Source organism: Mycobacterium sp. (assembly GCF_004298145.1).
Taxonomy (GTDB): domain Bacteria; phylum Actinomycetota; class Actinomycetes; order Mycobacteriales; family Mycobacteriaceae; genus Mycobacterium.
Map to the genome: position 1 here is coordinate 112,978 of NZ_SCRH01000046.1, position 96,153 is coordinate 209,130.

Genomic DNA, 96,153 nt, shown 5'->3' on the forward strand with positions numbered 1-96,153 from the left:
CCCAGTCTTTGGCGTCGACGGCACGGGCGTATCTATTGAGTAGCGCGGTGATTTCGAGTTCGTCAGCGACCCGCTGCAGATCCATCGTTGCACCTTATATCGTTGCTGGCGAACGTCGAATTGTTGGGCGAAATCGGGGCTTTCGGCGCAACTAGTCGACGTTCGGCGCACGGACTAGCCTTGCGGCAGTTCCACTCCCTCAAAGCTTTTCAACATCCCGGGCTGCGGCGGTACCATCTGGAGATAAACGTCGATATGCCGGATCCTGTCGTCGTCGGTGAACTCATACACCGACACGGAGTTGACCACACTGCTGAAATCGCCTACCTCGCTTCGTTCCTCCAGTTCGAGGAACACCCGGCCGCCGGACTCCGTGATGTGCTTGAAAGAGCACTCCCACTTCGACGACGTGGCCCAGTTGGTGAGAAATTCGACATAGTCCGGCCACTTCATCACCTCTTTGAAGGCACCGACTCGCTCGAACTCGTCGACGGCGACCAGCTGGGCCAGAGGTCCCCAGCTGTCCACCGAGAAGCCCGGTTTCTTCGCCTCGTCGACCAGACCCTTCGTGACGATGCTGTACTGCAGCACCGCGCGCGCTCGGCCGGTGTGGGAGCCGATGACATCCTCGACATTGCGCAACACGTTCACACCGCCATCCCGGCCTGCGCCAGGCAACGCTCGAGCGCCTCGACGTACTCGCCGGTGCCGCGGAACGGGCCATGCACGCCGATGGCGGCGTCGAGGAACGCGTTGTACTCGTCGTTGACGTGGGTCTCCCAGCGGGTCAGCTCCCCCGCCTCGTTGGTCTCGATGAAACTGTATGAATAGAAGCCCATTTTGACGTCGTCCTTGTCGTGGCCTTCCCACCGTGTCTTCATGACGACGCCGTTCTCGGCCGGCCAGCATTTGAAGTCGGCGGGTTTCCAGTCCGGAAAGGTCAGCGAGTAGGCCTTGGCCTCCATCGTCGAGGCCCGTGCGGTGTCCTCGGGAAACTCGCTGAACTTGAACACCTGGTCACCGGTGAAATAGGGGGACACGTACACGCCATCCTCGGCGAATTTCCATGCGTCGGCGAACGCCTCCCCGTCCTGAATCCCTTGGCGTAGGTAGGCGTCACGGTAAGCCTCGGCCATCCGGCGATGGTGGGCGATGCGGTCTTCAATGTTCATTGGACTTCCTCCCGGTTCAAACACCATTGGCCATGTAGCGGTCCACCACGGAGTGGTAGTGGCCGATGACAACTTCTTCCTTCACCAGCGACATATGGTCGAGTCTGCTGTTGCGAAGCCCCAGTTGCTGTCGCGGCATCTGCTCGTAATCCTGTTGTAGCGCTTCAAAATACTTGTAGGCCCCCGGCTCGTCCACTTCGGTCAGCGGGACCCTGAAGGCGTCACGGTTTTCCGGCGGCAGGTACATGTAGCTGCTGACGTGCCAGATGCATCGGTTCGGGTCCCCGTCCGGATGCGGCACCGCCATGATGACGTGGCATTCGCCGGCACGAATCGTCATGAAATAGTTCGGGAACAGCACCCAGCCCTGGTTGTCGCTCATCTGATCGTCGGTGAGCCCGGTGACATCCAGGCCCATGCCGGTCAAGGTGTCGCGGGTCGCCTGCTGGAGCAGTTTGCGTGCGGTCACGCCCTCGGGGAACTCGACCGTGTCGTCGGGCTTCCGGTGTTGCGCGACCAGCTCCTGGAAGCGGGGCATGACCGCGACAGTCGAGGGGAACGTGTCCGGCAGGTTCAGAATGCCTTCGATCTGCTTTTCCGCACTGGCTCCTTTGACTTCGAATGGAGCCACCGCGACGCTGTGATTTTCGAAGAACCGGTATCGGGCGGTCGTCGGATCGATCACGAGCACGCTGAGGAGTTGCGGGTGGATGCCATTGATGTGGTACCCCTCCTCGAACGCGTCCATCACAACTTTCCAGTTGCATTCCAAGGATTCTCGAACGTTCATCACGGTGACCATCTCGTCGAGGTGGTACGGGGCGAGCAGTTCGGCGACTTCGGGACCGAGAAAGTCGCTGAGCGGCTGTGCGTTTGGATCCGGGTTGACAAAGATGAATCCACCGAAGGTGTCGACAGGCACTTCCAGCAGCGAGTTCTCGCTCTTGTCGATGGGACCGGCGAGATTCTCCCGTAGCATTCCGCGCAGCTTGCCGTCCAGGTCGTATGACCAGAGGTGGTACGGACACAGGAAGCCGCGCTTGGCATTCCCGGCGGCCGCGTTGCACAGGATGTTTCCCCGATGGCGGCAGGCGTTGACGAACCCGCGCAGTTTCTCATCCTTACCGCGGACGATCACGAACGATTGGTTCAGAATCCGGTACTGCTTCCAGTCACCCACGTTCGGCAACTCATCGACCCGGCCGGCGATCTGCCATACCCGCATCCAGATGCGCTCGTGTTCTCGTAGCGCGTAGTCGCCCGACCTGTAGCGGTCGGTTGAGATGCACATGTTGAAGGCACCGGCGGCGACGTCGGCGACCCCGATTGCCGTCTCCTGCTCCACCCACTGTCCGGGTCGTGTCACTTGGCTCATGACGATCTCCTTTTCGCGGTGGCGGTCGGACCCGGCGAGGCCCGCCGGTGCCCGCGGCGTTCTGGGTTGTGATGGCTGTCACCATATACACGACTGTATTAGATATACAACAATGTATTAAAGTGGTTCACATCACATGGCCTACCCTCGGGTACTCGGGGTTGCGTTAGTGGGACGACAGAGGAGTTCGTGGTCAATAGGTCTGCGCGACAGGTGATTTCGGTGACCCCCGGAACAGGAAAGAACCCTGGGCGCGCCGCGGTGTGGGAGGATGGGCCGGTGGCGGAACGGTGGACGAGGGAGCGGCGCCTCGAGCACACACGCGGCCTCTTGTTGGACGCCGCCGAGGAAATCTTCGCGCGCAAGGGCCTGAGCGGGGCCGCGCTCGAGGACATCGCCGACGCGGCCGGGTATACCCGCGGCGCGATCTACTCCCATTTCGGGGCCAAGGAAGAGTTGTTTCTTGCGGTGACCGACCGCCAACGGCAACGGTTTCTCGACGGCTTCGCTGGAGTCATCCAGTCGTTCCGCCGGCTCGGCGATATCGATATCGACGAACTCGCCGATAGGTGGAGTCAAGCCAGCGGCGATCCGAACCGTGCCGCGCTCAACTACGAGCTCTCGTTGTTTCTATTGCGGAGCCCGGAGGCGCGCGAGCGGCTCGCAACACAGCGAATGGAGACGGTCCACTCCCTGGCCGAATTCATCGCCAAGAACGTGGCGCGACTCGGTGCGTCGCTCACGATGCCCGCCGAGACGCTGGCCCGCGTCATCCTTGCCGTCAACGACGGTGTCACCCTTGGCAGCGAACTCGACGGAGTCAATCTTTACCGCCCGTATCTGCAGCTGGTGGTATCGGCCATCGCACCCGCCGGCGACGCAACCTAACGGGGCCCACACCTTGACGTCGAACGTCGAGTTGTCGGGCGAAATCGCGCGGCGGATTCAGGCGCAACTACTCGACGCTCGGCGGCGGTGGGAGTTAGGTCTCGACGGCGTGGGAGGTGGCCTCGGCGGAGATCAGCCCTCCGGCAGCTCTGGCGGTGGACGGTACTCGGGCTCATAGCCGGAGACATGGATCGGGCTGCCCACCAGACGGAAATCACCCGCTGTCACAACCACTTCGGGAGTCGCCTCGAGCGCCTCGGGCAGGGTCCTGACGGCCGCGGCCGGAACCCCGAGTGGGCGCAGTCGCCGCTCCCACCCTGCGGCGCTGTCGGTCGCCAGCATCGCCGTGACGACGGCGAGCACTTCGTCGCGGCGGGCGACCCGCTCGGCCATCGTCTCGAAACCCCCGATGCCCGCTTCTGCGGCGAACGACTTCCAGAACCCGTCGTGCGTGATGAACAGCGCCAGATACCCGTCGGCCGTCGGAAAGAGCTGAGCCGGAACGTAATAGGAGTGGGCCCCGTGCGGGTGTCGCTGCGGCTCGATACCGCTGTTGAGGTACGCGGAGGCGTGGTAGTTCAGCTGCGACAACATGACGTCGCGCAGCGACACATCCACCTGTCCGCCGGTGCCGGAGATGATCTTGGCCAAAAGTCCTAGCGCCGCAGACATTCCGGTGGAGTTGTCGGCCGACGAGTATCCGGGCAGAGTCGGCGGGCCGTCCGGGTCACCGGTCAGCGCGGCGGTGCCGACACCCGCCTGCACGACGTAATCGAACGCGGGATCGTCGCCGCCGTACAGACCGAAGCCGGTGATCGCCACGCAGACGATCCGCTCGTTGTGGCGTCGCAGCTCCTCGTAGGTGAGCCCCAGCCGGCGGATGGCGGATGGTTTCAGGTTCACCAGCAGCGCGTGGGAATCGGTGACCAGCTCACCCAAGCGCTGTTGTCCTGCATCAGAATTCAGCTCCAGGCAGATGCTGGACTTGTTGCGGTTGAGGCTGGCGAAGTACGTGGCGCCGACGCTGCGAGAGATCTCACCGCCCGCGGGTTCGATCTTGGTGACCTCGGCGCCGAGATCGGCCAGCAGCATGGTGGCGTACGGACCCGCCAGCATGGTGCCGACCTCGAGGATGCGTATCCCCGCTAGCGGACCGGTATTGCTGCTAGTCAACGCAATTCCGCCGCGAGTGAGGCGATCATTTCGCGGGTGCGGCGCTTGGAAGCGACCAGCTCGTCCCGATTGTCGCCGATCGGCAGCAGCCGCACCGACAAGTCCGTGACACCGGCGTCGGCGAACCGGCGCATCCTGGCCAGGATTTGTTCCGAGTCGCCCGCCGCACACAGGTCGCCGACATCGCGGGCATCGCCGCGGTCGAGCAGGCGCTGATAGTTCGGTGACACCTCGGCCTCCCCCAGGATGCGGCTGGCCCGCTCCTTGGCCTCCTCGACTTGTGAAGGCGTACAAAGGCATACCGGGATGCCCGCGACGATGCGCGGTGCGGGCCGACCGGCATCCGCGGCGGCTTTGGTGATCTTCGGCGCAATGTGATCGCCGATCGCGCGCTCGTCGGCCATCCACAACACGGTGCCGTCGGCGAGTTCACCGGCAATCTGCAGCATCACCGGCCCCAGCGCGGCGACGAGTACCGGCATCGGGGTGTCGGCCCCGATCGCCAACGGATTGTGCACCGCGAACGAATCGTTTTCGACGTCCACCGGTCCCGGCCCGGCGATGGCGGCGTTGAGCACCTGCAGGTAGTCGCGGGTGTAGGCGGCCGGCTTCTCGTACGGCAGGCCGAGCATGTCCCGGATGATCCAGTGGTGCGACGGCCCGACACCCAGGGCCAGCCGTCCTCCGGCCACCGCATGCGTCGAGAGCGCTTGGCGGGCAAGGGCGATCGGATGTTGCGCCTGCAGCGGCACCACCGCGGTGCCCAGCTCGATGCGCGAGCTGTGCGCGGCCATCAGCGACACCATGGTCAGGCAGTCGAAGTCGTTGGGCACCTGCGGCATCCACGCGGTGTCCAGACCCGCGGATTCGGCCCATTCGATATCGGAGGCCAGCTTGTGCACCTTGCGGGCCATGTCGCCACGCTCGGCGCCGATCATTACTCCGACGCGCACTGTTCCTCTTTTTCTGTAGCGGGTTCCGCCGTGCCGGTCAATGCGCGGATTTCGCGCACCAGGTTGTCCAGCGGTGTCCCGGTGGGGAATACCGCCGCGGCACCGGCGGAGAGCAGTTTGGGCACGTCGGCGTGCGGGATGGTTCCCCCGACGACGACGGAGATGTCGGCCGCGTCGGCGGCGCGCAGCGCTTCGACGGTGCGCGCGGTGAGCGCCAGGTGGGCGCCGGAGAGGATGCTCAGGCCGACCACCGCGACGTCTTCCTGGACGGCGATCGAAGCGATGTCCTCGATGCGCTGCCGGATGCCGGTGTAGATGACCTCGAATCCGGCGTCCCGCAGGGTGCGTGCGACGATCTTGGCGCCGCGGTCATGCCCGTCCAAGCCGGGCTTGGCAACCAGAACGCGAACGGCCACTTAGAACACCACCGGTTGCTGGAACTCGCCCCACACTGCTTTGAGCGCGGAGACCATCTCCCCGACCGTGCAGTAGGCGTTGGCGCAGTCGATCAACTTGTGCATCAGGTTGTCGTCTCCTTCGGCGGAACGCGACAGTGCGGCAAGGCTGGATTCGACTGCGGTCGAATCCCTTTCGGACTTTACCTTGAAGAGTCGCTTGAGCTGAAGATCACGTCCTTCGGCGTCGAGCTCATAGGTGACGACATCGTGTTCCGGCTCCTCGGTGACGAACCGGTTGACCCCGACGACCGGACGCGTGCCGGCTTCGACGTCCTTATGCATGGTGAAGGCTTCATCGGCGATCAGGCCCTGCAGATAACCGTCCTCGATGGCATGGACCATTCCGCCGTGCCGTTCGAGGTCGGACATGATGTCGATGATGCGGACCTCGGTCGCGTCGGTGAGCGCCTCCACGAAATACGAACCGCCCAGCGGGTCCGCGACGCTGGCCACGCCGGTTTCGTGCGCGAGGATCTGCTGGGTGCGCAGCGCCAGTGTCGTGGTTTCCTCGGTGGGCAGCGCGAACGGCTCGTCCCAGGCCGCCGTGAACATCGACTGGACGCCGCCCAGTACGGCGGCCATGGCCTCGTAGGCCACCCGGACGATGTTGTTGTGGGCCTGCGGCGCGTACAGCGATGCACCCCCACAGACGCAGCCGAAGCGGAACATCGCCGCCTTGGCCGTCGTCGCCCCGTAGCGCTCCTGCACGATGGTCGCCCAACGCCGCCGTCCCGCCCGGTATTTGGCGATCTCCTCGAAGAAGTCCCCGTGTGTGTAGAAGAAGAACGAGATCTGGGGTGCGAACTGGTCGATGGTCATGCGGCCGCGCTCGACCACGGTGTCGCAATAGGTCACCCCATCGGCCAGGGTGAACGCCATTTCCTGCACCGCGTTGGCCCCGGCGTCGCGAAAGTGCGCACCGGCCACCGAAATCGCGTTGAACCTCGGCACCTCGGCCGCGCAGAACTCGATGGTGTCGGCGATCAGGCGCAGCGACGGCTCCGGCGGCCAGATCCAGGTCCCGCGCGAGGCGTACTCCTTGAGGATGTCGTTCTGGATGGTCCCGGTGAGCTTCGAGCGCGGTATCCCTTTTTTCTCGGCGGCGGCGACGTAGAACGCCAGCAGGATCGCCGCCGTGCCGTTGATGGTCATGCTCGTGCTGAGCTTGTCCAGCGGGATGCCGTCGAACAAGATCTCGAAGTCGGCCAGGGTGTCCACCGCGACCCCGACCCGGCCGACCTCCTCGCCGAACTCGGGGTCGTCGGAGTCGTATCCGCACTGAGTCGGCAGGTCGAGCGCCACCGACAGCCCGGTCCCGCCCTGATCCAGCAGGTAGCGGTAACGACGATTGGATTCCTCGGCGGTGCCGAAACCCGAATATTGGCGGAAGGTCCAGAGCTTGCCGCGGTAGCCCGACGCGAAGTTGCCCCGAGTGAAGGGGAACTCCCCGGGCTGCGGAGGCTCCGCGCCTCTATCCGCCGGCCCGTATACGGGCTGCAGCGGGATGCCGGAGGGAGTATGGGCCGTATTATCCATCGGTGAATAACGTACTTGCAAAAAAAGAGAATGCCAATACCACCCGTTTGACCAGGTCAGACGGGTGTCTTGACCAGGTCGAAGGAGACGAATGGCTAACAACTTGCTCACCGATCGCACCGTGGTGATCTCCGGCGGCAGCCGCGGCATCGGCCTCGCGATCGGCATCGGCGCGGCCAAGCGGGGCGCCAACGTGGTGCTCATGGCCAAGACCGACACCCCACATCCGCGACTGCCCGGAACGGTGCACACCGCAGCCGCCGACGTCGAGGCCGCCGGCGGGAAGGCGCTGGCCGTCGTCGGCGATGTGCGGCGCGAAGAGGATGTGCAGCGCGTGGTCGAGGCTGCGGTGCAGCGGTTCGGCGGCATCGACGTCTGCGTCAACAATGCCAGCGCCATCGCGGTGGAACCGACCGCCGTGCTGTCGGCCAAGAAATACAACCTGATGCAGGAGATCAACCTGCGCGGCACGTTCCTGCTGACCAAGGCGTGCGTGCCCCATCTCCAGAAATCGCCCAACCCGCACGTGCTGACCATCTCGCCACCGATCAATATGAACCCGCGCTGGTTGGGTGCACACCCGGCCTACACGCTGTCCAAGTACGGCATGACACTGCTGTCGCTGGGCTGGGCGGCCGAATTCGCCTTCCAACCCGGCAAAGCCGGGATCGCAGTGAATTGTCTTTGGCCGCAGACCTATATCGCCACTGCCGCCGTCGCCAACATGGCCGACGGTGACCGGCTGGCCGCGTCGTCGCGCAGCCCCGAGATCATGGCCGACGCCGCCATCGAGATCGTCTCTCGACCCGCCCGGGACGCCACCGGCGACTGCCACATCGACGCCGAGGTCCTGAAATCCGCCGGGGTCGCGGACCTGTCCCCGTACGGCGGCGGCGAGCAGCCTATTCCGGATCTTTTCCTCGACTGAATACCTATGCGCGGCAGATGATTTCACCGTGCGGGATGGCGATAAAGCCATTATTGCCTCGATATACGAGACACTAGTCGACGGGAACGTCGAGAATCGGACGGTCGACGCCGGCTCCCGGACCGTCGAAATGCCACCATTCACCGGAGTACGGGCTCAGACCTCCGTACTTCATCGCGTCGCGCAGCGTGGCTCGGTTCGCCCGAGCGTCGGCACTGATGCCCTGGGTGTTGAAAGCGGTTGCCCGAGGGGTGAAGTCGTCGAAGTCGGTGCCCATGTCGGCCAGGCAGAGCCCGCCCGCGCGTAGCCGCGATGCGCACGGCTGTTGCGTCGTTGTGAAGGTCACATCGACCGAGCGTCCGGACTCGTGGCTGCGCGCATACTGGCCCGGGCGTGCCACCCAAGCGGGGTTGGGGACCACGGTGAACATCTTGACCTGGGCGTCGTGCGGCCGGTAGCAATCCCAGAACACCAACAGGTGGCCCTGCGCCCGCAGCGTTGACGCGGCGTTTCCGAGTCCTTGAGACATAGACTGGTGCACAAGGCATCTGGCGTCGGACGGATACAACTGCGTGTGGGTGAAATTGTTCGTCGTCGCGTAGCGCAGGTCGATCACCGCGTCGGGAACGACGGTGCGGACGTCGACGAACCCGGCCGCGCGGGCGGCATCGCTGACCGGCGGCACGTCGGGGCCGGCCGCCCCGCGGGGGGTGCCCCATGCCGCACCCCATCCCCAGACCAGGCCAACGGCGACGGCCAGCTTGAGCACCCCTGCGAGACGCATGCGGCCATTGTCCCGGTCGATCGGGCCGCGGCGGGTCATCTGGGCCGTCGGGCGTGGCCGGGTTGCGCCTTATCCGAGTTCGGCGGTCGCCACGGCGAGCCAGTCGTCGGCCGATAATCGGCTTTCGCGCGTCGGGTCGTAGCGCCGCAACAGCGCAGACACCGTCAGATGCTCGCGGAGTTCGAATCCGTGGGCCGCCAACGTTGCGTTCAGGTCGGACTCGGTGAAGTCGGTGCGATACGGTTCGCCGCGCCGGGTAACCATCCGGGCGATCCGGTCCGCGCTTTTCCATGGGGTATTTGCGGCGACGACGCCCGCAGTGATGTAGTCGAGGACGAGTCGGCTTCCCGGGGTGCAGAGTCCGGCGAGGTCGGCGAGCGTCGCATCGATGGCACCAAGTGTCAGGTACGGGGTAACTCCCAGCCACACAACAAGCGTTGGAGCGGTGGGGTCGAAGCGGGCGGCGAGCAGGCCTTCGCGGAGCGCGTTCCATTCCAAATCGCAAGCCACCCAATTTATTCGGCATCGGTGCTGCGACGGCAATAGCCGTTCGACCACGGGGCGCTTGTCGGCTTGAGTGGCCGGCGCGTCGACCTCGAAAATTGTCACCGGGCTGGTTGCGCGGCGGAGGCTGGTCGTGTCGAAGCCGGCGCCGAGCAGCACGAGTTGGCTGATTCCTGCGCTGATCGCGGCCTCACATGCGTCGTCGACGTAGCGCACCCGAAGCGCGATGTGGGCGTGCAGCCCTCCCCACAGATGGTCAAAAATCCGAAGCGCAGCGTCGGCCGAGCCTCGGTGGCCCAGGATGGCACGCAGCGCGGGGTGCCTGACGAAATACCGGGAGTAGCGGTCGTCCACGAGGCGACGACCTGGGGGCCGCAGCGTTTCCGCCGCGCGTTGGAACGCATTGACTTCGGCCGTCCAACTCGCCGCGCGATCAAGACGCCGGGCACCCAGATCAACCATTGCCTCCCCTTTGCACGAACCGCTACGCGGTCGACGCTATCGAACACACCGGCACATCGGTAAGGTCCAATTTGATGGCGAATTCTTGGACCAGCCGCGATACCGGGGTCGACCTGCATCTTGACCTTCCACCGGGCCGCGGCCGGCGCGCGGCACTCGAAGCCGCACTGCGACAAGCCATCCGGGACGGCCGCCTCGCCCCCGGTGAATGGTTGCCGTCCTCCCGTGGCCTCGCCGCACAACTCGGGCTCGCGCGCGGAACGGTCGTCGAGGTCTATTCGCAACTGGCAGCCGAGGGATACCTCCGCACCCGCCCCGGCGCAACGACCCAGGTGGCGGGCGGGCCGCATCTCCACGCACCGGTCAGTCCCGCACCCGTTGTCCAGCGCTACGCGGCCGATTTTCGCCTCGGCCGCCCGGACCTCAGCATGTTCCCTCGCACCGAATGGCTACGCGCGCTACGCCGAGTCCTGCAGGAGACTCCGCACGCCGAGCTCGGGCCGGCAGATCCGCGTGGCTCACCGCGCCTGCGCGCAGCGCTGGCCAACTATCTGGGTCGAGTACGCGGAGTGCTCACCACCGGCGAGCACATTGTCATCTGCAGCGGGTTCACGCAGGGGCTGCGCCTGGTGTGTGAGGCACTGGCCGCCGGCGGAGCCCGCTCGATCGCCCTCGAGAATCCCTGCCTGCCCGACCATCGTGCGACGGCGGCCGCCGGCGGCCTTGCCATCGATGCACTCGACGTCGACGACGGCGGCGCGCGGCCCGAGGGATTGACCAAAACCGTTGCCGCGGCGGTCCTCACCCCGGCGCACCAGGCGGTGCTCGGGGCGACGCTCGACGCCGACCGCCGCACCGAGTTCACGCGGCTCGCCGCCGCCCGCGGTGCGTATCTGATCGAGGACGACTACGACGGGGAATTTCGCTACGACCGTCACCCCGTCGGCGCGCTGCAGGGCCTGGCGCCCGAACACGTCGTCTACGCGGGCAGCGCCAGCAAGAGCCTGGCGCCCGGTGTCCGCCTTGGGTGGTTAGCGCTGCCCGCCGCCCTGGTCGACGGGGTTGTCGAGGCCAAGCGCCGCGCCGACCGCGGAACCGATGTACTCGCCCAGTTGACGTTCGCGGAGTTGCTCGAATCGGGGGCGCTTGACCGGCACGTCCGGCGGATGCGGCGGCGCTACCGGTACCGCCGCGACGCCCTTGTCGCTACCCTCGGCCGTTGCGCCCCCGGGATGCCGGTGCTGGGAATCGCCGCCGGGCTGCATGCCGTTGTCTCACTGCCCGAGGACATCTCGGAGGGCGACGTGTTGGCCGCCGCGCACCAACGCGACATCGCTCTCACCGGGCTGACGCCCTTCTGGCACGACACAGCTCAGCGCGCCGACGGCATCATCATCGGTTACGGAACACCGTCCGAGCACGAATACACCACCGCACTCGCACATCTCGGGCAGTTCCTGTCCGACGTGGCCGTTCGACCATCTATTCGCGGGTAGCCGGTCAGCTAGCCTTGATGCTGGCCACCGGCTCGTCAGGGGCTTGAGAAAGCTGTCAGGAGGGTTCCGCAATGCCGATGATCGACCTGACATTCGTGCGCGGCTCGGTGGACGAGGCAGCCCTGAGCCCGCTGGCCGACGAGTTGGTCACGGTATTGCTGCGCGCCGAACGCGCCCCGGACACACCGTTTTTGCGTGACAACACCTGGGTGTATCTACACGCGCTGGACACCGAAGCGCTCTCGGTGGGCGGCCGGGGACCGGGTGCGCCTCGGTTCAGGGTTGATCTCACAGTATTCGAAGGTGCGCTGTCGCAGGACCGCAAGGAACAGCTGGCCGCCGACGTGCACGCCGCGGTGTGTGCCGCGGCGGGAATCGACCCTCAGGGCCCGAAGGCGTTTCACGTGTGGATGTTGATCCGCGAGATTCCCGAAGGAAACTGGGCCGGCGGCGGCAATATCATTTACTACCGGCAGGTGAAAGGCCTTGCAGCGCAGGACTGATGGCGGTCAGTCGGCCGCGGTGAACTCGATGTGCAACTCCGTCAGTCCGCGCAGCAAGAACGTGGACTCGTAGCGGTACTGGCGGTTGGAACGCAGACCGTGCTTGGCCTCACTGATTCTGAATTCGCGCGTTCGGTCCAGGAGGCGGTTGACGGTGATGTGTCCTTCCACGCGTGCCAGCGGCGCACCCGCGCACGTGTGGATTCCGCGACCGAAGGCAATGTGCTCGCGAACGTTCTTCCGGTCGACGTGGAATTCGTCGGGATTCTCGAACTTTCGCGGGTCACGGTTGGCGGCTCCCAGGCACAGCATGATGACGGTGCCGGCCGGGATGTGTACCCCACCCAGGGTGGTGGTCTTACGCGCCAGGCGGAAGTCGACCTTGGTCGGGCTCTGCATGCGCAGCGCTTCTTCGATGAACGTGCCGATCAAGCCTCGATCTGAACGCAGCCGCTCTTGCAGCTCGGGGTCATCGCCGAGGATCTGCACCGCCGAGCTGAGCAGTTTGGTCACGGTCTCCTGCCCGGCCGCGAACAAGAAGGTCGCCGGCCGGACGACCTCCAACAGCGGCGGGATCGAGCCATCGGGATACGTGGCGGTCGCCAGGCCGGTCAACACGTCTTCGCGGGCTCGCTGTCGCCGGTCGGTGATGTAGGCGCTGAACAGATCGTCAAGGTACTGCAACGGGTTGCTGCCCACCGGTTCGTGATCCAGCGCGCCCACCCTGGCGCCCGGCGCATTGCCGGCCCCGAGATTGCGGCGGATCTCCGCGCGGTCCTCGTCGGGGACCCCGAGCAGATCGGCGATCGCCAGTGTCGCGAACGGCTTCGCGTATTCGCTGAGGAACTCGCACTGACCGTTGGCGATGAACTCGTCGAACTGGCGGTCGGCCAACTGCCAGATGTAGTCCTTGTTTTCCTGCAGCCGGCGCGGGGTGAGCAGCCGCCCGAGTAGGGAACGCGCCTTTTCATGCTCGGGCGGGTCCATCACAACCATGTGCTCGAAGATCGGGAATTCGTGGCGGTGCGCTTGGATCTGGTCGCTGATGTCGTCACCGTCGGGGGTGAACGGCAGCGGCGGGAACGGGCCGCCGATCGCGTTGACGGCGGAGAACGAATCGACATCCTTGAATGCGGCGTGGACTTCCTGGTAGCCGGTGACGGCGACGACGCCGTGGTGCGGTTCGCGAAACACCGGTCCCTGGTTGCGCAGATATTCCCAGTACTCATAGGGGTCCTGCGCGACGTCGGCGTCGGTGAAGTAGTCGACGTTGGCGAGATCGGTCATGAGTTCAGATCCCTTCTCCTGGCCCAGAAAGCGCTGTGCGGCACGTTCACTCTTCTTCTGAAACCAAGCTGATGGCTTGGCGCGGACAGGCAACCACTGCGGCTTCTACGCTGTGGCGCAACGCTTCAGCCGGTGTCTCATCGCAGGTCGCGACGTCATCACCCAGCTCGAAAACCTCGGGGGCGATCTCCACGCAGAGGGCGTGTGCCTCACACAGGCGCGGATCCACCCGGACACGCATGCGTGCTGTCGTCATCGGCGCCCTCCGTCCACTGTCGCGGCTCCACAAGTTGATCGATCGACCAAATTGTTAAGATGCGGTATGCCTACCACGGATCGCGCGGGCCGGTCAAGCAAAGCGGGCGCGCCCAACCGCACGGTGACTCGCCAAAACAAGAGGAACACGGATGCCGGGGCGCGCAGCAAGCTGATCGAAGCGACCGCCCGGATCATGCGCGACGAAGGCTATGCCGCCGCCACATCCCGGCGGGTCGCCGCCGAGGCCGGCGTCAAGCAGGCCCTGGTCTATTACTACTTCCCGACGATGGACGATCTGTTCGTCGAGGTGCTGCGCGCCGGCGCCGAAACGGCGCTGACGCGCATGCGCGCCCTGTTGGCCGAGGATGATCCGCTTCGAGCGCTATGGCTGATGAACAGCGATGCGGCATTGACCACTCTCAACGCCGAGTTCATGGCACTGGCCAACCACCGCAAGGCAATTGGCACCGAACTCAAAGCGTATGCCGAACGTGTACGCGACATCGAGACGGCGGCGGTAACCATGGTGCTGCGCGCCAACGGAATCGATCTCGAGAAATACCCGCCGGTGGCAATCTCGATGCTGATCGCGCAGGTGGCGCGCAGCCTGTGTAACGAGAGCGCCGTCGGCGTCACCCAGGGGCACGACGAGTTGCGCGCGTTCGCCGAACACCAGATGAGCCTGCTGAAGGCGCCTGCGGCGGCGTCCACGCCAAGCAGCTAGCACGGGCCGCTCGCTGCCGCGAGGGCAGCACGGCCGCCTTCGGGCCGCGGCACCTCATCGCGCGGCCGGCCACACGTCTGTTGACACTGCGGCCAAATGGTGCCACCCTCCTGATCGATCGACAAATAAAACCAATCCACACACAGGCGAGGTGCAGTCATGGCCGGAAGAGTTGAGGGCAAGGTCGCGTTCATCACGGGGGCGGCCCGTGGCCAGGGCCGCAGCCACGCGGTGCGCCTGGCGCAGGAAGGTGCCGACATCATTGCGGTCGACATCTGCACCCCGATCAGCAGCAGCAGCGAGATCCCGCCCTCGACGCCCGATGACCTGGCCGAAACGGCCGACCTCATCAAGGGCCTCAACCGCCGCATCGTGACCGCCGAAGTCGACGTCCGTGACTACGACGCGCTCAAAGCCGCGGTGGACAGCGGCGTCGAACAGCTCGGCCGGCTGGACATCATTTGCGCCAACGCCGGAATCGGCAACGGCGGCCAGACGCTGGATAAAACCAGTGAGGACGACTGGCGTGACATGATCGACGTCAACCTTTCCGGTGTCTGGAAGACCGTCAAAGCCGGTGTGCCGCATTTGATTTCCCAGGGTCAGGGCGGATCGATCATCCTGACCAGTTCGGTCGGCGGGCTCAAGGCCTACCCGCACACCGGTCATTACATCGCCGCCAAGCACGGCGTCGTCGGTTTGATGCGCACCTTCGCCGTCGAGCTGGGCGAGCACTTCATCCGGGTGAATTCCGTTCACCCCACCAACGTGAACACGCCCATGTTCATGAACGAGGGGACGATGAAGCTGTTCCGGCCCGACCTGAAGAATCCCGGCCCGGACGACCTCAAGGTCGCCGCGCAGTTCATGCACGTGCTGCCGATCGGATGGGTCGAGGCGGTGGATATCAGCAACGCGGTGCTGTTCCTGGCTTCCGACGAATCGCGTTACATCACAGGCCTTCCGGTCACCGTCGATGCCGGGAGCATGCTCAAGTAAGGGTTTCCGTGACCGCCGGTCGATCAGTCCTCGACGCGGATGATCAATGTCGGCTTGACCGGATCGTCCGGATCGGCAACCCGCTGCCATACCGCGTCGACCATGGGGCGTAGCAACAATTCACCCATTTGCCGCACCAGTACGGACACCACCTGTCCGGACAACCGACGTTGTGACGAGGCCATATGCGCGTCCCGCAGCGCGCTGACTTCACGCCGGGTGAGATCGACCAGCACATCCAGCAAGTGCATCTGATCGTCAGAGGGTGCCAGGATGGCGCGTCGCAGGTAATCGACAACCGTCGGATTCTCCTCGAGCATGCGGCTCACCGCCGCATCGCGGGCGGCGGCGTGCTCGCCGGGGTCGTCGATTGGACCCACTTCTCGCAGCGCGCTCTCAAAGTAGTCGACCACCAATTGGTCGACGGCGTCGCGCAATCCGGCCTTGGACTTGAAATGGTGCTGCACGAGGCCGAGGGTCACGCCGGCTTCAGCGGCAACAGCACGCAGTGAGACCCGGTCCTCGCCATACAGGGCATACAGGTCGAGAGCCGCGTTGCGGATACGCGCCTTCGCCGTGAGGTCGTCGTTCGACGCCCGCGGATTCACCATGTTCGCCTCCTGTCGGGTCGCCCCGGACGTAGCTCAGGGTACGGCGGGGCGCCGCTGACTTTACGGCTGACTTTTTTACTATACGATCGTATCGTGCCTTGGAAGACGGCGATCGGAATGTCACCACCGCTCGTCGGCGTGCGGGTCGTATCCCTGGCCATCAATCTGCCGGGACCGCTCGCGGCCGCCCGCCTCGCCGAGCTCGGTGCGACGGTCACCAAGGTGGAGCCGCCCAGCGGCGACCCGCTCGCTGGGGCGGTGCCCGGCTGGTATGCGCAGCTGATCATGCGGCAGACAGTGGTCGCCCTCGACATCAAGTCCGATCGGGCGAAGCTGGACGATCTACTCGCCGACGCCGACCTGCTCATCACCTCGATGCGACCGTCCGCCCTCGACCGGCTCGGCCTTGCGTGTCCGCACCAGACGTTCCCCCAGCTCTCGCTGATCGAGATCGTCGGCCATGACGGTGACGCGACCGAGGTGCCCGGCCACGACCTCAATTACCAAGCGGTGCACGGCACACTGACGCCCCCGTCGATGCCGAAGGTCCCGATCGCGGACATGCTCGGCGCCGAACGCACCGTGTCCACCGCCCTGGCAGCCCTGATCGCGCGCACGAAATCCGGCGGCGGACGGGCGTACCGGGTGGTACTGGAGGAAGCCGCCGCCCGTGCGGGTGATGCCGTGCGACACGGATTAATGGGCGAGGGCGCCGTCCTCGGGGGTGCGTTCCCCGGCTACGGCATCTACGAATCCGCCGACGGGTACGTCGCACTCGGCGCTATCGAGCCGCATTTCTTCGGCCGCGTTCTGGAGACGTTCGGCGCGGACGGCACGCACGAGGGCATCCGAGCGGCCTTCGCCGGCAAGACCACCGCGGAACTGGAAGCCATTGCAGCGCAAGCCGACATACCGCTCAACGCTGTGCAGCAGTAACGCTGAACGCAGGAACAACAGACCTGAACGGAGGGTGATCCATGTCCGAACTATTCCCCGACTACCGCGCCACCTGGGAGACGGACCAACACCGCGAGCTGCGCAAGCACGCGGCGGAGTTCTTCCGCAAGGAGTCGACCCCGAATCAGGAGCGCTGGGCCGCACAGCACCAGGTCGACCGTGAGTTCTGGAACAAGCTGGGCGATGCCGGCCTGCTCGGTGTTGATCTGCCCGAGCAGTACGGCGGCATCGACGGCGACTTCGGGCTGTCGGCCGTCGTCGCCGACGAACTCGCCCTGGCCGGCGACGCGGCGTCGGGCTGGATCGTGCACTCCCCGATCGTCGCGCACTACATCAACACCTATGCGAACGAGGAGCAGAAGCAGCGCTGGCTGCCCGGCATCATCAGCGGGGAGAAGGTGCTCGCGATCGCAATGACCGAACCCGGCACCGGGTCCGACCTGCAGGCTGTCACGACGACTGCGGTTCGCGAGGGTGACCACTACGTAGTCAACGGCTCGAAGACGTTCATCTCCAACGGAACCCACTGCGATCTGCTGGTGATCGTCGCCAAGACGGACAGCACGCAGGGCGCCGCCGGAATATCGCTGATCGTCGCCGAGACCAACGCGGATCTGGCCGGATTCGAACGCGGACGAGTGCTCGAGAAGGTCGGCCAGCACGGCCAAGATACCCGCGAACTGTTCTTCACCGATATGCGGGTGCCGGTGGCGAATCTGCTTGGCGCGCAGGAGGGTCTCGGTTTCTACCAACTCATGGAGCAACTGGCGCGTGAGCGGCTGATTATCGCCGCGACGTGCGCCGGAATGGCGGAGGCGGCGGTGCTCGAATCGCTGCGTTACACCAAGGAACGCGAAGCGTTCGGCAAGCCGCTGATCAAGTTCCAGCACACCAGGTTCGAGCTGGCCGAACTGAAGGCGGAGGTGCTCTCGATCAAGACCACCGTTGATTACTGCATCCAACAGTACATCGACGGCAAGAACGACCCGGCTACCGCGTCGATGGCCAAGCTGGTCGCTGCCGACAAGGCCGTCGCAGTGGTGGATCGGTGCGTTCAGTTCTTCGGCGGATACGGCTACATGATGGAGTACCCGATCGCCCGCGCCTACGCCGCGGCGCGGGTGAACAAGATCTACGGTGGCACAAGCGAAATCATGAAAGAAATCATCGGCCGCTCACTGTGAGCAGCGCGGCGAGGAACTGGCACATGGCCACGCGGGCATACATCTACGAAGCGAAGACGGGTGCCCCGCACGCCGTCAAGCCAGAGTCATATGCCGTTTCACGCTGGCACCGTGAGGGGCGAAGGATTCCTGGATTCATCGGCTACTTGGTCGCCGGATTGCCCGAAGCGATCGTCTCAAGCTTAGCAATCCTCTCCCCGATCTCACCGCCGCCATCGCGGTGGTCACCCTCGGTCTGCCATGGTGATTCAAGATAAGAGAACCGTGTGTCGTACTCGTGACGGGAGCGCTCGGATCCTCGTGTGTTAAATACCCGCTCAGGATCGGTGGCGTCCAGTGCCCGGGCGCAGCGCATGGGCAGATGCCGGGATCGAATAGCCCTCTGTCATCGAATTCCCCTACGGCCCAGAGCGGCAAGTCCAGCTCCCGCTCCTGACTGCCGGGGCTGCCATACCGGCAGCAGACGAATTTGATCGCTTTCATCCTGGCTTCATGTGCCGCCGTTAACGTCGTTTTCCAACCACAGTTACAACGAGAACGGATGGATCGATGAGAGTTAGAACGAAGGTTGGCATTGGCGTAGCCGGCGTGGCCGTCCTGGGCGCCCTCGGCGTCGGCGTCGCAGTCGCTGACGACCAGGAGGTCACCGGCCCGGCAGCGGATCAGGCACGCACCGCGGCGGTACAAGCGATACCGGGCAAGGCCGGGAAGGTCGAAAAGGAAACCAATGAGGGGGCCGCCTACTACGGGGTGCTCGTTACCAAACCCGATGGCAATCAGGTGGAAGTACACCTAGATCAGGGCTTCCATTTTGTGGGCACCGAAGCCCCGGATAACGATTGATCACGGAATCTCAACTAGGTCCTGTCGCAACGTATTTCGCTTGCCTATTCGGTTAGTTGGCGCACCCCTGGCCTGGTCGGTGTGGGCGCGGCGTGCTCAGTACAGGTAGATGTCGATGAGCAGCGCGCCGAGACCGGCCAGGGCGGCCAGCCCCGCAAGTCGCCGCGCCGCGGTTGGCGCGCGGGTCGACGGCAACCAGGTCACGCAATTGAGATTTGCGAGTGTCGCGGCCCGCATTCCGATTATGACGACCGCAGGTTGGTGGCATCCATCGCCGGGCGCAGCGCACGCGCCAGGGTGACCGCGTCGTCGACGGCCCAATAGTGCATATAGAACAGACGAGGCTCCTCGGTCAACCCGTGATTATGCAACTCCACGATCTGGATGTTGCCGGCACGCAACGCCTGGATGACCTTCCGCACCTCGGGGGCGGTCAGGATGAAATCACCGTTGATCGCTGCGCGATCGCCGCCGACGGGCTGGAAGTTGACGACGGTCGTCAGGTTCAGCGAGGCTGCGGGTAGCACGTGCCCGTCCTCGATGATGGTGTCTTTGCGGGGGATGCTGTACTTCAACAGCCCGCCATCTTGGGTTCCCCTGCGGCCCAACGCCTGTTCGACCCCGGCGACGTCGATGTCGACCGGTGGTTGCTGCGCCGGGGGTGGGGTCGGCGGGCCGATCGCTGTGGCATCCAGTGCCGCCTTGAGTCCTTGGGCCAGTTGGGTGACATCGCCCATGCCATGCACGTGGGTCCACCACACCGGCGGGCTTTGTTGCAACAGATGCTTGTGTAGCGCGGTCTGGGCGAGGCCGTGGGCCTGCAGCGCATCGGTGACCTTCGGCAACTCTTCCTCGGTGACGACCAGATCGCCCATCAGCAGTGTCTCGTTGTTGTCGTAGCGGGCGAATGCCGCATAGCCGCCCAGCGACAGCCCCGGTTTGATGTCCACACCGTAGGACGAGATGTGAAGGTCGGTGCGCGGCAAGTTAATTCGATACGCAGTGTTGTTGTCGCCGAGCTTGCCGGTGCGCCCGAGCGCGTCTGCTACCGGTTTCCAGTCGGCCTCAGTCGTCCTCACCGCTGAACGGGGATTGCCGGGTTGCTCGTTGCCACTACCCGCGCCGCCCTTGGAGCCTGAACTGCAACCTGCCAGTACCACCGCCGCCGTGGTGGCGATCGCGACCGCTGCCGCAGCGGCATTCTTGACGCCTGCCATGCGCCTTCCCTTCATCCGCGGCATCCACACACTGTGGATGGCAGTTCGGTTGGCCATGGTCTATCGCGTCTTGATGAAGTCACGATGAAGTTCGACCGCCCGGTGCCCGGCGCGGCGAGAGGTCCTCATCCCAGCTTCATGACGGCCGACTACACCTGCTTTACCTCACCTAACGGCGATGATGGGTGTAGGCCTAGAGACGCCACGGCGCCACAGCACAGAGAGGCGGTGACAACGGTGCGCGTACTGGTGGTCGAAGACGAGCCCAAGATGGCCGGCCTGCTGCGCCGTGGGCTGATCGAAGACGGCTATGCCGTCGACCTCGCCGCCGACGGCCCTAGCGGTTACGAGGCCGCAATGGTCTATGACTACGACGCGGTGGTGCTGGATGTGATGCTGCCAGGCATGTCCGGCTTCGATGTCTGCCGGAAATGGCGCAACCAGCAGAAGTGGGTACCGGTGTTGATGCTCACCGCCCGCGGCGCGGTCACCGACCGCGTCGCCGGGCTCGACGGGGGCGCCGACGACTACCTCACCAAGCCGTTTCACCTCGACGAGCTCTTCGCCCGGCTGCGATCGCTGATCCGCCGCGGGCCGATACCACGACCCACGGTGTTGACGGTCGGAACGCTGCGCGCCGATCCCGCCAGCCGCCGATGCTGGCGTGATGAGGCCGAGATCGACTTGACCACCAAGGAATTCGGGCTGCTCGAACTGCTGATGCGCCGCCCGGGCACGGTGCTGACCCGGGAAGTACTGGTGGAACACTGCTGGGACCTCGCCTACGAATCGCGCTCGAATGTCGTGGACGTCCACATCCGCGCGCTGCGCGACAAGATCGACCGGCCGTTCGGGTTGCGCTCCATCGAAACCGTCCGCGGCATCGGTTATCGGATGCGCGCCGACGGTGGTGGGCCCGAGAAAACGGGGCGATGATGCAGCGCTGGCCGATCCGGATCAGACTCACCGCCGGGTTCACCGCGGTGATGGCGCTGGTGCTGCTGATCGTTGGGATTCTCACCCTTGCCCATACGAAAGAATCGCTGGACGGCGCGATCGCCGACTCCCTGTCCAATCAGCTGGCGAACTTACGCCCGATGGCAGCGGACGACGATCTGATGCTTGCCGGAGGTGGGCCCGATAACGCCGAACAAGTCATCGCTCCCGACGGCCAGGTGCTCGCCGCGACCCCAAACCTCGCCGGGCAAACCGCGTTGACACCGTCCGAGCTCGACACCGCTCGACGGGGCCAGTTGGTCGTCGATCACTTTCGGCTGGGCAATCTGGAGGGCCCGGTACGGGTGGCAGCAGGCCCGGCCCCTGGTGGACGCATCGTCGTGGCGGCCCAGAGCCTGGCCGACCGTGACGCCGCCGTGTCGGACCTGCGCAATGAACTGGCCATTGGTTTCCCGATCGTCTTGGCGGCCGCCGCTCTAGGTGCGCATCTGCTGGGCGCCGCCGCCCTTCGACCGGTCGAGCGCATGCGCGCCCGCGCCGCCGGAATCAGTGCGACGGACTCACACGCTCGCCTGCCCATCCCACCCGCTCGCGATGAAATCCGCTACCTCGGAACAACTTTCAACGAACTCCTGCAACGGCTGCAAGATGCACTGGACCGAGAACGACAGTTCGTCAGGGATGCGGGCCACGAGCTTCGCACGCCGCTTAGCCTGCTGACCACTGAACTCGAACTCGCCCTGCGCCGTCCACGCAGCAACCCCGAATTGGTTGTCGCGATCCGCTCGGCCCTCAATGAAACAACCCGACTGTCCCGCCTGGCGCGCGACCTGCTCACCGTCGCCGACACCGACCGATCCGCCGAGCCGCCAAGCATCGACCTGCACACCCACCTACAGGGGATCGGTGAGCGCTACCGGCACAGCCTCGGCGACCAACTCGACATCGACTGCCCCACAGACCAATACGTTCGCGCCGACCCTGACGACCTGGATCGGATCATCAGCAACCTCATCGACAACGCCGCCCAGCACGGGTCACCGGTAATCACCATCCACGTCCAGAGCGTTAGCGGCGGCACTGTCGAGATCCGTGTCGCGGACCAAGGACCCGGATTCCCAGACGATTTCCTCCCCCGCGCCTTCGACCGATTCAGTCGCGCCGATACAGCGCGCACCACCGGCGGGACGGGGCTCGGCCTGGCGATCGTTGACAGTCTCGCTCAACGCAACCACGGCACCGTCACTGCCCAAAACCGTGTCGCTGGCGGCGCCGAAATCACTATTCGGCTAGCTGCCGCAGCGGCGCAACACCTAGCGACCTGACTGAATCGGACGACTCTTCTGATCACCGACATCAAGCCGAGCTGCCCGCGAGTGATGGGATACCGATGCTGATTCCGGGACTGCTGCGGCCCGGTCACCGTACCGACACCGAAGCCGCTGCAAACGCGGCTTGACGATGAGCCGGCCTCGAGACGTCAACTGCCAAAGCCCTGCCCCGCCCTCGTGCGTAGCGGGCTCGGACCACGGTTTCGAGCAGCGAGCAGCGAGCATCTCGTGATCATTGACCGTCGGCGGGGCGTGCATGAAAATGCGAGGATGGGCGAGGTTCGAGTCAAGAACCTGATGAGTCCGGACCAGACACTCGAGTTCAACGGGATCAAGGTCCAGCAGGTCGATGTGGGCGACCTGACTGTCGGGCGGATTGTGACACAGCCAGGCTGGCGGTGGTCTACAGACGTACGTCCAGAGGTCGGCGGGGACTGGTGCGAGGCGCGTCACGTGGGGGTCGTGGTGTCGGGCCGGTTCGGAGTCGTGATGCGCGACGGGACCACGCTCCAGTTCGGGCCGGACGACGTATTCGAGATTCCGCCCGGTCATGACGGATACACCCTTGGGAACGAGCCGTGCATCCAGATCGAGTGGTCGGGGTTGCGGGCCTTCGCGGGATTCCGGCTCATCGGCACCCAGAGCAGGGCCCTGGTCACGCTGCTGTTCACCGATCTCGTCGACTCTACGGTGATGGCGAAACGACTGGGCGATGTCGCATGGCGAGATGTGCTCTCCGCACACTACGAGGCGACGCGGATGGCGTTAGAGCGCCACCATGGCCACGAGGTCAACACGACCGGAGACGGGCTGCTCGCGACCTTCGATGGGCCTGCTGCCGCCCTGCGCTGTGCGGCGGCGGTAGGGCGTGCCGCGGGCCGGGGAGGCCTGCAGATCCGCGCGAGCGTACACGTCGGAGAAGTGGAACTGGTGGGAAGCGACGTGCGCGGCGTCGCGGTGCATGAAGCGGCGCGGATCCTCAGCGCGGCGACGGCCGACGAGATCCTGGTGTCGGCCACGACGCAAACACTGGCGAGCAACGCGGGCTTTGTGTTCCGGCCCCGCGGTGCCCACGTTCTCAAGGGCCTGCCGGGCGAATGGGATCTCTTCGCATGCTTCGAGGGAGGGGAGCCCGGAGCATAGTGCGGGGACGTCGTGCGAGCGTCTCCGCCGGACGACGGCAGCGGTACATTAGCGCGACAATCGCGCGCAGACCTTGGCGCCCTTGACGATTCACGATCGACGCATGTGCGCCAGCCTGGCCCGGGCTTCGGGCACTGACCTTCGCTACGTCCAGAAAACCATTTGGCACTCCACGCCGGCGGTCACTGCGTTCGTGCAGTTCAGAACCGGTGGCCAGGGGCGGGATCGAACCGCCGACCTTCCGCTTTTCAGGCGGACGCTCGTACCGACTGAGCTACCTGGCCGGAAGGCAGCGAATGCCTCGCCGCGCTGGCGACCCTGACGGGACTCGAACCCGCGACCTCCGCCGTGACAGGGCGGCGCGCTAACCAACTGCGCCACAGGGCCTTGCTGCTGCTCCGCGTCGCCGCGTCGCGTACCCCCAACGGGATTCGAACCCGTGCTACCGCCGTGAAAGGGCGGCGTCCTAGGCCACTAGACGATGGGGGCCAGAACCGAATCACTCCGGGGTACTCGCAACGTGGTTTCGTTGGGAGCCACGTCAGCTTAGGTCACTGTGTGCCCAATCCTCAAACGAGCCGTGTTTTGGTTCCAAGTATCCTGAATCTCCGCAGCCCCTATAGCTCAGTTGGTAGAGCTACGGACTTTTAATCCGCAGGTCCTAGGTTCGAGTCCTAGTGGGGGCACCACAACGCTGTATGACCTCGGTTGATCCTCGACGCTCCCTAGATGAGGGAGTTAACCGTGGCCGAACAGAGGTATCCGGCCGTGTTGGCGGTGATCAGCGATGGGCTGTCGATTTCGCAGGTTGCCAGAAGGTTAGGGTGTCGCGCCAGACGCTGCACTCCTGGTTGGCTCGCTACGAGGCCGCGGAAATTGGATGGGGTGGCGCGGATCATCAGTCGTATCGACGATCAAGCGCGGACGTGTGTTTGGGGGGTCGCGTATGGCACGCGGCTCGCGATGGGATCGGCCCAGCGCCCGCCGACTCTCCAGCCCGAAGCCGATCTTGACCGTCACGGCAAAGTTTTCACCCTCCGGTTCGACCGCCCGATAGTCGAAGTGCCCCTCCACCGCGCCTTGCGCGAAACCGCACGGAACGTCCGCACAAAGCTTGAGTGCGCCAACCGATTTGGATACCTGCATACATCGGCGGTCACGTTTGGTGGAAACGGACCGTAAGCGGCAGAGTCGGGCTACGATTCGCCACCGTGAGAAAATTAGCGCTGCTGATAATTGGCTTTGCCGTGGGGCTCGTCTTCGCTCCGATAGCAAACGCCTATCCGGGCGGCATGCTGTTTGTCCAATCCCCCACCCCATACATCGCGCCACTGCCGCAAGCGCCGGGCTCATCATGCGACCCAAATTATTCGGGCGCCTGCGTTCCGATCGCTAGTGATGTCGACTGTGCGGGCGGTAGCGGTAACGGACCGGCCTATGTTTCGGGCCCCGTGACTGTCATCGGAAAGGACATCTACGGCCTTGATCGAGACGGCAATGGAGTTGGGTGCGAATAGAACCTCGCGATATGGCAGACCGCGCGGACCCGCGCGGACCCGCCTCGTCGTCCGTGGAAGACGACAACTCGCGAAAATGAGCAAACGGCAGCGCGGCAGCCAGCGACCGTAACCCAAGTACCGTGCGCGACCGATGGCCGCTTATCGCCCCAACACGGCGCTGGTATAGGTCACATCGGCGAAGGCCGCGGCGACGTCGTCGTCGGCGTAGACGAATCCGTTCGCGGCATGCAACTCCGCCACCGTTTTCGACGAGGTCTGCCAGCCGCGCTGGTTCAGGTGGTCGACGATGTGGCTGCGCTGGCCGTGATAGACGAGGTCGTTGAAGTCGATCTCGAAGCCGAGTTCGCTCATCCGGTCGTGATGTGCGCGCCACCGCGGGTCGGCGAAAACAGCGGTGTCAGGTACGAATTCGAAAGCGAGACGGCTGCCGGGGGCGCTCAGCACCGTGATGTTGTCGAACAGCGCATCCTGAGCCTCGTCCGGCAGGTAGACCACCAAGCCTTCGGCGCTCCACGCGGAGGGGGCCTGCGAATCGAATCCCGCGGCCTGCAACGCCGAGGCCCAATCGTCGCGCAGATCGATGGCGACGGTGCGCCGCTCGGCGGTCGGCTCGGCCCCGAGGTCGCTCAGGGTCAGGGTCTTGAACTCGATGACCTCTGGCATGTCGACTTCGTAGACGACCGTCCCGGTCGGCCAGGGCAAGCGGTAGGCGCGGGAATCCAGGCCCGACGCGAGGATCACCGCCTGGCCGATGCCGTTGCGGGTCGCGTCCAGAAAGAATTGGTCATAGAACCGGGTTCGGCAGGCCATGCCCTGAGCCATCCGCTGGGGATCGAATTCGGTGTTCCCGCCGGCCGCGATTTCGCCGTTCACCAGCCGCACGTAGACGTCGATCCCGACCGCCCGCACCAGCGGTGCGGCATACGGGTCGTCGATCAACTTCGCGTCGGAGGACAGCGCGCGCTGGGCAGCCACCATGGTCGCGGTCGCCCCCACACTTGTCGCAAGATCCCAACGGTCACGATCGGTGCGCGCCACGATGCCCCCTTAAACCGGGTTCCGAAAAAACATAGACAATCTAGTTAGTATCACAGGCTCGAATTCGAGCTCACGGGGCCACTTCGCGAGCCTGAACCGCACCCTTGGCGGCGTTACCGTCTTTCCGCTACTATTTGCGTATGCATGCAGGTAGTAGCAGAGGTCGGCTGCCCGACGACCAGGCCGGCCTGGTGGTCGAGGTCTTTCGGATGCTGGCCGATGCCACCCGCGTGCAGGTGCTCTGGTCGTTGACCGACCACGAGATGTCGGTCAACGAACTTGCCGAGCACGTGGGCAAGCCGGCGCCGTCGGTTTCCCAGCACCTCGCGAAGTTGCGGATGGCCCGCCTGGTCCGCACCCGGCGGGAGGGCACCACGATCTTCTACAGCCTGGAGAACGACCACGTCCGCCAGCTCGTCATCGATGCCGTATTCAATGCCGAGCACGCCGGCCCCGGGGTACCCGGCCATCACCGCGGCGACGGCGGGTTGAAGGCAGTAGCCGAACCATCACCCCCGACCCGACAGCGCACCAGCAGCCGCTGAGCACGCCGGAAACACAAGGTATTTCACACAAGGAGGCATCACCGATGACCGAACAGCACACCCACGACGCGCCACACGCGCACGAGCATCAGCACGGCGACGTGACGCACGCCCACACGCACACATCCCACGAGCATGACCATGTGGAGCACGAGCACCCCCACGCCCATGCCGACGGGACCGAACACACCCATCAGCACGTGCACCAGGCGGGGCTGGAGGAAGTTCACGGTCACGCCCACGCCTAGCGCGGACAGCACCCGAGCGGCAAGACAGAATTGCCGTACTCCTCCTCACCCCGCTTCGCGGGCTGCATCGTCGTATGGCTACGAAACCATCGGGCAGTAGTGCTTGGGGTCGCCCCGCTCGTCGACGGGCGGCAGGTTGCGCGCCGGAGTCTGCACCAGCGGGGTATCGAGAGGGATTCGCCCGCTGGCGCGGTCCAAACCGGCGCGCGCCCGCGGGTGCTTACGGAATCTGCTCGGCACCACGGCGAAGACCGCACGGACGAGGTCCCCGAAGCGGCGGTGCAACCACTCGTCGCGGCGCGACCATCGGTAGCCCATCAGCTCCCGCACCGGGGGGTCGTACAGGCCGACCGTCAGCCAGACGAAAAACGGAGCCAGCAGTTTGCGCTGTACGGCCCACAGCGGATTCGGAATCCATTGCGCGAACGGAGGTTTGGGCAACTCGCTGAGGTCGAGCACCGCCCGGGTCGCCTCGTTGCTCTCCAGCACGTTGCGGCACATGTGGTCCCAGTACACCTGGAACTCCTCCCACGACTTCGGCACCGGCCGCATGCTCATGCCATACATGCGATACCACTCGACATGTTCGTCGAACAGCTGACGTTTCTGCGCCTCGGTGATCCCGCCGCAGAATCGTTCGGCCACATGAATGGTGCCGACGAAGAACGTGGAGTGCGCCCAGTAGAAGACGTCGGGGTTCAAGGCGTGGTAGCGGCGGCCCTGGTCGTCGACCCCCTTGATGTCGGTGTGGTAGTCGCGCACCTCGGCGCCGGTGACCGGGGCACGCTCGCCGTCGAAGACGACTCCCCCGATGGGATACAACGAACGCAGCAGTCGCGGCCACCGCTCGCGGAAGAACGTGGAGTGGTCGAGGACTGCCGCACCCAACTGTGGGTGCATGTTCTGCATCGATCCGGCCCACGGGCCCTGCAGCATGCCCCGCCAGTCCCCGAAATACCGCCAGGTCAGGGAATCGGGGCCCAGCGGCGCGGGCGGTGCGTCGTAGCCCGTCGGCGACACGGGACAGCCACCCGCCACGCCGTTGGACCCGCCGGAAATCGACTGCTCAGCCGTGCCGGTCGCATCGCTGCGCGCTGCTTCGCTGGTCAGGGGGCGCGATGCGGACGTATCTTGAGTCACTATTGGATTCCTGTAGGTATCTGAATTTTTGACTACAGCCGTTGTCAGTTTTCAGCTTAGGAGCGATGTGCAGACGGGTCAACGACGGGGCCGCTGGACCGGCGTCCCCTTGGAGAGTCGCCTCGCGCTTCGCCGTGACAACCTCATCAGCGCCGGTGTGCAGCTGCTCGGCAGTTCCGGGGGGCCGGCGCTGACCGTGCGCGCGGTGTGCCGCAAGGCCGCGCTGACCGAGCGCTACTTCTACGAAAGCTTCGCCGACCGTGACGAATTCGTGCGCGCGGTCTACGACGATGTCTGCACGCGAGCAATGAACACCCTGACGTCGGCAACGACCCCGCGAGAGGCTGTCGAGCGCTTCGTCGAGCTGATGGTGGACGACCCGGTCGGCGGGCGCGTGCTGTTGCTGGCTCCGGCGGTGGAGCCGGTACTGGTCCGGTCGGGCGCGGAGTGGATGCCCAATTTCATCGATTTGCTGCAGCGCAAGCTGTCCCAGATCGGCGATGCCGTGCTGCAGAAGATGATCGCCACCAGCCTGGTCGGCGGCCTGTCGGGCCTGTTCACCGCCTACCTGCACGGGCAGCTGGGGGCGACCCGCACACAGTTCATCGACTACTGCATCAACATGCTGTACATCACCGCGGCCCCCTACGTCCCCGTCGGCGAGCTCGGCAAGCCGCAGTAGCGGGTTTTCATTTGGGCCGCATCGGCAAGCCGTAGAACTGAGCGCCGACCGCGGGAACCCGTGATGTCAAACCGTTATCAGCCGCGCCCGACGAGGAACTTGCTGCTACTGAAGTGCACAGATATATTGACTGCTACCCATCGACACAGATAACTGGAGGCCCTATGTCAGCCGAGCTGACAAACCTACAGCTGTTGCACGAACTCCAGCCGGCCGTCGAGAAGTACCTGAACCGGCACGAGAGCATGCACAAGAACTGGAACCCGCACGACTACATCCCGTGGTCGGACGGCAAGAACTACTACGCCCTCGGTGGGCAGGACTGGGAGCCGGGGCAATCCCAGCTGTCTGACGTCGCCCAGGTGGCGATGGTGCAGAACCTGATGACCGAGGACAACCTGCCCTCGTATCACCGCGAGATCGCGATGAACTTCAGCATGGACGGCCCCTGGGGGCAGTGGGTCAACCGCTGGACCGCCGAGGAGAACCGGCACGGCATCGCGCTGCGCGACTACCTGGTCGTGACGCGCGCGGTCGACCCGGTCGAACTGGAGAAGCTGCGCATGGAGGTGGTGAACCGCGGCTTCAGCCCGGGCCAGAACCAGCAGATCCGAGAAGACCTGTTCGCCGAGAGCCTGTTCGATTCCGTCACCTACGTCACGTTCCAGGAGCTGGCGACCAGGATCTCGCACCGCAACACGGGCAGAGCCTGCAACGAGACAATCGCCGACCAGTTGTTGGCCAAGATCTCGGCCGACGAGAACCTGCACATGATCTTTTACCGCGACGTCACCGAGGCCGGGTTCGAGATCGCACCGAACCAGGTGATGAAGTCGCTGCACAAGGTGCTGCGCAACTTCCAGATGCCCGGCTACCAGGTGCCCGAGTTCCGGCGCAAGGCCGTCATGATCGCCGTCGGTGGCGTGTACGACCCGCGCATCCACCTCGACGAGGTCGTCATGCCCGTGTTGAGGAAATGGCGCATCTTCGAGCGTGAGGACTTCACCGGTGAGGCCGCCGGGTTACGCGACGACGTCGCCCTGCTGATCAAGGAACTCGAGCAGACCTGCGAGAAGTTCGAGGTGTCCAAGCAGCGCCAGCTCGACCGGGAAGCCCGCACCGGCAAGAGGACCACCGCGGCCGAGCTGCACCAGACCGCGGGCACGCTGAGCATGAGCCGGCGGTAACCAAGCGGTGCGCATCGGTTCCATCGCGCTCGCCAGCCCGGTGGTTCTGGCACCGATGGCGGGCGTCACCAACGTCGCTTTCCGGACACTGTGCCGCGAACTGGAGCAATCCAAGGTCGGCACGGTCAGCGGCCTGTATGTCTGCGAGATGGTGACGGCCCGCGCGCTCGTCGAGCGGCATCCGGCCACCATGCACATGACCACGTTCGCCCCCGACGAGTCGCCACGCTCGCTGCAGCTCTACACCGTCGACCCCGCGACCACCTACGCAGCCGCCAAGATGATCGCCGACGAAAGCCTGGCCGATCACATCGACATGAATTTCGGCTGCCCGGTGCCCAAGGTGACCAAGCGCGGCGGCGGCTCGGCCCTGCCCTACAAAAGGCGCCTGTTCGGCCAGATCGTCGCCGCGGCCGTACGCGCCACCGAGGGCACCAAGATCCCGGTGACCGTCAAGTTCCGCGTCGGCATCGACGACGAGCACCACACGCACCTTGACGCCGGACGCATCGCCGAAGCCGAGGGCGCCGCCGCGGTCGCGCTGCATGCCCGCACGGCGGCGCAACGCTACTCCGGCACCGCCGACTGGGACGAGATCGCCCGCCTCAAACAGCATGTGCGCACCATCCCCGTGCTCGGCAACGGCGACATCTACGACGCCAGCGACGCGCTGACGATGATGGCCGCCACCGGCTGCGACGGCGTGGTCATCGGCCGCGGCTGCCTGGGCCGGCCGTGGCTTTTCGCCGAGCTATCGGCCGCTTTCACCGGCAGCCCGCCGCCCATGCCGCCCACGCTGGGCGAGGTCGCCGACATCGTCCGCCGGCATGGGCAGCTGCTGACCGCCCACTTCGGCGAGGACAAGGGCATGCGCGACATCCGCAAGCACATCGCCTGGTACCTGCACGGCTTCCCCGCCGGCTCCGAGCTGCGCCGAGCGCTGGCGATGGTCAAGTCACTCGACGAGCTGGACATCCTGCTCGACCGGTTGGACGCCACGGTGGCCTTCCCGGACGAGGCGACTGGGCCCCGGGGCCGGCAGGGTTCCGCCGCCCGGGTTGTGCTGCCGGAAGGCTGGCTGGACGACCCCGACGACTGCACGGTGCCGGCAGGCGCCGACGTCATGCACTCCGGCGGCTGAGTCGACCGGCTCGAAATCGCTTCCGGACCGATAACTCAGTACGATGTGGGCTTTGTCGCATGCGCTTGGATGGCGGATGGGTTTTGTGCCGCTGCACGAGCGCGACGGAGAACCGGTGGCACCAGCCGCAGCCCCGACGATGCAGCGCTGCGCTGCCACTACGCACGGACACGCTGACGTCCGCATCAGAGCTTCGGAGGCCGGTAGGACATGAGTGACGGCGAGAACGACGCCACTCGTAACGGTCGGCACGCACCGGGCGAGGCTCACGCCCAACCGATCCCAGCGCGCCCCTCGCCCACGTTGAGCGCCGCTCCCTGGGAACGCTTCTTCGAACCACCGCCCGACGACGGCCTCCACCGATGGCAGCCGGAGGCTGCCATCAAGCCCGCCCAGCCGCAGGAAGACGACGCCGACCACGCCGGATCCCACGGCTCCGGCGGGGTCAGCGTCGCCGATCTGATCGCGAAGATCGGCGCCCCCGACCGGCCCATTCACCATCGCGCCGCCCCGGAGGTCGGGCCAGCCGAGCCCGAAGTCCCCGAGTTCGAGCTTCCCGAGTCCTCCCAGCCCGAGCCGGAACCGCCGCTTGAGCTGCAGAAAACGCAGGTGATCGACGACCTGGCCTACTCCTTCGACGCGGCCTGGAAGCTTCGGCAGCTGATGGCCGCCGATTACCCGAACGACGACGAGCCCGACGACCAGCCTTCCGATGCCTTCGACACGGCCGCCGACAAGCCCAAACATCGCCGCCGTCCGATGTTGCTGGCCGCCCGCTCGGTAGCGGCGCTGGCCGCCGTGCTGGCCCTGGTGATGACGGGCGGGGCATGGCAGTGGAGTACGTCGAAGAACGCCCGGCTCAATACGGTCAACGCGCTCGATCCGCACTCGGACGACATCCGCGACGCGAATGCGCAGTACGGCGACGAAGACTACTTGATCGTCGGCCTTGACTCGCGCGCCGGCGACAACGCCAACATGGGCGCCGGCGACACCAGCGACGCCGACGGCGCCCGCTCAGACACCGTCATGCTGGTCAACATCCCGGCCAATCGCAAACGCGTGGTGGCGGTGTCGTTCCCCCGCGACCTGGCGATCACCCCGATGCAATGCGAGGCATGGAACCCCACCACGGGCAAGTACGGCCCGCAGTACGACGCGAAGACGCAGACGTGGGGACCGAAGACGATCTACACCGAGACCAAACTGAACTCGGCGTTCGCCTTCGGCGGTCCGAAGTGTCTGGTGAAGGAAATCCAGAAGCTGTCCGGCTTGAGCATCAACCGCTTCATCGGCGTCGACTTTTCCGGCTTCGCGAAAATGGTCGATGCCCTCGGCGGGGTCGAGGTGTGCTCGAGCAGTCCGCTGCACGACTACGAACTGGGCACCGTTCTGGAACAGGGCGGGCGCCAGGTCCTCGACGGTTCCACGGCATTGAACTACGTCCGCGCCCGCCAGGTCACCACGGAGATCAACGGGGACTACGGTCGCATCAAACGCCAGCAGTTGTTCTTGTCGTCGCTGCTGAGGTCGTTGATCTCCGCGGACACGTTGCTCGACCTCAACAGGCTCAACAACGTCGTCAACATGTTCATCAGCGACACCGTCGTCGACAACGTGAAGTCCAAGGACCTGGTCCAGCTCGGTCAGTCGTTGCAGGGGATGGCGGCCGGCCACGTCACGTTCGTGACGGTGCCCACCGGCGTCACCGACCAGAACGGCGACGAGCCGCCGCGCATGTCCGATATGCGGGCACTGTTCGACGCCATCATCAACGACGATCCGCTGCCAGAGGAAAACGACCAGAACGCAAAGAATCTCAGTGCGTCGCCTGGTACGGGTGCGTCGAAGGCACCCACCACCAGAAAGTCGCCGACCCCGGCGCCCGAGGCTCAGCACCAGCAGATCACGACGACCTCGCCGAGCGGTGTGACGGTACGGGTTTCCAACGCGACCACACAGAGCGGTCTGGCGGCAACCGCAACCAGCCAGCTCAAGCACGACGGCTTCAACGTGATGTCACCCGACGATTACCCGAGTTCGGTGACCGCGACGACGGTGCTGTTCTCGCCCGGCAACGAAGAGGCCGCGGCCACCGTGGCGTCCTCGTTCGCCAACGCCAAAGTCCAGCGGGTTTCCGGTTATGGGCAGGTCGTGCAGGTGGTACTGGGCCCAGACTTCAAGTCGGTCACCGCTCCCTCACCCAGCGGCTCGTCGATGAGTTTGCAAATCGAACGCGGTTCCAGCAACGCGCCGGCCAAGCTGCCCGAGGACCTCACCGTCACCAACGCGGCCGACACCACCTGCGAATAAGCGGTTTTGACGGCGCTCCGCCGCCTCTCCCGGATGCGGGGAACGTATCCTTGACGACATGCGAACCGCCTACCACGAGCAGCTCTCGGAGTTATCCGAGCAACTCGGTGAGATGTGCGGCTTGGCAGGAATCGCCATGGAGCGGGCCACGCAAGCCCTGCTGCAGGCCGACTTGGTGCTGGCCGAACAAGTGATCTCCGACCACGAAGCGATCGCCGCGCTCAGCGCGCGCGCCGAGGAAAGCGCCTTCGTGCTGCTGGCATTACAGGCGCCGGTGGCCGGTGATCTGAGATCTATCGTGAGCGCCATTCAGATGGTGGCAGACATCGACCGGATGGGTGCGCTGGCGTTGCACGTCGCCAAGATCGCCCGCCGGCGGCATCCCCAGCACGCGTTGCCCGAGGAGGTCAACGGATACTTCGCCGAAATGGGCAGCATTGCAGTCGAATTGGGAAACAGCGCTCAAGAAGTGGTGTTGTCGCGCGACCCGGAGAAAGCAGCCCGGATCCGCGAAGAAGACGACGCGATGGACGATCTGCACCGGCACCTGTTCTCGGTGCTCATGGACCGCGAATGGAAGCACGGCGTGGCGGCAGCCGTCGACGTGACGTTGCTCGGCCGCTTCTACGAGCGTTTCGCCGACCACGCGGTCGAGGTGGCCAGGCGCGTCATTTTCCAGGCGACCGGCAAACTGCCCGAAGAAGAAGCGAAACCCACCTCGCAGTAAGCGCACGCGCGTCCGGGCTGAGTTGAATCGCCCGACTCCTCGCACCTCGCTACGCGAGCCGCTTCGTCTTCGGGCTGAGTTGAATCGCCCGACTCCTCGCACCTCGCTACGCGAGCCGCTTCGTCTTCGGGCTAGCCGAAGCGGCCCGAGATGTAGTCCTCGGTCGCCTTTTGATTCGGGTTGGAAAAGATCTTCTCGGTGTCGTCGACCTCGATCAGGCGCCCCGGTTTTCCGACGGCTTCCAGGTTGAAAAACGCGGTGTAGTCGCTGACCCGGGCGGCCTGCTGCATGTTGTGGGTGACGATGACGATGGTGTAGGCCTGCTTCAACTCACCGATCAGCTCTTCGATGGCCATCGTCGAGATCGGGTCCAACGCTGAGCAGGGCTCGTCCATGAGGAGGACATCGGGTTGCACGGCGATGGCCCTCGCGATGCACAACCGCTGCTGCTGCCCACCGGACAGTCCACCGCCGGGCCGGTCCAACCGATCCTTGACCTCGTCCCACAGGTTCGCGCCGCGGAGCGAATATTCGGCCGTCTCATCGAGCACCTTGCGATTGCGCAAGCCTTGCAGCTTCAGGCCAGCCACCACGTTGTCGCGAATCGACATGGCGGGGAACGGATTCGGCCGCTGGAACACCATCCCGATGGCCCGGCGCACCCCGACCGGGTCGACACCGGCGCCGTAGATGTCTTCGTCGTCGAGGAGCACGCTGCCCTCGACGCGTCCGCCGGGCACCACCTCATGCATGCGGTTGAGGGTGCGCAGCACCGTCGTCTTGCCGCAACCCGACGGACCGATGAACGCTGTCACGCTGCGAGGCAGAACCGTGAGCGTCACCTCCGCGACGGCGTGAAACGACCCGTAGTAGATGTTGACACCCTTGAGGTCCAACCGTTTGGCCACTAGTACTCCTGCCTAAGACTTTCTGACGCCAAGGAATTTCGCTATCACTCGGGCCACGACATTGATCGTGGCGATCACCAGGATGAGGGTTAACGCAGCACCCCACAACCGATCCGTGGGGATGGGGTTGAGGCCTGCGCCGGCCGACGTCTGGTTGAACATCATGCCAGGCAGCGTCCCCATGAAGCCGCTGAAGATATTAAAGTTCATCGACTGGGCATAACCGACCAGGATCAGCAGCGGCGCCGTCTCCCCCATCACCCTGGCCATCGCCAGCAAGATCCCGGTGACGATGCCGGACACCCCGGTGGGGATCACCACCCGCACGATGGTCTTCCACTTCGTGATGCCCAGCGCATAACTGGCCTCGCGGAGATCCATCGGGACGATCCGCAACATTTCCTCCGTCGCGCGCACGATCACCGGGAGCATCAACAAGACGAGCGCCAGCGACACCGCGAACTCGGACCGGGGAAGGCCCAGCGTGGCAACACACAACGCATAGATGAACAACGCCGCCACGATCGAGGGCACCCCGCTCAGGATGTCCACCATGAACGAGACCATCCGTCCCAGCGCGGTACCGCCGCCGTATTCGACCAGATAGATCGCGACCATGAGACCGATCGGGATGGAGATGACAGCGCACACCAATCCCTGCAGCACGGTGCCGACCAGTGCGTGGTAGGCGCCCCCACCGGTCACGAAGGCCGTCGTTCCGGATTGCGAGTGCGACCACCATACGGTGGACGTGACCGCCTTGAATCCCTTGACGACCACCGACCACAGCACCATCACCAACGGCGCCACGGCCACCAGCAACGCCAGTGAAACAAGTGCGGTCGCAACACGATTCGTGATCCGACGGCGAAGCGTAACTGGTGAGAACGTCCGCGACTTGAGCGGGCGGTCCAGCATCGAAGTCATCGGACGCCCCTTCGGCCGGCGCCGGCGACGGCGCCCCGGGCCAGGGCGTCGACCAGGAAGGTGAGCACGAAGAGCGTCAGCCCCGCGGCGATGTACGCGCCGGTCTTGAATCGGTCGTCGAATTCCGCCGCGGCACCCGCGATCGTGGTGGCGAAGGTGGAGCCGCCGTCGAACAGTGACCAGCCGAACGCCGACTGGGTGCCCCGCAGAATGATCAGCAGCGCGACCGTCTCGCCCAGCGCGCGGCCCAGCCCCAGCATCCCGCCGCTGATGTACCCCGACCGCCCGAACGGCAGCGTGACGGTCTTCACCACTTCCCACCGGGTGGCCCCGAGCGCCAGGGCGGCCTCGATTTGGTCCTGCGGTGTCTGGACGAACACTTCGCGGGTGACGGCGGTGATGATCGGCAGAATCATCACCGCCAAGACGATGCCGCCGGTGAAGATGGTGCCGCCACCGGTAGCCGACGCGTTGCCGTCGGCGAACAGGAAGCACCAGCCCATCGAGCGGTTGAGCCAGGTGGCGAGTGGGCGCAGCTGCGGCGCCAAAACATACAGACCCCAGGCGCCATAGATGATCGAGGGCACCGCGGCCAGCAGGTCGACCGCGTAGGCCAGCGGTGTGGTGACCCACCGCGGTGCGTACTGCGTGACGAAAAGGGCGACGCCCAGGGCGACCGGCATGGCCAAGGTCAACGCGAACAGCGACACGAACACGGTGACCGGCAGCAGGCCGGCAATCCCGAAGTGCATCGCCGAGGTGTCGGTGGTGACCCAGTTACCGCCGTAGCTGAAAAAGTTTTCGCGATTCCGCTGCAACGCCGGTGCCGCCCGCCCGGACAGGAACACGGCGATCGCGGCGATCACGACGATGATCAGCACGCCCGAGGCCTGCGCCAGCCAGCGGAATGCCCGGTCGCCCACATGGGGTCGCCCCTGGCCCCAGGGGCTGGTGGGCGTCGTCGCCGACTCGGGGAACGGCGCGGCCAGGACGGCGCCCGAACCCGCGTCGATCGGGTTTGGCCCTGAAAACCCCGTCACTGCGATCCCGCCACAGTTCTGCTGCCGCTCCTTGAACCCCGACTCACTGGGTCACCGCAGCGCATTGATCGCTGCAACCAGTCGTTCCTTGACCATATCGGGCAGCGGAATGTAGCCGGCCGACGTAAGTTCGGCCTGCCCACTGGTGGCCGCTACGGAGAGGAACGATTTGATTGCCGCGGCGGTCTCCGCGTCGTAGCCCTTGGAGCAAACGATCTCGTAGGTGGCGAGCACCAACGGGTAAACGCCCGGTTCCTGTGAGGCGTACATGGCGTTGAGGTCGAGCACCAGGTCGTTTCCATCGCCGAGGAATCTGGCTGCCTTGATGGCGTTTCCGGCCGTGTCGTTGGTAAGCGGAATCACGCCGCCGCGGGTCGCGATTTTGGCATAGGACACGCCGGCCTGGTCGGCGAAGCCCTTCTCGACGTATCCGATGGCACCCGCAATTGCCCGCACCGCCTGAATGACGCCGGCCGACTTCGCGGCGCCCTCGCCGACGCCTCCCTGGAATTCCGTGCCGACCCCCTTGGCCCAGCTCTGCGGTGCGGCGGCGGTCAGATACTTTTGCACGTTGTCGGTGGTTCCCGACGAGTCGGATCGGTAGATCGGCGTGATCCTGGTGTCGGGCAGCGCCACACCGGGATTGAGGGCGGCCAGGACGGGGTCGTTCCAGGTGCTTATCTTGCCGGTGAAAATCTTGGCCACTACGTCACTGCTGACCACCAGGGCCGGATTTCCCGGCAGGTTGTACGCGATCGCGATCGGCCCGAACACCAGCGGCAGGTCCCACGCCGGGTTCCCGCCACAGCGGTTGGCGGCGGGGCCGATCTGTTCGGCGACCAAGGGAGAGTCCGCTCCCGCGAAATCCACGTGCCCGGCGATGAACTGCTCGCGGCCGGCGCCCGACCCGGTCGGGTTGTAGGCCAGGCCCTTGCCCGGGCAGTACTGGCCCCACACCTGGTTGAAGACCGTGATCGCATTCTCTTGAGCGGTCGAGCCTTCCGCCGTCAGCGTGTTCTTGCCACCGCACCCGGCGGTTCCGGTGCCGCCGGTGATGCTGGGCGCCGTGGCCCCACGGCGGTTTTCATCGCTGCCGCAGGCGGTCAGCGCTGTGGCGCTCAGTGCCGTCGCCAACGCTACCGCCGCCAGCGCCCTGCCCTGCCTGTCGAGCTTCACCGATCTCGCTTTCTTGACAACGTTTTCGGACGCATCCGGGCGCCGCTGGCCATCTGTCTTTCAGGTTGCCAAGTCGCGGCGAAAATATGCGCCAGCGCGGCGCACGGCAACGTCTCGGTAGCAAGCACCAGGTTAACGATCCGGGCGGATGCCGCTCCGACCCGCGGTCAGTTCGCGGCGGGTACTACCGCGTATGCGGTGTCGACGCTGTAGGTGGTGAAGCCCAAACGCTGGTAGGTGCGCACCGCGGCGACGTTGTCCGACTCGACGTAAAGCATCACGGTGGGGTCGGCGGCATCGGCCAGCCGGCGCGCCAGCCATTCGATACCGACGGCGGTCAACGCCTGTCCCAGGCCGCGGCCCTGCGCCGACGGATCGACGGCTACGACGTACACCTCCCCCAAGCCGGGCCGATCGAGATGCACTTTCGTCCAGTGAAAACCCAGCAGCCTGCCGCGCTCATCGTCCTCGGAGTCGTCGAACGCGAGAAACAAGCCCGTCGGGTCGAACCACGGTTCGTCGCGCCGTTCCGCCAGCTCGACGTCGGTCCAGCCGCCCTGCTCGGGGTGGTAGGCGAACGCGGCGTTGTTGACGCGCAGCAGCTCGGCGTCATCGGCCGTACCCGCATAGGTGCGAATCCGCACCCCGGGCACCGAGGGCACACTGTCGGGAAGATCGCGCAGCGAACGGCGCATCTGCATCAGTTCCCGCATGGGCGCCAGGCCCAGCGCGGACGCAGCCGCCCGGGCGGGCTCGAGCGTGCCGTGCGCCCAGAATCGGTTGCCTGCACCGGTTCTGGCCAACGCCGCACGAACCAGTGCGGCCCCGATACCGCGCCGGCGGGCCTGTGGGTGCACCACGAGTTCCGCCATCGCGGTGTCCCCGTCGCGCGGCGGGCTGAGATTGAGATAACCGATGATTGCGTCGGCCTCGACCGTCGTGATCAGCAGGTGCTCCGTGCGGTCGTGCCCGAGCTCGCGCAGCACCTGTTCACCGACAGGTGCTACCCCGTCGAATTCCGTTGCCGCACCGACAAGTTCGCGCACACCCTGCTGTTCTTCGGCGGTCAGCGTCCGGCGCCAGTCAGACGAGCTCACTGAGTATGCAACGGATCGACCAGCGGATCTTGGACATCGCCGGAGTCGGAATCGGAATCGGCACCCTCGGCGGCGTCGGCGTCGTCGGGCTCCGCGGCCGGCGTGCGGCCGCGCGCCGGCCGGACGGCCTTGTAGCCCACGTTGCGGACCGTGCCGATCAGGGCCTCGTGCTCGGGGCCGAGTTTGGCCCGTAGCCGACGTACATGCACATCGACGGTGCGTGTGCCGCCGAAGAAGTCGTATCCCCACACCTCATGGAGCAACTGCGCCCGCGTGAACACCCTCCCGGCGTGCTGAGCCAGGTATTTGAGCAACTCGAATTCTTTGTAGGTGAGATCGAGCGGGCGGCCCCGCAACCGGGCGGTGTAGGTGCCTTCGTCGATCACCAACTCGCCCAAGCTCACCTTGCCGGCGCTTTCCTGGTCCGCGAGCCCGACGCGACGGCCGACCACCAGCCGCAACCTCGCGTCGATCTCTGCGGGCCCGGTGGTGGGCAGCAGGATCTCGTCCAGACCCCAGTCGGCACTGACGGCCACCAGCCCGCCTTCGCTCACCACGGCCAACACGGGAATCGACCGGCCGGCCGTGCTCAGCAGGCGGCACAGCCCGCGCGCCGACGACAAATCGGTGCGCGCGTCCACGATCACGGCGTCCGCCGCCCCGGCCTCGAGCAGCGAGGCTGGTTCTGGCGGCGCCGTCCGAACGGCATGCGGAAGCAGCGACAACGAGGGCAGGACCGGATCGGGATGCAGCTCCGAGGTCAGCAGTAAAAGCTCCAACTAGTCCCTCCAGCTCGGGGGAACGGCATCTCCCAAATTCACCGCGCCATCACGCGTTAGTTACCAGGGCATCAACGATAACGTGTCACCTGGCTTTTTCGCGTGGTAGACGAGCCACTGTGAGCCCTGCCAGGGGCGATCCGGCGGCGTCGGGGGTTACGCCACAATATCCGGGTGCGCAAGATGCTGATTGCTGTGACCGCGACGGCGACCCTGCTGGCCGTGGTCGCCCTCGGCGCGATCGCTGTCGACTACGGCACCAGCATCTATGCCGAATACCGGTTGTCGACCAACGTGCGTAAAGCGGCCAATCTGGACAGCGACCCATTCGTGGCCATCGTGGCGTTTCCCTTTATTCCGCAGGCCATGCGCGGCAACTACAACCAGTTGGAGATCAAGGCCAACGCCGTCGAACACGCCATGACCGGCAGGGCCACCCTCGAAGCCACCATGTACTCGGTAGACCTCACGCATGCGTCCTGGCTGGTCAGTCCCGATGCGAAGCTCGCCGTGGACAAATTGGAGAGCCGGATCATCATCGACTCGACGCACCTGGGCCGATACCTGGGCATCAGCGATCTGATGGTGGAGGCCCCGCCCACGGAAACCAACACCGCCACCGGCGGTGTCACCGCGTCGGGCATCTCGGACAGCCACGGACTGGTGTTCACCGGCACGCCCAAATCGGCCGGCTTCGATCGTCGGGTCAGCGTCTCGGTCGACCTTTCCATCGCCCCCGATGACCCGGCGACGTTGGTGTTCACCCCCACCGGCATCCTCACCGGTCCGGACACCGCCGACCAGACCGTCCCGGCCGACAAGCAGGACACCGTGCTGCACGCCTTCCGCGGCAGGCTTCCCGATCAGCGGCTCCCCTTCGGTGTCACGCCCACCACCGAGGGTGCGCGGGGCTCCGACGTCATCATCGAGGGCATCTCCCATGGAGTAACCGTGACCCTGGACGGGTTTAAACGGTCATGACGCACGCTGACGACACCGCCGAGCGCGACGATGGCCGGATGTGGCGCCGATGACGACCGTCATCGTGGTGACCGTCGCGGCCCTCGCCGCGGCGACCCTGGCCGGCTGGCTGTTGACCCGCCGCTCCGGCAGCCTCCGGGAAGTCGGTTCCGAACCGGATCAGGACACCGCCGGCGACATCGCAGCGCTGGGGCTTTCCCGCAGCGGACCGACCGTCGTGCACTTCAGCGCCCCGTGGTGTGGGCCGTGCGACCGGGTCCGCCGGGTCGTTGACCAGGTCTGCGACGACCTCGGCCAGGTGGCCCACGTCGAGGTCGATCTGGACGCCAATCCGGACACGGCACGCCGTTATTCGGTGCTGTCCCTGCCCACCACCTTGATCTTCGACGTCGACGGGCGGCAGCGATACCGGACGTCTGGAGTGCCCAGCGCCGCCGACCTGCGGTCCGCCCTGCAACCGCTGTTGGCTTGACCACGGTGTCATTGGGTAAGCTGACCGACGTGTCAGCCCGCCTCGAGCCCATGCTCACCAAGCGTCGCGCAGTTGAGCTGCGCCGCACCACGGGCTGTTGTTGTTGCTGTTGCTGCTGAGTAGCCGCGCTTTCGCGTAGCACTCGGAGCGGGCCCGGATCCCGACCGTGGCGCCTCTCCCATCGTCATTTCCATGAGCAACAGGCGTTTCGAGGAGTAATACCTTGCCGAGCAGCAACACCACCACGCAGCCCGACCTCGTCGACGTGCGTGGACCACGCTTCGCCGCCTGGGTGACCACCGCAGTCTTGGTGCTGGCGCTGATCGTGTCCGCGGTCAGCCCGCCGGCGGCGGCGGCGATGCTGGCTGTCCAGGCCGTCATCTTCGCCATCGGTGCCACCGGTGGGCCGCGCAAGCACCCCTATGGCCGGGTATTCGCCACCCTCGTCGCGCCCCGGCTCGGGCCGGTGCAGGATCGCGAACCGACCGCGCCACTGAAGTTCGCCCAACTCGTCGGCCTGATCTTCGCGCTCTGGGGAAGCGCCGGATTCGCGATGGGTGCTTTCCTGGTCGGCGTCATCGCCACCGCGGCCGCCGTGGCTGCCGCGTTCCTCAACGCGGCCTTCGGCATCTGCCTGGGCTGCCGGCTCTACCCGCTGGTGGCCCGCTTCCGACGCCCCGCGCGTCCCAGCTGACCTGCTGTAACCAAAAGTGATTGAAAGGATCCATTCCATGGCACGCTCCGACGTCCTGGTCTCCACCGACTGGGCTGAGAGCAATCTCGCCGCCTCAGGCGTCGTCTTCGTCGAAGTCGACGAGGACACCAGCGCTTACAACGCCGGTCACATCCCCGGCGCGATCAAGCTGGACTGGCGCTCCGATTTGCAGGACCCGGTCAAACGCGACTTCGTCGACGCTCAGCAGTTCTCGAAACTGCTCAGCGAACGGGGCATCTCCAATGACGACACCGTGATCCTCTACGGCGGCAACAACAACTGGTTCGCCGCCTACGCGTACTGGTATTTCAAGCTGTACGGCCACGACAAGGTCAAGCTGCTCGACGGCGGGCGCAAAAAATGGGAGCTCGACGGTCGCGCCCTGTCCAGCGACACCGTCAGCAGACCGGCGACCTCGTACACGGCGACCGCGCCGGACAACAGCATCAGGGCGTTCCGCGACGACGTCATCGCCGCCATCAACGTCAAGAACCTGGTCGACGTGCGCTCCCCCGACGAGTTCTCCGGCAAGATCCTGGCGCCCGCGCACCTGCCGCAGGAACAAAGCCAGCGGCCCGGCCACATCCCGGGCGCTATCAACGTGCCGTGGAGCAAGGCCGCCAACGAGGACGGCACCTTCAAGTCCGACGAGGAGCTGGCCAAGCTGTACGCCGCCGCCGGCCTGGATGGAAGTAAAGAAACGATCGCCTACTGCCGCATCGGTGAGCGGTCGTCGCACACCTGGTTCGTTCTCTACGAATTGCTCGGGCACCGGAATGTCAAGAACTACGACGGCAGTTGGACGGAATACGGCTCCCTGGTGGGGGCCCCGATCGAGTTGGGAAGCTGATATGTGCTCTGCACCGAAGCAAGGACTGACGTTGCCCGCCAGCGTCGACCTGGAGAAGGAAACGGTGATCACCGGCCGTGTCGTGGATGGCGATGGCCAGGCAGTCGGTGGCGCGTTCGTCCGCTTGCTGGACTCGTCGGACGAGTTCACCGCCGAGGTGGTGGCGTCGGCTACCGGTGACTTCCGGTTCTTCGCCGCACCGGGATCCTGGACGCTGCGCGCGCTGTCGGCGGCCGGTAACGGGAACGCCGTGGTGACACCGTCGGGTGCCGGCATCCACGAGGTCGACGTCAAGATCGCCTGATCGACCAGCTGCCCCGACCGGAACGCGGCGGGACGAATAGACTTGTCCCCGTGGTGCTGTTCTTCGAGATCATGCTGGTTGCCTCGGTCGTGGTGATTTCATGGTTCGCCCTCTACACGCTCTACCGGCTCATCACTGACGAGTCGTGACCCGCGCCGACGACGATCCAGAGCGCAGCGATGGGGAGGAGCGGCGCAAGTTGCCCCCGGCCGGCGACGATCCATTGAGTTCCGCCGGCGACGATCCGTTGAGTTCCGCCGGCTCCGGCGACCGGGCAATGGCCGCCGCCGCTGAGCGCGCCAAGGTGACCGCCGGCCGCAACATCCCGTCCTTCGACGACCTGCCCCTTCCCGCCGACACCGCCAACCTGCGGGAGGGCGCCGACCTCAGTGATGCGTTGCTGGCGCTGCTGCCGCTGGTCGGCGTCTGGCGCGGCGAAGGTGAAGGCCGCGGGCATCACGGCGACTACCGGTTCGGTCAGCAGATCGTGGTCTCACACGACGGCGGCGACTACCTCAATTGGGAAGCCCGCTCCTGGCGGCTGAGCGAGACGGGGGCTTACCAGGAGCGCGATTTACGCGAGACCGGGTTCTGGCGCTTTGTCAGCGATCCCGACGACCCCAGCGAATCCAACGCGATCGAACTGCTGTTGGCGCATTCGGCGGGCTATGTCGAATTGTTCTACGGGCGTCCGCGCACCCAATCGTCGTGGGAGCTGGTGACCGACGCGCTGGCCCGCAGCAGGTCCGGCGTCCTGGTCGGCGGCGCCAAGCGGCTCTACGGCATCGTCGAAGACGGCGACCTCGCCTACGTCGAGGAACGGGTGGACGCCGACGGCGGCCTGGTGCCGCATCTCTCGGCGCGGCTGTCGCGGTTCGCCGGCTAGCAACCGGCCCGCGGGCGACCTTTCTGCGTGTACTGTTCGACCTCCGAGCATCCGGGGGCGACGACATGCCGGGAAGGGAGGTCGGATCGGATGCGTCCCGCGCGGTCACCTTCGCCCGTTGTGCGGTGGACGGTCTCCGGGGCCGCCCTGCTCCTGATCCTCTATCTGGCCGTCCTGGATCTGGCGCCCTCGATCATCGATGCACTGCCGCCCGCGCTCGGCTGGTTCGGCCGGCCCGGCTCGATGCCGACGCTGGCGATCGTCGTCGCCGTGCTGATCGCGGCGTGCGTACTGACCTTCCGATCGGACACCAGCCACCGGGTGGTGGGGGTTTCGTTCACCGTGATTGCGGTGCTCGTCAGCATGACCGCGGTGTTGGGGCTGAGCTCCTACTGGGGATGCCACGACGCCAACCACCCGGCCTTCTTCACCCCGCTGATGGCGACGGCCAGTCTGGTCAAGGGCGGCACCGGCGACTTCTCGGTGGGCGGGCGGACCTGCCCCAATCCCACGCCGGTCGGGCTGGAACTGGCCCGAATCGCGGCGCTGGCCGCGATCTTCACCGGCCTGGGCGGCGTCGTGGTGGGCGTGTTCCGGTCGCAGGTGGACCGGCTGCGGGCCAACCTCGCCGATTCCGTCACGGCCATCGTCGGTGTCGATGCCGACACCCAATCGATGATCAGCGCGGTGGCGCGGACGCTGGACCGGCGCAGCACCCTGGTCGCGATCACCGGCGCCAGTGACGACCGCGTGGCGCGGGCCCGCAGGCAGGGCGCCCGGGTGGTGCTGGTGGACTTCAACACCCCGTCCACATTGGTTTCACTTCGATTGTGGCGCAACCTATCTCGGCTTTACCTGATGGCGCCCGACCCGGCGGTCAACCTGTTGTGGCTGGACCTGATCGGTCGCCGGCTTTCCGAGGTCGCCCACAAGCGGCGGTTGCCCCTCATCGTGCGCATGGACGACCCGTGGCTGGCGCAAGCGTGGCGCGCCCAACAGTTCGGCGGGTCCGACACCCGATGGGCGGCCGACGTTGTCGGCAAATACGAGGTGACGGCGGGCCGACTCCTCGATGCCGTCGTCGCAACGCGACGCATTGAGCGGGTGTTCGTTTGCGGCACTTCGCAACTCACCCTGGCGCTGTGCGCGAACCTGACCCAACGCGCCCTGGAACGCGACTTCTACACCCCGCCCGACGCGGCGCCATTGCCGGCGCTGACCCTGGTCGGGACGGACGCCGAGGATTACTTGCGCGATCACGAATTCCACCGTCGGCAAGCCGGATTCGCATCGGAGGGCCCGACGATCGACGCGGTAGCCGAGGCGCCGACCGTGCCGACGATGCTGAAGCTGATCGACGCGGCCGGCGCCGCCACCAGCGCGGTGATTTTCGTGGACGCCCATGCCGCGACAACCGCCGCCCGGCTGGCCGCCCGCTTCCCCGAGATGCCCATTCACGCCTCGGATCTCAATACCAGCATCAGCGACGACTCGATCCAGGTGGTCGGCCAATTGCAGTCCTACTCGCTGGTGCTGGACACCCAGGAGGGCCTGGTCCAGGACGCGTGGGAACGCGCGGCGCGGCTGATCCACGAGCGCTACGTCTCGACGATCGACCCGACGGCGCCGCGCTCCCCCGCCGCGATGCCATGGGCCGAACTCAACGAGTTCTACCGCGGCTCCAACCGGCGCCAGGTGCGCAACGCGCTGTGGATGGTCGAGCAGATCGCCGGGCACACCTGGAATACCTGGGGCAGCCCGCCGGCGCAGCTGTCCGGACGTGATATGGCGGGCCTGGCGCCGGTGGAACAGTTGGCGTTGATGGGCTTCGATGAGCACGCGGCGATGAGCATGGCTCAGGCGGAGCACGAGGACTGGTGTCGCTACTATCGCCACCACGGCTGGAAGTACGGTTCGCCGCGCGACGACGCGCGCAAGATCCACGACAAACTCCTCGACTGGCCCGCGATCGAAAGCGACCCGGATCTGCTCAACGCCGCGGTTCGAAGTTTGGCGGGCACACTGTGGAGCTTGCGGCAGTTGGGCTTTCGCTCCCGCCCCCTGTGGCAATCCTTCACCCGGGTGGGCACGGTCGCCGCGGAGCAACGCAACACCGCGTGGACGTGGGCGTCGGATTCCGGCCACACCATGCGCGCCGACGCCGGCGACTGGGCGATCGCCGAGGACGGCAAGGTGTGGTCGGTCCGCGACGACATTTTCCGCGACGCCTACGAGCCCGCGGGCGATGGTCGGTGGCGCCGGAAGGGGCGGGTTCAAGCACGCCCGGCGCAGCCCGGCGAGACCATCAACACCCTGGAAGGCCAGACGGCGGCGGCCGACGGCGACTGGGTCGTGCGCGGGCAGGGCGGCGAGCAATGGCCGGTTCCCGCCGAGGAATTCGCGCGACGCTACGCCGAAATCCACCCGTCCGAAGAAGTCCCGGTTCTCGAGGGCGGCGATGGCTAGGGTGCTGGCTCACCGCCGACCCCAAATGGCAGTTCATTTGCACCCTCTGCCAGGGCCCAACACTGATACCGTATCGGCGCACGTGCAATAGCCGGATCAAAGGATTTCGCCCGAGTGAGTTAGTTCGCACCCAAGGAGACTTCGATGGCGATCTTCATCAGCTACTCGAGCCAAGACAGGTCGACGGTCGACGCCCTGACGACCGCGCTCCGGCGCGGACAGCAACAGGTTTGGTTCGACCAAGAGCTCGGCGGCGGCGATTCCTGGTGGAACAAGATCTTGGAGCAGATCCGCTCGTGCGATGTGTTCATCGTCGCGCTGTCGAACAACTGGCTGCAGTCCAAGCCCAGTCAGGTCGAGTTGCGCTACGCGAGGGCATTGAACCGGCCGATCCTGCCGGTCCGCATCGGCGACGTGGACAGCATGCGCGTGAATCCCCTTGCCGCATTGCAGATCATCGATTACTGCGAACCGACCGTCGACGCCGGTATTCAATTGGTCACCGCGGTGCACGCGCTGCGCGCCAAACCCGTGCCGTTGCCGGATCCGCTCCCCGAAGAGCCGCCGGTGCCGTTCGGTTACATCACGCGGTTGGGCAACACCCTCGCCGAAAAGGAACTCAGCCCGCAACAGCAGACGCAACTGCTGATCGAACTCCGGTCCGGACTCGATGAGGACGGTGACGACCCCAGCGCTCGCGGCGACATCGGCCAACTGCTGCGCATGCTGCGCCTGCGCCACGACGTCACCTACCGCACCCGGACCGAGATCGACAACGTGCTGGCCGAAATCGAAGCCAAAAACAGTGCTGCGGGAACTCCAGCGGACGCCGACGCTGCCTTGGCATCGGCGCCGACCGCGAAAAGGCCGTCCGGCCCAACACCATCGGACGGATTGTCGACCGCGGCGCCGCCCGCGGGGCCCAGTCGTGCGGCCGCCTCGGGCGGCGGATCAAACAAGAGGTTGATGATCATCGGTGGCGCCGCCGTCGCGGCGATCGCCGCAATAGCGATCGTGGTCGTTTTGGCGACGCAGGGCGGCAAAACCAAGGCGCCCAAGGTCGACGCGGCCTCGGGGCCAAACGCAGGTTCGGTACCCGCCGCCGGGTCGGCACCGGGTGCGGGCAATGAATCGAACAGCTCGAAGCTGGACTCGTATCTGCTCGGCCCCGCCGAGGTCGCCGCCAGCATCGGCGACCAGGACATGGTGGTCGCCGAGAAGGCCGCCCAGCTTCGTAACTTGAGGGCCACCCTGTCCAACCCGGATTGCAAGGGCGCGTACGAACCCATCGAAGACTCGGCCTACAAGGGGGCGGACGGCGTCACCGCGGTCAGCGGCCAGGCCGTGCACACCGCCGGCCCGAATCCGCCGCACCGCGTGTACGAATCCGTCGTCGCGTTCTCGTCGCCGGAGAAGGCCACCGCGTTCGTGCAGGCATCGGCGGGCAAGTGGAAAGCGTGCGCCGGGCAATCGATCACGGTGAGCTTCAACGGCAAGTCGTCGGGATGGACGTTCGGTGATGTCACCGGCGTTCCGCCGAAGATCTACCAGCAGAGGACTCAGGCCGATGGCACCCGGGTCTGCCACCATGCGTTGCACGCGGTATCCAGCGTGGTCGTCGACCTGTTGGTGTGCGGGCCCGATGCCGGCACCGGACAGGCCGGCAAACTCGCCGGGCAGATCGCCGCGAAGGTGGGCCAGTAACGGCTACAGACATGGAGCGGCCCCCGAGCCATACTCCAGGTCGGACAAAAACCGGAAGCTCGGGGGCCGGGTGACTGCGGGGAATTCGCCAGCGCGTGTGTATCGCCAGCTCTTCCGAGCCGATGCAGCTAGCGCGCAGCCACCTCACATGTCCATGAAGCTATCAATTTCTCGGACCACCTCCTTCCTTGTGTACGGCCGACCGTACCCGCGAATCGGTGCGCCGACTACAGAATTCAGCGCTCAGCGATCGCTGACGATCGCGGCGTCGACCAGTTCGGTGAATTCCGCCGCCATCGGCGACCGCGACAGCGGGCGGCCATCGAGGGTATGCACTCGGGCGGCCAAAGTCATGCTCGAGATCAGCCAAACACCTTGGGCAGCAATCAGATCCGCGACACGCAGCGCCCGATAGTCGCAGTCGTAGCCCTTGGATCTGGCCACCTCGAACAGCGCCTGCTGCGTGGTGCCGCGCAGAATCGGATACCACGGCGGGGGCGTCAGCAGGCATGGATTGCCGTCCGATACATCGGAGTCGGTGGCGATCACCACGGTCGAGCGCGGGCCTTCCAGCACATAGCCGTCGGTGCTGACGAAGATGACGTCACCGGCATCCCGGCGGGCCGCGTGACGCAGGGCCGCCATATTCACCGCGTAGGACAGGGTCTTGGCGCCGGCCAGCAGCCACGGCATCGTGTCGACACCCGTGGCGGGCAGCCCGCGATCGAGCGTGACCGCCGCCAGTCCGTCACGTCGGACCACGCTCACTCGTTCGGGAACGCCGTTGACCATCACATACGCCGTCGGCACCGAACCGCCCTCCCGGCCGCGGCTGTAGATCAACCGCATCGCGCCTTCGTCGCCAGTGCCCGCGCACCACTGCCGGGTGGCCACCTCGATCGCGCTTCGCCAACGCGGCAGATCCGGCTCGGGCAGATCGGTCAGCGCGGCCGACTGGGTCAGCCGTTGCAAGTGCGACTCGATCAGACAGGCTCTGCCGTCGCGCACCAACAGCGTCTCGAAGACACCGTCGCCGCGTAGCGCCGCCAGGTCGTCGGCGTGCAACAGCGGCGCATCCGGCGAATGCCGTTCGCCGTCCAGCGTGATGATCACACCCGTCTGGCCGGCCATGGAGGCAAAGCCTATCCAATGCCGAGCTTCACACTGCCCGCACACTCGGCGACCAGTGTGAAGTCTGCTTCACACGCTCGCTGGCCGCGTGCACCGGAACGTAGAGTTGACGTGTGAGCCACCCCGTTTCCGCACCCGATACCGGACCCGACGCCGGCGCCGTCTGGCATTACGGCGATCCGCTGGGCGAACAGCGCGCCGCCGAAACCGGCGCGATAGTGGTCGACCGCTCGCACCGGGGCGTGCTCACCTTGACCGGTAACGACCGGCAGACCTGGTTGCACAGCATCTCGACGCAGCACGTCAGCAGCCTCCCCGACGGCGCCTGCACGCAGAATCTCAGCCTCGACGGCCAGGGGCGCGTCGAGGATCACTGGATCCAGACCGAACTGGCAGGGACCACCTACCTCGATACCGAACCGTGGCGCGCTGAGCCGCTGCTCGAATACCTGCGCAAGATGGTGTTCTGGTCCGACGTCACCCTGAGCGGCGCCGATCTGGCGGTGCTCTCGTTGCTCGGGCCGCGGCTGGCCGACCAGGCGATCATCGACGCGCTCGGAGTGGACGCGCTGCCCGCCGAGCTGACCGCGGTTCCCACCGGCGGGGGCTTCGTGCGGCGGATGCCGGGCACGCCCGCCGGCCCGATCGAACTGGACCTGGTGGTTCCGCGCGCCGAGGCCGGTGACTGGCGAAACCGGTTGTCGCAGGCCGGGGTGCGGCCCAGCGGCGTGTGGGCGTATGAAGCCCATCGCGTCGCGGCCGTGCGGCCCCGGCTGGGCATCGACACCGATGAACGCACGATTCCGCATGAGGTGGGGTGGATCGGTGGGCCCGGCGACGGCGCCGTCCACCTGGACAAGGGCTGTTACCGCGGGCAGGAGACCGTCGCGCGGGTGCACAACCTGGGTAGACCACCCCGGGTGTTGGCCTTGCTGCACCTCGACGGTTCGGTGGAACGGCCGTCGACGGGTGATCCGGTGCTGGCCGGTGGTCGGACGATCGGCCGCCTCGGGACCGTGGTCGACCACGTCGATCTCGGGCCGATAGCGCTGGCGCTCCTCAAGCGCGGGCTGCCCGCCGAGACGGAATTGGCGACCGGTCCGGAGGCGGCGGTGGCCGCGGTGATCGATATCGATTCCCTGCCTCCCGCCGAGCAGATCGGCGCCGGCCGGCTGGCCGTTGAACGGTTGCGGGGCGGTGCGAGATAATGAACGGTAACGTCCGCCACAGCGAGCAGGGGGCGCCAACGCCCGGTGGCGAGGCACGGTAAACTGTCGGCAGGACAAAACGACACCAGGAGATCGGAGCCGCCTACTCGTTAGGCCGCTCCGTTATTGCGCGAGGGGGTTCCCCCATGGGCCGCGGCCGGGCTAAGGCGAAGCAGACCAAGGTTGCTCGAGAACTCAAATACAGTTCTCCGCAGACCGACTTCCAGCGGCTTCAGCGCGAGCTGTCAGGATCGGATTCCGACGAATCCAACGCACTGGACAACGACGGCGCCGACGAATCCTGGGACGACCAGGACAACTGGCGGCGCTAGAACCAACGCCCCGGCGCCGATGCCCAGTGCATCGGCGCCGCGTCTGTTCTGCTGAGGTGCGGGCTGCTCAGAATCTCGGGTGCTGACCGACGAGTTTGGCCCGCGGGCCTGCCTTTCCGCCTTTGCCGACGGTGCCCAGCACCCAGGAGTCCAGGTGCCGTGCGGTCAGGATGGCCAGGGCGCGGTCGGTATCTTCGGGAGCCACGACGGCGATCATGCCGACGCCCATGTTGAACGTCTTCTCCATCTCTTCCCGCGTCACCCGGCCGCGCTGGGCGATCATGGCGAACACGGGCGCGGGCGTCCAGGTGCCGCGGTCCATTTCGGCGACCAGCCCGTGCGGGATGACGCGTGCCAGGTTTCCGGCCAGTCCACCACCGGTGACGTGGCAAAAGGTGCGGACGTGCGTTTCGGCGGCCAGCGCCAGGCAATCCTTGGCATAGATGCGGGTGGGTTCGAGCAGCTCTTCACCGAGGGTGCGGCCGAACTCCTCGACGTAGCCTTCGAGGTTCATCCGGTCGATCTCGAGTAGCACCGTGCGGGCCAGCGAATATCCGTTGGAGTGCAGGCCCGACGCGCCCATCGCGATGATGACGTCACCGGGTTTGACCCGATCGGGTCCCAGCACGTCGTCGGCCTCGACGACACCGATGCCGGTGGCCGAAATGTCGTAGTGGTCCGGTTCCATCAGGCCCGGGTGTTCGGCCGTCTCGCCGCCGAGCAGCGCGCAGCCGGCCCGTACACAACCTTCGGCGATACCGCTGACGATGGCGCTCAAGCGTTCCGGCACCGTCCGGCCGACAGCGATGTAGTCCTGCAGGAACAGCGGCTCGGCGCCACACACCACAAGGTCGTCGACCACCATCGCCACCAGGTCCAGCCCGACGGTGTCGTGCTTGTCCATCGCCTGAGCGACCGCCAGCTTGGTACCGACGCCATCGGTGGAGGCCGCGAGTAGCGGCTCGCGGTAGTCGCCGCGTAGCGCGAACAAGCCGGCGAATCCGCCCAAGCCGCCCCGCACCTCGGGTCGCGTGGCTTTTGTCGCCAGCGGCTTGAACAATTCGACGGCGCGATCGCCGGCGTCAATGTCCACCCCGGCCGACGCGTAGGTGATGCCCTGACTGCCTGAGTGGCGTGTGGGGCTCTTTCCGGGATCCGTCATCGCGATAAAGGCTACCGGGCGGCGCCGACCGCCGGTATCAAACGTCGGCGAAGAAGCGCAACCGAGTCAGTGCACGACCGGCACTTCGTCGGGCGCGAGATCGTCGAGTCCGACGCCGCGGGCCGCATTGGCGAGCATGTGCTCGATGACGTTCTTGCCCAACGCGGTCTCCCCGGGCAGTTCGATCGGATACTGGCCGTCGAAGCAGGCGGTGCACAGCCGCGAGGCCGGCTGCTCGGAGGCCGCGACCAGGCCCCGCAGCGAGATGTAGCCCAGCGAGTCGGCACCGATGGCGTGGCGTACCGCCTCGAGCATCTCCTTTTTGTCCTCGACCGCATTGGCGATCAATTCGGCCGGCGACGGGAAGTCGATGCCGTAGAAGCAGGGCCATTTGACCGGGGGCGACGCGATACGCACGTGCACTTCGACGGCGCCGGCCTCGCGCAGCATCCGCAACAGGGCGCGCTGGGTGTTGCCGCGCACGATCGAGTCGTCGACAACGATGAGGCGCTTGCCGCGGATCACCTCGCGAAGCGGGTTGAGCTTCAGCCGGATACCGAGCTGGCGGATGGTCTGCGACGGCTGGATGAAGGTGCGCCCGACGTAGGCGTTCTTCATCAGTCCCTGCCCGTAGGGGATGCCCGACTCCTGCGCGTATCCGACGGCGGCGGGGGTGCCCGACTCGGGCACGCCGATCACCAGGTCGGCTTCCACGGGGCGTTCACGGGCCAACCGGCGACCGATCTCCACCCTGGTCGCGTGCACGGACCGGCCGGCGATCGTGCTGTCCGGCCGCGCCAGGTACACGTACTCGAAGATGCAGCCCTTGGGGGTGGGGTTGGCGAAACGCGTGGAGCGCACCCCGTCGGCGTCGATCGCCAGCAATTCGCCCGGCTCGATGTCGCGGACGAACGAGGCGCCGACGATATCGAGCGCCGCTGTTTCGGAGGCCACCACCCACCCGCGGTCCAGCCGTCCGAGCGAAAGTGGCCGCACCCCATGCGGATCACGGCACGCGTAGAGCGTGTTCTCGTCCATGAAGGTCAAACAGAACGCGCCGCGCACGGTCGGCAGCAGATCCAGCGCCGCCTGCTCCAACGTGGAGTCGGCCGCGCCGTGCGCCAGCAGTGCGCCCAAGATGTCCGAGTCCGTGGTCGCCGGCGCCGGACAGCGGCGGGCGATCAGCCCCGCGTCGCGGGCGCGGGCGGCCAGGTCGGCGGTATTGACCAGATTCCCGTTGTGCCCCAAGGCAACCCCGGTGCCGGCCGCCGTGTTGCGGAACACTGGCTGGGCATTTTCCCAGGTCGTGTCACCCGTGGTCGAGTAACGGCAGTGCCCGATGGCGACGTGGCCCGGCATCGCCGCCAGCGTCTGCTCGTCGAACACCTGGCTGACCAGACCCAAGTCCTTGAAGACCAGCACCTGGGATCCGTCGGCGACGGCGATACCGGCGGCTTCCTGGCCGCGATGCTGCAGCGCGTACAAGCCGTAATAGGTGAGTTTGGCGACGTCCTCGCCCGGGGCCCAGACCCCGAATACGCCGCATTCCTCACGGGGCGCGTTGAAGTCCTCTTCGGGTTCTTGGACGGTCACGATTCGGCGGCTCCCCGGGGAACGGTTGGTGACGGTAGGAAGTCTACGGGCACGAGGGCCGCGCCGCCGAATCCGCCAGGCGTGTTGAGCGACGAAATACCCGCCCGAAACCCTAAACCTGCAGTTCAGGGTTGCATTCAGCCCACATCGAACAGGGGTAGGCAGTGGTCAATCTCACCGGCCCGGGAGCCGGAAAGGCGCAGCGTGCCGGTGCCCTTCGCGTCGGCGAACGACAACTTCCCCGTGGCCAGCAACAGCCAGGTCCGCGGATCGGTCTCCACCACATTGGGCGGTGTGCCGCGGGTGTGCGTGGGCCCGGCGACGCACTGCACCGCGACGAACGGCGGAATCCGCAGCTCCACGCTTCGTCCAGGCGCCACCGCGGCCAGGGTGCGGGCGGTGAGCCGCACGGCCGTCGCCAATTCGCCGCGGCCGGGCGCCGGCGCGGATTCGTCCCCCAACCATTCCGCGACGGCCAACACCGCCTCCCGGGTCTTGGCCGGATCGGCCCTTTCGCGCGGCGCCATACCCCAGGGTCTCAAAACCACGCACCCGCGTCGCTCAGCGGCCCCAGCGGTTGGGCGACCTCGCAGCCAGCACGGCGATGGCGCCGGCCTCGTTGATGGCCAGGTGCGCCAGCATCGGCGCGGCGAGGCTGCCGGAACGGTCGGCCAGCCAACCGAACAGCCAGCCGCCGATTCCGGTGACCAGCACGGTGGCCGCCACGGGCTCACCGGTGGCACGTGCATCGGGGATGTGCGAGAGGCCAAAAGCGGTGGCTTGCAACAACCTTCCACCGTGTCTACCGAACGCGGCGGTGCCGACGATGGCCAGCGCCGCGCGAAAGGCGGACTCCTCGGGCCAGACGGTGCCAAGGGGTATCCGCACCAGCAGCCAGTCCGGCACGGTCGCGGGCGGTTCCCGGACGGCCATCGATTGGCGCACCGGCGCCAACAGGGTTGTCGCGGCGACCGTGCTCGCCGCCGAGAACGCGGCCGCCGACCCCAGCCGCAGCCCGGCCCACAGCCGGGGCGGACCCAGGCCCAGCGGGGCCCGCGTCACCAACACCAGCGCACCGCCCATCCCGGCCTGCAGCAGTACCCGCCACGAGGCCGGCAGCCGCGGGCCGGCGAAGCTCCAGCCGACCAGGGTGGCGGCCAACAACACGGCGGAAGTCGGACGAAAATGCCTGGCGGACATCAGGATTCGCTGCCGGCACTCATCCGAAGAGCCGCGGCAGCACCGCCTCGGAAGTCTCACGCAGTTCGGCCAGGGAGACCGTGAACAGCCCCTGGACCTCGACGGCGCCGGAGGCCTGGTCGACGACACCGATGCGCACCGCCGGCAGTCCCCGCGCCTCGCACATCGAACGGAACCGGCTCTCCTCGGTGCGCGGGACCGCCACCAGCACGCGGCCCGCCGACTCGGAGAACAACGTCACGAAGGGATCGGCACCCTCGGGAAGCACGATGCGACAACCGGTTTCACCCGCCAGGGCGGCCTCGACGACGGCTTGGGCCAGGCCGCCCTCGGACAGGTCGTGCGCCGCGGACACCAGGCCGTCCCGTGACGCGGAGCGCAACACCTCGGCCAGCAGCTTTTCGCGGTCCAGGTCGACTGTGGGCGGCAGCCCGCCCAGGTGATCGGCGGTGACCTGCGCCCACACCGAGCCGTCGAACTCGTCGCGCGTATCGCCAAGCAGCAGCAGGGTTTCCCCCGGCTCGGTGCCCAGGCCGGTGGGGATGCGCCGGGCGACGTCATCGATGACGCCGAGGACCCCGACCACCGGGGTGGGCAGGATCGCCGCCGACCCGGTTTGGTTGTAGAAGCTGACGTTGCCGCCGGTCACCGGAATCCCCAGGGCCGCACAGCCTTCGGCGAGGCCCCGGACCGCCTGCGCGAACTGCCACATCACGCCGGGGTCTTCGGGTGAGCCGAAGTTCAGGCAGTTGGTCACCGCGACCGGGGTGGCGCCGGTGACCGCGACGTTGCGGTAGGCCTCGGCCAGGGCGAGCTGGGCACCGGCGTACGGATCCAGTTTGGTGTAGCGGCCGGACGCGTCGGTCGACAGGGCGATGCCGCGGCCGGTGGACTCGTCGACGCGGAGCACGCCGCCATCGGCGTGCTCGGCCAGCACGGTGTTGCCCCGCACGTACCGGTCGTACTGCTCGGTGATGAACGCGCGGCTGCACAGGTGCGGGCTCCCCAGCAGCGCAAGCAAAGTGGCGCGCAGTTCGTCGCCCGTGGCCGGTCGCGGCAGCCGCGTCGAGGTGTCCTCGTTCAAGGCGTCCTGCGTGTCGGGGCGAGCGACCGGACGCTGGTACACCGGACCCTCGTGGGCGACGGTGCGCGGCGGCACGTCGACGACGGTCCGACCGTGCCAGGTGATCCGCAGCCTGTCACCGTCGGTGACCTCGCCGATCACGGTGGCCAGCACGTCCCACTTGCGGCACACCGCCATGAAAGCGTCGACGTTCTCCGGGGTGACCACCGCGCACATCCGCTCCTGGGACTCGCTGCACAGGATCTCCGCGGGGGTCATCTGGGTGGTGCGCAACGGGACCGTCTCGAGCCGGATTGCCATTCCGCCGTCGCCGGCCGACGCCAATTCCGAAGTGGCACAAGATAATCCGGCGCCACCCAAGTCCTGTATGCCGACCACCAGGTGACCGGCGTACAGCTCGAGGCAGCACTCGATGAGCACCTTCTCCATGAACGGGTCGCCGACCTGCACCGAGGGCAGCTTTTTGCGCGAGTTCTCGGCCCCCCCATCAGCGCTGAAGGTGTCCGACGCCAGCACCGACACCCCGCCGATGCCGTCCAGCCCGGTGCGGGCTCCGAACAGGATGATCTTGTTGCCGGCGCCCGAGGCGAACGCCAGATGCAGGTCCTCCTGCCGCAGGACACCGACGCACATGGCGTTCACCAACGGGTTGCCGGCGTAGCACGCATCGAAGACGGTCTCGCCGCCGATGTTGGGCAAGCCCAGGGAGTTGCCGTAGCCGCCGATGCCGCGGACCACGCCGTCGAGCACGCGACGGGTGTCCGGCGCGTCGGCGGCGCCGAACCGCAGCTGGTCCATCACCGCGACCGGTCGCGCGCCCATCGCCATGATGTCGCGGACGATGCCGCCGACACCGGTGGCCGCCCCCTGGTAGGGCTCGACGTAGGAGGGGTGGTTGTGCGATTCCACTTTGAAGGTGACCGCCCAGCCGTCGCCGATGTCGACGACGCCGGCGTTCTCGCCGATGCCGGCCAGCATGCCGGCGCGCATCTCGTCGGTGGTGGTCTCGCCGAAGTAGCTCAGGTGCACCTTGGACGACTTGTAGGAGCAGTGTTCGCTCCACATCACCGAGTACATCGCCAGCTCGGTATCGGTGGGCCGGCGGCCAAGGATCTCGCGAATGCGCTGATATTCGTCGTCTTTGAGGCCCAGCTCACCAAACGGCTGCGGCTCGTCGGGGGTGGTGGCGGCGTGCTCGACGGTGTCGATCGCGTGGGTGCGCGCACTCGTCCCGGAGACAGTCACGGGACACAGTCTAGGGTGGGCACGCCCGGGGCGTCGGATGCCGACCGCCGCGCTGCGTCAGCCGGTGATCTCGGCCAGCGCCGCCGCGGTATCCAGGTCGGCGTAGGCGAACGAATACCGTTGGGCCAGCGCCAGAGCGATGTCGGGACGCTGCCACAGCTCCCCGGCGCTGGCGGTGCACAGCCACAAGGTCAGGCCGTGCGCCACCGAGGCCCGGTACCGCAACCAGACCTCGTCGGCGGTCGGCATCTCCGCTTTCGGCAGGCCGAGCGCACCGCGGTACTCCTCGACCAGATCGCGCTCGCTGCGACGGCGATCCTCGACGGTCAGGGCGCCCTGCAGGAAGTAGCCCACGTCTAGTGACCAGTTGCCGCGCCGGGCCACCTGCCAGTCGAGGAACCCCACCTCGTCGCCGGGCAGCAGGTAGGTGTTGCCGATGTGCGGATCGCCGTGCAGCAGGGTCTGCGGCGACGCGGTCAGCGTCCTGATGTAGGGCTTCCAGATCGATTCGATCAGCTTGTCGATGGTCAGCGAGGTCACCTGCTCGGGCGCGTCCGCTCCGAGGCGTTCGAGCGCGGCGGGAAGGGGCGCCATCTCCATGCCGTCCCAGGGCAGAAACGGCTCGAGCCATCCCAACGCGGGCTCGGCGAGCACCCGTTCGCCCCAGTACCGTCCGTGCATCCGGGCCAGGCCGCGCACGCCGGTGGCGACCTGCTCGACGGTCATCGGCCTGGTGGCATCGCGCGGGTCGGCACCGCGGGCGGCGAGGTCTTCCATGACCATCACGAAGTCGTAGGCGGCCTCGTCGATCAATGCGGCGTAGACGTGGGGGTGCTCGAGGGGTAGCGGGACCCCGCAGGTGAACAGCCGCGGCTCGTGGAACATGCCGCTGGTCATGCGGATCAGCTCTTTGTGGCCGGGGTCGGCGGCCTTGACGAACACCGACGCCGGTCCGCTGCCGTTGCGGTACGTCACTCCCAGGCGGGCGCGCCGATTGGTGCCGTCGTCGCGAACCTGGACGGTGACGGTGTCCACCTCGGCGCCGGGGTGGTCGGCGGCCAGCGCCGCCGACATCCACTGGGGCGTGATGTCATCCCAGGTCGTGGGGACCGACAGCGAGGGGGCGTTCATGGGTCGACTCCTTCGGCACGCGCGGCGGTTAGGAAACGACACGTATCGTTTCCTAGAATTATCCCCGTGAAGGTAACCCGAGCGCACGCCCGCATGCCAGCACCGAATCGGATCGCCCGCCCATCCGGCGCGGCCACCTAGGCTCGGCCCGGTGTCGGACGAGCGGGCCGGCCGGCCCCGTGACAGCCGGCTGCATCACGCGATCCTCGACGCCACCCGCGGGCTTCTGACCACCGGCGGCTACGCCGATTTGTCGATGGAAAGCGTCGCGGCGCGCGCCGGCGTGGGAAAGAAGACCCTCTACCGGCGCTGGCCATCGAAAGCGCCGCTGGTCGCCGAAGCCGTCCTGGAGGCATACGGCGGATCCGGATCGTTTCCCGTCGCCGCGACCGGAGATCTTCGCGCCGACCTACAGGCGTGGCTGCGCGAACATGCCGACTTCCTGGCCGAGCCGCCGAACGCCGCGTTGGTGCGGGCGCTCATCGCCGCGGCGGCGGCCCGCCCGGCCGACGGCGACGATCTCTACCGCCAGCTCAGCGCGCCTCAGCTGGCCGGCTTGATGACGCGACTTCGCCTGGCCGTCCAGGACGGGGAAGTGCGCGCCGATGCCGACCTCGACGCCATCGCCGAGGCGCTGATCGGCACAATGCTGTTTCGCGCGTTAACCCACCGGGGCGCAGGTGATTTCGTCGCGGAAGGATCCCGGCACTTTGACGGGCTGCTCGACGCGATACTGCACGGCGTGGCCAAGACGAAGACCGATTGAGCGTCAGGCCGGCGAGAAGAACGCGCGCATCGCGGCCGAGTAGGCGGCCACATCGTGCGCGCCCATGAGCTCGCGCGCGGAGTGCATCGCAAGCTGCGCGGCGCCGACGTCCACGGTGGGGATGCCCGTGCGCGCGGAGGTCAACGGGCCGATCGTCGATCCGCATGGCAGGTCGGCCCGGTGCTCGTAACGCTGCAACGCCACCCCGGCCTGCTCACAGGCCAGCGCGAACGCCGCGGCGGTACGGCCGTCGGTGGCGTAGCGCAGATTCGGGTGCACCTTGAGCACCGGTCCGGCGTTGACGGCGATCGGATGGCCGGGCTCGTGCCGCTCCGGGTAATTGGGATGGGTGGCGTGCGCCATGTCCGCTGAGGCCAGCAACGACGCCGGGAGCCTGCGCAGGTAGTCCTCCCGGTTGCCGCCCGCGGCCAGCACAATTCGCTCCAGCACGGTGCCCAGCAAGTCGGATTGCGCGCCGTGATCCGAGGACGATCCCACCTCCTCGTGATCGAAGAGCACCAACACCGGCAGATAGGCCGAGGCCCGCTCCATGCCCAGCAGCGCCTCCAGCCCCGCGTAACAACTGGCCTGGTTGTCGAGCCGGGGCGCGCTCAGCAGGCCGGCGGTTCCGTTGTCCAAGGCGCCGATCACCGTCGAGGGAGTCAGGTCATGGGTCATCAGGTCGGCGGCGAGCACGTCGGTGGGCGCCACTCCGGCGCGCTCGGCGACGTAATCGACGAAGGACCGAGCCGTCTCGCCGACACCCCACACCGCGTTGACGTGTCGTTGCGGGTCCAGTGTCAGCGAATTGCGGTCCTCGGCCAGATGGATGGCCAGCTGGGGCACCCGAAGGATCGGCTCGTCGATCCGGACCAGCCGGTGTCCGATCCCGGTGCCTACGTCGTCCGCCCGCACCGACAGGCGCCCGCTGATTCCCAGATCACGGTCCAGCCACGAGTTGAGCCACGCGCCCCCATAGGGCTCCAGCGCCACCACCCGCCAGCCGGCGACCACCCGGTCGGGATGCTGCTTGACCCTGAGGTTAGGGCTGTCGGTGTGCGCGCCGACGATGCGGAACGGGCCGTCGGCTCCCTCCGAATTCCACGCGACCAGCGAGCCCGCCCGCACCGTGAAATAGCGCCCCGGCTCGGACGGCCAGCGTTCGGCCTCGCTCAGCTCGGTGTATCCGGCGGCGATCAGCCGAGCGGCCACCGTGGCGCAGACGTGAAATGGCGACGGAGAGGCGTCGATGAACTCGCAGAGTCCTTGCGCACTCGCCGAGGACTTCGTCTGGTTTCGAGGCCCGCCGGACATGTTGAACATCATGGCGGGCCGCGGCCGCGGCCTCCACGCTAGGGTCGATTGCACGCTCCTTGCTCGCGCCGCTTCCGGCGCTCACCGTCGCCGCGCTCACGCCGATTGCACGCTCCTTGCTCGCGCCGCTTCCGGCGCTCACCGTCGCCGCGCTCACGCCGATTGCACGCTCCTCACTCGCGCCGCTTCCGGCGCTCGTCGTCGCCGCGCTAGGGTCACCAGAGTGCCCCCCGTCCAGCCGCAACCCATCCTCGCGCCGCTGACGCCCGCGGCGATCTTCCTCGTGCTGACGGTCGACGACGGTGCAGAGGCGACGGTGCGCGACGCGCTGCAGGACGTTTCCGGGCTGGTGCGCGCGATCGGATTCCGCGAGCCGCAGAAACGGTTGTCGGCGATCGCCTCGATCGGCTCGGATGTATGGGACCGCTTGTTTTCCGGGCCGCGCCCCGCCGGACTGCACCGGTTCGTCGAACTGAACGGCCCGCGGCACCGCGCTCCCGCCACACCCGGGGACCTGTTGTTCCACGTCCGGGCCGAGAGTTTGGACGTCTGTTTCGAATTGGCCGACCGGATCCTGAAATCGATGGACGGCGCGGTCACCGTGGTCGACGAGGTCCACGGGTTCCGGTACTTCGACAACCGCGACCTGCTCGGGTTCGTCGACGGCACCGAGAACCCGGACGGCCCACTGGCCGTCAGCGCCACCGCGATCGGCGACGAGGATCCCGATTTCGCCGGCTCGTGCTACGTGCACGTACAGAAGTACGTGCACGACATGTCCTCCTGGAACTCGATATCCGTCACCGAGCAGGAGCGAGTGATCGGCCGCACCAAGCTGGAAGACATCGAACTCGACGACGACATCAAGCCGGATGACTCCCACATCGCCCTCAACGTCATCACCGACGACGAGGGCACCGAACTGAAAATCGTGCGGCACAACATGCCGTTCGGCGAGCTCGGCAAGGGCGAATACGGCACATACTTCATCGGCTATTCGCGCACACCGCAAGTCACCGAACAGATGCTGCGCAACATGTTCCTCGGCGACCCGCCCGGCAACACCGACCGCATCCTCGACTTCTCCACCGCTATCACCGGCGGATTGTTCTTCTCCCCGACCGTCGACTTTCTCGATGATCCCCCGCCGCTGCCCGCGGCGCCGGTGGCGGAAACGTCTGTCGCACAAGACGGCTCACTTTCGATCGGCAGCCTGAAAGGAACCCCCTCATGAACAACCTCTACCGCGACCTGGCACCGGTCACCGAAGCCGCTTGGGACGAGATCGAATTGGAGGCGACCCGGACGTTCAAGCGCCACATCGCCGGGCGCCGGGTCGTCGACGTCAGCGAGCCCGGCGGGCCGGTCACCGCCGCGGTGAGCACCGGCCGGCTCGCCAACGTGGCGTCGCCTACCGACGGCGTGGAGGCTCACCTGCGGGAGAGTAAACCCTTTGTGCGGCTCCGTGTCCCGTTTACCCTGTCGCGTTACGAGATCGACAACGTCGAGCGCGGCGCCAGCGACTCCGACTGGGACCCCGTCAAAGCGGCCGCGAAGAAGCTGGCGTTCGTGGAGGACCGTGCCATCTTCGAGGGCTACGCCGCCGCGTCGATCGAGGGCATCCGCTCCGCCAGCTCGAACAAGTCGCTGACCTTGCCGGCGGATCCCAGCGAGATTCCAGACGTCGTCACCCAGGCAATTTCCGAACTCCGGCTGGCCGGCGTCGACGGTCCCTACTCGGTGCTACTGTCCGCCGACGTCTATACGCAGGTCAGCGAGACCACGCAACACGGATATCCGATCCTCGAACACATCGACCGGCTGGTTCCCGGAGACATCATCTGGGCGCCTGCCATCGACGGTGCTTTCGTGCTGACCACCCGCGGCGGAGACTTCGATCTGCAGCTCGGGACCGACGTGACGATCGGGTACACCAGCCATGACGCTGACACCGTGCAGCTGTATCTGCAGGAGACGCTGACATTCCTGTGCTACACCGCAGAGGCGTCCGTCCCCCTGAGCCCCTAGAATTAAACACCTTCGGGCCCACGGGTTTTCGCTAAAGGTCCAGCACCACGTCGGTTTCGGGGGCCGCCGAGCAGATGAGCACCGACTCGTCAGCGGGCGGCTCCAGCGGCCGCTGAATGTAAGTGGTCGTCCCGGCGACGATCCCGGTGACGCACAGGTGACAGACGCCGCTTCGACAGGAGAAGCGGGTTGGCACATCGCAGGCTTCGGCGAGATCGAGGATGCTGCGGTACCCGGGCGACCAGTTGACCGTCAACCCGCTGCGCGCAAACGTGATCGACGGTCCGGCACCCGGGGCGCCGACGGGCTGATGGGGCGGCCGGCGCGGCCCCGATTCGACGACACCCGGGTTGATCGCGGGCAGCGCACCGAACAGTTCGCTGTGAATCAGAGCGGGGTCGAATCCGATGCCGACCAGGTATTCGCGTATATCCGTCATGAATTGTGCTGGCCCGCATAGGTAGACGACGCCATCGGCCGGCAGCCCCAATGCCGCAACGGAGTCTCGGTCCAGACGGCCCTGGGTTTCGGTGTAGAAAACCTGCTGACGGGCGTGGGGTAACGACTCGATGAGCATCGCGACTTCGGCTGCAAATGCCTCGGTTTCGTGATTTCGAGTGGTGTGCAACCACCAGATGTCGCGCCCGCTGGCGCCCGCCGACAGCGCGTGCAACATCGCCAGCACCGGCGTCGCCCCGATTCCGGCTGAAAAGAGGACCACCGGGCGGCGGTCCTCGGTGAGGCAGAAGTCGCCGCGCGGGGCGGCCGCGGTCATCACCATCCCCGGCTGGATGTGGGCGTGCAGCCAGCGGCTCACCAATCCGTGATCCGCACGCTTGACACTGATGCGGTAGCACCCGGCCGACGAATCACCCGAAAGCGAGTAGCTGCGCAGCGGCACCGGCCCGCCGGTCCCGGGAATCTTCACCGTGAGGTACTGACCGGGGAGCGCCGGTGGCAACGGATCCCCGTCGTCGGCCTGCAGCCGAATCGAGAGCACCTGTGGACTCTCCCGACAAGTGTCGGTCACCCGCAGGCTTCGAAATCCCCTCCATCCGGGCTCCACTCCGATGGGGGCAGCCGCTGCGTCGGCTGCTGCCAGCATGTCGTGAAAAGACTGCTGCCAGCCCGCGCTCAGCGCCGGGACGTCGGTGGCCTCGCGCATCCGTTTGAGATTGCGGTCCGGCAGGTAGAGCAACGCATCGATCTCGGCGACACTGATCTGGTGACGGCCGCGGCGGGTCCGCACGATGTCATCCCCGGCCCGCACTCGACCTTCCGTGATGACGCGGAAGTAGAAGCCCGGACGGTGCTGGGAGACAAGCAAATTGGGCATGTCGGGCTCGTCGAGACGAAGGCCGACCCGAAAGCACGTGACTCGCGGCTGGGTGACCTCGAATTCGGCGCCGCCGATGCGATAGCGATCACCGATGCACACGTCGTCGTCGGCAAGCCCGGTGACGGTGAAGTTTTCCCCGAAATGGCCTGGCCGCAGGTCGGTGCGACCCAGGTAGGTCTTCCAGAAGTCGTACGACTCGCTCTGGTACACCATCACGGCGCGTTGTTCGCCGCCATGGCCGGCGAGGTCACCCTGACCGTCGCCGTCGACGTTCAGCCGGCGCACCATGACCGGTCCCTCGACCGGGGTCTTCCAGATTCCGGTGTGGACGGCTTTACCTCGCCATTGGACGGTCGTGGGCATGCCCACGTTCACCGAAACAAGCCTGCCCACCGTGTCACCTCGAACCAGCTCGCCCTGGCACCAGCCACCCAACTGGGATGGTTGACCCAGAATATGGCACCCCGATCCGCGCGGCAACACATCGACCGCACGGACTGTTGCACGGGCCCCCGATTGGTGCATAATGGGTTGCACATCCCAGAAATTTGGCGGGTGGATTTGGTTGACGTTCGCCGAACGCCGCCGTCGCGCTCGCGTGCGAATCGCGTTGGCTCAGGAGGAATGTCATGCCGGCTGTTCATCATCGATATGCCACGGTCGACGGCCACCGACTCTTCTACCGGGAAGCCGGCGACCCGGACGCTCCCGCGGTGCTGCTGTTGCACGGGTTTCCCACCAGTTCCTACATGTTTCGCGATCTGATACCGGCCCTGGCGGACCGCTACCATGTCGTCGCGCCGGACCATCTCGGCTTCGGGCTGTCCGACGCTCCGCCGGTCGAGGAGTTCGACTACACCTTCGACGGGCTGACCGACCTCACGGCGGGCCTGCTGCGAACCCTCGGCATCGAGCGGTATGCCATGTATGTCCAGGACTACGGCGCGCCCATCGGCTGGCGGCTGGCGCTGCGTGAGCCCGCCGCGATCACCGCGATCATCAGCCAGAACGGCAACGGTTATGACGCGGGATTCGTCGAAAGCTTCTGGAAGGTCGTGCAGGCTTACCAGCGTGAGCCCACCGTCGACACCGAGGCCCCGGTGCGCCAGTTCCTCACGCTGGACGCCACCCGGTGGCAGTACGTGACCGGCGTAGCAGACGAGACGCTGGTCGATCCCGAGTCCTGGCATCACGACTACGCGCTGCTCTCCCGTCCCGGCAATGACTTGGTGCAGCTCAAGCTGTTTCGGGATTACGCCACCAACGCGCCGCTGTATCCGCGCTTACACGAATACTTCCGCGCCAGCCGGGTACCGTTGCTCGTGGTCTGGGGCCGCGGCGACGAAATTTTCGGGCCGGCCGGAGCCGAGGCGTTCGCCGACGACCTGCCCGAGGCCGAGATTCATCTGCTCGACGGCGGTCACTTTCTGTTGGAATCCGCGCTCGATGACGTGATCCCACTGATCCGCGACTTCCTCGCCACGCAGCTCGCGGCGTGATGACCGGCCGCGGGGCGCACGGCAGCCAACCATGACGATCCCGTCGTATGGGCTGGAGATCCCATAATTGGAGGCGCTCACAGGTTAGCCTGTCGCGATGGCCCATCCCGATGTTCGTGACGAACAACGGTTGACCGCCAAGGGGCGTGTCACCCGCGACCGGATCGTGCAAGCGGCCGCCCAGCTGATCGTCACCGAAGGCCTCTCCGCATCCAACATGGAGAACGTGCGGCGCGCCGCCTCGGTCAGCGGCTCGCAGCTCGCCCACTATTTCGCCGACAAGGGCGCGCTGATTCGAGCGGTGATCCGGCGCCAAATCGGGGTGGTTTTGGACTTTCACCGCCACCCCACGCTTCGGGGTCTGAGTTCGTTTGACGACTTCGAACGATGGATCGACGTGAACATGCGCTACCTGCGACGCATCGGATACTTCGGCACCCCCACCTATCACGCGCTCACCGGCCAGCTCGCGAAGTCGGACAGCGCTACGCGCGACGCGTTGGCGGGCGGCTACCGGCAGTGGATCGACCTGTTGGAGAAGGCAATCCAGCGAATGAAAGATGACGGGCTGCTGGTTGCGGATGCCGACCCGCGGCAGCTCGCATGGGTGATCATCGCCGCGCATCAAGGAGGTGGCATCTTGACCTTCACCTATCAAGAGGAATGGCCGCACGCCGATGCGATGCGTTTCGCGGTGAACTACTTACGCATGTTCGCCGCCGACACCGCCGAACGGGTTCCCCGTCCCCCGCGCCGGTCGCGAGGTCGACGCCCGGCGCGGATAGCCGGCTGATCCAGCGGTGTCGAAGGCGGCAACGTGACTGAAGACCCCTCTTCGCGGTTCACTCGCAAGGGTTTGGCGACGCGTGCGCGCATCATCGAGGTCGCCGCCCGCCTGATGTTCGAGCGTGGCGTCGCCAACACCAGCATCGACCAGGTGCGGCGCGCGGCCGAAGTGGGCGGATCCCAGATCTCGCACTACTTCCGCGACAAGCGCGACCTGACCCGCCATGTGGTCGACGTGCGCCGAAACGAAGTGCGGGCCTTTCACACTCAACCGAAGTTCGCCACCCTCGACAGCCTCGATGCGCTGCAGGCGTGGGCCGACGCCTGCGTATCCGACATCGACCCGGTCTACCGGGTCGGAGGTTGCGTCTATGGGTCGTTGGCCGGCGAGCTGATCGAGGCCGACGACGAAATCCACGGTGACCTGGCCGCGGGGTACGACCAATGGATCGAACTGTTCCGCGCCGGCCTTGAGGCGATGCGCGACCGTGGCGATCTGCGCCCCGAAGCCGATCCGCGCCACCTGGCGGTGTCACTGGTGGCCGCGCATCAGGGCGGCGCCCTGCTCACGCACGCCACCGACGATCCGCAGCCGCTGCGGGCCGCCGTCAACGCCGCCGTCGACTATGTGCGCTCGTTCGGGGTTTCGACGTCATCCCGCAAGGGTCGACCCCGCTCGTCTCGCGATCCGCGCAAATCCTGACGGCCACCTTCCCTGGACATGGCGGGAGCGTTCGAACATAATAATGGGTCAGTTGGCCCATTATCGTCTGGGCGGCCGCCCGGCGCCCTCGCGCTGCCGACGATCGAAGAGGTGGTCCATGTCCGTCGCCGACTCGCCGCAGCTGCCCACCACGCCGGCCGTCGTGCGTGAGAAGGCCGGCGGTGGCAATCTTGTTGATCGAGCCCTGAACATGCCGGCGCCATCCGTGCTCGTTTTCGACGTCAACGAGACGCTGATCGATATCGACTCCATAGCACCGCTTTTCGCAGAGGTGTTCGGTGACGAGCGAGTGCTGCGGGAGTGGTTCGCCCAGCTGATCATGTACTCGATGGGCATCACACTGGCCGGCAATTATGTGCCGTTCCCCGTGCTTGCCCAGGGGGTGCTGCGCATGCTGGGGGACATCCACCAGGCAAAGGTCAGCGAAGACGATCTGGACCGCCTGACGACCGGACTGCTCAGCATGCCGGCCTACCCCGATGCCGCCGATGGACTTGCCACCCTGCGTGACAACGGTTTTCGTCTGGCAACCCTGACGAACTCGCCACCCAATCCGGATGGCCCGACGGCACTGCAGAATTCGGGGCTGGCCGGCTTTTTCGAGCGCCAGCTGAGCGTGCAGGCCCGCGGCGCCTTCAAGCCGTCGCCCGCCGTGTACCGCTACGCGTGCGAGGAGCTGCGGGTGACTCCGGGTGATTGCATGATGGTGGCCGCACATGTGTGGGACACCCTCGGCGCGCAGAGCGTCGGCTTCAGCGGAGCTCTCATCACCCGTCGGGGCAACGCGCCCTTGCCGGTACACGGCCTGCCGCAGCCGAGCATCGTCGCCGGTGACCTACCCGAGCTGGCCGAACGCCTCGGCGCTCGCTGAGCCCTGAGGACTCGGACGATAATCAACCCATGGCCAACTCAGATGGATTCCATCCTGACTTCGACGACACGGCAACACCGCTCGCACGCAACCGGGTACGGCACATCAAGGCGTCGGAGATCAGCTCGGACACCGCGCAGTCGGAGGGGCTGCGGCGCTTCGCCGCACTATCCGGCCGGTCGGTCGGTGCGGAAAAGCTTTGGATGGGCGAGACCCACGCGTCGCCGAGATCCGCGTCGGACAACCATCACCACGGTGACTCGGAGACGGCAATCTATGTACGAAGCGGTAACCCGGAGTTCGTCTTTCATGACGGCGTCCAAGAGGTCCGCATCGCAACGGAACCCGGCGACTACGTCTTCATCCCGCCGTATCTGCCGCACCGGGAGGAAAACCCCGACCCCAACACCACCGCCGTGGTCGTGATCGCCCGCAGCACCCAGGACGCGATCGTGATCAATCTTCCCGCGCTGTATCCGCTGAGCGAGGCTCAATAGACAGCCGGCTGGCACTCACTCAGCGAATTCTCAACAGATTCTTCGGCGCCACATCGCTTGGCTCCAAGCATCCGCAAAGTCATCGGCTGCAACATAAGCCTCATGACGACTGAGCAGACGTGCGCGAACCTGGTCGAACGTTATTTGCGCACCCGCGGGCGGCGGTATTTCCGCGGCCACCTCGATGGCGAATACTTTTTCGTCACCGGCGCTCCGCGGCTGCACGTTCACTTCGAGGTCTCTTCCGCGCACGACGATGTGTTGATCATCCGGGTCACTCCCGGGTGCTACTTTCCGGCCGCCGACCGCCCCTGGCTGACGTACTTCGCCGACAAGTGGAACCGGCAGGACCGCCACGTCACCGCGATCGTGCACGGCTCGTCCGATCCACAGCGCATCGGTGTGGTGGCCCGCAAGTCGCAATGGATCCGAAGCGGCGTCTCCTTCGCCGATTTCGCCTCTTTCGTCGACCTGACGATCGCGGATGCCACCGAGCTGTTTGAGGAGCTCAACCCCGCCCTCGAACTGCCGTCGCCGGACGGCCCGTTGCTCCGTCACGCCGGCTGAGGCCCAGCCGCAAAGAACCTGCTCGGACGCGTTCCCCCGCCGGGCGCTCACCTCCAGCGAACGAATATGACATTCTCCTAAACGGAGAGTATGGTATGTCGCTCAGGGGCTGAGGTTTGAGACCGGCATCACACCGGCAATCACTAGCAAATGGCACGATCACGACAGCGGGGAGCCATGAAGGGCAGCGGTGTGGACGCGGCGGATAATCACGAAACCGCCAAATGGGATCCGGCCTTCACCGAACAGATCGCCAAAGCGCTCGGGCCGGCTGTCAAACGGTACTACCGGGCCGAGGTGCGAAACATCGACAATGTCCCGTCCTCCGGCGGGGCGCTGGTGGTCTCCAACCACTCCGGCGGCATGCTGACCCCGGACGTGCTGATCTTTTCCCCGGCCTTCTACGAGAGGTTCGGCTACGACCGGCCGGTCTACACGCTGGCCCATTACGGGCTGTTCCTGGGGCCCATGGACGGGTGGCTGCGGCGCCTCGGGGTGATCGAGGCCAGCCGTGAAAACGCCGCCGCCGCCCTGCATTCCGGCGCGGTGGTTCTGGTGTTTCCCGGCGGCGACTACGACTCCTACCGGCCGACCTTCAACGCCAACACCATCGACTTCAACGGCCGCACCGGCTACGTGCGGACCGCGATCGAAACCGGAGTGCCGATCGTGCCGACCGTGTCGATCGGCGCCCAGGAGACCCAGCTGTTTGTGACCCGGGGCAACTGGCTGGCTCGCAAGCTGGGGCTAACCAAGGCCCGGATGGACATCCTGCCGATCAGCGTCGGGTTCCCGTTCGGGCCGAGCGTGATCTTCCCGCCCAACCTGCCCCTGCCGGCAAAGATCGTCACCGAGGTTCTCGAGCCGATCGACGTCACCGCCCGGTTCGGCAACGACCCCGACATCGACGAGGTCGACGCGCACGTCCGCGCCGTCATGGAGGCCGCGCTCAAGCGGTTGGCCGGGCAGCGCCGGTTCCCGATCCTGGGCTGAACTCGTCGGCAGGGCGAGGTGACGCGTGAAAAGGCTCAACGGCATGGACGCCCTGCTGCTCTACAGCGAGACGCCCAACCTGCACACGCACACGTTGAAGGTGGCGGTCATCGACCCGGCCGACTGTGACGGAGAGTTCGGCTTCGACGTGTTCCGCCACCACATGGGCCGGCGGCTTCATCTGCTGGAACCGTTGCGCTACAAGCTCGTTGACATCCCGTGGCATCTGCATCACCCGATGTGGCAGGAAAACTGCGACGTGGACCTGGACTACCACCTCCGTCGCGTCGAGGTGCCCGCGCCGGGTGGTCGGCGAGAACTCGATCGGGTCATCGGCGAGGTGGCGTCCACTCCCCTGGACCGCAGCCGCCCGCTGTGGGAGTTTCATTTCGCCGAGGGACTGGCCGACGGTCGGTTCGCCGTGATCGGCAAGGTGCACCACGCGTTGGCCGACGGCGTCGCCTCGGTCAACCTGCTGGCACGCGCGATGGATCTGCGGGACGGGCTCACCGACGAACGTGACAACGACGACGCCGGCGTCACAGCTTCCGAGGCCGATCTGCTGCGGGCGGCAGCGCGCGATCACGTCACGCAACTCGCGCAACTGCCGAGGCTGCTCAACGACGCGGTCGCCGGGCTGATCCGGGTGCGCCGCCGCTCCCGCGAGCGTGGAGATCACCCCGACCTGGCCGACGCGTTCGACGCACCCCCGACCTTCCTCAACCATGTCGTCTCCCCCCGGCGGTGGTTCGCGAGCACGTCGTTACCGCTGCCGCAGGCCAAGGCGACGGCAAAGGCGTTGGGCATCACCATGAACGATCTGGTGCTGGCGACGGCGGCGGGCGGGTTGCGAACGCTCTTGCTGGCCTACGACGGCGCGGCCGAGCGCCCGATCATCGCGTCGGTCCCGACGGCCACCGACAAGTCGGACCGGATCACCGGCAACGAGATCAGCGGCCTGATGATTTCACTGCCGGTGCATGTCGACGACCCGATCGAACGGGCCCGGCTGATCTCGGTGGCGACCCGAATCGCCAAAGAAGACCACGCGATCCTCGGCCCGCAGCTTTACGGAAAAATGATGGCCTACCTGCCGACCGCGTTCGCCCCGGCCGCATTTCGGTGGCTGGGTCTGCGTGACGTGCCGAACAAGTTGATGAACGTCGCCGTGTCCAGCGTGGTCGGACCGCGCGAACGCGGCCACTTCGGCGGCGCGCCCGTCAGCGAGATCTATTCCACGGGCGTGCTCTCGCCCGGCGCCCCGGTCAACATCACCGTGTGGAGCTACGTCGACCGGCTCGGCGTCGCCGTGCTCACCGACGACCAGACGTTCGACGATCCCCAGGAAGCGACGGACGCCATCGGCGCGGCATTCGACGAATTATGCGATGCCGCAGGCGTTTCCGCTCAGCCGGCGAGCACCCCGTCCAGCACCGAATAGAACAGGCCCAGGCCGTCGTCGGAAGGCCCGGTCAGCGCCTCGATGGCATGTTCGGGATGCGGCATCAGGCCCACGACACGGCCGTCGGCGGAACTGACGCCCGCGATGTCATGCTGCGAACCGTTGGCATTCTCGTGGTACCGGAACACCACCCGCCCCTCACCCTCGAGCTCGTCGAGCACCTCGGCAGGAGCCACGTAGCGGCCCTCACCGGACTTCAGCGGCACCAGCAGATCGGCGTCCGGTTCGAAACGCGACGTCCACGCCGTCGACGTCGATGCCACCCGCAGCCACACGTCGCGGCAGATGAAGTGCAAAGCCACGTTGCGAGTCAGGGCCCCGGGCAGCAGTCCGGCCTCGCAGAGCACCTGAAAACCGTTGCAGATTCCCAATACCGGCATGCCACGCCGCGCGGCATCCACCACTTCGGTCATCACCGGGGCGAACCTGGCGATCGCGCCGGCCCGCAGGTAGTCGCCGTAGGAGAAACCACCGGGCACCACCACGGCGTCGACGCTTTTCAGATCGGCGTCGGCATGCCACAGGTTGACCGGCTGCGCACCGACGCGCCGCGCCGCGCGGGCGGCGTCCACGTCGTCGAGCGTCCCGGGAAAGGTGATGATCCCGATCCGTGCGGTCACCGCGTCTCCCGGCTGATCGACCAGTCTTCGATCACGGTGTTCGCCAACAGCGATTCCGCGATCTCGGCCAGCGCCGAGTCGTCCACGCTGTCGTCCACTTCGAGCTCAAACCTTTTGCCCTGCCGGACATCTGATATCCCCGGGTGACCGAGGCGGCCCAGCGCGCCGACAATCGCCTGACCCTGCGGGTCCAAAATTTCCGCTTTGGGCATCACGCTCACGATCACCCGGGCCACCGGCGCTCCTCCTCAGTTGGCGTTTCGGCGCCAACTCTACCGGCGAAAGCGCAGCTCGGGGTCACGGGCACGAGGCAATGTAGGCCTCGCACAGCGGCGCGTTCATGGCGTTGAGCACCGGGTCGTCCGCCATCGCAGGCCAAGGCGTCTGCGGCGGCGCCGAGGACCAGAGCGTGACCTCGCTGATCGTGCTGCTGGCCGGGTGCGCGAAAAGGTAGGTGTGCATCACGATGGGGCCACTGATCACGGCGGCCATGCGGGTGGTTTCATCGCTGGTCAGCGATGGCGATTGCAGCGGCGCACGCTGCTGGCAACTCCGCAGCGCGGCGACGGCGCTGCGAAACGCCGCCGACGCGATCGCGCCACCCTGCGCCGTATCGCCGCGCCAATGCAGGACCTGGGCCTGCAGCTGCCACTGGCCGTCCGGATGCTGAACCGTCGAGCGGGCCGAGACCGCCGAGTCGCGCGGGTCCCGGGGTGTCGCCGGCGTGGCGCACAGCTCCTCGAACCGGAAACGGGGCCCGGGCGCCGAACCGGTCGTCGGTACCGCCTGACCGGCCAGCGCGGGCCAGTGGTAGACCGCGTCCAGGGGCACGGCATGCTGATCGACCCACGCGGTGTTCGGGATCCGGTCGCACATGCCGGGGCAAGTCTCGGGCTCGCCGTGCGCAGGGATGACGACGATCAGGGCAACCGCGAAGCTGCCGGCGACCAGCATCGTGGCCAGGATCATGCGCAGCGGCAGCTTGTCCATCAAGGCACAATCGTAGATATGCAACTGACGCATTTCGGTCATTCGTGCCTACTCGCCGAGTTCGACCAGACACGCGTACTGTTTGATCCCGGAACCTTCGCCCACGGTTTCGAGGGCATCACCGGCTTAACCGCCATCTTGATCACTCATCAGCACCCCGACCACGTCGACGGCAAACGGCTACCGGCACTGCTCGAGGGTAACCCGGATGCCGCGCTGTATGCCGACCCGCAGACCACAGCGCAACTGGGCGCGCCGTGCCGCGAGGTACATGTCGGCGACGAACTGCAGATCGGTGAACTCACCGTTCGGGCCGTGGGCGGCAAGCACGCGGTCATCCACCCGGAAATTCCTGTGATCGAGAATATTTCGTTTTTGGTGGGCGATGCCGAGCATCGTGCCCGGTTGATGCATCCCGGCGACGCGCTCTTCGTGCCCGACGAGCCGGTGGACGTTTTGGCGGCCCCGGCGGCGGCCCCGTGGATGAAGATTTCGGAGGCAGTCGATTACCTGCGCGCGGTGGCACCGGCGCGTGCCGTTCCCATTCACCAGGGCATCATCGCCCCGGATGCGCGTGGCATCTACTACGGCCGGCTCACCGAGATGACCAGCACCGACTTCCAGGTGCTGCCCGAAGAGGACGCCGTCACCTTCTAGCTCTACCGGCCAATCACGTGATGTCGTCGGCGGCGCCACGGCCGGCAGCGCGGCCCGAAAAAATGCAGCCCCCCAGGAAGGTGCCTTCCAAGGCGCGGTAGCCATGTACGCCGCCCCCACCGAACCCGGCCACCTCGCCGGCGGCGTACAGGCCGGTGAGCGGCGCGCCATCGGCCGTCAGCACCCGCCCGGCGAGGTCGGTTTCGATGCCGCCCAATGTCTTTCTCGTCAAGATATGCAGCTTGACCGCGATCATCGGTCCCGCCTTGGAATCGGTCAACCGGTGCGGCGCCACGACCCGGCCGAGCCGGTCCCCCAGATAGCCGCGGGCGGCGCGGATCGCGGTGATCTGACCGTCCTTGCTGAACCTGTTGGCCACCTCCCGGTCCCGGGCAGTGACCTCTGCCTCCACCGTGGCGTAGTCCAGCGGCTGAACGCCGGGCAGCTTGTTCATCGCGGTCACCAAGTCGCGCAACGAATTCGCGCTGACAAAGTCCACGCCCCGATCGACAAACGCCTGCACCGGCCCCGGCGGCCCGGAGCGCGCCCGGCTCCGCAGGAGCTCGCGTACGCTCTGTCCGGTCAGATCGGGATTCTGCTCCTGCCCGGAAAGCGCGAACTCCTTCTCAATGATCTTGGCGTTCAAGACAAACCAGGTGTAATCGAACCCGGATTTGGTGATGTACTCACATGTGCCGAGGGTGTCGAAGCCGGGATACAGGGGAACCGGCAACCGCTTGCCGTTCGCGTCCAGCCACAGCGAAGACGGGCCCGGGATGATGCGGATCCCGTGCAGCGGCCAGATCGGGTCGTAATTGGTGATGCCTTCGGTGTAGTGCCACATCCGGTCCGGGTTGATCACCCGCGCACCGGCCTTCTGCGCGATGCCGATCATCCTGCCGTCGACATGGGCCGGCACCCCGCTGAGCAATTGTTCGGGAACGCGTCCCATCCGCTTCGGCCAGTTCTTTCGCACCAGCTCGTGGTTGCCGCCGATGCCGCCACTCGTCACGATTACCGCTGCAGCGCGGAACTCGAACTCTCCTAGCGCTTTTCGCGACGAAGCGACTCCTCGCACCGCGACCGAGGGCTCCAGAACGGTACCCCGGACACCGGTCACCGCGTCACCCTCGACGATCAACTCGTCGACCTGATGGCGGTGCGCAAAGCGCACCGTCGAGCGATCCCGCAATTGACGGGCGAAGATCTCGACCAGCGCGGGGCCGGTACCCCAGGTGATGTGGAAGCGAGGAACCGAATTACCGTGCCCCTGTGCGCCATACCCGCCGCGCTCGGCCCAGCCCACCAACGGGAAAAGCTTGAGTCCCCGGGAACCCAACCAACTGCGTTTCTCCCCCGCGGCGAAATCGACGTAGGCATAGGCCCATTGGCGCGGCCAATAGTCCTCGGGCCGGTCGAATGCCGCCGTACCCAACCAGTCCTGCAGCGCGAGCTCATGGCTGTCGCGGATTCCCAACCGGCGCTGCTCGGGGCTGTCGACGAAGAACAGACCTCCGAAGGACCAGAAGGCTTGCCCGCCCAGGTTGGCGCTGTTCTCCTGGTCGAGGATCAGCACCCGCAAGCCGCGATCCACCAGCTCGCAGGCGGCGACCAGGCCGGATAGTCCCGCCCCGACGACGATGGCATCAGCGCCGAAGCCCGCAACCGAAGAATCGCTCATGTCGGACCAGGGTAGTGGCCTCGACAGCAGGTCAGGCAGTCTCTTCGTCAGGCGGCGTCGAGTAGGGCCTTGTCGCGGCGCCAGTGGTACACCGTCGGTGTGCAGTCGTGCATCAACGCGAGGTCGACGGCGTCCAGCATCGCCTGCAGCGGCCCGGGTTTGCGTAGGTGACGCGCGGCGACCGCCACCCGCACCACACCTTCGCGGCGAGCGATCCGCTCGGCGGACAGCACCACCGTGCGGCACCACCACGGCTCGGCGAGGAAGCCTTCCCCGATGCCGAGAACCCGTGCCCGCACCGTGGTGTGCCGAACCAGGTCGGTGATCCCATGCAGATCGGCGAGCATGCGAAATCCGTTCCCCGGCAACGCCTTAACGACACCTGGCGATACCACGCAGCCGGGCGCCGCGAACAACCGGGTACGCAGCCCGAGGTGCTCGAGAACCCGGTCGGCCGCCATCAATCGCAGATTGGCCTCGTGCGCCCGCAAGATCGCGAATTCACCGCGGCGCTTCTTGGTGACCGCGTCGTCGTAGCCGTGCAGCACGATGGCGTCGCCCCCGGCGCGGCGGGTGGTCAGCCAGTCAACGGTTCCCGGGTCGTGATCGAGCCGGTAGTTCCCGGACAGGCGGGGAGCCACCAGCAGCGACACCGGCACCTTGCGGGCATCCATTTGCGCGCAGAACGCCTCCACGCCGGGCAGGGTGCGTTCGCCAATCCCCGAGACCGAGACGATCAATTTTCCAGACACACCAGCAGTTTGCCGATCTCAAGTGTCGGAACGGTGAAGGACACGCAGACAGCAGGCGTATATGCGCTCCCCCAAGCGCGATAATCGATTTCGGCGGCCGGCTTATCAGCACCGCCCAGCAAATAGCCGCCGGCGCCGGCGGACACGATCTGTTCGATATGCTAAGCAACGCCATGGACGAGGCCTCCTACGCAGCGGCCAAAACGCCGCTGCCCCATGCCCCCGCCGGGCAGCCGGGCGCCGGCGAACGGGAGTATCCGGACAAACTGGACGCCGCGCTGTTGCGGGTCTCCGGTGTGTGCATCTTGGCCACGGTCATGGCGATCCTGGATGTCACGGTGGTCAGCGTCGCGCAGCGCACCTTCATCGAGCAGTTCGCGTCCTCTCAGGCGGTTGTGGCGTGGACGATGACCGGCTACACGCTTGCCTTGGCGACCGTGATCCCGATAACCGGATGGGCAGCCGACCGGTTCGGCACCAAACGGCTATTCATGGGCTCCGTGGTGGCCTTCATGCTGGGCTCACTGCTCTGTGCGATTGCCGCAAACATTCTGCAGCTCATCATCTTTCGGGTGGTGCAAGGTGTCGGCGGCGGCATGCTGCTGCCATTGGGGTTCATGATCTTGACCCGTGAGGCCGGCCCCGGGCGGCTTGGGCGCCTGATGTCGATCCTGAGCATCCCCATGCTGCTCGCCCCGATCGGCGGGCCGATCCTGGGCGGTTGGCTGATCGACACCTCGAGTTGGCGGTGGATCTTCCTGATCAACGTGCCGATCGGACTGCTCACCATTTTCCTCGCGGCGATCGTGTTTCCACGGGATCACCCGGCCCGGTCGGAAACTTTCGATGCCGTCGGCGTGCTGCTGCTGTCCCCCGGCCTGGCGATGTTCCTGTTCGCGGTGTCGTCCATCCCGGGCCGCGGTACCGTGGCCGACCGCCATGTGGTGATCCCGGCGACGATCGGGCTGGCATTGATCGCGGGGTTCGTCGCGCACGCCTGGCATCGCGCCGATCATCCCCTGATCGATCTGCGGTTGTTCCGCAATCCGGTGCTGACCCACGCCAACGTGACGATGCTGGTCTTCGCCGGCGCATTTTTTGGCGCCGGGCTGCTGCTTCCCAGTTACTTCCAGCAGGTGCTGCATCAGACGCCGATGCAGGCGGGCGTGCTCATGATCCCGCAGGGGCTCGGCGCCATGCTGACCATGCGGCTGACCGGGCCGCTCGTGGACCGGCAGGGGCCGGGCAAGATCGTGCTGGTCGGCATCGTGCTGATCACCGCCGGCCTGGGCGCTTTCGCGTTCGGGGTGGCCAGGCAGGCCAACTATCTACCTTGGCTGCTGGTGGGGCTGGCGGTCATGGGCCTGGGCATGGGCTGCACCATGATGCCGTTGTCCGTCGCGTCGGTGCAGGCGCTGGCACCGCATCAAATCGCCCGGGGAACGACGTTGATGAGCGTCAGTCACCAGGTGGGCGGCTCGATGGGAACCGCCCTGATGTCGATGATCCTGACGAATCAGTTCAATAGGAGCGAAAATATCGTCGCAGCAAACAAACTTGCTGCGTTGCAACAGAGGGCGGCCATCGACGGGGTGCCGGTTGACCAATCCGAAATACCGCGGCAGTCGCTTGTCCCCGGCTTTTGGGCGAATGTGTTGCACGATCTTTCACACGCGTATACCGCGGTATTCGTGGTTGCCGTCGTGCTGGTAGTTTGCACGGTCATTCCGGCATCCTTTCTGCCGAAAAAGCCGGCAAGCGAAACTGCCGGCGAATAACACAAACACGCCTGCTAGACCACCAGGGGCCGATTTATCGCATTAACGGCAGTCCGGGTCACTTGTGCGCAGCACGAATTACACGCGTGCGAATAGGTGAATACGCGCAAAAACCCTTCTGCGGGGCCACCGATCTGGATATGCTCAGCGGCGCCATGGAGAACACTCGTTCCGCGTCTTTCACCGTCCCGTTGCCTATCGCCCCGGGATCATCGCGCCACCCAGATGAGTATCCCGACAAGCTGGACGCGGCACTGTTCCGGATCGCCGGGGTGTGTGGCCTGGCCTGCATCATGGCCGTGCTGGACAGCACCGTCGTCGCCGTGGCGCAACGCACCTTCATCGAACAATTCGGGTCGACTCAGGCCATCGTCTCGTGGACGATCGCCGGCTACATGCTCGCGTTCGCGACCGTGATCCCGATCACGGGGTGGGCAGCGGACCGGTTCGGCACCAAGCGCCTGTTCATGGGGTCGGTCCTGATTTTCACGCTGGGATCGCTGCTGTGCGCGGTGGCGCCGAACATATTGCTGCTCATTTTGTTTCGGGTGGTGCAGGGTATCGGCGGCGGCATGTTATTGCCGCTCAGCTTCGTGATCTTGACGCGTGAGGCGGGGCCCAAGCGGGTCGGCCGCCTGATGGCGGTGGGGGGAATCCCGATTCTTCTCGGCCCGATCAGCGGGCCCATCCTGGGCGGTTGGCTGATCGGCGCCTACGGCTGGGAGTGGATTTTCCTGGTCAACCTGCCGATCGGCCTGACCGCATTCGCGCTGGCGGCGGTCATGTTCCCGAAAGATCAATCGTCCCCGTCCGAGGCTCTCGACATCACCGGCGCGCTGCTGCTGTCGCCCGGCGTGGCGATCTTCCTCTGCGGGGTGTGTTCCATCCCGGGGCGGCGCACGATATCCGACCCCTACGTGCTGGCGCCGGCGGTGGTTGGCCTGGCATTGATCGCCGCGTTCATCGTGCACGCCTGGTATCGCACCGATCACCCCCTGATCGACCTGCGGCTATTCCGCAACCCGGTAGTCACCCAGGTCAATGTGACGCTGCTGGTGTTCGGCGCCGCGTCGGTGGGCGTTGGGCTGCTGGTCCCGAGTTACTTCCAGATCGCCGGCCACGAGACGCCCATGCAGTCCGGGCTGCACATGCTGCCGGTCGGGATCGGTGCCGTATTGACCATGCCGCTGGGCGGGGCCTTCATGGACAAACGCGGTCCCGGCAATATCGTGCTGATCGGCCTGCCGCTGATGGCAGCGGGCCTGGGTGTCTTCACCTACGGTGTCGCCACGCGGGCCGAGTACTCCCCGGTCTTGGTGTCTGGACTCGCGATCATGGGCCTGGGGGCCGGCTTGACCACCACACCGCTTTCCGCGGCGCTCATGCAGGCGCTGGCCCCGCGTCAGGTCGCCCGGGGGACGACGTTGATCAGCGTGAATCAGCAGGTGGGCGGGTCGATCGGGGCCGCGCTCATGGCGGTGATCCTGACCAATCAGTTCAATCGCAACGAGGCCCTGATGGCGGCGAACGAGATGGCCGGGGTGCACCGGGGCGCCGGCAAGCGGGACCTTCCGGTTGACCCGTCGGCCCTCCCGCGGCAGACGATGACCCCCGATCTGGCCAGCCACGTGTCGCACCACTTGTCGCACGCCTATGCGACGGTCTTCGTGCTGGCTGTCGTGTTGGTGGCCTTCACCATCATTCCGGCGTCGTTCCTGCCCAGGAAGCCACCGACCCCGCCCGTCGACGAAGTGCGCGCCGATGTCCCGGCTACCGCTGCGGATCGGCGTTGAGGTCGGCTTCCCGGCCGCCGCCATAGCGGGCGCCATCGGCGGTGGCTAGCAGCCACGCATACTGGAAGGCGGCTTCCTCCCACCCCTTGTAGCGACCGCTGACGCCACCATGCCCGGCGTTCATCTGGGTCTTCAACAGGATCGGGCTGCCGTCAGCGTTGACGTGCCGCAGCGCGGCGACCCACTTGGCGGGCTCCACATAATAGACCCGCGTATCGTTCAGCGACGTCATCGCCAGAATCGCCGGATACCGCTTGGTCTCGACGTTCTCATACGGTGAATAGGACTTCATGTAGGAGTAGACATCCTTGTCCGCCAACGGGTTTCCCCATTCGTCCCACTCGGTCACGGTCAGCGGCAAGGAGGGATCCAGGATGGTGGTCAGCGGGTCGACGAACGGCACCTGCGCGAGGATGCCGGCGAAGAGTTCCGGGGCCAGGTTGGCCACCGCCCCCATCAGCAAACCGCCAGCACTGCCCCCCAGCGCCACCAGCTGACGCGGGCGGGTGATTCCGGAATCCACCAAATGCCTTGCCACCGCAACGAAGTCGGTGAAGGTGTTCTTCTTCTCCAACAGCTTGCCGTGCTCGTACCACAGCCGGCCCATCTCGCCACCGCCGCGGACGTGGGCGATCGCGAACACCATGCCGCGATCCAACAGCGACAACCGGGCGATGGAAAAGCTCGGGTCGGTGCAGATCTCGTAGGCACCGTAACCGTAAACCAGTGCAGGCGCCGGGAATTCGCTGCCCGCACGGTGCACGATCGACACCGGGATCCGGGTGCCGTCGTCGGCAACCGCCCAGTCGCGCCGTTCGATGTAATCTTCCGGCCGATAATCGCCGAGCACGGGTTGCTCGCGCAGCAGGGTGCGTTCACCGGTGACGAAGTCGATGTCGTAGACCCGTGCCGGGATGACGAGAGACCCCGCCCGGATCCGCAGCTTGGGCGCATCCCAATTCGGGTTGCCGGCCAGGCCGGCCGACATCAGTTCAGAGTCGAACGAAACCTCTTCCGGCTGTGCGTATGTCCCGTCCGAATTGATGCGCCACAGCTGTAACCGGGGCAGCGCCTCACGCCGATAGCTGACAACGAGGTGGCCGGCAAAGGCATCCACCCCGTCGAGGCGGACGTCGTCGCGGTGCGGGATCAGGGTGCGCTGCCGGGTGGGATCGCTGACCGGTGCCTCGGTCAGGGTGAAGTTGATCGCGCCGTCGTTATGCAGGATCAAGAACCGGTCCTGCCCGCCGACGACCGCATGCTCTACCGCGTACTCCACACCAACACGGCGCGGCAGCACGATGGTGAACTGCGCCTGCGGATCGGCGGCGTCGGCGTAGCGGAACTCGGAGGTGATTGAGGAGCCCGAGGCAATGACGACATAGGCCTCACTTCGGGTGAGTCCCACGCCGAGCCAGAACTTTTCGTCGGCTTCGTGATACACCAGCTCCGATGACTCACCGGAGCCCACCCGATACCGCCACACTTTGTCGGGGCGGTGCGCCTCGTCCAGGGTGAGGTAGTACAGAGTGCGGTTGTCGGCGGCCCAGGTCGCTCCCGCCCCGATGTCGGCGATCTCGTCCGGATACAGCTCGCCGGTGCGTAAATCCTTGAACCGCAACGTATAGCGCTCGTCACCCAGGGTGTCGACCGAGTACGCCAGCAGGTTTCCGTCGAGGCTGACGGTCGCGGCGCCCAGGGCGAAGAATTCGTGTCCCTCGGCCTCGGCGTTCGAGTCGAGCAAGATTTGCTCGCCCGGGATGTCGGTGTTCTCGTCCAGGGTCGGCGGGATCCAGTCATCGGGGTCGCTTACCGGACAACGGCACTGGACGCGGTACTGCTTCCCTTCGAAGGTGCGGGCGTAGTACCACCACCGGCCCTGCCGGGTCGGGACCGAGAGATCGGTTTCCTTGGTGCGCGCCTTGATCTCGTCGAAGATCTGTTGCCGCAACGGTTCGAGCCGGGCGGTCATCTGGTCGACGTAGTCGTTCTCGGCCTCGAGGTAGGCGATGACGTCGGGGTTGGTCTTTTCGCGCAGCCACTCGTAGGGGTCGATGAAGACGTCACCGTGGTGCTCGCGCCGGCTGTCCACCCGCTTGGCGACGGGTGGTACGGACCCGGCACGGTGCGATTCGGTCATGCTCATGCGCCGGTACCTATCCAGTCATCGAAGCTCAGGCCGGAAATTCGTTCGTAGGCATCGATATAGCGGCCACGAGTCGCCTCGATGATGTCGTCGGGGAGTGGCGGCGGGGGTTGCGTGCCGTGGCGGTCCCAGCCGGAGGCGGGGCTGGTGAGCCAGTTGCGGACGAACTGTTTGTCGAAGCTGTTCTGGACCACGCCGGCTTGGTACTCGTCGGCCGGCCAGTACCGTGAGGAATCCGGAGTGAAGATCTCGTCGGCCAGCAGCAGGTTGCCGTCACGGTCGGTGCCGAATTCGAATTTGGTGTCCGCGATGATGATTCCTTTCCGCAGCGCATGGTCGGCGGCCTGAACGTAGATCTGCAAGGTGCGGTCGCGCAGCTGGTTGGCGCGCACCCCGCCCACCATCTCGATCACCCGGGCAAACGAGACGTTTTCGTCGTGGTCCCCCAATGCGGCTTTGGTCGCCGGGGTGAACAGCGGTTCGGCGAACCTGCTGGCTTCGACCAGTCCCGGCGGCAAGGTGATACCGCAGACCTTGCCGCTCGCCTGATAGTCCAGGAGCCCCGAGCCGGTCAGGTAACCGCGCGCCACGCATTCGACCGGAAGCATCTCCAGCTGCCGCACCACCAGCGCCCGCCCCAGGACCTCGTCGGGGACGCGCGGGTCGTCCGGCGGTCCGGCCAGGTGGTTGGGGGCATCGACGAGACCGAAGAAGAAAACACTCATCGCGGTCAGGATGCGGCCCTTGTCCGGGATGGTGCTGTCCAGGATGAAGTCGTACGCCGAGATGCGGTCGGTGGCGACCAGCAGGAGGTGTTCGTCGTCGACGCGATACAGCTCACGGACCTTGCCGCTCGCCAGATGCTGGTAGTCGGACAGTGCAGGCATCCGGCCAGCCTATCGGGCACACCGAAACGCGCCGTGTGCTGGGATCGGGGATATGACACCGCGGTTTCTGCCCTACTCGACCAGGCCCGGCCGGCTGGCGGCCCAGCTGTTCAGCGACTTCGCCGTCGTCGTGTGGACAGTGCTGTGGCTTCTGGTCGGCCTGGCAGTTTACGACGCCATCGCGACCATCGCCGACGCCGGCCGGCAGGTCGAGAGCGGCGCGGACGGCATCGCCGGCAACCTCGCGTCCGCCGGCCACGGCGCCCAGCACATTCCGGTGGTGGGCGACACGGTCAGCGAGCCGCTCAACTCCGCCAGCCGGGCCGCGCTGGACATCGCGGGCGCGGGCCACGACCTGGACATCGCGGCGAGCTGGCTCGCCGTGTTGCTGGCGATGGCGGTCGTGGCGCTCCCGATCCTCGTCGCGGTGATCCCGTGGGTGTTTCTGCGGCTTCGATTCTTTCGGCGCAAGTTGACGGTGACCGCGTTGGCCGCAACCCCGGCCGGTGCGCAATTGCTTGCGCTGCGCGCGTTGACCAACCGCCCGCCCCGCACGTTGATCGCCGTCAGTGCGGACCCGGTCGGCGGGTGGCGTCGCGAGGATCCGGTGACCATCGGCGCCCTGGTGGCGGTCGAACTACGGTCGGCGGGTATCGCGATCCGCAGGGCTTAACAGCAGCGCCCGCGAGAAGAGCAGCAGCCCGGCGACGGCCACAATGAGCCAGGCGGCCAACGCATCCCAGAAGAAAACCTGGGACACGGTGAGCAACCACCGCTCACCGAGCTCGGTTGCCATGGCGAAACTGGCCGCGGAATACATGCCCAGCGGGAACACGAACGCCCACCACACGCCGGCGAATTGCAGCATGTTGGGATGCCGCCTGATGCGGTGCAGGACGAAATAGATCAGCGGCGGTATCCACAGCGTGGCCGTCACCCAGGTCACGATGGTGACCGCCCGCACCGGGCCGGCCAGCCAGCCGGGCGCGATGGTATGGATGTTGTCTCCGGCCAGCGTCGCAATCGCCATGCCGCCCATCAGGATCCAGGTATCGGGCTCGAAGCCGTCGCGGTGCTGGCGTTCGTTGACCACGCGCCACAGAGTCAACCAGGTCATCAGGCCGTAGATGCACAGCGCCGCCACCCATGCGGCCACGGCTACCGCGAGCCACCAGTGGTGCCCGGTCTGACGGGCCGCCCGGGCGATCACGATCGCCAAACCCGATGTTCCCACGCTGCCCAACTGCCAGGCGCCGTGGACATGGTCGCGCAGCACGGACCAACGCTGTGCCAACATATTTCGCGCGCTGAGCATGATCAGCACCAGCCAGGACACCAGCGCGACGACACCGAGGACCCGCGCCACCCACACATTGGACGACAAGCGGGTGTCGATCACCGCGCAGGCGGCGACGAACGTGATCATCCGCAGTGTGACGTCGGGATCGGTGAGATCCCAGCGCAACTTCTGTTTGGTGGCGCAGGCCTTCGCGACCACCAGGGCGACCAGCAGCACCAGCCCGAGCGTGGCGATGACGCCCATCGTGTCGCTGATCAACCGGTATCCGTGATTTTTCGCGCCGACGGACAAGATACCGGTCGCCATCACCGCAGCGAACACGTCGGGGGTGGGCTCGATATCGGAGAACCGGATCGTCACTGTTCTTCGCGTAGCTCCACCACGAGGTGCCGGATGCCGGTATGCCGGTTGCTGCGGGCCCATTCGACCGGCCGGACCACCCGCACCGTGCCGAACCGACTGAGCAGTTCCTCGAACAGCACCCGCAGCTCGAGGCGCGCCAGGTTGGCACCCAGGCAATAGTGCACGCCTTGTCCGAATCCCAGATGCGGATTGGGTTTCCGCGCGATATCGAATTCGTCGGCGCCGTCAAAGACACTGGCGTCGCGATTCGCCGATCCCTCCCAGATCTGTATCTTCTGTCCGGCCGCGATCGACTGGCCACCGAGCGTGACGTCGCGGGTGGCGGTGCGCCGTTTCGAGGGCGAGGGTGAGGTCCACCGCACCATCTCCTCCACGGCGGTGGGTAACGCGCCGAGATCCCCACGCAGAGAATGCAATTGCGGTGGATGGCTGGCCAGCGCCAGCAGCCCGCCCGCGACCGCGTTGCGGGTGGTCTCCGCGCCGGCGCTGAACAGCAGGCTGAAGAACAGGTACAGCTCGAGGTCGGAAAGAGCCGACGCGGCGTCCCCATCCGAGTCGTCGAGCATCGCGTTCGCCACGACCGACAACATGTCGTCGGTCGGCTTGTCACGTTTGGATGCGATCAGCTGTTGACCGTAGTCATACATCCGCGACCCGGCTTCTTCGAGTGAGGACCGCAGCGACGGCTGCGATAATGTGGCCTTGCGCGAACCACCGAAATCGAACTGCGGCTCGATCGCCTCGAACAACCAATGCCGCTCGGACTCAGGGACTCCCAGCAGAATGCAGATCATCTGCATCGGCAGCTCGGCCGCGATGTCGACCAGGAAGTCGAATGGCTCACCGGGCACCACCGCGTCCAGCAGCCGGCGCGCCCGGGCCCGCAGATCGTCCTCCACCAGACGGATCATCCGCGGCGTCAGCCCGGAGCTTACCCGCCGCCGGATCTGCGAGTGCCGCGGGTCGTCCATCATGTTGAGCACCTGACCAGCGATCGCCAGGTCCTGCAACAGTGTGCCGCCGTACGGCCGCTCGCCACCGGTGACCGACGAGTACGTCACCGGATCCTTGAGAACCTCAAGCGTTTCCGCGTAGGTGGCGACCGACCAGAAACCCTCGCCGTCCGGGGTGTTGTCGGTCGGTGAGTGCCAGTACACCGGCGCCTCCCGCCGATGGATGGCGAACAGGTCGTGCGGAAATCCGGTGGCGAAGTTGTCCAGGTCGGTGAAGTCGATCCCCGAGAGCGCGCCCGCCAAAGTCACAGGATCGCACCGGGAACGTACTTGGCCGCGTCCGGGTAACGGCTCACCAGCGCATCCACCAGCGCCGCCACCTCGTCCACCTGGTCACCGGCGGCACCGGTGAACGCCTTGTTGTCGGCCAGCGCGGTGTCCAGACCCGCCCGGTCCAGCGGCAGCCGCTCGTCGGCGGCCAGCCGATCCAGCAGATCGGGCTCGGCCCCGCGTTCCCGCATGGCCAGCGCCGTCGCCACCGCGTGTTCGCGGATCACGTGATGTGCGGCCTCACGGCCCATGCCGGCGCGCACCGCGGCGATCAACACCTTGGTGGTGGCCAGGAACGGCAGATAGCGGTCCAGTTCGCGACCGATCACCGCCGGATAGGCGCCGAACTCGTCGAGCACCGTCAAGAAGGTCTCGATCTGCCCGTCGACGGCGAAGAAGCTGTCCGGCAACGCCACTCGGCGCACCACCGAGCAGAACACGTCACCCTCGTTCCACTGCGCGCCCGCCAGTTCCGCCGCCATCGAGGCGTAGCCGCGCAGCACCACCTGCAGGCCGTTGACCCGTTCGCAGCTGCGGGTGTTCATCTTGTGCGGCATCGCCGACGAACCAACCTGACCCGGCGCGAATCCCTCGGTGACCAACTCGTGCCCGGCCATCAGCCGGATGGTGTGCGCCATCGAGGACGGTCCTGCGCCCAGCTGCACCAGCGCCGAAATCACGTCGTGGTCCAGCGATCTGGGATACACCTGCCCGACGCTGGTCAAAACCGTTGCGAAGCCCAAGAATTGGGCGACACGCCGCTCGAGTTCGGCGAGCTTGGCCGCGTCGCCATCCAGCAGGTCGAGCATGTCCTGCGACGTGCCCATCGGTCCTTTGATACCACGCAACGGGTAACGGTCGATCAGCTCCCGCAGCCTGGTCAACGCGATCAGCGTCTCCTGGGCCGCCGAGGCGAACCTTTTGCCCAGCGTGGTGGCCTGGGCCGCGACATTGTGACTGCGTCCGGCCATCACCAGGTCGCGATAGGTCACGGCCCGCTCGGCGAGCCGCGCCGCGACCGCCACCCCGTGAGCGAAGACCAGCTCCAGCGAACGCCGGATCTGCAGCTGCTCCACGTTCTCGGTCAGATCGCGACTGGTCATGCCTTTGTGCACATGCTCGTGACCGGCCAGCGCATTGAATTCCTCGATACGGGCCTTGACGTCGTGGCGAAGGACGCGTTCACGATCCGCGATCGAAGCCAGATCGACGTCCTCGAGCACACGCTCGTAATCGGCGATCGCTTCGGGGGGCACCGCAACGCCCAGCTCCGCTTGTGCGCGCAGCACCGCGAGCCACAGCCGCCGCTCCGCGACGATCTTGGCCTCGGGCGACCAGATCGCGACCATCTCGGCACTGGCGTACCGGGCGGCCAGCACATTCGGAATGCTCACTTGGTCCTCACGAACACACAGCTTACGGTTCGTCCGGCGCCGCGAGACTGCATCTGGCGACGCGTTCGCCGAGTAGCGGCGTCACCAGTTGCAGCCTGGCGGCACAATGTCGCCCATGTACTTCGCCGGTGTCGACCTCGCCTGGGCGGGCCGTAACCCGACCGGCGTTGCCGTCGTCGACTCCGGCGGCGATTTGGTGAGCGTGGGCGCGGTCCGCGACGACGACGAAATCCTGGCCGCGCTGCACCCCTACGTGCGGGGCGATTGCCTGGTCGCCTTCGATGCGCCGCTGGTGGTGAACAACCCGACGGGCCAGCGCCCCGCCGAGACCGCGCTCAACCGCGACTTCCGCAGGTTCGAGGCCGGGGCCCACCCCTGCAACACCGGAAAACCCGAATTCGCCAACGGCCCGCGCGGGGGCCGCCTGGCCGCGGCGCTGGGCCTCGATCCGGATCCGCGGTCGCCGGTCACGCGTCGCGCCATCGAGGTGTACCCGCATGCGGCGACCGTCGCGCTGTTCCGGTTGCAGCGAACCCTGAAATACAAGGCAAAACCGGGCCGTGGCGTCGACCGGCTCAGATCCGAGCTGTTGCTGCTGATGGACGGCCTCGAACGGCTCGCGCAGGCCCCGATTCCCCTGCGTGTCGCCGCACACGATGGCTGGCTCGCGCTGCGCCGGGCCGTGACCACCGCGCAACGCAAATGCGAGCTGCGCCGCGCAGAAGATCCGGTCGATGCCGTCGTCTGCGCCTATGTGGCGCTGTATGCGCAGCGATGCCCGGCCCAGGTGACGATCTACGGCGACCTCGACACCGGGTACATCGTGACGCCGTCGCTGCCGCCCGACCCGATCCGCCCGTTGCGGACGGGTCAGATCTGCACGGGGCGCTGATCGATGGGTGCGAGCACCTCGATGAGATCGACCACCGCCCCCTGCGCCGCCGCGCGCGGATCTCGTCCCTCTACCAGGGCCGACACCACCGAACCGTCGACCGCGCAGATCAGCGTGCACACCAGCTCGATGTGCACCGAGCGGCCCGAGCGCTCGATGGCCTCCGCCACCGCCTCGGCGCGCTGACGCAGGCTGCGCCGCATGGTCTCCTGCAACGCGGGCAGGCGGGTGCACGCGATCTGCCGCTCATAGCGCGATATCAGCTGCTCGGTGAGTCCCGGGCCGGACACGTCCCCGACGAGCAGATCCGCCAGCACCTCGGCGATGGTCTCCGGCCCGCGGCGCCGCCGGGACAAGGCGGCGACCCGCGATCGAAGCTGCGCCACCTCGATCATCGCGGTGTGTTCGACCGCGCGTGCGATCAGATCGTCGAGGGAGGAGAAGTAATAGGTGGTGGACGCCAACGGCAATCCGGCCCGACCGGCGACCGCCCGGTGCCGCACCGCTTCGAACCCGCCCTCGGCAAGCAGCTCGGCGGCGGCGCTGACGAGCGCATACCGTCGACGTTCTCCTTTCGGAGTAACCGCTGCAGTCACGAGTAGCCATCGTGCCAGCCAAAGTGGTACTGCATTGCCATTTCGGCCAAACGGCCATGGCATGATGGCCCGCATGCCCGACTTGAGCCGCCGCGCCGTGCTCGGTCTCGGCGCCAGTGCGGCCCTCGGCGCCGTCGGCGCCTACGGGCTCGACATTTTGTTACAGCCTCGAACATCTCACGCCACGCCGGTTTCCGCCCCCGTATCGAGGGCGGGCACCCAAATGCCGTTGGCACCGCCGAGCGCCCCTCGTGCTCCGGCTCCCCCGTCGGCGCCCGCGCCCACCATGGTCACCGGTTCCTTCGTGTCGGCCGCGCGCGGCGGCGTGAACACCAATTGGGCCATCGCGCGTCCGCCCGGCCAGACCCAGCCACTGCGAGCGGTGATCGCGCTGCATGGCAAGGGCAGCGACGCCTCCACCGTGATGGCCGGTGGCGTCGAGCAGGGGCTGGCGCAGGCTGTCAACGCGGGGCTGCCGCCGTTCGCGGTGGTTGCCGTCGACGGTGGCGGTAGCTATTGGCACAGGCGGTCTTCCGGCGAGGACAGCGGGGCGATGGTGCTCGACGAGCTCATCCCCATGCTGGGGAACCAGAATCTGGACACCTCGCGCGTGGCGTTCCTGGGCTGGTCGATGGGTGGCTACGGCGCGCTGCTGCTCGGCGGCCGGCTCGGCGCCGGCCGCACCGCGGCCATCTGCGCGGTGAGCCCGGCGCTGTGGCTGTCCTCCGGCGCGGCCGCACCGGGGGCGTTCGACGGGCCGGACGACTTCGCGGCGAACTCGGTGTTCGGGATGCCCGCGCTGGCGTCGATCCCCATCCGGGTGGACTGTGGCGACAGCGATCCGTTTTACGCTGCGACAAAGCAGTTCGTCGCGCAGCTGCCGCAGCCGCCGGCGGGCGGTTTCTCCCCCGGCGGGCACAACCCCGAGTTCTGGAGCTCGCAGTTACCGGCCGAACTGACCTGGATGGCACCGCTGCTGACGGCCTAGGGACCGGTTTGATCGCGAATGTAACGCCACTGCGCGAAAATTGGCGCGGATTCGCAGCAGCGTTACGCTCGCGGGCGTGACCCCACCTTTCGATTGGCGCTTCCCGTACGCCTGGCCACGCAAGCCCGTGCTCGCGGAAAACGTTGTGTGCACATCGCAACCGCTTGCCGCCCAGGCGGGCCTGCGCATGCTCGCCGAGGGCGGAAGCGCGGTGGACGCGGCGATCGCCACGGCAATCACGCTGACGATCGTGGAGCCGGTGTCCAACGGCATCGGCGGGGACGCCTTTGCCATTGTGTGGGATGGCAAGCAATTGCACGGGCTCAACGCGTCGGGCCGCTCGCCGGCGGGGTGGACTCCGGAATACTTTGGCGGCGAAGCCGTTCCCCTCCTCGGGTGGAATTCGGTGACCGTGCCGGGAGCCGTGTCGGCGTGGACCGAGCTGCATACCAGGTTCGGCAAGCTGCCCTTCGAGCGGCTGTTCGAACCCGCGATCTCGTACGGCCGCAACGGTTTTCTTGTTTCGCCAACGGTCGCGGAGCAGTGGGCGGCGCAGGTGCCGCTGTTCGAGAAGCAGCCGGGTTTCGCCGAGGCGTTTCTGCCCGGCGGGCGGGCGCCGAAACCCGGTGAGCGGTTCAGCCTGCCCGATCATGCGGCCACACTCGAGACCATCGCCGCCACCAACGGCGAGGCGTTTTACCGCGGGGAACTGGCCGCCAAACTCGAGGCGCACTCGTCGGCCAGCGACGGTGTCATGCGGGCCAGCGACCTCGCGGCGCACCGCGCCGACTGGGTGGGCACGGTCGACGGCAGCTACCGGGGCTACACCGTGCACGAGATTCCGCCCAACGGTCAGGGGATCGTCGCGTTGATCGCCCTCGGCATTCTCGAGCAGTTCGACATGGCTTCGTTGCCGGCCGATTCCGCCGACAGCGTGCACCTGCAGATCGAAGCGGTCAAGCTGGCGTTCGCCGACGCGCAGGCCTACGTCGCCGACATCGACCACATGCCGCTGCGGCCGGAACGGCTGTTGGACAAGGAGTACCTGGCGCAGCGGGCCGCATTGATCGACCGCGCACGGGCGAAGCCGGTATCCGCGGGGGCTCTCTCGGGCGGAACGGTCTATCTGACCGCTGCCGACGCCGCGGGAGTGATGGTCTCGATGATCCAGTCCAACTACATGGGATTCGGTTCCGGCGTGGTGGTACCGGGAACCGGGATCGCGCTGCAAAACCGCGGGGCGAACTTCGCTGCCGCCCAAGGTCATCCGAATATCGTGGGCCCGAACAAGCGCCCCTATCACACCATCATTCCGGCCTTCGTGACCAAGGACGGCGGCCCGGTCATGAGCTTCGGCGTGATGGGCGGGATGATGCAGCCGCAGGGCCATGTGCAACTGATGGTGCGCATCGCCGACCACGGGCAGAACCCGCAGGCGGCGTGTGACGGTCCACGGTTTCGGTGGGTGCAGGGTATGCAGGTCAGTTGCGAAAAGGGTTTCCCAGCATCAACATTGGACGAACTGCGGCGCCGTGGACATGATCTGGTCGCCGTCGACGACTACAACCAATTCGGCAGCTGCCAGGCTATCTGGCGACTCGAGGAGGGCTATTTAGCGGCCAGCGATCCGCGCCGCGACAGCCAGGCCGTCGCTTTCTAGACGCCTTCTAGACGCGGATCTGACCTTCGGCCGCCAGCTGGGCGATGTCGTTGCGGAAATGACTGCCCGGCAGCCGAATCGAACGAAGAACGTCATATGCCTTGGTCCGCGCGGCCGAGAGGTCGGCACCGGTTCCCACCACCGACAGCACCCGACCGCCCGACGAGACGATTCCGCCGTCCTCGCGCCGCGACGTTCCGGCGTGCAGCACCCCGTCGGCCTCCGAGCCGACGATGACGTCGCCCACACGAGGACGTCCGGGATAGTTCTCCGCAGCCAGCACCACCGTCACCGCGGCACCGTCGTGCCAGCGCAGCTCACCGAACTCCGCCAGCTTGCCGCTGCCCGCCGCGTACAGCAGCTGCCCGAGCGGTGATTCCAGCAGCGCCAGCACCGCCTGCGTCTCGGGATCGCCGAAGCGGCAGTTGAATTCGACGACCGCGGGTCCGTTCGCGGTGATCGCGAGTCCGGCATACAGCAATCCGCTGAACGGGCAGCCACGCGCAACCATCTCGGCCGCAACGGGTTCGACGATGTTGCTGACAATGTCGCGATACACCTCGTCGGGAAGCCACGGGACCGGCGCGTAGGCGCCCATGCCGCCGGTGTTGGGCCCGTTGTCGCCGTCGCCGACGCGCTTGAAGTCCTGCGCCGGGAGCAGCGGCACCACGGTCTCGCCGTCGACGACGCAGAACAGCGACACCTCGGGGCCGTCCAGATACGACTCCAGCAGCACCGGGTGGCCGGCCTCGAGCAGTCCGGCGGCGTGCGCGCGCGCGACACCGCGATCCGCGGTCACCACGACGCCCTTGCCGGCGGCCAGGCGGTCGTCCTTCACCACCCAGGCCGCATCCCCGGCCGGCGGACCGAACCGGTCCAGGGCGGCGTCCAAAAGCGCGGGGCTGTCGACGATTTCAGTGGTCGCGGTGGGCACCCCGGCCGCGGCCATGACCTCTTTGGCGAAGGCCTTGGAGCCCTCGATGCGGGCGGCGTCCTTGCCGGGGCCGAAGCAGACGATGCCGGCGGAGCGCAGCGCGTCGGCCACCCCGAGGACCAGCGGCACCTCGGGGCCGATGACCACCAGGTCGGCGCGCACCCCGCGCGCCAGGGTGACGACATCGGAGGCCGAGGCGATATCGACCTCGTGCTGCTCGGCCAGCCGGGCGGTGCCGGCGTTACCCGGGGCGATGGCCAGTCCCGTGACCTGCGGATCTTTGCGGAGCGCCAGCAGCAGCGCATGCTCACGGGCACCGGAGCCGATCACCAGGACGCGCACGAAACGACACTCTAGCCGTCGGCTGGGTGTCAGCGCCCGCTGGTAGTGACACGACGTGGGGCGGTTCGGAGAACGCTCAGCTGATGCCCCTCACTGGGGCCCGGCGACGTCACTGACCGGCTGACTGGGTCGTGATCGAGCGTCCGAGCGGCGCCACAAATAGATTCCCAGGGCAAGGATCATCACGAACGGTATGTCGGTGAGAAACTTGCTCCAGTAGTGATGGATCTCGGTGACCGCCTGCACTGCCATCAACAGACCGTGCGCAAGGTTGGCCCACATCGTGAAGTTCAAAAATGACGCATAGTCGTGCGGGTCGCCCGCGGCCCGCAACAGAAACACTCCCCATACCATGTAGATCACCATCAGCATTGGGGGCACGTGCAGATGCTCACTGCCGCAACGTACGTCGTTCCAGATCGTCCAATTCAGCGCTCCGCCATGCTCGGCCAACAACGGTGACTGCGCGAGGAAGCCGACAAACAGCAGCACAAATATGGCCAGTGTCAAAACGCCGTAGACGCGTAGAAAGACCCGGAACGCAGCCGGCCCACGTGATCGATCGTCGTTGACGATGCCGGTTATTTCCATGTTGCACTCCTATTCACGGTGGTATCGGTGGCTACGAGAGTCTGGCGGGGAGGTCGAAACGTTGTAGGGCGTCGACGTTCTGAAACGCCACTATGCGGGAGATGCCTTGGGCGGCAACGGTGAGCACGTGCAGCGAGTGCAGTCGGCGGTTGCCGGCAGGACCGATGTAGAGCGCCATCGCCGGCTGTCCATTGGCCGATGTCCGAACGATCGACGCCTTCCCCAGCTCGCGCATCCGTGCTCCCAGGAAACCAGCGATGACGTCCCGTCCCCGAAACCAGGTGAGGATTGGCGGCATTTCAAACGATGCGTCCTCGCTGAGCACCGCGACCAATGCGGCGACGTCCGCGTTTTCGAACGCGGCAACGTAACGATCGAGCAGTTCACGTTGCTGTGTCTGCGACGGTTCGGCAACACCGTCGTGTTCGGCGGGCAGCCGCGCTCGTGCCCGCTGCAGTGCGCTGTTGACCGCCGCGACGCTCAGGCCCAGCAGGCCGGCGGCTTCGGCTGCACTCAGGCGCAGCACATCACGCAGAATCAGCACTGCTCGTTGCCGCGGCGGAAGGAGTTGCAGCGCCGCAACGAATGCCAGCCGCATCGTATGCCGCTGCACCGCCACCACAGCGGGATCACCGACGGTCCCGGTGAGCGCAGAATCGGGCGTCGCCTGTAACCACGCCAGCTCTGCTGACCCGGCGCGAAGCGCCGCGGAGGAATCCATTGCCGCGGCGCTGAGATCCGATGGCAGCGGACGACGGTTGCGTCGCTCGACGCCCCTGATGAACGCGCGGGTCGCGATGCGATACAGCCACGTGCGCAGCGAAGAGCGCCCATCGAAGCGGTCGTACGCGCGCCACGCATCCAGATACACGTCCTGGACGATTTCCTCGGCGTCGTCGAGTGAGCCCAACATCCGGTAGCCGTAGGCAACGAGTTCCCGGCGGAACGGTTCGACGAGCCGCCCGAAATCCTCACCCTGATCAGTGTTGGTGCCCATGACCGTCCGATGCACCCGCCAGCTGGCAGCATGCGGCCGTCCTGTCCAGCAGGTCCAGCCGTGCGGCACGCCGTTTCCGCCCTGACTCACTGCGTGAGATCTTCATCAGAATTCCCGTCCTTTCACCATGTATAGAGGCACCGGCACGTCGAAATTCATCGTTTCCTCGCGACAATCCCTCATCCCTCACCGCACCTCGGGCCGAAGTAGGAGCCGATCAGCACGGCACGGCTGACGGTCGGCGGCGCCGCAAGACGCTCTCGTAGGTGTCGGTGAAACTCCCGGTGGGCGGCGCAGTCCGCGAACGGGTCGGTAGTGCCGTCGAACACCGCGACGTGCAAGAAGCCCACACCGTCGTCGAACTCGAACACCTGGTAGTCGAGCCCACCGGGATCGAGGCCGGCGAGTTCGGTCAGCACGTCCTCGATCAACGTCCGGTTGTGCTCGGCCGAGTCGGCATTGGTGTGGTACTGGACCACAGCGGCTCTACGCATCCCGACTACCTCTCACCGGTGACCCGCGATCACGGCCTGTCCCACCAGCGCCGCTGCCGCATCGCCTGCTAAGCATGCTGCGGGACCGCGAACGCGGAACGGTTTTGGCTGATGAACGCCTCGAGTGACTGTGGCGTTGCGCCGCCGATCGTTTCGACCACATCCGTCACCACGTCGAATTCACCGCGTTGGTGGCTCTCGGCCACCCGCGAGAGATGCTCGATCAAGAACGGCGACATAACGGGGATCTGGGACAGGATCTGCCGCCAGTCCTCGACGGGAATGTCCACATACTGCACCGGACGGCCCAATGCGCTGCCGAAAACGCTCGCCTGTTCTGCCATCGACAACGATGCCGGGCCAGTGGGCACATACGTCTTGCCTTGGTGCACAACAGGATCGGTCAGGATACCGACGACCACTCGTGCGATGTCTTCTCCCGAGATGGGGGCGTGTCGCCCGTCGCCATAGGGCAGATAAAGCTTGCTCTCGGCCCCGACTGTCGGTGCGGCAACGTTGAAGAGATTCTCCAGAAAGAAGGGCGGGCGCAGATGGGTGACACCTATCCCCGACCAGTCGAGCACCCGCTCGGCGAACCAGTGTTGGCGGGCGGCTGGGCTGGCGTGATCCGGGCGAGCGGTGATCTGGGACATGTTCACCATCCACTGCAGACCCGTCTGTGTTCCCGCAGCGGCGAAGGTCGCGGTTGCCTCCATCAGGCCTTCGGCCAGCGGATAGGTGAAGTAGGCCCGTTGCACCCCATCCAGCGCTGCGGACACGTCTCGGAAGTTGTGCAGATCGCCGACGGCGATTTCGGCGCCCAATTCTCGTAACCGGTCCGCCCGTTCGTCGTCCCGGCGAACGAACGCCCGAACCGACCGGCCCCGCTCGAGCAGCTGCCGCGCCGTGTGGTTGCCCGTGGCGCCATGGCTTCCGCCCGCGCCCGCAATCAGGAACATCGTGGAATCCGGCTGTGCCATTTCCGTTGCCTCCTCGACCTACACAATCGGTATGCCGATATAGAGGCGGCGGCGTTCTCAAACTCATCGGTTCCGAGCGAACATGACCGCAGTATCGCTTCACGGCGCACGCCGGGAGATGAGCTTTCGAGCTCGAACGAACTAGGCGCGGATGTCAGCGCCGGTCAGTCGGCGGCGTTGCCCGAGTGCATCTTCAACGCGGCATCCACGTTGGCCCTCTTGTCTTCTCCGGCACCCTTCGCCGCGGCCTTCTTGCGCTTGGCCACGACGGCCTCGACCGCGCCGTTGAGCGCCGAGCCCAGCGGGAAGCCCAGGTAGTGGGTGAGGAAGACGGCCATCTCCTTCAGTTCGGTCTCGGTGAGTTCGCCGTTGAGGAGCGCGGCGTTGATCTGGATCTCGGCCAGATCGCGATTCCCGATGGCGGTCACCGCCGTCAGCGTCATGATGCGCTTGTCGCGCATCGACAACCCCGGCCGCGTCCAGATGCTGCCGAACAGGTGATCGACGGTCAGGT

The 96,153-nt window shown here is 66.3% G+C and carries 96 protein-coding genes, 4 tRNA genes and 2 pseudogenes (1 of these 102 only partly in view); 50 read left to right on the forward strand and 52 right to left on the reverse strand.

All coding sequences use genetic code 11. The features are described 5' to 3' along the window. The 4 genes from EPN51_RS19250 to EPN51_RS19265 form a co-directional block, all read right to left on the reverse strand. Positions 1 to 85, reverse strand: partial view of a nuclear transport factor 2 family protein gene (locus EPN51_RS19250; protein WP_293045486.1) — the start only. The gene continues 341 nt to the left of window position 1, outside the view; only the first 85 of its 426 coding nucleotides appear in the window; it begins with the start codon at positions 83 to 85; its stop codon lies off the left edge, out of view. Between the two features lie 89 nt (positions 86 to 174). Then, a complete protein-coding gene (locus tag EPN51_RS19255; RefSeq protein WP_293045488.1) occupies positions 175 to 651 on the reverse strand; it encodes a hypothetical protein in 477 nt (158 codons plus the stop codon). Next, the gene (locus EPN51_RS19260; RefSeq protein ID WP_293045491.1) at positions 648 to 1,172 is read right to left on the reverse strand and encodes a hypothetical protein; all 525 of its coding nucleotides are present in this window, start codon (positions 1,170 to 1,172) and stop codon (positions 648 to 650) included. The genes EPN51_RS19255 and EPN51_RS19260 overlap by 4 nt, the downstream gene beginning before the upstream one ends. A 16-nt stretch (positions 1,173 to 1,188) precedes the next feature. Beyond that, positions 1,189 to 2,547: an aromatic ring-hydroxylating dioxygenase subunit alpha gene (locus EPN51_RS19265; RefSeq protein ID WP_293045493.1), complete on the reverse strand. Its 1,359-nt coding sequence runs from the start codon at positions 2,545 to 2,547 to the stop codon at positions 1,189 to 1,191. Between the two features lie 279 nt (positions 2,548 to 2,826). Here EPN51_RS19265 and EPN51_RS19270 point away from each other — a divergent pair, with 279 nt between their 5' ends. Next, positions 2,827 to 3,435, forward strand: coding sequence for a TetR/AcrR family transcriptional regulator (locus EPN51_RS19270; RefSeq protein WP_293045757.1), 609 nt, complete (start codon positions 2,827 to 2,829; stop codon positions 3,433 to 3,435). 132 nt (positions 3,436 to 3,567) lie between these two features. On the opposite strand, the gene EPN51_RS19275 is transcribed toward EPN51_RS19270, so the two are convergent. Genes EPN51_RS19275 through EPN51_RS19290 form a run of 4 tightly spaced genes read right to left on the reverse strand, consistent with a single transcriptional unit; the run spans position 3,568 to position 7,555 of the window. Continuing rightward, complete coding sequence (locus tag EPN51_RS19275; protein ID WP_293045496.1) at positions 3,568 to 4,608, reverse strand: CoA transferase; 1,041 nt, start codon at positions 4,606 to 4,608, stop codon at positions 3,568 to 3,570. Further along, the gene (locus tag EPN51_RS19280) at positions 4,605 to 5,561 is read right to left on the reverse strand and encodes an LLM class F420-dependent oxidoreductase (protein ID WP_293045499.1); all 957 of its coding nucleotides are present in this window, start codon (positions 5,559 to 5,561) and stop codon (positions 4,605 to 4,607) included. The genes EPN51_RS19275 and EPN51_RS19280 overlap by 4 nt, the downstream gene beginning before the upstream one ends. Beyond that, a complete protein-coding gene (locus EPN51_RS19285; RefSeq protein ID WP_293045502.1) occupies positions 5,546 to 5,977 on the reverse strand; it encodes a cobalamin B12-binding domain-containing protein in 432 nt (143 codons plus the stop codon). Before EPN51_RS19285 ends, EPN51_RS19280 begins: the two co-directional genes overlap by 16 nt. Next, positions 5,978 to 7,555 carry a methylmalonyl-CoA mutase family protein gene (locus EPN51_RS19290; RefSeq protein ID WP_293045505.1) on the reverse strand — a complete coding sequence of 526 codons (1,578 nt, stop codon included), beginning with the start codon at positions 7,553 to 7,555 and terminating at the stop codon, positions 5,978 to 5,980. A gap of 91 nt (positions 7,556 to 7,646) precedes the next feature. Here EPN51_RS19290 and EPN51_RS19295 point away from each other — a divergent pair, with 91 nt between their 5' ends. Next, a complete protein-coding gene (locus EPN51_RS19295) occupies positions 7,647 to 8,483 on the forward strand; it encodes an NAD(P)-dependent oxidoreductase (RefSeq protein WP_293045506.1) in 837 nt (278 codons plus the stop codon). Between the two features lie 73 nt (positions 8,484 to 8,556). On the opposite strand, the gene EPN51_RS19300 is transcribed toward EPN51_RS19295, so the two are convergent. Beyond that, the gene (locus EPN51_RS19300) at positions 8,557 to 9,267 is read right to left on the reverse strand and encodes a M15 family metallopeptidase (RefSeq protein ID WP_293045509.1); all 711 of its coding nucleotides are present in this window, start codon (positions 9,265 to 9,267) and stop codon (positions 8,557 to 8,559) included. A 69-nt stretch (positions 9,268 to 9,336) separates the two neighbouring features. After that, the gene (locus EPN51_RS19305) at positions 9,337 to 10,224 is read right to left on the reverse strand and encodes an SAM-dependent methyltransferase (protein ID WP_366509463.1); all 888 of its coding nucleotides are present in this window, start codon (positions 10,222 to 10,224) and stop codon (positions 9,337 to 9,339) included. Between the two features lie 83 nt (positions 10,225 to 10,307). Here EPN51_RS19305 and EPN51_RS19310 point away from each other — a divergent pair, with 83 nt between their 5' ends. Together EPN51_RS19310 and EPN51_RS19315 are read left to right on the forward strand one after the other, a co-directional pair. Continuing rightward, positions 10,308 to 11,729, forward strand: coding sequence for a PLP-dependent aminotransferase family protein (locus EPN51_RS19310; RefSeq protein ID WP_293045514.1), 1,422 nt, complete (start codon positions 10,308 to 10,310; stop codon positions 11,727 to 11,729). A gap of 71 nt (positions 11,730 to 11,800) precedes the next feature. After that, the gene (locus tag EPN51_RS19315) at positions 11,801 to 12,232 is read left to right on the forward strand and encodes a tautomerase family protein (RefSeq protein WP_293045517.1); all 432 of its coding nucleotides are present in this window, start codon (positions 11,801 to 11,803) and stop codon (positions 12,230 to 12,232) included. Positions 12,233 to 12,238: 6 nt separating this feature from the next. Here EPN51_RS19315 and EPN51_RS19320 read toward each other — a convergent pair whose 3' ends face one another. Together EPN51_RS19320 and EPN51_RS19325 are read right to left on the reverse strand one after the other, a co-directional pair. After that, positions 12,239 to 13,519 carry a cytochrome P450 gene (locus EPN51_RS19320; protein ID WP_293045520.1) on the reverse strand — a complete coding sequence of 427 codons (1,281 nt, stop codon included), beginning with the start codon at positions 13,517 to 13,519 and terminating at the stop codon, positions 12,239 to 12,241. 46 nt (positions 13,520 to 13,565) lie between these two features. After that, positions 13,566 to 13,760, reverse strand: a complete 195-nt coding sequence (locus EPN51_RS19325) for a ferredoxin (RefSeq protein ID WP_293045758.1) — start codon at positions 13,758 to 13,760, stop codon at positions 13,566 to 13,568. Positions 13,761 to 13,946: 186 nt separating this feature from the next. Here EPN51_RS19325 and EPN51_RS19330 point away from each other — a divergent pair, with 186 nt between their 5' ends. Both EPN51_RS19330 and EPN51_RS19335 read left to right on the forward strand, forming a co-directional pair. Continuing rightward, a complete protein-coding gene (locus EPN51_RS19330) occupies positions 13,947 to 14,501 on the forward strand; it encodes a TetR/AcrR family transcriptional regulator (protein ID WP_293045760.1) in 555 nt (184 codons plus the stop codon). Positions 14,502 to 14,660: 159 nt separating this feature from the next. Then, the gene (locus EPN51_RS19335) at positions 14,661 to 15,500 is read left to right on the forward strand and encodes a mycofactocin-coupled SDR family oxidoreductase (RefSeq protein WP_293045523.1); all 840 of its coding nucleotides are present in this window, start codon (positions 14,661 to 14,663) and stop codon (positions 15,498 to 15,500) included. A gap of 23 nt (positions 15,501 to 15,523) precedes the next feature. Here EPN51_RS19335 and EPN51_RS19340 read toward each other — a convergent pair whose 3' ends face one another. After that, entirely contained in the window at positions 15,524 to 16,111 is a 588-nt protein-coding gene (locus tag EPN51_RS19340) for a TetR/AcrR family transcriptional regulator (RefSeq protein ID WP_293045526.1), read from the reverse strand. Between the two features lie 117 nt (positions 16,112 to 16,228). Here EPN51_RS19340 and EPN51_RS19345 point away from each other — a divergent pair, with 117 nt between their 5' ends. The 3 genes from EPN51_RS19345 to EPN51_RS19355 all read left to right on the forward strand — a co-directional run bounded on the left by EPN51_RS19345 (position 16,229) and on the right by EPN51_RS19355 (position 19,095). Beyond that, positions 16,229 to 17,047, forward strand: coding sequence for a CoA transferase (locus tag EPN51_RS19345; protein ID WP_293045762.1), 819 nt, complete (start codon positions 16,229 to 16,231; stop codon positions 17,045 to 17,047). A gap of 41 nt (positions 17,048 to 17,088) precedes the next feature. Then, positions 17,089 to 18,252 carry an acyl-CoA dehydrogenase family protein gene (locus EPN51_RS19350; RefSeq protein WP_293045529.1) on the forward strand — a complete coding sequence of 388 codons (1,164 nt, stop codon included), beginning with the start codon at positions 17,089 to 17,091 and terminating at the stop codon, positions 18,250 to 18,252. Positions 18,253 to 18,840: 588 nt separating this feature from the next. After that, positions 18,841 to 19,095, forward strand: coding sequence for a PepSY domain-containing protein (locus EPN51_RS19355; RefSeq protein WP_293045532.1), 255 nt, complete (start codon positions 18,841 to 18,843; stop codon positions 19,093 to 19,095). Positions 19,096 to 19,337: 242 nt separating this feature from the next. On the opposite strand, the gene EPN51_RS19360 is transcribed toward EPN51_RS19355, so the two are convergent. Beyond that, entirely contained in the window at positions 19,338 to 20,312 is a 975-nt protein-coding gene (locus tag EPN51_RS19360; protein WP_293045534.1) for a DUF1259 domain-containing protein, read from the reverse strand. A gap of 228 nt (positions 20,313 to 20,540) precedes the next feature. Between EPN51_RS19360 and EPN51_RS19365 the strand changes: the two genes are divergently transcribed. The 4 genes and pseudogenes from EPN51_RS19365 to EPN51_RS19380 all read left to right on the forward strand — a co-directional run. Continuing rightward, positions 20,541 to 21,248 carry a response regulator transcription factor gene (locus EPN51_RS19365; protein WP_366509462.1) on the forward strand — a complete coding sequence of 236 codons (708 nt, stop codon included), beginning with the start codon at positions 20,541 to 20,543 and terminating at the stop codon, positions 21,246 to 21,248. Next, a complete protein-coding gene (locus EPN51_RS19370) occupies positions 21,248 to 22,594 on the forward strand; it encodes an ATP-binding protein (RefSeq protein WP_293045537.1) in 1,347 nt (448 codons plus the stop codon). The genes EPN51_RS19365 and EPN51_RS19370 overlap by 1 nt, the downstream gene beginning before the upstream one ends. Before the next feature lie 276 nt (positions 22,595 to 22,870). Then, the gene (locus EPN51_RS19375) at positions 22,871 to 23,743 is read left to right on the forward strand and encodes an adenylate/guanylate cyclase domain-containing protein (protein WP_293045540.1); all 873 of its coding nucleotides are present in this window, start codon (positions 22,871 to 22,873) and stop codon (positions 23,741 to 23,743) included. Between the two features lie 61 nt (positions 23,744 to 23,804). Then, positions 23,805 to 23,939, forward strand: a pseudogene (locus tag EPN51_RS19380) (site-specific integrase); the annotation flags it as partial. 14 nt (positions 23,940 to 23,953) lie between these two features. Here EPN51_RS19380 and EPN51_RS19385 read toward each other — a convergent pair. From EPN51_RS19385 to EPN51_RS19395, 3 genes are all read right to left on the reverse strand, one after another. After that, a tRNA-Phe gene (locus EPN51_RS19385) sits at positions 23,954 to 24,027 on the reverse strand. Positions 24,028 to 24,053: 26 nt separating this feature from the next. Further along, positions 24,054 to 24,130 (reverse strand) — tRNA-Asp (locus tag EPN51_RS19390). Between the two features lie 29 nt (positions 24,131 to 24,159). Next, positions 24,160 to 24,232 (reverse strand) — tRNA-Glu (locus EPN51_RS19395). Between the two features lie 124 nt (positions 24,233 to 24,356). Between EPN51_RS19395 and EPN51_RS19400 the strand changes: the two genes are divergently transcribed. Both EPN51_RS19400 and EPN51_RS19405 read left to right on the forward strand, forming a co-directional pair. Then, positions 24,357 to 24,432: transfer RNA gene (locus tag EPN51_RS19400), tRNA-Lys, on the forward strand. A 40-nt stretch (positions 24,433 to 24,472) separates the two neighbouring features. Next, a pseudogene (locus tag EPN51_RS19405) lies at positions 24,473 to 24,615 on the forward strand (helix-turn-helix domain-containing protein); the annotation flags it as partial. Between the two features lie 786 nt (positions 24,616 to 25,401). On the opposite strand, the gene EPN51_RS19410 reads toward EPN51_RS19405, so the two are convergent. Next, a complete protein-coding gene (locus EPN51_RS19410; protein WP_293045543.1) occupies positions 25,402 to 26,301 on the reverse strand; it encodes a class I SAM-dependent methyltransferase in 900 nt (299 codons plus the stop codon). Between the two features lie 140 nt (positions 26,302 to 26,441). Between EPN51_RS19410 and EPN51_RS19415 the strand changes: the two genes are divergently transcribed. Together EPN51_RS19415 and EPN51_RS19420 are read left to right on the forward strand one after the other, a co-directional pair. Next, complete coding sequence (locus EPN51_RS19415; protein WP_293045545.1) at positions 26,442 to 26,846, forward strand: metalloregulator ArsR/SmtB family transcription factor; 405 nt, start codon at positions 26,442 to 26,444, stop codon at positions 26,844 to 26,846. 44 nt (positions 26,847 to 26,890) lie between these two features. Continuing rightward, positions 26,891 to 27,094: a zinc transporter Slc39a7 gene (locus EPN51_RS19420; protein WP_293045548.1), complete on the forward strand. Its 204-nt coding sequence runs from the start codon at positions 26,891 to 26,893 to the stop codon at positions 27,092 to 27,094. Between the two features lie 78 nt (positions 27,095 to 27,172). Here the strand turns inward: EPN51_RS19420 and EPN51_RS19425 are convergent, their stop codons facing one another. Next, a complete protein-coding gene (locus tag EPN51_RS19425) occupies positions 27,173 to 28,234 on the reverse strand; it encodes an oxygenase MpaB family protein (protein ID WP_293045551.1) in 1,062 nt (353 codons plus the stop codon). Between the two features lie 67 nt (positions 28,235 to 28,301). Here EPN51_RS19425 and EPN51_RS19430 point away from each other — a divergent pair, with 67 nt between their 5' ends. From EPN51_RS19430 to phoU, 5 genes are all read left to right on the forward strand, one after another. Beyond that, on the forward strand, positions 28,302 to 28,916 hold the full coding sequence (locus EPN51_RS19430; RefSeq protein ID WP_293045554.1) for a TetR family transcriptional regulator: 615 nt from the start codon (positions 28,302 to 28,304) through the stop codon (positions 28,914 to 28,916). Positions 28,917 to 29,080: 164 nt separating this feature from the next. After that, complete coding sequence (locus tag EPN51_RS19435; RefSeq protein ID WP_293045555.1) at positions 29,081 to 30,103, forward strand: acyl-ACP desaturase; 1,023 nt, start codon at positions 29,081 to 29,083, stop codon at positions 30,101 to 30,103. Between the two features lie 7 nt (positions 30,104 to 30,110). Continuing rightward, on the forward strand, positions 30,111 to 31,244 hold the full coding sequence (gene dusB, locus EPN51_RS19440; protein WP_293045557.1) for a tRNA dihydrouridine synthase DusB: 1,134 nt from the start codon (positions 30,111 to 30,113) through the stop codon (positions 31,242 to 31,244). 210 nt (positions 31,245 to 31,454) lie between these two features. Then, positions 31,455 to 33,557 (forward strand): LCP family protein, encoded by a 2,103-nt coding sequence (locus EPN51_RS19445; RefSeq protein WP_293045560.1) that lies wholly within the window; start codon positions 31,455 to 31,457, stop codon positions 33,555 to 33,557. Between the two features lie 58 nt (positions 33,558 to 33,615). Then, a complete protein-coding gene (gene phoU / locus EPN51_RS19450; protein WP_293045563.1) occupies positions 33,616 to 34,284 on the forward strand; it encodes a phosphate signaling complex protein PhoU in 669 nt (222 codons plus the stop codon). Positions 34,285 to 34,415: 131 nt separating this feature from the next. Here the strand turns inward: phoU and pstB are convergent, their stop codons facing one another. From pstB to EPN51_RS19480, 6 genes are all read right to left on the reverse strand, one after another. Continuing rightward, positions 34,416 to 35,192: a phosphate ABC transporter ATP-binding protein PstB gene (gene pstB, locus EPN51_RS19455; RefSeq protein ID WP_293045566.1), complete on the reverse strand. Its 777-nt coding sequence runs from the start codon at positions 35,190 to 35,192 to the stop codon at positions 34,416 to 34,418. A 12-nt stretch (positions 35,193 to 35,204) separates the two neighbouring features. Continuing rightward, positions 35,205 to 36,119: a phosphate ABC transporter permease PstA gene (gene pstA, locus EPN51_RS19460; protein ID WP_293045569.1), complete on the reverse strand. Its 915-nt coding sequence runs from the start codon at positions 36,117 to 36,119 to the stop codon at positions 35,205 to 35,207. Continuing rightward, positions 36,116 to 37,159, reverse strand: a complete 1,044-nt coding sequence (gene pstC, locus EPN51_RS19465; protein WP_293045571.1) for a phosphate ABC transporter permease subunit PstC — start codon at positions 37,157 to 37,159, stop codon at positions 36,116 to 36,118. Before pstC ends, pstA begins: the two co-directional genes overlap by 4 nt. Positions 37,160 to 37,210: 51 nt before the next feature. Further along, positions 37,211 to 38,335: a phosphate ABC transporter substrate-binding protein PstS gene (pstS, locus tag EPN51_RS19470; protein WP_293045574.1), complete on the reverse strand. Its 1,125-nt coding sequence runs from the start codon at positions 38,333 to 38,335 to the stop codon at positions 37,211 to 37,213. A 167-nt stretch (positions 38,336 to 38,502) separates the two neighbouring features. Further along, positions 38,503 to 39,432, reverse strand: a complete 930-nt coding sequence (gene mshD / locus EPN51_RS19475; protein ID WP_293045576.1) for a mycothiol synthase — start codon at positions 39,430 to 39,432, stop codon at positions 38,503 to 38,505. Further along, the gene (locus EPN51_RS19480; protein ID WP_293045578.1) at positions 39,429 to 40,211 is read right to left on the reverse strand and encodes a response regulator transcription factor; all 783 of its coding nucleotides are present in this window, start codon (positions 40,209 to 40,211) and stop codon (positions 39,429 to 39,431) included. Before EPN51_RS19480 ends, mshD begins: the two co-directional genes overlap by 4 nt. Positions 40,212 to 40,379: 168 nt before the next feature. Here EPN51_RS19480 and lmeA point away from each other — a divergent pair, with 168 nt between their 5' ends. From lmeA to EPN51_RS19520, 8 genes are all read left to right on the forward strand, one after another. Then, a complete protein-coding gene (gene lmeA / locus EPN51_RS19485; RefSeq protein ID WP_293045767.1) occupies positions 40,380 to 41,192 on the forward strand; it encodes a mannan chain length control protein LmeA in 813 nt (270 codons plus the stop codon). Positions 41,193 to 41,241: 49 nt separating this feature from the next. Continuing rightward, positions 41,242 to 41,664: a thioredoxin family protein gene (locus EPN51_RS19490; RefSeq protein ID WP_293045580.1), complete on the forward strand. Its 423-nt coding sequence runs from the start codon at positions 41,242 to 41,244 to the stop codon at positions 41,662 to 41,664. Positions 41,665 to 41,887: 223 nt separating this feature from the next. After that, positions 41,888 to 42,358 carry a DUF4395 domain-containing protein gene (locus EPN51_RS19495; protein ID WP_293045583.1) on the forward strand — a complete coding sequence of 157 codons (471 nt, stop codon included), beginning with the start codon at positions 41,888 to 41,890 and terminating at the stop codon, positions 42,356 to 42,358. A 37-nt stretch (positions 42,359 to 42,395) separates the two neighbouring features. Next, the gene (locus EPN51_RS19500) at positions 42,396 to 43,229 is read left to right on the forward strand and encodes a sulfurtransferase (protein WP_293045586.1); all 834 of its coding nucleotides are present in this window, start codon (positions 42,396 to 42,398) and stop codon (positions 43,227 to 43,229) included. A gap of 1 nt (position 43,230) precedes the next feature. Continuing rightward, positions 43,231 to 43,533 carry a DUF1416 domain-containing protein gene (locus EPN51_RS19505; protein ID WP_008263909.1) on the forward strand — a complete coding sequence of 101 codons (303 nt, stop codon included), beginning with the start codon at positions 43,231 to 43,233 and terminating at the stop codon, positions 43,531 to 43,533. A gap of 277 nt (positions 43,534 to 43,810) precedes the next feature. Then, on the forward strand, positions 43,811 to 44,419 hold the full coding sequence (locus EPN51_RS19510; protein WP_293045770.1) for an FABP family protein: 609 nt from the start codon (positions 43,811 to 43,813) through the stop codon (positions 44,417 to 44,419). Positions 44,420 to 44,539: 120 nt separating this feature from the next. Continuing rightward, positions 44,540 to 46,885, forward strand: a complete 2,346-nt coding sequence (locus EPN51_RS19515; protein ID WP_293045627.1) for a hypothetical protein — start codon at positions 44,540 to 44,542, stop codon at positions 46,883 to 46,885. A gap of 144 nt (positions 46,886 to 47,029) precedes the next feature. Next, on the forward strand, positions 47,030 to 48,589 hold the full coding sequence (locus EPN51_RS19520; protein WP_293045630.1) for a sensor domain-containing protein: 1,560 nt from the start codon (positions 47,030 to 47,032) through the stop codon (positions 48,587 to 48,589). 243 nt (positions 48,590 to 48,832) lie between these two features. Here EPN51_RS19520 and EPN51_RS19525 read toward each other — a convergent pair whose 3' ends face one another. Continuing rightward, entirely contained in the window at positions 48,833 to 49,702 is an 870-nt protein-coding gene (locus EPN51_RS19525; RefSeq protein WP_293045773.1) for an aminodeoxychorismate lyase, read from the reverse strand. Between the two features lie 131 nt (positions 49,703 to 49,833). Between EPN51_RS19525 and EPN51_RS19530 the strand changes: the two genes are divergently transcribed. Then, complete coding sequence (locus EPN51_RS19530) at positions 49,834 to 50,928, forward strand: folate-binding protein YgfZ (RefSeq protein WP_293045632.1); 1,095 nt, start codon at positions 49,834 to 49,836, stop codon at positions 50,926 to 50,928. A 146-nt stretch (positions 50,929 to 51,074) separates the two neighbouring features. Next, positions 51,075 to 51,260, forward strand: coding sequence for a DUF3073 domain-containing protein (locus tag EPN51_RS19535; RefSeq protein WP_293045635.1), 186 nt, complete (start codon positions 51,075 to 51,077; stop codon positions 51,258 to 51,260). Between the two features lie 67 nt (positions 51,261 to 51,327). On the opposite strand, the gene purM is transcribed toward EPN51_RS19535, so the two are convergent. The 6 genes from purM to EPN51_RS19565 all read right to left on the reverse strand — a co-directional run bounded on the left by purM (position 51,328) and on the right by EPN51_RS19565 (position 58,675). After that, on the reverse strand, positions 51,328 to 52,422 hold the full coding sequence (gene purM, locus EPN51_RS19540; RefSeq protein WP_293045638.1) for a phosphoribosylformylglycinamidine cyclo-ligase: 1,095 nt from the start codon (positions 52,420 to 52,422) through the stop codon (positions 51,328 to 51,330). Between the two features lie 66 nt (positions 52,423 to 52,488). Continuing rightward, entirely contained in the window at positions 52,489 to 54,015 is a 1,527-nt protein-coding gene (gene purF, locus EPN51_RS19545; protein WP_293045641.1) for an amidophosphoribosyltransferase, read from the reverse strand. A 137-nt stretch (positions 54,016 to 54,152) separates the two neighbouring features. Then, positions 54,153 to 54,542 carry a sterol carrier family protein gene (locus tag EPN51_RS19550; protein ID WP_293045644.1) on the reverse strand — a complete coding sequence of 130 codons (390 nt, stop codon included), beginning with the start codon at positions 54,540 to 54,542 and terminating at the stop codon, positions 54,153 to 54,155. 34 nt (positions 54,543 to 54,576) lie between these two features. After that, positions 54,577 to 55,215 carry a type II CAAX endopeptidase family protein gene (locus tag EPN51_RS19555; protein WP_293045647.1) on the reverse strand — a complete coding sequence of 213 codons (639 nt, stop codon included), beginning with the start codon at positions 55,213 to 55,215 and terminating at the stop codon, positions 54,577 to 54,579. Positions 55,216 to 55,234: 19 nt separating this feature from the next. Beyond that, positions 55,235 to 57,544 (reverse strand): phosphoribosylformylglycinamidine synthase subunit PurL, encoded by a 2,310-nt coding sequence (gene purL, locus EPN51_RS19560; RefSeq protein ID WP_293045650.1) that lies wholly within the window; start codon positions 57,542 to 57,544, stop codon positions 55,235 to 55,237. Positions 57,545 to 57,601: 57 nt separating this feature from the next. Next, positions 57,602 to 58,675, reverse strand: coding sequence for a phosphotransferase (locus tag EPN51_RS19565; RefSeq protein WP_293045653.1), 1,074 nt, complete (start codon positions 58,673 to 58,675; stop codon positions 57,602 to 57,604). A gap of 151 nt (positions 58,676 to 58,826) precedes the next feature. Here EPN51_RS19565 and EPN51_RS19570 point away from each other — a divergent pair, with 151 nt between their 5' ends. Next, complete coding sequence (locus tag EPN51_RS19570) at positions 58,827 to 59,441, forward strand: TetR/AcrR family transcriptional regulator (protein WP_293045655.1); 615 nt, start codon at positions 58,827 to 58,829, stop codon at positions 59,439 to 59,441. Positions 59,442 to 59,444: 3 nt separating this feature from the next. Here the strand turns inward: EPN51_RS19570 and EPN51_RS19575 are convergent, their stop codons facing one another. After that, the gene (locus EPN51_RS19575; protein ID WP_293045776.1) at positions 59,445 to 60,764 is read right to left on the reverse strand and encodes a M18 family aminopeptidase; all 1,320 of its coding nucleotides are present in this window, start codon (positions 60,762 to 60,764) and stop codon (positions 59,445 to 59,447) included. 214 nt (positions 60,765 to 60,978) lie between these two features. On the opposite strand from EPN51_RS19575, the gene EPN51_RS19580 reads away from it, so the two are divergent. Together EPN51_RS19580 and EPN51_RS19585 are read left to right on the forward strand one after the other, a co-directional pair. Continuing rightward, positions 60,979 to 61,989 (forward strand): Dyp-type peroxidase, encoded by a 1,011-nt coding sequence (locus tag EPN51_RS19580; RefSeq protein ID WP_293045658.1) that lies wholly within the window; start codon positions 60,979 to 60,981, stop codon positions 61,987 to 61,989. After that, entirely contained in the window at positions 61,986 to 62,783 is a 798-nt protein-coding gene (locus tag EPN51_RS19585) for a family 1 encapsulin nanocompartment shell protein (protein WP_293045661.1), read from the forward strand. The genes EPN51_RS19580 and EPN51_RS19585 overlap by 4 nt, the downstream gene beginning before the upstream one ends. A 31-nt stretch (positions 62,784 to 62,814) precedes the next feature. On the opposite strand, the gene EPN51_RS19590 is transcribed toward EPN51_RS19585, so the two are convergent. Beyond that, positions 62,815 to 64,515 (reverse strand): MOSC and FAD-binding oxidoreductase domain-containing protein, encoded by a 1,701-nt coding sequence (locus EPN51_RS19590; RefSeq protein WP_293045664.1) that lies wholly within the window; start codon positions 64,513 to 64,515, stop codon positions 62,815 to 62,817. 236 nt (positions 64,516 to 64,751) lie between these two features. Between EPN51_RS19590 and EPN51_RS19595 the strand changes: the two genes are divergently transcribed. From EPN51_RS19595 to EPN51_RS19630, 8 genes are all read left to right on the forward strand, one after another. Further along, positions 64,752 to 65,621, forward strand: a complete 870-nt coding sequence (locus tag EPN51_RS19595) for an alpha/beta hydrolase (RefSeq protein WP_293045667.1) — start codon at positions 64,752 to 64,754, stop codon at positions 65,619 to 65,621. Positions 65,622 to 65,718: 97 nt separating this feature from the next. After that, positions 65,719 to 66,414: a helix-turn-helix domain-containing protein gene (locus EPN51_RS19600; protein ID WP_293045670.1), complete on the forward strand. Its 696-nt coding sequence runs from the start codon at positions 65,719 to 65,721 to the stop codon at positions 66,412 to 66,414. Between the two features lie 24 nt (positions 66,415 to 66,438). Next, a complete protein-coding gene (locus tag EPN51_RS19605) occupies positions 66,439 to 67,110 on the forward strand; it encodes a TetR/AcrR family transcriptional regulator (protein ID WP_293045673.1) in 672 nt (223 codons plus the stop codon). A 211-nt stretch (positions 67,111 to 67,321) separates the two neighbouring features. Beyond that, positions 67,322 to 68,002 carry a haloacid dehalogenase type II gene (locus EPN51_RS19610; protein WP_293045779.1) on the forward strand — a complete coding sequence of 227 codons (681 nt, stop codon included), beginning with the start codon at positions 67,322 to 67,324 and terminating at the stop codon, positions 68,000 to 68,002. Between the two features lie 29 nt (positions 68,003 to 68,031). Continuing rightward, on the forward strand, positions 68,032 to 68,499 hold the full coding sequence (locus tag EPN51_RS19615; RefSeq protein WP_293045675.1) for a cupin domain-containing protein: 468 nt from the start codon (positions 68,032 to 68,034) through the stop codon (positions 68,497 to 68,499). A 102-nt stretch (positions 68,500 to 68,601) separates the two neighbouring features. After that, positions 68,602 to 69,066, forward strand: a complete 465-nt coding sequence (locus tag EPN51_RS19620) for a YbjN domain-containing protein (protein WP_293045678.1) — start codon at positions 68,602 to 68,604, stop codon at positions 69,064 to 69,066. A gap of 177 nt (positions 69,067 to 69,243) precedes the next feature. Further along, a complete protein-coding gene (locus EPN51_RS19625; RefSeq protein WP_293045781.1) occupies positions 69,244 to 70,059 on the forward strand; it encodes a lysophospholipid acyltransferase family protein in 816 nt (271 codons plus the stop codon). Positions 70,060 to 70,084: 25 nt separating this feature from the next. After that, the gene (locus tag EPN51_RS19630) at positions 70,085 to 71,500 is read left to right on the forward strand and encodes a wax ester/triacylglycerol synthase family O-acyltransferase (RefSeq protein WP_293045680.1); all 1,416 of its coding nucleotides are present in this window, start codon (positions 70,085 to 70,087) and stop codon (positions 71,498 to 71,500) included. Here EPN51_RS19630 and purQ read toward each other — a convergent pair. The 3 genes from purQ to EPN51_RS19645 form a co-directional block, all read right to left on the reverse strand. Further along, positions 71,467 to 72,141 carry a phosphoribosylformylglycinamidine synthase subunit PurQ gene (gene purQ / locus EPN51_RS19635; RefSeq protein WP_293045684.1) on the reverse strand — a complete coding sequence of 225 codons (675 nt, stop codon included), beginning with the start codon at positions 72,139 to 72,141 and terminating at the stop codon, positions 71,467 to 71,469. The two genes, EPN51_RS19630 and purQ, sit on opposite strands and share 34 nt — an antisense overlap. Continuing rightward, on the reverse strand, positions 72,138 to 72,377 hold the full coding sequence (purS, locus tag EPN51_RS19640; RefSeq protein WP_293045687.1) for a phosphoribosylformylglycinamidine synthase subunit PurS: 240 nt from the start codon (positions 72,375 to 72,377) through the stop codon (positions 72,138 to 72,140). Before purS ends, purQ begins: the two co-directional genes overlap by 4 nt. 61 nt (positions 72,378 to 72,438) lie before the next feature. After that, the gene (locus tag EPN51_RS19645) at positions 72,439 to 73,173 is read right to left on the reverse strand and encodes an ATPase (RefSeq protein ID WP_293045690.1); all 735 of its coding nucleotides are present in this window, start codon (positions 73,171 to 73,173) and stop codon (positions 72,439 to 72,441) included. On the opposite strand from EPN51_RS19645, the gene EPN51_RS19650 reads away from it, so the two are divergent. Beyond that, positions 73,150 to 73,788, forward strand: coding sequence for an MBL fold metallo-hydrolase (locus EPN51_RS19650; RefSeq protein WP_293045693.1), 639 nt, complete (start codon positions 73,150 to 73,152; stop codon positions 73,786 to 73,788). The two genes, EPN51_RS19645 and EPN51_RS19650, sit on opposite strands and share 24 nt — an antisense overlap. Before the next feature lie 13 nt (positions 73,789 to 73,801). Here EPN51_RS19650 and EPN51_RS19655 read toward each other — a convergent pair whose 3' ends face one another. The 3 genes from EPN51_RS19655 to EPN51_RS19665 are packed head-to-tail and all read right to left on the reverse strand — an operon-like array spanning position 73,802 to position 76,367. Next, positions 73,802 to 75,469 carry an FAD-binding dehydrogenase gene (locus EPN51_RS19655; protein ID WP_293045696.1) on the reverse strand — a complete coding sequence of 556 codons (1,668 nt, stop codon included), beginning with the start codon at positions 75,467 to 75,469 and terminating at the stop codon, positions 73,802 to 73,804. A gap of 47 nt (positions 75,470 to 75,516) precedes the next feature. After that, positions 75,517 to 76,221 carry a DUF2334 domain-containing protein gene (locus EPN51_RS19660; protein ID WP_293045698.1) on the reverse strand — a complete coding sequence of 235 codons (705 nt, stop codon included), beginning with the start codon at positions 76,219 to 76,221 and terminating at the stop codon, positions 75,517 to 75,519. Continuing rightward, positions 76,206 to 76,367, reverse strand: coding sequence for a hypothetical protein (locus EPN51_RS19665; RefSeq protein ID WP_293045700.1), 162 nt, complete (start codon positions 76,365 to 76,367; stop codon positions 76,206 to 76,208). Before EPN51_RS19665 ends, EPN51_RS19660 begins: the two co-directional genes overlap by 16 nt. A 12-nt stretch (positions 76,368 to 76,379) precedes the next feature. Here EPN51_RS19665 and EPN51_RS19670 point away from each other — a divergent pair, with 12 nt between their 5' ends. Together EPN51_RS19670 and EPN51_RS19675 are read left to right on the forward strand one after the other, a co-directional pair. Further along, positions 76,380 to 77,999 carry a DHA2 family efflux MFS transporter permease subunit gene (locus EPN51_RS19670; protein ID WP_293045703.1) on the forward strand — a complete coding sequence of 540 codons (1,620 nt, stop codon included), beginning with the start codon at positions 76,380 to 76,382 and terminating at the stop codon, positions 77,997 to 77,999. A 140-nt stretch (positions 78,000 to 78,139) separates the two neighbouring features. Further along, on the forward strand, positions 78,140 to 79,792 hold the full coding sequence (locus EPN51_RS19675; protein WP_293045784.1) for a DHA2 family efflux MFS transporter permease subunit: 1,653 nt from the start codon (positions 78,140 to 78,142) through the stop codon (positions 79,790 to 79,792). Here the strand turns inward: EPN51_RS19675 and EPN51_RS19680 are convergent. Beyond that, positions 79,770 to 81,932, reverse strand: a complete 2,163-nt coding sequence (locus tag EPN51_RS19680) for a S9 family peptidase (RefSeq protein ID WP_293045787.1) — start codon at positions 81,930 to 81,932, stop codon at positions 79,770 to 79,772. The two genes, EPN51_RS19675 and EPN51_RS19680, sit on opposite strands and share 23 nt — an antisense overlap. Before the next feature lie 2 nt (positions 81,933 to 81,934). Beyond that, complete coding sequence (locus EPN51_RS19685) at positions 81,935 to 82,825, reverse strand: phosphoribosylaminoimidazolesuccinocarboxamide synthase (protein WP_293045704.1); 891 nt, start codon at positions 82,823 to 82,825, stop codon at positions 81,935 to 81,937. 52 nt (positions 82,826 to 82,877) lie between these two features. Between EPN51_RS19685 and EPN51_RS19690 the strand changes: the two genes are divergently transcribed. After that, positions 82,878 to 83,498 (forward strand): hypothetical protein, encoded by a 621-nt coding sequence (locus EPN51_RS19690; RefSeq protein ID WP_293045707.1) that lies wholly within the window; start codon positions 82,878 to 82,880, stop codon positions 83,496 to 83,498. Here EPN51_RS19690 and EPN51_RS19695 read toward each other — a convergent pair. Genes EPN51_RS19695 through purB form a run of 3 tightly spaced genes read right to left on the reverse strand, consistent with a single transcriptional unit; the run spans position 83,463 to position 87,165 of the window. Continuing rightward, on the reverse strand, positions 83,463 to 84,485 hold the full coding sequence (locus EPN51_RS19695; RefSeq protein WP_293045709.1) for a tellurite resistance/C4-dicarboxylate transporter family protein: 1,023 nt from the start codon (positions 84,483 to 84,485) through the stop codon (positions 83,463 to 83,465). The two genes, EPN51_RS19690 and EPN51_RS19695, sit on opposite strands and share 36 nt — an antisense overlap. After that, the gene (locus EPN51_RS19700) at positions 84,482 to 85,750 is read right to left on the reverse strand and encodes a cytochrome P450 (protein ID WP_293045712.1); all 1,269 of its coding nucleotides are present in this window, start codon (positions 85,748 to 85,750) and stop codon (positions 84,482 to 84,484) included. Before EPN51_RS19700 ends, EPN51_RS19695 begins: the two co-directional genes overlap by 4 nt. Continuing rightward, the gene (gene purB, locus EPN51_RS19705) at positions 85,747 to 87,165 is read right to left on the reverse strand and encodes an adenylosuccinate lyase (RefSeq protein ID WP_293045714.1); all 1,419 of its coding nucleotides are present in this window, start codon (positions 87,163 to 87,165) and stop codon (positions 85,747 to 85,749) included. Before purB ends, EPN51_RS19700 begins: the two co-directional genes overlap by 4 nt. Before the next feature lie 115 nt (positions 87,166 to 87,280). On the opposite strand from purB, the gene EPN51_RS19710 reads away from it, so the two are divergent. Beyond that, positions 87,281 to 88,057: a DUF429 domain-containing protein gene (locus EPN51_RS19710; protein WP_293045716.1), complete on the forward strand. Its 777-nt coding sequence runs from the start codon at positions 87,281 to 87,283 to the stop codon at positions 88,055 to 88,057. Here the strand turns inward: EPN51_RS19710 and EPN51_RS19715 are convergent. Further along, a complete protein-coding gene (locus tag EPN51_RS19715; RefSeq protein ID WP_293045719.1) occupies positions 88,036 to 88,716 on the reverse strand; it encodes a TetR family transcriptional regulator in 681 nt (226 codons plus the stop codon). The two genes, EPN51_RS19710 and EPN51_RS19715, sit on opposite strands and share 22 nt — an antisense overlap. On the opposite strand from EPN51_RS19715, the gene EPN51_RS19720 reads away from it, so the two are divergent. Both EPN51_RS19720 and EPN51_RS19725 read left to right on the forward strand, forming a co-directional pair. Further along, positions 88,715 to 89,641, forward strand: a complete 927-nt coding sequence (locus EPN51_RS19720) for an alpha/beta hydrolase-fold protein (RefSeq protein WP_293045721.1) — start codon at positions 88,715 to 88,717, stop codon at positions 89,639 to 89,641. The genes EPN51_RS19715 and EPN51_RS19720 overlap by 2 nt on opposite strands. A 76-nt stretch (positions 89,642 to 89,717) precedes the next feature. Beyond that, entirely contained in the window at positions 89,718 to 91,301 is a 1,584-nt protein-coding gene (locus tag EPN51_RS19725; protein WP_293045723.1) for a gamma-glutamyltransferase family protein, read from the forward strand. 7 nt (positions 91,302 to 91,308) lie between these two features. Here EPN51_RS19725 and purD read toward each other — a convergent pair whose 3' ends face one another. The 6 genes from purD to EPN51_RS19755 all read right to left on the reverse strand — a co-directional run. Beyond that, the gene (gene purD / locus EPN51_RS19730) at positions 91,309 to 92,577 is read right to left on the reverse strand and encodes a phosphoribosylamine--glycine ligase (protein WP_293045725.1); all 1,269 of its coding nucleotides are present in this window, start codon (positions 92,575 to 92,577) and stop codon (positions 91,309 to 91,311) included. A 90-nt stretch (positions 92,578 to 92,667) separates the two neighbouring features. Beyond that, a complete protein-coding gene (locus EPN51_RS19735; RefSeq protein WP_293045728.1) occupies positions 92,668 to 93,168 on the reverse strand; it encodes a DUF6632 domain-containing protein in 501 nt (166 codons plus the stop codon). A 31-nt stretch (positions 93,169 to 93,199) separates the two neighbouring features. Continuing rightward, entirely contained in the window at positions 93,200 to 94,165 is a 966-nt protein-coding gene (locus EPN51_RS19740) for an RNA polymerase subunit sigma-70 (RefSeq protein ID WP_293045730.1), read from the reverse strand. A gap of 179 nt (positions 94,166 to 94,344) precedes the next feature. Then, positions 94,345 to 94,659 (reverse strand): hypothetical protein, encoded by a 315-nt coding sequence (locus EPN51_RS19745; protein ID WP_293045733.1) that lies wholly within the window; start codon positions 94,657 to 94,659, stop codon positions 94,345 to 94,347. A 68-nt stretch (positions 94,660 to 94,727) separates the two neighbouring features. Continuing rightward, entirely contained in the window at positions 94,728 to 95,639 is a 912-nt protein-coding gene (locus EPN51_RS19750; RefSeq protein ID WP_293045734.1) for an NAD(P)H-binding protein, read from the reverse strand. Between the two features lie 164 nt (positions 95,640 to 95,803). Then, positions 95,804 to 96,153 (reverse strand): carboxymuconolactone decarboxylase family protein (locus tag EPN51_RS19755; RefSeq protein WP_293045737.1); only part of this gene is annotated, 350 nt, incomplete at its 5' end.

What these genes read in the sequence shown, in the direction of transcription:
- EPN51_RS19260 (WP_293045491.1), bottom strand. Translation starts at nt 1,172, where the DNA reads ATGAACATTGAAGACCGCATCGCCCACCATCGCCGGATGGCCGAGGCT.
- EPN51_RS19265 (WP_293045493.1), bottom strand. Translation starts at nt 2,547, where the DNA reads ATGAGCCAAGTGACACGACCCGGACAGTGGGTGGAGCAGGAGACGGCA.
- EPN51_RS19290 (WP_293045505.1), bottom strand. Translation starts at nt 7,555, where the DNA reads ATGGATAATACGGCCCATACTCCCTCCGGCATCCCGCTGCAGCCCGTA.
- EPN51_RS19295 (WP_293045506.1), top strand. Translation starts at nt 7,647, where the DNA reads ATGGCTAACAACTTGCTCACCGATCGCACCGTGGTGATCTCCGGCGGC.
- EPN51_RS19300 (WP_293045509.1), bottom strand. Translation starts at nt 9,267, where the DNA reads ATGCGTCTCGCAGGGGTGCTCAAGCTGGCCGTCGCCGTTGGCCTGGTC.
- EPN51_RS19310 (WP_293045514.1), top strand. Translation starts at nt 10,308, where the DNA reads ATGGCGAATTCTTGGACCAGCCGCGATACCGGGGTCGACCTGCATCTT.
- EPN51_RS19315 (WP_293045517.1), top strand. Translation starts at nt 11,801, where the DNA reads ATGCCGATGATCGACCTGACATTCGTGCGCGGCTCGGTGGACGAGGCA.
- EPN51_RS19320 (WP_293045520.1), bottom strand. Translation starts at nt 13,519, where the DNA reads ATGACCGATCTCGCCAACGTCGACTACTTCACCGACGCCGACGTCGCG.
- EPN51_RS19325 (WP_293045758.1), bottom strand. Translation starts at nt 13,760, where the DNA reads ATGCGTGTCCGGGTGGATCCGCGCCTGTGTGAGGCACACGCCCTCTGC.
- EPN51_RS19335 (WP_293045523.1), top strand. Translation starts at nt 14,661, where the DNA reads ATGGCCGGAAGAGTTGAGGGCAAGGTCGCGTTCATCACGGGGGCGGCC.
- EPN51_RS19340 (WP_293045526.1), bottom strand. Translation starts at nt 16,111, where the DNA reads ATGGTGAATCCGCGGGCGTCGAACGACGACCTCACGGCGAAGGCGCGT.
- EPN51_RS19345 (WP_293045762.1), top strand. Translation starts at nt 16,229, where the DNA reads ATGTCACCACCGCTCGTCGGCGTGCGGGTCGTATCCCTGGCCATCAAT.
- EPN51_RS19350 (WP_293045529.1), top strand. Translation starts at nt 17,089, where the DNA reads ATGTCCGAACTATTCCCCGACTACCGCGCCACCTGGGAGACGGACCAA.
- EPN51_RS19360 (WP_293045534.1), bottom strand. Translation starts at nt 20,312, where the DNA reads ATGGCAGGCGTCAAGAATGCCGCTGCGGCAGCGGTCGCGATCGCCACC.
- EPN51_RS19370 (WP_293045537.1), top strand. Translation starts at nt 21,248, where the DNA reads ATGCAGCGCTGGCCGATCCGGATCAGACTCACCGCCGGGTTCACCGCG.
- EPN51_RS19375 (WP_293045540.1), top strand. Translation starts at nt 22,871, where the DNA reads ATGGGCGAGGTTCGAGTCAAGAACCTGATGAGTCCGGACCAGACACTC.
- EPN51_RS19415 (WP_293045545.1), top strand. Translation starts at nt 26,442, where the DNA reads ATGCATGCAGGTAGTAGCAGAGGTCGGCTGCCCGACGACCAGGCCGGC.
- EPN51_RS19420 (WP_293045548.1), top strand. Translation starts at nt 26,891, where the DNA reads ATGACCGAACAGCACACCCACGACGCGCCACACGCGCACGAGCATCAG.
- EPN51_RS19435 (WP_293045555.1), top strand. Translation starts at nt 29,081, where the DNA reads ATGTCAGCCGAGCTGACAAACCTACAGCTGTTGCACGAACTCCAGCCG.
- EPN51_RS19445 (WP_293045560.1), top strand. Translation starts at nt 31,455, where the DNA reads ATGAGTGACGGCGAGAACGACGCCACTCGTAACGGTCGGCACGCACCG.
- phoU (WP_293045563.1), top strand. Translation starts at nt 33,616, where the DNA reads ATGCGAACCGCCTACCACGAGCAGCTCTCGGAGTTATCCGAGCAACTC.
- pstA (WP_293045569.1), bottom strand. Translation starts at nt 36,119, where the DNA reads ATGACTTCGATGCTGGACCGCCCGCTCAAGTCGCGGACGTTCTCACCA.
- EPN51_RS19490 (WP_293045580.1), top strand. Translation starts at nt 41,242, where the DNA reads ATGACGACCGTCATCGTGGTGACCGTCGCGGCCCTCGCCGCGGCGACC.
- EPN51_RS19500 (WP_293045586.1), top strand. Translation starts at nt 42,396, where the DNA reads ATGGCACGCTCCGACGTCCTGGTCTCCACCGACTGGGCTGAGAGCAAT.
- EPN51_RS19505 (WP_008263909.1), top strand. Translation starts at nt 43,231, where the DNA reads ATGTGCTCTGCACCGAAGCAAGGACTGACGTTGCCCGCCAGCGTCGAC.
- EPN51_RS19510 (WP_293045770.1), top strand. Translation starts at nt 43,811, where the DNA reads ATGGCCGCCGCCGCTGAGCGCGCCAAGGTGACCGCCGGCCGCAACATC.
- EPN51_RS19520 (WP_293045630.1), top strand. Translation starts at nt 47,030, where the DNA reads ATGGCGATCTTCATCAGCTACTCGAGCCAAGACAGGTCGACGGTCGAC.
- EPN51_RS19535 (WP_293045635.1), top strand. Translation starts at nt 51,075, where the DNA reads ATGGGCCGCGGCCGGGCTAAGGCGAAGCAGACCAAGGTTGCTCGAGAA.
- purM (WP_293045638.1), bottom strand. Translation starts at nt 52,422, where the DNA reads ATGACGGATCCCGGAAAGAGCCCCACACGCCACTCAGGCAGTCAGGGC.
- EPN51_RS19550 (WP_293045644.1), bottom strand. Translation starts at nt 54,542, where the DNA reads ATGGCGCCGCGCGAAAGGGCCGATCCGGCCAAGACCCGGGAGGCGGTG.
- EPN51_RS19555 (WP_293045647.1), bottom strand. Translation starts at nt 55,215, where the DNA reads ATGTCCGCCAGGCATTTTCGTCCGACTTCCGCCGTGTTGTTGGCCGCC.
- EPN51_RS19565 (WP_293045653.1), bottom strand. Translation starts at nt 58,675, where the DNA reads ATGAACGCCCCCTCGCTGTCGGTCCCCACGACCTGGGATGACATCACG.
- EPN51_RS19575 (WP_293045776.1), bottom strand. Translation starts at nt 60,764, where the DNA reads ATGTTCAACATGTCCGGCGGGCCTCGAAACCAGACGAAGTCCTCGGCG.
- EPN51_RS19585 (WP_293045661.1), top strand. Translation starts at nt 61,986, where the DNA reads ATGAACAACCTCTACCGCGACCTGGCACCGGTCACCGAAGCCGCTTGG.
- EPN51_RS19595 (WP_293045667.1), top strand. Translation starts at nt 64,752, where the DNA reads ATGCCGGCTGTTCATCATCGATATGCCACGGTCGACGGCCACCGACTC.
- EPN51_RS19600 (WP_293045670.1), top strand. Translation starts at nt 65,719, where the DNA reads ATGGCCCATCCCGATGTTCGTGACGAACAACGGTTGACCGCCAAGGGG.
- EPN51_RS19610 (WP_293045779.1), top strand. Translation starts at nt 67,322, where the DNA reads ATGCCGGCGCCATCCGTGCTCGTTTTCGACGTCAACGAGACGCTGATC.
- EPN51_RS19615 (WP_293045675.1), top strand. Translation starts at nt 68,032, where the DNA reads ATGGCCAACTCAGATGGATTCCATCCTGACTTCGACGACACGGCAACA.
- EPN51_RS19620 (WP_293045678.1), top strand. Translation starts at nt 68,602, where the DNA reads ATGACGACTGAGCAGACGTGCGCGAACCTGGTCGAACGTTATTTGCGC.
- EPN51_RS19625 (WP_293045781.1), top strand. Translation starts at nt 69,244, where the DNA reads ATGAAGGGCAGCGGTGTGGACGCGGCGGATAATCACGAAACCGCCAAA.
- EPN51_RS19650 (WP_293045693.1), top strand. Translation starts at nt 73,150, where the DNA reads ATGCAACTGACGCATTTCGGTCATTCGTGCCTACTCGCCGAGTTCGAC.
- EPN51_RS19645 (WP_293045690.1), bottom strand. Translation starts at nt 73,173, where the DNA reads ATGACCGAAATGCGTCAGTTGCATATCTACGATTGTGCCTTGATGGAC.
- EPN51_RS19655 (WP_293045696.1), bottom strand. Translation starts at nt 75,469, where the DNA reads ATGAGCGATTCTTCGGTTGCGGGCTTCGGCGCTGATGCCATCGTCGTC.
- EPN51_RS19670 (WP_293045703.1), top strand. Translation starts at nt 76,380, where the DNA reads ATGCTAAGCAACGCCATGGACGAGGCCTCCTACGCAGCGGCCAAAACG.
- EPN51_RS19675 (WP_293045784.1), top strand. Translation starts at nt 78,140, where the DNA reads ATGCTCAGCGGCGCCATGGAGAACACTCGTTCCGCGTCTTTCACCGTC.
- EPN51_RS19680 (WP_293045787.1), bottom strand. Translation starts at nt 81,932, where the DNA reads ATGACCGAATCGCACCGTGCCGGGTCCGTACCACCCGTCGCCAAGCGG.
- EPN51_RS19685 (WP_293045704.1), bottom strand. Translation starts at nt 82,825, where the DNA reads ATGCCTGCACTGTCCGACTACCAGCATCTGGCGAGCGGCAAGGTCCGT.
- EPN51_RS19690 (WP_293045707.1), top strand. Translation starts at nt 82,878, where the DNA reads ATGACACCGCGGTTTCTGCCCTACTCGACCAGGCCCGGCCGGCTGGCG.
- EPN51_RS19710 (WP_293045716.1), top strand. Translation starts at nt 87,281, where the DNA reads ATGTACTTCGCCGGTGTCGACCTCGCCTGGGCGGGCCGTAACCCGACC.
- EPN51_RS19720 (WP_293045721.1), top strand. Translation starts at nt 88,715, where the DNA reads ATGATGGCCCGCATGCCCGACTTGAGCCGCCGCGCCGTGCTCGGTCTC.
- EPN51_RS19715 (WP_293045719.1), bottom strand. Translation starts at nt 88,716, where the DNA reads ATGCCATGGCCGTTTGGCCGAAATGGCAATGCAGTACCACTTTGGCTG.
- EPN51_RS19735 (WP_293045728.1), bottom strand. Translation starts at nt 93,168, where the DNA reads ATGGAAATAACCGGCATCGTCAACGACGATCGATCACGTGGGCCGGCT.
- EPN51_RS19740 (WP_293045730.1), bottom strand. Translation starts at nt 94,165, where the DNA reads ATGGGCACCAACACTGATCAGGGTGAGGATTTCGGGCGGCTCGTCGAA.
- EPN51_RS19745 (WP_293045733.1), bottom strand. Translation starts at nt 94,659, where the DNA reads ATGCGTAGAGCCGCTGTGGTCCAGTACCACACCAATGCCGACTCGGCC.
- EPN51_RS19750 (WP_293045734.1), bottom strand. Translation starts at nt 95,639, where the DNA reads ATGGCACAGCCGGATTCCACGATGTTCCTGATTGCGGGCGCGGGCGGA.